72 protein-coding genes, 2 rRNA genes and 1 riboswitch are annotated in these 96,380 nt (G+C 47.6%); of the genes, 70 read left to right on the forward strand and 4 right to left on the reverse strand.

All coding sequences use genetic code 11. The features are described 5' to 3' along the window. The first annotated feature begins 19 nt into the window (after positions 1 to 19). A 5S ribosomal RNA gene (gene rrf, locus ACN6NF_RS00005) occupies positions 20 to 136 on the forward strand. Between the two features lie 235 nt (positions 137 to 371). Then, entirely contained in the window at positions 372 to 791 is a 420-nt protein-coding gene (locus ACN6NF_RS00010) for a hypothetical protein (RefSeq protein ID WP_474314080.1), read from the forward strand. Between the two features lie 356 nt (positions 792 to 1,147). Here ACN6NF_RS00010 and ACN6NF_RS00015 read toward each other — a convergent pair whose 3' ends face one another. Next, the gene (locus ACN6NF_RS00015) at positions 1,148 to 1,675 is read right to left on the reverse strand and encodes a hypothetical protein (protein ID WP_474314082.1); all 528 of its coding nucleotides are present in this window, start codon (positions 1,673 to 1,675) and stop codon (positions 1,148 to 1,150) included. Positions 1,676 to 2,073: 398 nt separating this feature from the next. Between ACN6NF_RS00015 and ACN6NF_RS00020 the strand changes: the two genes are divergently transcribed. The 10 genes from ACN6NF_RS00020 (at position 2,074) to rsmI (ending at position 10,092) form a co-directional block, all read left to right on the forward strand. Next, positions 2,074 to 2,259 carry a sigma factor G inhibitor Gin gene (locus ACN6NF_RS00020; RefSeq protein ID WP_013368656.1) on the forward strand — a complete coding sequence of 62 codons (186 nt, stop codon included), beginning with the start codon at positions 2,074 to 2,076 and terminating at the stop codon, positions 2,257 to 2,259. A gap of 144 nt (positions 2,260 to 2,403) precedes the next feature. Next, positions 2,404 to 3,987, forward strand: a complete 1,584-nt coding sequence (locus tag ACN6NF_RS00025) for an aminotransferase class I/II-fold pyridoxal phosphate-dependent enzyme (RefSeq protein WP_474314084.1) — start codon at positions 2,404 to 2,406, stop codon at positions 3,985 to 3,987. Between the two features lie 103 nt (positions 3,988 to 4,090). Continuing rightward, a complete protein-coding gene (tmk, locus tag ACN6NF_RS00030) occupies positions 4,091 to 4,738 on the forward strand; it encodes a dTMP kinase (protein WP_474314086.1) in 648 nt (215 codons plus the stop codon). 74 nt (positions 4,739 to 4,812) lie between these two features. Continuing rightward, positions 4,813 to 5,142 carry a cyclic-di-AMP receptor gene (locus ACN6NF_RS00035; RefSeq protein ID WP_007427998.1) on the forward strand — a complete coding sequence of 110 codons (330 nt, stop codon included), beginning with the start codon at positions 4,813 to 4,815 and terminating at the stop codon, positions 5,140 to 5,142. A gap of 198 nt (positions 5,143 to 5,340) precedes the next feature. Next, positions 5,341 to 5,784, forward strand: coding sequence for a YaaR family protein (locus ACN6NF_RS00040; protein ID WP_474314166.1), 444 nt, complete (start codon positions 5,341 to 5,343; stop codon positions 5,782 to 5,784). Positions 5,785 to 6,030: 246 nt separating this feature from the next. Beyond that, positions 6,031 to 7,026, forward strand: a complete 996-nt coding sequence (holB, locus tag ACN6NF_RS00045; protein WP_474314088.1) for a DNA polymerase III subunit delta' — start codon at positions 6,031 to 6,033, stop codon at positions 7,024 to 7,026. 138 nt (positions 7,027 to 7,164) lie between these two features. Next, positions 7,165 to 7,965, forward strand: coding sequence for a PSP1 domain-containing protein (locus ACN6NF_RS00050; RefSeq protein ID WP_013368662.1), 801 nt, complete (start codon positions 7,165 to 7,167; stop codon positions 7,963 to 7,965). Positions 7,966 to 7,992: 27 nt separating this feature from the next. Beyond that, complete coding sequence (gene yabA, locus ACN6NF_RS00055; protein WP_474314091.1) at positions 7,993 to 8,367, forward strand: DNA replication initiation control protein YabA; 375 nt, start codon at positions 7,993 to 7,995, stop codon at positions 8,365 to 8,367. An 88-nt stretch (positions 8,368 to 8,455) separates the two neighbouring features. Then, the gene (locus ACN6NF_RS00060; protein ID WP_474314093.1) at positions 8,456 to 9,214 is read left to right on the forward strand and encodes a tRNA1(Val) (adenine(37)-N6)-methyltransferase; all 759 of its coding nucleotides are present in this window, start codon (positions 8,456 to 8,458) and stop codon (positions 9,212 to 9,214) included. After that, entirely contained in the window at positions 9,211 to 10,092 is an 882-nt protein-coding gene (gene rsmI / locus ACN6NF_RS00065; protein WP_474314096.1) for a 16S rRNA (cytidine(1402)-2'-O)-methyltransferase, read from the forward strand. Before ACN6NF_RS00060 ends, rsmI begins: the two co-directional genes overlap by 4 nt. Positions 10,093 to 10,216: 124 nt before the next feature. Here the strand turns inward: rsmI and ACN6NF_RS00070 are convergent, their stop codons facing one another. After that, entirely contained in the window at positions 10,217 to 10,471 is a 255-nt protein-coding gene (locus ACN6NF_RS00070; protein ID WP_007428005.1) for an AbrB/MazE/SpoVT family DNA-binding domain-containing protein, read from the reverse strand. A gap of 331 nt (positions 10,472 to 10,802) precedes the next feature. Here ACN6NF_RS00070 and ACN6NF_RS00075 point away from each other — a divergent pair, with 331 nt between their 5' ends. The 13 genes from ACN6NF_RS00075 (at position 10,803) to ACN6NF_RS00135 (ending at position 23,389) form a co-directional block, all read left to right on the forward strand. After that, on the forward strand, positions 10,803 to 12,086 hold the full coding sequence (locus ACN6NF_RS00075; RefSeq protein WP_474314098.1) for an HD domain-containing protein: 1,284 nt from the start codon (positions 10,803 to 10,805) through the stop codon (positions 12,084 to 12,086). A gap of 42 nt (positions 12,087 to 12,128) precedes the next feature. Then, on the forward strand, positions 12,129 to 12,899 hold the full coding sequence (locus ACN6NF_RS00080; RefSeq protein ID WP_474314100.1) for a TatD family hydrolase: 771 nt from the start codon (positions 12,129 to 12,131) through the stop codon (positions 12,897 to 12,899). Positions 12,900 to 13,099: 200 nt separating this feature from the next. Then, positions 13,100 to 13,380: riboswitch (cyclic di-AMP (ydaO/yuaA leader) on the forward strand. A 271-nt stretch (positions 13,381 to 13,651) separates the two neighbouring features. Next, entirely contained in the window at positions 13,652 to 14,800 is a 1,149-nt protein-coding gene (locus tag ACN6NF_RS00085) for a G5 domain-containing protein (protein WP_474314101.1), read from the forward strand. Between the two features lie 146 nt (positions 14,801 to 14,946). After that, positions 14,947 to 15,492, forward strand: a complete 546-nt coding sequence (rnmV, locus tag ACN6NF_RS00090; RefSeq protein ID WP_016818923.1) for a ribonuclease M5 — start codon at positions 14,947 to 14,949, stop codon at positions 15,490 to 15,492. 7 nt (positions 15,493 to 15,499) lie between these two features. Next, positions 15,500 to 16,384, forward strand: a complete 885-nt coding sequence (gene rsmA, locus ACN6NF_RS00095; RefSeq protein ID WP_474314167.1) for a 16S rRNA (adenine(1518)-N(6)/adenine(1519)-N(6))-dimethyltransferase RsmA — start codon at positions 15,500 to 15,502, stop codon at positions 16,382 to 16,384. A 55-nt stretch (positions 16,385 to 16,439) separates the two neighbouring features. Further along, the gene (gene yabG / locus ACN6NF_RS00100; protein ID WP_474314170.1) at positions 16,440 to 17,336 is read left to right on the forward strand and encodes a sporulation peptidase YabG; all 897 of its coding nucleotides are present in this window, start codon (positions 16,440 to 16,442) and stop codon (positions 17,334 to 17,336) included. A 200-nt stretch (positions 17,337 to 17,536) separates the two neighbouring features. Continuing rightward, entirely contained in the window at positions 17,537 to 17,818 is a 282-nt protein-coding gene (gene veg / locus ACN6NF_RS00105; RefSeq protein WP_013308120.1) for a biofilm formation stimulator Veg, read from the forward strand. 164 nt (positions 17,819 to 17,982) lie between these two features. Further along, entirely contained in the window at positions 17,983 to 18,162 is a 180-nt protein-coding gene (locus tag ACN6NF_RS00110) for a small, acid-soluble spore protein, alpha/beta type (protein ID WP_007428013.1), read from the forward strand. A 144-nt stretch (positions 18,163 to 18,306) separates the two neighbouring features. Continuing rightward, positions 18,307 to 19,161, forward strand: a complete 855-nt coding sequence (gene ispE, locus ACN6NF_RS00115; RefSeq protein ID WP_474314104.1) for a 4-(cytidine 5'-diphospho)-2-C-methyl-D-erythritol kinase — start codon at positions 18,307 to 18,309, stop codon at positions 19,159 to 19,161. A 181-nt stretch (positions 19,162 to 19,342) separates the two neighbouring features. Then, positions 19,343 to 20,182 carry a pur operon repressor gene (purR, locus tag ACN6NF_RS00120; protein WP_474314106.1) on the forward strand — a complete coding sequence of 280 codons (840 nt, stop codon included), beginning with the start codon at positions 19,343 to 19,345 and terminating at the stop codon, positions 20,180 to 20,182. A 163-nt stretch (positions 20,183 to 20,345) separates the two neighbouring features. Then, positions 20,346 to 20,633: a septation regulator SpoVG gene (gene spoVG, locus ACN6NF_RS00125; RefSeq protein ID WP_007428016.1), complete on the forward strand. Its 288-nt coding sequence runs from the start codon at positions 20,346 to 20,348 to the stop codon at positions 20,631 to 20,633. Positions 20,634 to 20,978: 345 nt separating this feature from the next. Next, on the forward strand, positions 20,979 to 22,376 hold the full coding sequence (gene glmU, locus ACN6NF_RS00130) for a bifunctional UDP-N-acetylglucosamine diphosphorylase/glucosamine-1-phosphate N-acetyltransferase GlmU (protein WP_474314108.1): 1,398 nt from the start codon (positions 20,979 to 20,981) through the stop codon (positions 22,374 to 22,376). A 59-nt stretch (positions 22,377 to 22,435) separates the two neighbouring features. Beyond that, positions 22,436 to 23,389, forward strand: coding sequence for a ribose-phosphate diphosphokinase (locus tag ACN6NF_RS00135; RefSeq protein ID WP_013308125.1), 954 nt, complete (start codon positions 22,436 to 22,438; stop codon positions 23,387 to 23,389). Between the two features lie 68 nt (positions 23,390 to 23,457). Here ACN6NF_RS00135 and ACN6NF_RS00140 read toward each other — a convergent pair whose 3' ends face one another. Beyond that, positions 23,458 to 23,658 (reverse strand): hypothetical protein, encoded by a 201-nt coding sequence (locus ACN6NF_RS00140; protein WP_013368676.1) that lies wholly within the window; start codon positions 23,656 to 23,658, stop codon positions 23,458 to 23,460. A gap of 197 nt (positions 23,659 to 23,855) precedes the next feature. Between ACN6NF_RS00140 and pth the strand changes: the two genes are divergently transcribed. The 44 genes from pth to ACN6NF_RS00360 all read left to right on the forward strand — a co-directional run bounded on the left by pth (position 23,856) and on the right by ACN6NF_RS00360 (position 94,421). Next, a complete protein-coding gene (pth, locus tag ACN6NF_RS00145) occupies positions 23,856 to 24,416 on the forward strand; it encodes an aminoacyl-tRNA hydrolase (protein WP_474314111.1) in 561 nt (186 codons plus the stop codon). A gap of 85 nt (positions 24,417 to 24,501) precedes the next feature. Beyond that, complete coding sequence (locus tag ACN6NF_RS00150) at positions 24,502 to 24,732, forward strand: anti-sigma-F factor Fin (RefSeq protein ID WP_474314114.1); 231 nt, start codon at positions 24,502 to 24,504, stop codon at positions 24,730 to 24,732. Positions 24,733 to 24,866: 134 nt separating this feature from the next. Then, the gene (gene mfd, locus ACN6NF_RS00155) at positions 24,867 to 28,394 is read left to right on the forward strand and encodes a transcription-repair coupling factor (protein ID WP_474314116.1); all 3,528 of its coding nucleotides are present in this window, start codon (positions 24,867 to 24,869) and stop codon (positions 28,392 to 28,394) included. Then, positions 28,378 to 29,496 carry a peptidylprolyl isomerase gene (locus ACN6NF_RS00160; protein WP_474314118.1) on the forward strand — a complete coding sequence of 373 codons (1,119 nt, stop codon included), beginning with the start codon at positions 28,378 to 28,380 and terminating at the stop codon, positions 29,494 to 29,496. Before mfd ends, ACN6NF_RS00160 begins: the two co-directional genes overlap by 17 nt. 167 nt (positions 29,497 to 29,663) lie before the next feature. Next, entirely contained in the window at positions 29,664 to 30,206 is a 543-nt protein-coding gene (spoVT, locus tag ACN6NF_RS00165) for a stage V sporulation protein T (RefSeq protein WP_013368681.1), read from the forward strand. A 140-nt stretch (positions 30,207 to 30,346) separates the two neighbouring features. Then, entirely contained in the window at positions 30,347 to 32,005 is a 1,659-nt protein-coding gene (locus tag ACN6NF_RS00170) for a putative polysaccharide biosynthesis protein (protein WP_474314120.1), read from the forward strand. Positions 32,006 to 32,166: 161 nt separating this feature from the next. Next, positions 32,167 to 33,666, forward strand: coding sequence for a bifunctional methyltransferase/pyrophosphohydrolase YabN (gene yabN / locus ACN6NF_RS00175; RefSeq protein ID WP_474314121.1), 1,500 nt, complete (start codon positions 32,167 to 32,169; stop codon positions 33,664 to 33,666). Between the two features lie 336 nt (positions 33,667 to 34,002). Then, positions 34,003 to 34,275: an HU family DNA-binding protein gene (locus tag ACN6NF_RS00180; RefSeq protein WP_007428028.1), complete on the forward strand. Its 273-nt coding sequence runs from the start codon at positions 34,003 to 34,005 to the stop codon at positions 34,273 to 34,275. Continuing rightward, positions 34,275 to 34,553: an RNA-binding S4 domain-containing protein gene (locus tag ACN6NF_RS00185; protein ID WP_016818913.1), complete on the forward strand. Its 279-nt coding sequence runs from the start codon at positions 34,275 to 34,277 to the stop codon at positions 34,551 to 34,553. The genes ACN6NF_RS00180 and ACN6NF_RS00185 overlap by 1 nt, the downstream gene beginning before the upstream one ends. Before the next feature lie 179 nt (positions 34,554 to 34,732). Beyond that, the gene (gene yabP, locus ACN6NF_RS00190) at positions 34,733 to 35,017 is read left to right on the forward strand and encodes a sporulation protein YabP (RefSeq protein ID WP_013368685.1); all 285 of its coding nucleotides are present in this window, start codon (positions 34,733 to 34,735) and stop codon (positions 35,015 to 35,017) included. Then, positions 35,014 to 35,592 carry a spore cortex biosynthesis protein YabQ gene (gene yabQ / locus ACN6NF_RS00195; protein WP_474314124.1) on the forward strand — a complete coding sequence of 193 codons (579 nt, stop codon included), beginning with the start codon at positions 35,014 to 35,016 and terminating at the stop codon, positions 35,590 to 35,592. Before yabP ends, yabQ begins: the two co-directional genes overlap by 4 nt. 4 nt (positions 35,593 to 35,596) lie before the next feature. After that, a complete protein-coding gene (locus ACN6NF_RS00200; protein ID WP_044646042.1) occupies positions 35,597 to 35,926 on the forward strand; it encodes an FtsB family cell division protein in 330 nt (109 codons plus the stop codon). Between the two features lie 123 nt (positions 35,927 to 36,049). Further along, complete coding sequence (locus tag ACN6NF_RS00205; protein ID WP_013368688.1) at positions 36,050 to 36,565, forward strand: S1 domain-containing RNA-binding protein; 516 nt, start codon at positions 36,050 to 36,052, stop codon at positions 36,563 to 36,565. A 504-nt stretch (positions 36,566 to 37,069) separates the two neighbouring features. Beyond that, positions 37,070 to 39,577 (forward strand): stage II sporulation protein E, encoded by a 2,508-nt coding sequence (gene spoIIE, locus ACN6NF_RS00210; RefSeq protein ID WP_474314126.1) that lies wholly within the window; start codon positions 37,070 to 37,072, stop codon positions 39,575 to 39,577. Between the two features lie 126 nt (positions 39,578 to 39,703). Then, the gene (locus ACN6NF_RS00215) at positions 39,704 to 40,453 is read left to right on the forward strand and encodes a vWA domain-containing protein (protein WP_142614733.1); all 750 of its coding nucleotides are present in this window, start codon (positions 39,704 to 39,706) and stop codon (positions 40,451 to 40,453) included. Next, entirely contained in the window at positions 40,437 to 41,375 is a 939-nt protein-coding gene (locus ACN6NF_RS00220; protein WP_474314173.1) for a protein kinase domain-containing protein, read from the forward strand. Before ACN6NF_RS00215 ends, ACN6NF_RS00220 begins: the two co-directional genes overlap by 17 nt. A 66-nt stretch (positions 41,376 to 41,441) precedes the next feature. Next, entirely contained in the window at positions 41,442 to 42,890 is a 1,449-nt protein-coding gene (gene tilS, locus ACN6NF_RS00225) for a tRNA lysidine(34) synthetase TilS (RefSeq protein ID WP_474314127.1), read from the forward strand. Between the two features lie 47 nt (positions 42,891 to 42,937). After that, positions 42,938 to 43,477 carry a hypoxanthine phosphoribosyltransferase gene (gene hpt, locus ACN6NF_RS00230; protein ID WP_013368693.1) on the forward strand — a complete coding sequence of 180 codons (540 nt, stop codon included), beginning with the start codon at positions 42,938 to 42,940 and terminating at the stop codon, positions 43,475 to 43,477. A gap of 97 nt (positions 43,478 to 43,574) precedes the next feature. Further along, entirely contained in the window at positions 43,575 to 45,614 is a 2,040-nt protein-coding gene (gene ftsH / locus ACN6NF_RS00235; RefSeq protein ID WP_474314129.1) for an ATP-dependent zinc metalloprotease FtsH, read from the forward strand. A 279-nt stretch (positions 45,615 to 45,893) separates the two neighbouring features. Further along, the gene (gene nadB, locus ACN6NF_RS00240) at positions 45,894 to 47,507 is read left to right on the forward strand and encodes an L-aspartate oxidase (protein WP_474314176.1); all 1,614 of its coding nucleotides are present in this window, start codon (positions 45,894 to 45,896) and stop codon (positions 47,505 to 47,507) included. Then, complete coding sequence (gene nadC, locus ACN6NF_RS00245; protein WP_250248135.1) at positions 47,497 to 48,387, forward strand: carboxylating nicotinate-nucleotide diphosphorylase; 891 nt, start codon at positions 47,497 to 47,499, stop codon at positions 48,385 to 48,387. The genes nadB and nadC overlap by 11 nt, the downstream gene beginning before the upstream one ends. 6 nt (positions 48,388 to 48,393) lie before the next feature. After that, positions 48,394 to 49,161 (forward strand): type III pantothenate kinase, encoded by a 768-nt coding sequence (locus ACN6NF_RS00250; RefSeq protein ID WP_153794136.1) that lies wholly within the window; start codon positions 48,394 to 48,396, stop codon positions 49,159 to 49,161. A 219-nt stretch (positions 49,162 to 49,380) separates the two neighbouring features. Next, a complete protein-coding gene (gene hslO, locus ACN6NF_RS00255) occupies positions 49,381 to 50,265 on the forward strand; it encodes an Hsp33 family molecular chaperone HslO (RefSeq protein WP_113050363.1) in 885 nt (294 codons plus the stop codon). A gap of 20 nt (positions 50,266 to 50,285) precedes the next feature. Beyond that, positions 50,286 to 51,230 (forward strand): peptidyl-prolyl cis-trans isomerase, encoded by a 945-nt coding sequence (locus ACN6NF_RS00260; RefSeq protein WP_474314130.1) that lies wholly within the window; start codon positions 50,286 to 50,288, stop codon positions 51,228 to 51,230. 238 nt (positions 51,231 to 51,468) lie between these two features. After that, on the forward strand, positions 51,469 to 52,407 hold the full coding sequence (cysK, locus tag ACN6NF_RS00265) for a cysteine synthase A (protein ID WP_016818901.1): 939 nt from the start codon (positions 51,469 to 51,471) through the stop codon (positions 52,405 to 52,407). Positions 52,408 to 52,534: 127 nt separating this feature from the next. Then, positions 52,535 to 54,157, forward strand: a complete 1,623-nt coding sequence (locus tag ACN6NF_RS00270) for an anthranilate synthase component I family protein (protein WP_474314132.1) — start codon at positions 52,535 to 52,537, stop codon at positions 54,155 to 54,157. A gap of 5 nt (positions 54,158 to 54,162) precedes the next feature. Then, positions 54,163 to 54,738, forward strand: coding sequence for an aminodeoxychorismate/anthranilate synthase component II (pabA, locus tag ACN6NF_RS00275; RefSeq protein ID WP_474314133.1), 576 nt, complete (start codon positions 54,163 to 54,165; stop codon positions 54,736 to 54,738). Between the two features lie 3 nt (positions 54,739 to 54,741). Beyond that, positions 54,742 to 55,629 (forward strand): aminotransferase class IV, encoded by an 888-nt coding sequence (locus tag ACN6NF_RS00280; protein WP_474314134.1) that lies wholly within the window; start codon positions 54,742 to 54,744, stop codon positions 55,627 to 55,629. Further along, on the forward strand, positions 55,626 to 56,492 hold the full coding sequence (gene folP, locus ACN6NF_RS00285) for a dihydropteroate synthase (protein ID WP_474314137.1): 867 nt from the start codon (positions 55,626 to 55,628) through the stop codon (positions 56,490 to 56,492). The genes ACN6NF_RS00280 and folP overlap by 4 nt, the downstream gene beginning before the upstream one ends. A gap of 68 nt (positions 56,493 to 56,560) precedes the next feature. After that, positions 56,561 to 56,923, forward strand: a complete 363-nt coding sequence (gene folB / locus ACN6NF_RS00290) for a dihydroneopterin aldolase (protein WP_013368705.1) — start codon at positions 56,561 to 56,563, stop codon at positions 56,921 to 56,923. Between the two features lie 9 nt (positions 56,924 to 56,932). Further along, complete coding sequence (folK, locus tag ACN6NF_RS00295; protein ID WP_474314141.1) at positions 56,933 to 57,481, forward strand: 2-amino-4-hydroxy-6-hydroxymethyldihydropteridine diphosphokinase; 549 nt, start codon at positions 56,933 to 56,935, stop codon at positions 57,479 to 57,481. Beyond that, positions 57,433 to 57,633: a helix-turn-helix domain-containing protein gene (locus ACN6NF_RS00300; RefSeq protein WP_031462560.1), complete on the forward strand. Its 201-nt coding sequence runs from the start codon at positions 57,433 to 57,435 to the stop codon at positions 57,631 to 57,633. Before folK ends, ACN6NF_RS00300 begins: the two co-directional genes overlap by 49 nt. A 46-nt stretch (positions 57,634 to 57,679) precedes the next feature. After that, complete coding sequence (gene dusB, locus ACN6NF_RS00305; protein WP_474314144.1) at positions 57,680 to 58,705, forward strand: tRNA dihydrouridine synthase DusB; 1,026 nt, start codon at positions 57,680 to 57,682, stop codon at positions 58,703 to 58,705. 217 nt (positions 58,706 to 58,922) lie between these two features. After that, complete coding sequence (greA, locus tag ACN6NF_RS00310) at positions 58,923 to 59,399, forward strand: transcription elongation factor GreA (protein WP_013308160.1); 477 nt, start codon at positions 58,923 to 58,925, stop codon at positions 59,397 to 59,399. 111 nt (positions 59,400 to 59,510) lie between these two features. Beyond that, on the forward strand, positions 59,511 to 61,037 hold the full coding sequence (lysS, locus tag ACN6NF_RS00315; protein ID WP_474314146.1) for a lysine--tRNA ligase: 1,527 nt from the start codon (positions 59,511 to 59,513) through the stop codon (positions 61,035 to 61,037). Between the two features lie 87 nt (positions 61,038 to 61,124). Beyond that, positions 61,125 to 62,462, forward strand: a complete 1,338-nt coding sequence (locus ACN6NF_RS00320; RefSeq protein ID WP_474314149.1) for a TrkH family potassium uptake protein — start codon at positions 61,125 to 61,127, stop codon at positions 62,460 to 62,462. 289 nt (positions 62,463 to 62,751) lie between these two features. Beyond that, the gene (locus tag ACN6NF_RS00325; protein WP_264218236.1) at positions 62,752 to 63,285 is read left to right on the forward strand and encodes a hypothetical protein; all 534 of its coding nucleotides are present in this window, start codon (positions 62,752 to 62,754) and stop codon (positions 63,283 to 63,285) included. A gap of 425 nt (positions 63,286 to 63,710) precedes the next feature. Then, entirely contained in the window at positions 63,711 to 64,481 is a 771-nt protein-coding gene (fabI, locus tag ACN6NF_RS00330; RefSeq protein WP_420539621.1) for an enoyl-ACP reductase FabI, read from the forward strand. Positions 64,482 to 64,493: 12 nt separating this feature from the next. Next, positions 64,494 to 65,954: a class I adenylate-forming enzyme family protein gene (locus ACN6NF_RS00335; protein ID WP_474314153.1), complete on the forward strand. Its 1,461-nt coding sequence runs from the start codon at positions 64,494 to 64,496 to the stop codon at positions 65,952 to 65,954. A 44-nt stretch (positions 65,955 to 65,998) separates the two neighbouring features. Next, complete coding sequence (locus ACN6NF_RS00340; RefSeq protein ID WP_013368715.1) at positions 65,999 to 67,222, forward strand: aldehyde dehydrogenase family protein; 1,224 nt, start codon at positions 65,999 to 66,001, stop codon at positions 67,220 to 67,222. Further along, positions 67,219 to 68,919, forward strand: a complete 1,701-nt coding sequence (locus ACN6NF_RS00345; RefSeq protein ID WP_474314156.1) for a thiamine pyrophosphate-binding protein — start codon at positions 67,219 to 67,221, stop codon at positions 68,917 to 68,919. The genes ACN6NF_RS00340 and ACN6NF_RS00345 overlap by 4 nt, the downstream gene beginning before the upstream one ends. Positions 68,920 to 68,939: 20 nt before the next feature. Continuing rightward, on the forward strand, positions 68,940 to 70,184 hold the full coding sequence (fabF, locus tag ACN6NF_RS00350; protein ID WP_013368717.1) for a beta-ketoacyl-ACP synthase II: 1,245 nt from the start codon (positions 68,940 to 68,942) through the stop codon (positions 70,182 to 70,184). Between the two features lie 4 nt (positions 70,185 to 70,188). After that, a complete protein-coding gene (locus ACN6NF_RS00355) occupies positions 70,189 to 70,596 on the forward strand; it encodes a 3-hydroxyacyl-ACP dehydratase FabZ family protein (RefSeq protein WP_474314160.1) in 408 nt (135 codons plus the stop codon). Positions 70,597 to 70,691: 95 nt separating this feature from the next. Beyond that, positions 70,692 to 94,421: a non-ribosomal peptide synthase/polyketide synthase gene (locus ACN6NF_RS00360; protein ID WP_474314162.1), complete on the forward strand. Its 23,730-nt coding sequence runs from the start codon at positions 70,692 to 70,694 to the stop codon at positions 94,419 to 94,421. A gap of 115 nt (positions 94,422 to 94,536) precedes the next feature. On the opposite strand, the gene ACN6NF_RS00365 is transcribed toward ACN6NF_RS00360, so the two are convergent. Next, positions 94,537 to 95,571, reverse strand: a complete 1,035-nt coding sequence (locus ACN6NF_RS00365) for an alpha/beta hydrolase (protein WP_474314164.1) — start codon at positions 95,569 to 95,571, stop codon at positions 94,537 to 94,539. A gap of 611 nt (positions 95,572 to 96,182) precedes the next feature. Between ACN6NF_RS00365 and ACN6NF_RS00370 the strand changes: the two genes are divergently transcribed. Further along, a 16S ribosomal RNA gene (locus ACN6NF_RS00370) occupies positions 96,183 to 96,380 on the forward strand; the annotation flags it as partial.

The raw sequence follows: 96,380 nt of genomic DNA on the forward strand, positions 1-96,380 counted from the left end.
TTTGCGAAGCGAATTCATGTTTGGTGGCGATAGCGGAGGGGTTCCACACGTACCCATCCCGAACACGACCGTTAAGCCCTCCAGCGCCGATGGTACTTGGACCGCAGGGTCCTGGGAGAGTAGGACGTTGCCAAGCAACGAGTAAAAAGGACCATGATCTTACTGAGATCTTGGTCCTTTTTTTTGCATATTGATGTAATTTAGAAATATCCTTACAAAAGGAAGGTAACATTTTTGTTACGGAATGTAAGAGCAAACCCTGTATAATATAGGTATTGAATCCCATACACATACGCTGCTATATTGCAGAATTATGCAAACTCCATTATAGGATTTTGTATAGTCAATCAGGCTGGTAAGGAGGGAAGATCATGCGGCGAAGTAAATGGCTTGCTCTATTGGTGCTATTCAGTGTCGCTGTCGCGATTCTTACCGGGTGCGTGGAAGAAGAGCCTTCTTGGACATCGTTTGAGGGTGCTGCTAACGAGAAGACGTTTCCGGTTCCCAAAGAAGCTAGTAAAACCGATCGGGCCAGCAGCAATTCGGACATGGACTATGTACGCTATGCACTCCCAGCGTTGAAGGAAAGCGATAGTCTACCTGCTCCTTATCTGGAGGAGATTGCAGCCTGGGGCTGGACTGAGGAACCAAATTTATCTACCTCGAATCAAAAGGTGTTCCAGAAAAATAAACACATGGTGCATTTGTCTGTGCATGATGGTTCTTTTACCGTATTGGTTCCAAAAGACAGAAAAGCTACTGTGAAGAGTAAAAGTGTAGACCTTAATTAAGAGTGCGATTTTCACTCAAGTATGTAACACAAGATGTATTGTGGGGTCATAGTTAACTCATAGCTTATTGGTTGCTGTGCATATAATGATGAATGATAAGATTGGGGAAGCACTTGAAACTGCCGTTGTGTAGAAAGTGGCTTCCTTTTATATATTTGTGTATAGACCGATTTACTACTTTAATGACATAGATAATGTGGGAAAAGTTATTTTAAAGAGAGAAGATACAACTATAATTGTTATAGTACAAAAAAGGAGCAACCCGACCCGGGTTGCTCCTTTATATTGTTTTTAGGCTGAAGCGTTGGGGATATATTAGTTGAAGTTTCAATCTGTATAGATAGGAAATGAATTGATTACTGTTGATAGTAGGAGGCTTCTTCATCGGTGAACTTCAACATGCCGTCTTTTCTCTCACCTGTAAGCCGACTCAAGACGTATAAACGCGGTGCAATGAGCCATAGGTGCCAGAAGAGTAAGGATACGGTAAAGGCTGGCGGAGACCAGAGAATGAATATGGCTGACAAGCAGATACCAATCCAGAGTGTATGTATGTGCACACGATGAAAAATCCTATAGCCTATGTATTGGTCTGTCATATAGCCTAGCCAAGGCAACCTGCGCTGGAATGCCCAGCGTTTGCGGAAGGCTGTCCCACCACCTATGTATAGGACAGATCGCGAGATTACGAAGTGTACCCATAAGGTTAGGAAAAAGGCAAGAGCAAACAAAAATACACTAGTCCAGGAAAAGGCAAGAAGCAGAAAGAGAAGCATAATAACAGGCAGTGTGAGGTGACTCCATATCAGCTGACGTGGTATATTGATTTTTTTGATGAGCTTGTAGTGATAGTAGGTAGCTTTGGTTCCGGTTTCCTCTGTCATGCGAACAGTCCTTTCATTAATCTACTGCATCACAAGTGGCTTCCCGTCCACAGCCGGAAAAAGGGACGGTACTTCGCTCATGCCGCTTTAATAAGCATCAATTATTTTTCTGTAAAAGTATAGAGCGACGACATCTAGCGTTAGCTAACCTATTCTATATTACAGGAAAAGCTCTCACTGATGAAGTGTGTAAAGGCTTCGATGAAAGGGCATCCTTACATAGAAGCTTTTCTTATTATATCGGCATATGCGCTGTTTTTTTAAACATACGGGGTACAAACACCATAATAGCCCAAGGGGAATATATATAGAGTATATCGTCGAATTGGGCTATGAAAAGGTTTAAAATACTAGAAAGTGACCCATACTAATAGTAAAAGAAACAAGGTGGGATGGATATGCATGATCAAGGTGACCACCGCTGCATCATATGCGGACAACACAAACATGAAGGCATTTTTATCGTTTCCGAGTTTATCTGTGACACGTGTGAAGCCGAAATGGTGCACACGGATGCAACTGACGCCAAATATCATTTTTTTATTGATCAACTAAAGCAAATTTGGGTACAGAAAAATGCATAATATCCTTCGCTAGCAAGTGTTTGAAGGATGGGCATTCCAAGGTCTGTCGATACGGGCCTTTTTTTCTGTGAGTAAAAGTAGGATTCCGCTTGATTTTACGATAAAATAGGGTAGATATAAAGCTTTGTTTGGAAGGATTGCAGAATGATGGGGAAAAAGGCGGTTCATGCACCATTAGTGGAAGCTCTAATACGTTACAGTTCTCAGGGAAATGCTTCTTTCCATGTACCCGGTCATAAGAACGGACAAGTCTATAGGCATGAAGAAATGGCGTCTCTGTTGCAAGAGGTGATGTCTATTGATGCGACGGAAATTACCGGATTGGATGATTTGCATCACCCGGAAGACGTGATCCATGAAGGACAGGAGCTGGCTGCGAAGTGCTTTGGTGCAGAAGAGAGCTTTTGGCTTATTGGAGGCAGCACGGTCGGTAATTTGGCTATGATTTTGACCGTATGTGCGAAGCCGGGAGATGTACTACTGGTACAGAGAAATGTACACAAATCTATCCTGAACGGTCTCATGTTATCGGGAGCCAAGGCCGTATTCCTAGATCCGGAAATAGATACACTAAGCGGGCTGGCGGTTGCTCCATCAACAGACACGATAAAGGCTGCACTCAAGGCCTATCCATTGGCTAAAGGAGTATTACTTACGCTGCCTAACTATTATGGGATGGGGCATGATCTGACTGCTACAGCTAAAGCTTGTCATGCAGCCGATGTGCCATTGATGGTAGATGAGGCACATGGTGCTCATTATGGACTGCATCCTCGTTTGCCAGTCTCTGCTCTTTCCTGTGGCGCTGATGTAGTCGTCCAATCGACACATAAAATGCTTCCAGCTATGACCATGGGAGCCATGTTACATGTGCAAGGACGGAGAATTCATCGGGAACTGCTGCGTCAGCGGTTGGCTATGGTGCAAAGCTCCAGCCCTTCGTATCCATTAATGGCCTCGCTGGATTTGGCAAGATGGTATATTGATGCTTATGGCACGGATGCCTTTACAGAGGGCCTAGCAGCAGCAGACGCTTTTAGAAAGGGGCTGGCGCAGCTCCCACGCTTTCGCTTAGTAGAACCTACACAGCAGGCAAGTGAAGAGCGTGACACTCAGAAGGGGATCTCTGAGGCCCTGGAAAGGGCTGAGAAGAGGAGTAATGGGTACTCAACTCATGACCCTTTTAAGATGGTGCTGTATGATACATGGGGTGTACTAGATGGCTTTGGATTAAAACGTGAGCTGGAGACTTACGGGTGTATCCCAGAGATGAGTGACGAGAAACATGTGGTTTTATTGTTTACGCTAGGCTCTACGGCTAGGGATGCGAGTCACCTGTTGCAGGCTCTTGTGCATATAAATAATGATATAAGGTTTAAGGGGACGGTTGATAAGCCGGAGTTAGCGGGGATAGAGCAGCAGAGACTAGAACTGGATTTTTCCACGTGGAACAATGAGGGAATGAAGGCTTACTCCAGTCCGGTGCAGTTTGGGCTTCAACCGATTAATTCCGATCAGATGGAGATTGTGCCTGTGGAGGAATCAGCTGGCAGGATAGCTGCTGAAATGATTATCCCGTATCCTCCAGGTATCCCGCTGCTATATGCAGGGGAAATGATCACAGAAGCAATTGCTCTGCGGATGAGTCGTCTACGTAAGCTGGGAGCTAAATGGCAAGGGGTAGCAGATGAAAGTATGCTTACGATTCGGGTATTCCGTTTACCATAAAGATTAGATACTAGAGAATTAACAAATACAGAAGACTGAATAAAAGAAGCATACGCAGCCTGTGGGTGACTTTTATTTTTCAGGCAGGAAAGCAGGGAATAACATGAATCGCAAAGGCATTTTTATTACGCTGGAGGGGGGAGACGGCTCCGGTAAAACAACCATGATCCAACGACTGGCGAGGTATATGGAAGAAGAAGGCCATCCAGTCGTCATGACAAGGGAACCGGGCGGCATCGAAATTTCTGAAAAGATTCGTTCTATCATTCTGGACCCTGCTCATACCAGTATGGATGCCCGAACAGAGGCGCTTTTATATGCGGCGGCGCGGCGCCAGCATTTGGTGGAGAAGGTAAAGCCGGCTATTGAGCAAGGAGCTATTGTATTGTGTGACCGTTTTGTGGACAGTAGCCTGGTCTATCAAGGGTTTGCAAGAGGGATTGGCATTGAAGAGGTAGCTTCGATTAATCGCTTTGCGGTAGATGATTGGGAGCCGGATGCCACGTTCTATCTAGATATTGAGCCCGAATTGGGGTTGGCAAGAATTAATGCGTCACGGGGAGAGGAAATGGATCGCCTCGATATGGAGAGCATATCGTTTCACCATAAGGTGCGAGAGGCTTATCTGGAGCTGGCCCACAAATTTCCGGAACGAATTACGATTGTGGATGCATCCCCCGCACCAGAACAGGTAGAACAAGTATTGAAGGATTTGCTGAAAAAGCGGTTTATACAGAATTTTAGCGTATAATTGTCGAAGGATATACGGTAAAATTGAGCTAGGGACAAAGCTGTCTCTAATATGACTTGAAGGAGGAATACAGGATGAAGCTGATTATTGCGATTGTACAGGATAAGGACAGTAATAGATTATCCAGCGGACTGGTAAAAGCTAATTTCCGTGCTACCAAATTGGCCAGCACAGGGGGATTTCTGCGTGCAGGTAATACGACATTTATGATTGGTGTCGATGACAATCAGGTAGACTCGTTGATGAATGTTATTCGCAGCAGTTGCAAGGTACGTGAACAGCTGGTCACACCCGTTACCCCTATGAGTGGGACGACGGACTCCTATCTGCCGTTGCCTGTTGAAGTGCAGGTAGGTGGAGCGACAGTTTTCGTGATGCCTGTAGACCGTTTCGAGCATTTCTGAATCTACACAATAGAACCTATTTTGCCGATATGATAGTGGAAATGCCTGTTTCTCGCTCATACGATGGGAATGAGAAGCAGACCCACTAAAATGGCAGCGCTACAGCGCAGACCCCGGAAAGCCGAAGAGACTCCCGAGTTCTCTATTGAACTGTTCGTTGAGGGAAAAGGGAAGCATCCGGGGAGAAAGCAGGTTTATATGAAAATAAATCCGGGCTACCGCCCTTTGCACAGTACATTATCTACAAATGAAACGAGTGCCAAGCCAATTCAGCCGAAAAGCTTCTCCGATGTTATGCAGCAAAATGGGGAGCAGGCTTCCAAGGAGGAATTGAACCGGCGCTTTAAGGAGATTCAAATGCAGGGAGATCGTCTTGCTCGCTCAATGACGATTCGTGAGTTGAAGGCCTATAAGATGCTGGTCAAACGGTTTTTGGAAGATACAGTTCGGCGAGGCGTGTCTATGAAGGACACAAAGGGATGGGATCGTCGGGGACGCAGCAAGCGTTATAAGCTGATTGATGAAGTGGATGAGCTATTGCTCAAAATGGCAGATGAGCTGCTCGAAACCGAGCAAGGGAAGATTGAGCTTTTGCAAGGAGTCGGTGAGATTAGGGGCTTGCTGATTAATCTCTCATTTTAATGCAGTCTTATGTTATAAATGAATACAGACGGGCTGTTGCCACGGAGAAATAATCTGCTTGCTGATCATGCTGGCAGATTATTTTTGACTATGTACATGTGGGCTAACGTAATATGCGAATAGCGGACAGCTATACTGAAGAACCATGATTTGAGGGTGAGATCATCGGAACAGCAACAAACCCGCCCGGGAAAACAATGATTTGCTGATATTCATCGTTGTTTTCAGTGGAGAAAGTGAGGAAATATGTCTTTCCAACATATATTGGGGCAGGATGTAGCCAAAAAAATGCTGCAAAGTGCATTGCGAAATCATACGGTCAGCCATGCTTATGTTTTTAGCGGACCGCAGGGAAGCGGACAGATGAACATGGCACAGACTTTTGCCAAGGCTTTATTTTGTGAGCAGCAGACGGATGATGCATGCGGGGAGTGCTTGTCGTGCCGCAAGGTAGAGCACGGGAATCACCCGGACTTGCACATCGTAGAGCCGGATGGAGCAACGGTTAAAATCGATCAGATTCGAGGGCTTCAACGAATATTTTCATACAAATCTGAAAGCTCCAATCCGAAGGTATATATCATTCGGCAGGCGGATACCATGACAGTGCAAGCTGCTAACAGCCTGCTTAAATTTTTGGAGGAGCCCCAGATTCCCGTGGTTGGTATACTCATTTCTGAAAATGGACAGGCGTTGCTGCCTACAATTCAATCGCGGACACAGCAGGTACCTTTCCACGCTTTACAGCCGGAAATGATGATGCAGGTCTTAATTGGGGAAGGCTATACGGCAGGGCTTGTCCGGTCAGTGGTTCATATGGCTTCAGGATTGGAATCATGTAGAGAAATTCTCCAGCAGAATTGGTTTGCAGAAATTAGAAACGTAGTGTTACAATTAGTGAAGGAGTCCATGAGCCGGGGGAGTTCGTCGATTATTCTGGCTCAACAGAAGATTTTTAAAACTGGACTTTCTGAACACCTGGATATTCTGTTTCATCTGTTTCATTTGTGGTTTAAAGATATGCTTCATTTCCGTTACGGAAGGCACGAAAGCATTGTTTTCATAGATCATTTGGAGTCCGTCTCCAAATTGGCAATCACCCGCAGCACGGAACAATGGGTCTCTTATATGGATTTGGCCGCGAATTGCAGGAAGAAGCTCCGTTTTCACGTTAACGGACAATTATGCGTGGAGCAGCTTCTGATTGGGTTGTCCGATACAAGCGGTTCTATCACCGGCTAACAGGAAGGCGCGCTTGTTCCACTCTGCACAATCCGCGACGCCAGGTTCCCGGTTTGTGCGACAGTGAGACTTCAATTGCGGCCATTCGTACAATGTCGGCTACAAATGAGGTTTAGTGGCATACAAGGGGGTTAATTTTTGTATAGTGTAGTGGGTGTCCGTTTCAAGAAGGCGGGCAAGACTTATTATTTTGATCCGCTGGACCTTCCAGTGGAGAAAGAAAACTGCGTCATAGTAGAGACCGCACGCGGTATTGAATATGGCAAGGTTGTGGTGGGCAAAAAAGAAGTAAATGATTCGGATGTTGTCCTACCCTTAAAAAAAGTCATTCGTATTGCCGGAGATGATGACGCTCTTGTTGTAGAAGAGAATAAATTGGCGGCCAAGGATGCATTCGGTACGTGTTTAAATAAAATTAAAGACCATAACCTTAAAATGAAGCTGGTAGATGTGGAATTTACATTTGACCGCAATAAGATCATTTTTTATTTTACGGCTGAGGGTCGGGTTGATTTTCGAGAGCTTGTAAAGGATTTGGCCAGCATTTTTCGTACACGAATTGAGCTGCGGCAGATCGGAGTACGGGATGAGGCTAAAATGCTTGGTGGAATCGGACCTTGCGGACGCATTCTGTGTTGTTCCTCATGGCTGGGGGATTTTGACCCGGTATCTATTAAGATGGCGAAGGATCAGAGCTTGTCGCTGAATCCGACGAAAATTTCCGGGTTGTGCGGAAGATTGATGTGCTGTCTCAAATTTGAACATGATAACTACGAGAGCATGCGAGAAGAGCTGCCTCAGGTAGGTAAGATGGTTATCACCTCTCTAGGAGAAGGAAAAGTGGTAGGTGTCAATGCAGGCCATCGTACGGTACATGTTCAACTGTTTGAGATCAGTAAGGTCAAGGAACTTCCAATGGACGATGTAGTCGTCAAGTAAACCATTAGGTTGCTTCGGGGTGGAAACTTGGATAAATTAAATGTTTTTGCGCGTATTCACGAAATGGAAACCCAAATGGGACAGTTGCATAGCGATCTGGGTGAATTGAAACTGGCAGTAAAAGAGCTGCTGGAGGAAAATCAACGACTAACGATTGAAAACGAACAGGTGCGCAAGATGCTCAAACGTGAAACCTCTGGAGAAGAAAAGACGGCAAGCAAGCCGAAACTTCCTCCTCCGATCGTCATTAAGGATGAAGAGGAGACGGGTGAGGTCGTGGGCGAAGGCTACGACAATCTGGCAAGGCTGTATCATGAAGGATTTCATATATGCAACGTGTATTACGGACATTTGCGAACAGAAGGCGATTGCCTCTTCTGTCTGTCATTTTTGAATAAATAAAAACAAGCCGTAGGAGCAAGATGCCTACGGCTTTTTTGTAAGGAAGTATGAGTAAAAAGCGATTTAGGCTATAGGATGGGAGAGCATTATGTACGAAAATGAAAAGAAGTCTGAACGAATTGATGATCTGCTTTCACATAATCTGCGTATTATCCAAAGTGATGAAGTGTTCAGCTTTTCGATGGATGCGGTCTTGCTGGCACGGTTTGCAGGCATTCCGCTTCAGCGTGGGAAGATTCTCGATTTGTGCACGGGCAATGGGGTTGTTCCCATACTGTTGACGACACGCACCAAAGCATCTATTGAAGGAATTGAGATTCAACCACGCCTGGTAGATATGGCTAGACGGAGCGTCAGTTTGAATGGATTAGAAGATGCGATTGAGATTCGGGAAGGAGACTTGCGTGAACTGGTTCAAATCACGGGACATGGCGTGTATGATGCAATTACTGTGAATCCTCCCTATATGCCGCTAAATGGTAGCGATATCAAGCTGAACCCTCACCAGGCCATTGCTCGTCATGAAGTGAACTGTACACTGGAAGAAGTCATCCAGGCATGTTCTCGGCTTGTCCGAAATGGGGGGAAAGTATCGATGGTTCATCGCCCACAGCGCCTGGGTGAGATTATATCCTTGATGCGCAGTTATAGCCTGGAACCCAAGCGGATACGTTTTGTTCACCCACGGATTCATATGGAAGCGAATATGGTACTTGTTGAAGCGATGCGTGACGGCAAACCGGAAGTTCGTCTATTACCTCCACTCATTGTATATCAGGAAGATGGGAACTATACTCAGGAAATAAGGGAAATCTATGGAGAAGTAAGCAAGGGGGATTCAGTGTGACAGCAGCTGTACAAAAAAGCTTTAGTAACCGTGAAGAGGAACGGGGAAAGTTATATCTCGTTGCCACCCCGATTGGCAATCTGGACGATATGACCTTTAGGGCAATTAACACCCTAAAGTCGTGCAATATTATCGCTGCCGAGGATACGCGACAGACACGCAAACTGCTCACACATTTCGACATCACGCCGGAAATGCTCTTCAGTTATCATGAACATAATAAGGCTGCCAGTGGGCCTGAGCTGATACGTTATATAATAGAAGGAAAAAATTTGGCACTAGTTAGCGATGCAGGTCTACCGGCCATTTCTGATCCTGGTTCGGATCTGGTCAAGCTGGCACTTGAAGCAGACATCAGCGTTATTCCTATCCCAGGGGCAAATGCTGCATTATCAGCTTTAATTGCCTCAGGACTGGATACAGAGAGGTTTACCTTCGCTGGATTTCCACCAAGGGAGAAAAAGGATCTAGAGAAGTTGTTACAATCATTTCAGGTATCCCATGGCACGATTCTTTTTTATGAGTCGCCCCACCGTATTGTAAAGACATTGACGGTAATAAAGGAAACATTAGGATTACGCAAAGTAGTGCTTGCCCGTGAACTGACCAAGCTGCATGAGGAATGGGTGCGTGGAACGGTGGAGCAATGTCTTGCAAAACTAGAGGAGAATCCACCGATTGGTGAATATTGTCTGGTCGTTGAGGGAAAAAACGAAGAGGAAGAGGAACAGGAGCGTCAGGCATGGTGGCAGGACTTATCTTTGGAGTCTCACGTCGCGCATTACGAGTCAGAGGGGCTTACACGCAAGGATGCCATGAAGCGTACAGCTACAGACCGTTCAATTTCCAAGAGGGATGTATACAACGCACTCTTATGAGTACGTGTGTAAACAAAAAAGGGCCTTCCAACGGTTGGGTTCAAACCGTGGAAGGCAACAAGGAGTATATATGAAAAAGGTTAGAATTAACAATCTCTGATAAGTCTATTATATACTAAAATTCTCAGTTTGTCACAGGTGTTGGGATTTCAGAAATGCAATCTTGGCAAACAATTTTCCCTTTGAAGTAAATTACGTTCTCAGCATTGCCGCAGAAGATACAAGCAGGCTCGTATTTTTTAAGCATGATGCGCTCACCATCAACGTAAATTTCCAAAGCGTCTTTCTCTCCGATTCCCAGGGTACGGCGCAATTCGATTGGAATAACAACACGTCCGAGCTCGTCAACTTTTCTTACAATACCAGTGGATTTCATCATAATAAATCAGGCTCCTCTCGCCGTTTAAAATAATATAAGTGTCATTATTCGACAAAATTTTCTCTTTTCTGATATTTACTATACCAACGATTCCCAAAACAGTCAACCTTAAAAAAGTAGTAACAGCCTAATTATGCAAAAGTATTTAGAACAAAGAGCTTTATTCATGTGAATTACCTTATTTTACGGATGATTTGTCTTGTGTGTCGATTTGGAAATGTCGAAAAGTGATGATTCGACATATTACGACAAACGATGTCGAATGAGGGAGGGCGTTTAGGATTTTATTGTATTTTAATCCATTATTCCGAATTTTAAAGGAGCTGATATCTTGCACCAGCCACTCAGTGAAGAAAAAGTTTTTAAGGACCCGGTACATAATTACATCCATGTTCAGGATACTGTGATATGGCGATTGATCAATACGCCGGAGTTCCAACGTTTACGACGCATTCGCCAGTTAGGCACATCTTATCTGACGTTTCATGGAGCGGAGCATAGCCGGTTTTCACATTCACTGGGCGTATACGAGATTACGAGACGTATCATTTCCCAATTTGAACGTGGGGATTTTCCCGACTGGCCAAAGGAAGAAAGACTGGTTGCTCTGTGTGCCGCCTTGTTGCACGATGTAGGGCACGGTCCATTTTCTCATTCCATTGAAGAAGCCTTCCATATGAACCATGAGGATTGGACATGCCGCATTGTACTGGGGGACACGAAGATCAATGCGGTGCTACGGCAAGTGGATGAGAAGCTGCCACACCAGGTCGCGGCGGTTATAGCCAAAACGTATGATAAGCCGATCGTTGTCAACCTGGTAACGAGTCCGCTGGATGCTGACCGTATGGATTATTTGTTGCGGGATGCTCATTCGACTGGTGTTAACTACGGAACGATTGATTTGGATCGTATTTTACGTTTGTTACGTCCTCACAATGGGAGAATTGTCGTAAAAGAGTCGGGTATGCATGCAGTAGAGGATTATTTAATGTCACGCTATCAGATGTATTGGCAAATTTATTTTCATCCTGTAACACGCAGCTCGGAAATTCTTTTACGTAAAATTTTCAAGAGAGCAAAGGAATTGTTCAAAAACGGATATGAGTTTGGTTTTCTGCTTGATCCGCTGCCCGATCTGTTAAAGGGAGAACTAACAGTGGAGCAGTATTTGATGCTGGACGAATCTTTGATTCAGGCGGTATTTAGCCAATGGAAACGAGAAAAGGACGAAATTTTAAGTGATTTGAGCAGCCGTTTTATGGATCGTAGATTGTATAAATATGTAGAAATTGAAAATATGGATACAGATACCGTAGTCCATATTCGAGAGGCGTTGGAAAAGGCTGGCTTGCATCCTGAATATGATCTTGAAATTGATTTTCCGACAGATCTTCCTTATGATGTGTTTCGGCAGGGTGGCTCAACGGACAACCAGATTTTATTGCTTGGACGTCAGGGCGAGGTGCGAGAAATATCCGAAGTTTCAGAAATTGTGCGCTCAATAAGTGGCATTCACCGAGGAAAATATCACATGTATTTTCCCCAAAATAAATTGAACGGGGTAAAAGACAGGCTTCCTGCCGAAATAAGGAATTATTTTGTCAAACAATAGACAAATATATGGAAATGTAAGTAAGAATAGGAGATGAAAACCTTGGATTTATTCGACACTCATACTCACCTGGATGCGCCACAATTTGACGAAGACCGTGAAGAAGTTATAGCACGTGCTGTCGAATCAGGAGTAACACGGATGATCAATATCGGATTTAATCGTGAGACCATTCCATCCACCATGAAGCTGGCTGAGACGTATAATTTTATTTATGCGGCCGTTGGATGGCATCCGCAGGATGCCATTACAATGCAGGAGGGTGATTTAGAATGGATTGCATCGTTATGCAGCCATAAAAAGGTTGTAGCGATCGGAGAGATCGGTCTGGATTACTATTGGGATACATCACCAAAGGATGTACAGCAGCAGGTGCTTCGAAATCAAATTGGTCTGGCACGTGAGCTCAACATGCCAATTGTTATCCATAACCGGGATGCTCATGAAGATATTGTGAGAATTTTACGTGAGGAAAAGGCCGGCGAGATTGGCGGAGTCATGCACTCCTTTTCTGGGAGCTGGGAGACTGCTAAAATGGTACTGGATATGGGTTTCCACCTTTCTTTTGGCGGACCCATAACGTTCAAAAATGCCAAGCAGCCAAAAGAGGTGCTGGCTCAGGTTCCGCTGGACCGTCTGCTTATTGAAACCGACGCACCTTACCTGACGCCTCACCCGTTTCGCGGGAAGCGAAATGAGTCGGCACATGTGAGATTGGTGGCAGAGGCAGCCGCCCAAATTAAGGGAATTACGGTGGAGGAATTGGTATCCATTACGACCCAAAATGCCCTGGAACGATTTGACATTCAGTGAAAAAGAGAATAAATCAATCAAAATAAAGAGATAGACGGAGCTAATTATGATTTTGTTGCAGGAAACTCAACAATATTACAATTTTTTAACCGAATATTTTAAAAAATGTAGTTGAAACCTGCTTTACAACATGCATGTAAACAGGATATCATCTTTTCAGTGAATTGTTGTTGAGTGTAAACATCAACAAATCATTTCATGAACCAGTCTCGCTGAGTCCCTTTTACAGGGAACGGGGGAACCGATATGGCTTACAGTACGTCCGGCGTATGTGCAAGAGAGAATGTCTCTTCAGCAGCCGGCTCGACCGAAATTCATTTCCTGTATGGGATGAACAGGTAGAGAAGCCGTATTTCGATTTCTTTTCTGGGTCTTCGGGGTGAATGTGAAGGCGACCGCCATGAGCGGTTGACCTAAGCTAGGGCGACTCTCTACGTCCGAACCCGACAGCTAACCCCGTAAGCGTAACAAGAGAGAAGCCATCTCGTGCATGAGTTTTCCCGCATATTCACACATGTCGGAAGCCACGAAAGAGCTCTCTAGTCTCTTTCTTTGGCTTTTTTTGTTGTGAATAAAAGAAAATCTGTCATCATACTGTGGTTAAACAGGGGAGGACAGCATGCCGCGAAGACGGGTACATGGTGCAGGACAGTCGCAGTACGGGCTTGTCTTGTAGAAAATCTGTTATAGTCACGTCAACGATCAACTATGTCTTACTCCAGACGGCGGGCTATGTAAGGAGGACGGAGGAAATGGGCATTTTCCGAAAAGAGGAGACCCATGAGTCACGCTCATCCAGCATGTCTTACGTATTACGTTGGAAGCAAGAGAATGTGCGCCAGGCTGCTTTGGTTGCTATTTTTCTAATCGCACTAACGATTATGATTTCAATTCTGATGTACACGCAATCTAAAAAACAAGTCTTTTTTGTCATCGATGGTAAGGCATCTGCGGTAGAAACCCGGGAAACCAAGCTCCAAGATTTGCTCAATGAGCATTCTATTTCACTTCAGCCGCATGATACAATTTCCATGCCGCTAAATGGGGCAGTACAGGATGGGGATCGCGTAGTCATTAAACGTGCCAATCAGGTTAAAGTATCCTCAGGCAATGAGACGAAAAAGCTGTACACAACAGAAAATACAGTAGAGGGTGCCATTCGCACTTCGGGCTATAAATTATCATCAACGGATAAAGTTTACCCTGCGTTGGATGCCTCTGTTTCAGCTAACATGGACATAAAAATCGTCCGTGTGAAGAAACAGCAGGTCGAACAGAAAAAACAAGTGCCTTATCAGGTCATCAAAACGGCAGATCCAAGTCTCTATAAAGGCGATAATCGAGTCATTCAAAGTGGCAAATCGGGTGTGGTAGTTCAGCATGTTCAAAAGGTATACCATGATGGGAAATTGGTATCCAAACAGCTGGTCAACAAGGAAGTCGCACAGAATCGTGTGGATAAGGTAATTGCGGTAGGAACGAAGAAAAAACCGGTCGTTCTAGCTGCTTCCATCGGCCCTAAAGATGCGGTTAAGGCTACAAAGGTTAGTTCGGGCAGTGCTGTCCGTAAAGCAGGTATTAATTTTAATTATAGAAAAGTTTTACAAAACGTCTCCATGACGGCGTATTCCGCACAGGAGCCAGGTATCGGTACACGTACCGCCTCCGGCACACGTGTCACGGAAGGACGCACCATCGCTGTCGATCCGAGTGTAATTCCAATCGGGTGGTGGGTGTATATTGAAGGGGTGGGCTTCCGCCGTGCGGAGGATACCGGTGGCGCGATTAAAGGCCACAAAATCGATGTGTATTATGAGAGTTTGAGCCGGGCCAATCAATTTGGTCGTAAGCACGGTAAAACCGTATATGTTATCGGACCTGTAAAGCCGGAAATCAACTAAAACAGGTTGTGTATGTTGAGGACAATGCGATAGTATTAACAACATAGTTATGCCATGCTAAGAAGAGGATATCCTCTTCTTATTTTGTTTTCAAAAGCAGGGAAAGATAAATATATGTTGCTGTGTAGCAGTGGAGGGAAACGAAGATGATCAAGGAAGTGATCGTGGTGGAAGGCCGGGATGATACGGTAGCCATTCGCCGTGCTGTCGAAGCAGATACGATAGAAACTGGCGGTTCAGCCATTAATAAAATGACGCTGCGGAAAATTGCATTGGCGCAGGAACGGCGGGGGGTCATTATTTTAACTGATCCCGATCATGCAGGGGAGCGTATCCGTAAAATCATCGCCTCCAAGGTCCCCGGCTGCAAGCAGGCTTTTATACCTGAGGCAGAGGCGACGCGCAAAGGGGATATTGGCGTAGAGAATGCCTCCCCGGAAGCCATCAGACACGCTCTCGCGCGAGTACATACGACAGTGGAAGGTGCCGAACCGCTGATTGAATGGGCGGACCTGATTGACGCTGGACTTATTACCCATCCTAATGCTGCTGCACGCCGTATGGCCTTGGGGAATGTATTGGGTATTGGCTATTGTAACGGAAAGCAGCTACATAAGCGGCTCTCTGTATTTCAGATCAGCCGTGAGGAATTTGCCAGTGCGCTGGCACAAATCGAAAGTGAAGGATTGTGATATCCGTATGACAGGGATTCAAGATATAGCAACACCGCGGCGTACGAAGGAAATTATTCAAAGGCACGGTTTTTCGTTCAAAAAGAGCTTGGGACAAAACTTTCTGATTGATCAAAATATTCTGAGCAAGATCGTAAATGCTGCCGGATTGGATGATACAAAGGGCGCGCTTGAGATCGGTCCGGGGATTGGAGCTTTGACCGAGAAATTGGCGCAATCGGCTAAGGCGGTTACCGCTGTCGAGATTGATCAGCGGCTGCTGCCCATTCTTGAAGAAGTGCTGGCCCCTTACGAGCATGTAAAGGTTCGTCATGGAGACGTATTGAAGCTGGATTTGCGTGAGGTGTTTGCAGTCGATTTTGCAGACGTGAGCAAAGTGAGTGTCGTTGCTAATCTGCCATATTACGTCACTACACCGATCCTGATGCGGCTGCTGGAGGACAAGCTTCCTTTGGAGAATATCGTCGTTATGATTCAAAAGGAGGTGGCTGAGCGCATGGCAGCGTCTCCTGGTACGAAGGATTACGGCAGTTTAAGCATAGCCGTGCAATATTACAGCGAGCCTGAGTTAGTCTGTACGGTGCCGAATACAGTATTTATTCCGCAGCCAAATGTTGATTCGGCAGTTATTCGGCTGCGTGTACGAGAAGTTCCTCCGGTAAAAGTGGTGGACGAAAAGCATTTCTTTGAAGTAGTTCATGCCGCCTTTGCCCAACGTCGTAAAACCATTTCAAATAACCTAAAAAGCCGCTTCTTCACCAAAGAGAACAGGGACACGCTGGAGCCGCTGTTGCACCAAGCTGATATTGAGCCTTCCCGTCGAGGGGAAACGCTGAGTATCGAGGAATTTGCGCGTCTCAGCGCCGTTCTGTTAGAGGCTGGAATATCCTAAAGTGGAACCAAACTGTGCATTCACCCATACGATATAGGAGGGGTGATACAGTGTGATGAGTTTAGGAGACTTGGTCGTTCGGAAATCGTACGGCGGTGATGTCACGTTTCGCGTAGAGGACATCCAGCGGGATAAAGCGATCATTAAGGGGACGGAATTTCGGCTACTGGCCGATTCCCCGGTGAACGATCTGGTCAGAGTGCCCGCAGACCAGATTAGCGGTAAGGCTCAACAGGCCCACATTAAGGCTGGGGAGTCTCTTAATCTTTTGCAACGGGCACGCCAGCAGCAAGCTGCCCGTAGCCAGGCGGCTCTGATTGGAGAGTGGAGTGATCCGGTGGAGTCAACGTATTTTGAAATGCCAGGAAAGGTTCTTCATCTGGATGGAGATCCTGGATATTTAAGGAAATGTCTCAGTCTATATGAACAGCTCCGTGTTCCCGCAGAGGGACATCACGTTCACGAATCGGCAATGGCCGATACGTTATACCGACTGCTTCCCCGCATTCGTCCTGATATTGTAGTCATCACTGGACATGATGGTGTGCTAAAGCAACCGCAGCCTTATGATTTGTACAGCTTGAAAAGCTACAAGAATTCGCAAAATTTTGTGGCAGCGATTCAGGTAGCAAGACAATATGAGCGTCATCTGGATTCACTAACAATTGTAGCGGGGGCGTGTCAGTCCCATTTTGAGGCGCTGTTACGTGCGGGAGCCAATTTTGCCAGCTCACCAGGGCGTATCCTGATTCACGCTCTGGACCCCGTTTACGTGGCTGCCAAGGCCGCATTTACTTCAATCCGTGATACGGTCAATATGGGAGACTTGTTTCACCAGACCATCAGTGGCAGCCGCGGAGTGGGTGGAATTGAAACAAGGGGAAGCTACCGCATCGGTTTGCCTAAGCTTGAAAATTTGTCAACGCTTAAAGTAACGCCTTCAGCGATCTGAGATTCAAATGTGCCTGATAGGATTTATTTGAACAAAAGCCTCTTTTTAGAGGCTTTTTGTCATTTTTTATGTATATTATTCCTGTTCGCAAAAAAATTAAATTGACAACTTATTTTTCGTGTTGTTATAATATTTAGCTTGATTTGACAATCCCTCTAAAATTCGTTATAATGGACAAGGAAAGAGGTGGTCGTTAGGCAATGGCTAAAAATACGCTGTTGGAAATCAAACGCAGTCTCGACGCACATGTAGGGCAAAAAATTTTGCTGCGGGCTAACGGCGGACGCCGTAAGACCGTCGAACGAACTGGTGTCTTGGAAGAAACGTACCCTTCTGTTTTTATCGTCAAGCTGGATCAGGAGCAACAGACGTTTAAACGTGTCTCCTACAGCTATGCTGACATTCTTACCGAGTCGGTGGAGGTCAGTGTATATGATCCCGACTCCCACACAAGTGTAGTCGAATATTTCGAAACACCATAATTCTTTTTTACGTGATTTATACCAGCTTTGCAGGTTTAACGGCGACCTCGTCATTTTAATGGCGGGGTCGTTTTGTATTTACAGAGCAGGATGAAGCATGATGCCTCTGCACATACTAAGGTGGGAATGATCTTCCTTATTCCATTGCCGAAGGAGGCGTATGCATGAGCCGAAGAAGACGGAGTGTTATGTCGGAAGAGCTGAAGTATGAACTGGCCAAAGATCTTGGGTTTTACGACACGGTCAAGGAAGAAGGCTGGGGAGGCATTAAAGCCAAGGATGCGGGCAATATGGTCAAGCGAGCCATTCAGCTTGCGGAGCAGGCGGCTTCTCGCAAATCGTAGCCATCGGCGGTGCTGATGAAAAGCGGGGATATCCGGGGTCATACCGGGGCATCTCCGCTTTTTTGAACCTCATGACTTGACAGGCTGAGTCTGATATAATATGTTAAGCTGTCTTGAGGGAAAAGTTGAAGGTGGGTGAACGCCTTGAAAATATATGAAAAAGCACCGGCGAAAATTAATTTAATGCTTGATGTTCTACGTAAGCGAGACGATGGTTATCACGAAGTGGAAATGATTATGACTATGGTCGATCTATCTGACCGATTGACGATGTCCGAGTTACCCCGTGATACCATTATCATTTCAAGTCAAGCCGGGTACATACCATTGGATGAAAAGAACTTGGCTTTTCAGGCTGCGCGTCTGATCAAAGAACGTTATAACGTATCTACAGGCGTCCATATTCATCTGGATAAGCATATCCCGGTGGCTGCAGGATTAGCAGGTGGAAGCAGCGATGCTGCTGCAGCATTGCGTGGATTGAACAAGCTGTGGAAACTCGGTATCTCGGATGCCGAATTAAGGGTGCTGGGTGCTGAATTGGGTTCAGACGTACCTTTCTGTATTACAGGGGGCACAGCTTTAGCGAGCGGACGCGGAGAACTGCTCAAGCCACTGCCGAATCCGCCACAATGCTGGGTAATCCTGGCCAAGCCGCCGATTAATGTATCGACGGCTGAAGTGTATGGTCGTGTCAAAGCGGATCAGATTACACACCACCCGTCTGCCCGGCAGATGGAGCAGGCGATTCGTAGCGCTTCTTTTACCGATGTATGCAACGCCCTGGGGAATGTACTGGAGGACGTGACATTAAAGCTGTATCCAGAAGTGGAGCATCTTAAAAACTCCATGATTCGTTTAGGAGCAGATGGCGTGCTGATGTCAGGCAGTGGACCTACAGTGTTCGGGTTGGTATCTAAGGAAGCCAAAGTGCCACGGATCTATAACGGACTAAGAGGCTTTTGTAAAGATGTATACGCAGTACGACTTTTGACCTGATTTTAGATATTTTCTTCATATTATAGTGGCAATTGTTGTACAAATACGTACGAAGATGATATATTTACTATTAAATATTCGGATTTTACTATATCACTTACATTCCGCCAGCAACCGGCCAGTCCGCCGGTGCTTTATTGTACGAAGCGGGCGGCAGGAGAATAGATCGCGAGGAATTGTTGTGAAAAAACTTAAAAGAAGCTCACGATTGGTGGAAATGACGCAATTCTTGTTGTCACGGCCGCATACATTGGTGCCTCTTACTCATTTTGCAGACCGATACGGGGCAGCTAAGTCGTCGATAAGCGAGGATCTAGCTATTATCAAAGAAGTATTTGAGGATGAGGGCACTGGCGAGCTTCTGACACTGGCGGGAGCGGCAGGGGGCGTCAAGCTGATCCCACGGCTCTCCAAGCAGCATGCGCTTGCGTTTGCGAACGACTTGTGCGCGCAGCTGGAGCAGCCTGATCGCATATTACCGGGAGGGTACCTATATCTGTCCGATTTGCTGGGCCAACCAGCGATGATGAACGAAGCAGGTAAAATATTTGCGACCGCTTTTGCCGATCGTCAGATTGATGTGGTTATGACTGTGGAGACGAAGGGCATCCCGCTCGCATATGCAACCGGAGCACAGCTTAATTTGCCAGTCGTGCTTGTACGCCGTGACCATCAGGTGACAGAAGGCTCAGCTGTAAGTATTAATTATGTTTCTGGATCACAAAAGAGCCTGCACACAATGTCATTATCCAGACGTGCAATGCGTGAGAAATCGCGTGTGCTCATCGTAGATGACTTTATGAAGGCTGGCGGCACGATACAAGGAATGGTTGACTTGTTAGCAGAGTTTGATGCTGAGGTAGCTGGTGTCGGTGTTCTGGTAGAGTCGGGCGAGGTGGAAAACGAAGAGCGCCTGTTGCACGATTATATTTCACTGGCAAATCTGACTGCAGTCGATTCTCGAAGCAAGCAAATTACAGTCAAGCTGGGTAATTATTTTGATGAGGTAACAGGGCAGTAAATTGTCACAATTCATCATAAAATACCTAAATATGTCGAAAAGAAATCTTTTCAAAAAAATTACCTGAATTTAGGATACGAATTGTCCAAAAAAAGAAGGAATTCGAAATGCTGTGTGGAATGTATACACCAAGTCCTATTTGGAAAAAGGTGGTGAAACACACATGCAGATTACGGATGTTAGACTCCGCCGAGTGAACTCAGAAGGAAGAATGAAGGCGATTGCATCCATTACAATTGATAACGAGTTTGTTGTTCATGACATCCGAGTTATCGACGGTAATAACGGGATGTTCGTAGCTATGCCAAGCAAACGAACCCCTGACGGAGAGTTTCGCGATATCGCTCACCCGATATCTTCAGGAACCCGTGAAAAGATTCAAGCTGCTGTATTGACTGAGTACGAACGTGCAGCTGTTGATGAAGAAGTTGCTATTGAAGAAGGCGCTTAATTCGCCTAAAGCAGGATTGGGGTACAAAAGAAAAAGAGAGCCACTAACTGTGGCTCTCTTTTCTTTTTGTCTGGAATGAGATATATTCTTTAGTGAGTTAACAGTCAGTTTTAAGGCAACTTGGAGCCATCCGGGCTGCCGAAGCGGCTTTTTCATAAGACAGGGACTAGGCAGCGATGCGTCCCGGGGATGAACGTCCAGCACAAGCTGGCCTGAAAAAATAGCCATTAACCAAAGGTTCGCCGTTATTTTTCAGGAGGATTGTGAAAAGTTAAGCAAAATCTGATCTGGGAATTAACGTTTTAGCCAAGGGGTAACTGTTATTTTCAGGATAGGAGGTTGGACTTGTTGGAAAGGTTGGCAGTCATTCTTGCCGCAGGGCAGGGAAAACGTATGAAATCCAAATTATATAAAGTTCTGCATCCGGTGTGCGGAAAACCGATGGTCGGACATGTGCTCGACACGGTTCGTGCAATCGGTGTGTCCCGCAGTGTAGTCGTTGTGGGTCACGGAGCAGAGGCGGTACAGTCTTATCTGGGACCGTCGGCAGAATATGCGCTTCAGGCAGAGCAGCTGGGAACAGGCCATGCTGTCAAGCAAGCCAAGGATCTGCTCGGTCAGGAACAGGGCACCACAATTGTCATTTGTGGAGATACTCCGTTGATCACAGCAGAAACGCTGGAAGGTTTGGTGCAACTGCACGAAAGCCGTGGAGCGGCTGCAACAATTCTGACCGCTGAGTTGGACGACCCGAAAGGATATGGACGAGTTATCCGTGATACTTCCGGGGCCGTGCTTAAGATCGTGGAACAGAAGGATTGTTCACCTGAGGAAGATGCTGTTCGTGAGATTAACACAGGAACGTATTGCTTTGACAATGCCAAGTTATTTGCAGCGCTGGACAAGGTAACGAACACCAATGCACAGCAGGAATACTACCTGACCGATGTCATTGGTATTTTGCATGGCGAAGGTGAGCAGGTTGAGGCGTATTTGACAGATGACGTGTCGGAATCTATCGGTGTAAACGACAGAGTTGCTTTGTCGGTTGCTGAAGGCTATATGCGCGAGCGTATCGTTCGCAAACATATGCTGAATGGTGTCACCGTCATTGATCCGTCTTCTACCTACATCGGAAGCGATGTTGTCATTGGTTCCGATACAGTATTGTACCCAAATACATGGCTGCATGGTCAAACACAAATCGGAGAAGATTGTGTGATTGGTCCGCAGGTAGAGATTCAGAATACGATTATCCACTCAGGAGCAACAGTGAAACATTCGGTGTTGAACGAAGCGGAAGTGGGAAGCAGTACTTCTGTAGGGCCGTTTGCTTATCTGCGTCCGGGCGCGAAGCTTGGCGAACATGTGAAGATTGGTGATTTTGTAGAGGTGAAAAATGCGACCATTGGAGATCATTCCAAGGTGTCTCATTTGAGCTATGTTGGTGATGCCAAGGTGGGTACAAACGTAAATATTGGCTGCGGGGCAATAACGGTCAATTATGATGGATATAATAAATCCATTACAGAAATTGAAGACGATGCCTTTATTGGCAGCAATGTGAATCTGATCGCCCCGATTAAGATTGGAAAAGGTGCTTATGTTGTCGCAGGCTCCACTGTAACACATGCTGTCCCTGATAACGACCTGGCTATTGCCAGACCACGTCAAGAGAACAAAGCCGGATATGCGGACAAAATCCGCGCGCGTGCCAAAGCAAAGAAAAAAAGATCGGAATGACCTTAATCAGCAAGCTGTTGAATCTGTAATGAATGAACCAGCACGGAGGGTTTCTATTAATGACTTATTGCGATTCCAAACTCAAAATATTTACTTGTAACTCCAATCCGAAGTTAGCCCACCAGATTGCGGACTACATCGGAATCCCAATGGGGGAATCCCATACCACATCGTTTAGTGACGGTGAAATTCAGGTTAAGCTGTCGGAAAGTGTTCGCGGCTGCCATGTGTATATTGTACAGTCCACTTGTCTGCCAGTTAACGACAACTTGATGGAGTTATTGGTTATGATTGATGCACTTAAACGCGCTTCTGCCAAAAGTATCAATGTTGTTATGCCATATTACGGTTATGCTCGTCAGGATCGTAAGGCTCGTTCACGTGATCCGATCACAGCGAAGCTTGTCGCTAACCTGATTGAAAAGGCGGGGGCTCACCGCGTAATCAGTATGGATTTGCATGCGATGCAGATTCAGGGATTCTTCGATATTCCAGTCGATCATATGCTGGGAGCGCCAATTCTGGCCCAATATTTCCGTTCCAAGCAAATTGAGAACCCGATTGTCGTTTCACCCGATCATGGCGGGGTGGTTCGTGCGCGCAAGCTGGCGGACTTCCTGAGTGCACCACTCGCTATTATTGATAAGCGTCGTCCAGAGCCAAATGTCAGTGAAGTGATGAATATCATCGGGAACATTGAGGGTAAAACGGCTATTTTAATTGATGATATCATTGATACAGCCGGAACGATTGTATTGGGTGCAAATGCGCTTAAAGAAGGCGGCGTAAAAGATGTGTATGCATGTTGTACACATGCCGTGCTGTCCGGTCCTGCGATGGAAAGACTGGAGAATTCGCCATTAAAAGAGGTGGTTGTGACGGATACGATCCCGATCGTTCACCCAAATCCGACAAGCAAGCTGAAGGTACTGTCTGTGGCTCCATTAATGGGAGAAGCCATCATCCGTGTGCATGAAGAATTGTCGATCAGCAAACTGTTTGAAATCGAATAAGCGCTGGCTCATTAAAAAAGGGGTTGCCTTTTCCATATGGAAAAGGTAACCCCTATCAGCATGTCAGGCTAAAAGCCTGGCCGAGATATGAATGTGAAGCGTTGACGATTGTATAGTGTGTCCTCGATTTCGACGAAATGCTCATTAAAACGCGCAACGATGCCAATTTGAACATGTACATTCCCGTCATAGATTTGGACAGGAACGGAATGTTTTAAATGATATAGAAAATGGCTGTCATATAAGAGAATATCACCTTGATTGAGCATATCGGCACGCACCTTCCTGTTCACTACCAGGATTTGCAAAATTCGATTCCAGTCGCTCCAAAGTGCAATATACAGACGAACTAGACCATTTCGATCTATATATTGTTCATTGAAAGTCGCTTATTAGATTTTTGCAAAATCCTCAATACAACTATTTTACCAAAAAATCAAGACTTCGAAAGAGGGTGTCAAGGTTAATGAAGTGGATTGTAGGATTGGGCAACCCTGGTCCCCAATACGAGAAAACGAGACATAATGTCGGATTTATGGCCTTAGATGCACTTGCCTCACGCCATAATATCCAGATTACCCAAAGCAAATGTAAGGCATTGATTGGTGAGGGGCACATTGGTGGCGTGAAAACGGTACTGATTAAGCCTATGACATATATGAATCTCTCAGGCGAGTCTCTACGTGCATACATGGACTACTATAAGGCCGATATGGAAGATCTGATTGTCGTGTACGATGATCTGGATACAGAGGTCGGTAAAATAAGACTGCGTTATCAAGGTAGCGCAGGCGGTCATAATGGCATTAAATCGATCATTCAGCATACAGGGACGCAGTCCTTCAACCGGATTCGTATGGGTATTTCCCGCCCAGAGCCTGGACATGCTATTGTCGATTATGTCCTGGGCACCTTTCCTAAGAAGGAGAAGGAGCTATTGACCGGAATGATAGAAGATACGTGCAACGCTATAGAATACAGTCTGAATCATCCATTTGAACGGACGATGGCTGAATTCAACAAGTAAGTTCTGCACAGCTAGACGGGCTTAAATGGAAGATTGTTGGACATACTGAAAGGTATAGAAAACTTTCAGGAGGCATATACAATACATGGTTGTTAATTATGTATGCAGACATTGTCGAACTTTCTTAGGGCGAATTGACTCCGCTGCAATAACCGAAGAAAGGTTGGGCTTCCATTCCTTGACCCCTGCTGAACGTAGAGATATAATAGCGTATAATTCGGGTGGTGAGATGACCGTTAAGGTCATTTGCGAGCATTGCAGTCAGGCGCTGGAGAATAATCCGGAGCTGAGTCTGCTCGTAAACCCGCTCCAATAACAGGTATTCAACTGGTCTGATGTACCAGCTTGAGAGGTGAAGCGGCAATTCCGCTTATGGAGCCTTGGCAGCATTGCTGAGGCTTCTTTTTCGGTTTACATGTAACTATTTATAAGCATAAAGGGGTGCCTTTTTTGTTACAAGCACTTATTCAGGCTTTTACGAAGGATGCTGATTATGCATCCATTGCGGCAGGTATATCCTCAGGCATGAAGGAACAGCTGATATCAGGCTTGTCAGGCTCTTCAAGACAGGTACTGATGGCCGCACTTGCTGAAGATACTGGACGACCGTTATTGGTCATGACGCACAATATGTTTGCCGCTCAAAAGATAGCAGATGATTTGCAGGAAGCGCTTTCTCCTGATCAGGTTTTATTGTATCCAGCTAACGAGTTGGTCGCTGCTGAAGCAGCCATATCCAGCCCGGAGACATTATCCCAACGAATTGATGTATTGATACGATGCGCCCAGGGTTTTCGTGGGGTTGTTGTCGTGCCGTTTTCTGGGGTCCGGCGTCTACTACCAATCCCGGAAACATGGCGTGAGGCTCGTGTAGATCTGAAAGAGGGAGAAACGATTCAGCTGGAAGCATTTTTGCTGCATATGGTTGAGATGGGATACCAGCGTGTAGAACGTGTTGAATCCCGCGGGGAGATGAGTGTACGCGGGGGAATTATTGATTTTTATCCAATGACAACCCGATGGGGCTATCGTGTGGAGTTGTTTGATGATGAAATTGACTCCATCCGTATGTTTGATCCGCAAGATCAGCGTTCGGTGGAAAAGGTACAGGAAGTTACTGTAACGCCATGTAAGGAAGTTATTGCAAGCCACCAGCGTATGGATCAAGCTGCCGATGCCGCTGCTATGTTGTTGGAGGAACAACTGGATAAAATGACAGATCGTCAGGCTAAGCAGCATCTGAAAGAGGAAATTCATCGTGAAATTGAGCTGCTGCGGGAGCATGTGTATTTTGACGAAATCTATAAATATATCTCCCTGCTGTATCCTGAACGTAAAACCTTGGCCGATTATATGCCGGAAGATACAATTCTAATCATTGATGAACCAGCACGGATGCTAGAAACAGCCAGGCAGCTAGAGCGGGATGAGTCTGAATGGAATTTGCATTTGCTTCAAAACGGTAAAACTCTACCGCAACTGGAGCTATCGGATAACTCGGATAATCTGCTGTATAATCGGAGATTTCAAACGCTGTTCTTGTCGATCTTCCTTCGCCAGGTTCCGCATACACAGCCGCAAAATATTTTGAATTTCATCTGCCGTGGCATGCAGGATTTCCACGGTCAAATGAATGTACTCAAGGCAGAGATGGATCGTTGGCGCAAGGCAGGCACACAGGTTATGATGCTGGCGAGCGGAGAAGAACGTCTGGACCGGATGCGGCGAGTGCTTCAAGACTACGGTATTGATGAGCCGACGATGGCGATTGGTAATCTGCAAAGCGGTTTTGAGATGCCATCTATTCATCTGGCGGTGATTACCGAGGGTGAGATGTTCTCCCAGAAGCAGCGCAAAGCACGTAAGCAGGGCCGACATGTAGACAATGCAGAGCGGATTAAGAGTTATAGCGAGCTGAAGGTGGGCGATTATGTCGTACACCAAAATCACGGGATCGGGAAATACATGGGAATCGGTACGCTGGAGGTTGGCGGTATCCATAAGGATTACATGCATATCCTCTATGCAGGCGGAGATAAGCTATCTGTACCGATTGAACAAATTGATCTGATTCAGAAGTATGTGGGCTCCGAGGACAAGGAACCCAAGATTTACAAACTGGGCGGCAATGAGTGGACACGCGTTAAAAGTAAGGTGCGCAGCTCGGTTCAGGACATCGCAGATGACTTGATCAAGCTATATGCGGAAAGACAGTCAGCACCAGGTTTTGCTTTTGAAAAGGATTCACCAGAGCAGCAGGAATTTGAGGATATGTTCCCGTATGATGAGACACGTGACCAGATTCGGGCTATTGAAGAAATTAAGAAGGACATGGAGCAGAGTCGTCCGATGGACCGTCTGCTGTGTGGTGACGTAGGCTACGGCAAGACTGAGGTGGCTATCCGTGCTGCTTTTAAGTCTGCTATTGAGGGCAAACAAGTGGCTGTGCTGGTACCGACGACGATTTTGGCACAACAGCACTATGAGACATTCCGTGAGCGCTTTTCTGGGTATCCGTTCAATATTCAGGTATTGAGCCGTTTCCGCTCGCGCAAAGAGCAGAATGAGACGACTAAGGGAGTTCGACAAGGTACGGTGGATATTGTCATTGGTACTCACCGTCTACTTTCACAGGATCTGGTGTTTAAGGATCTGGGACTGCTCATTGTCGATGAGGAGCAACGTTTTGGTGTAACGCACAAAGAAAAGCTGAAAAAACTGAAAACGAATGTAGACGTGTTGACGCTAACGGCTACACCTATTCCGCGTACGCTGCATATGTCCATGCTGGGTGTACGTGATTTGTCAGTCATTGAGACGCCACCAGAAAACCGTTTTCCGGTGCAAACCTATGTCGTTGAGCATAGCCAGACTCTAGTTCGTGAGGCAATTGAACGCGAGATGGCACGCGGAGGACAGGTGTACTACCTGTATAATCGCGTGCAGGGGATTCAGGAGATGGCTGCCGAAATCAATGCGCTTGTCCCAGACGCCAAGGTGGGCGTAGGTCACGGACAGATGTCTGAAACCGAACTGGAGAAAACCATTTTGGATTTCCTGGATGGCGAATATGATGTGCTGGTTAGCACGAGCATTATCGAAACTGGCGTGGATATCCCCAATGTGAATACACTCATTGTGCATGATGCCGATAAAATGGGGCTCTCCCAGCTTTATCAGCTGCGTGGGCGTGTAGGCCGTTCCAATCGGATTGCCTATGCTTATTTCACGTACCAGCGAGATAAGGTGCTTACAGAGGTAGCGGAGAAGCGACTTCAGTCTATCAAAGAATTTACGGAGTTGGGTTCCGGGTTCAAGATTGCAATGCGTGATTTGTCCATCCGCGGGGCGGGTAACTTACTCGGCGCCGAGCAGCACGGATTCATCGCATCCGTCGGTTTTGATCTTTATTCGCAAATGCTGGCTGAGGAAATCAACAAACGTAAAGTCAGTGTGCTTGGAGAAGAGGATCAATCCAACCGGAATTGGAGCACATCGATTGATTTGGGTGTCGATGCTTACCTGCCGGGAGACTATATTTATGACAGTATCCAGAAAATTGAGATTTATAAAAAGGTTGCAGCGGTCAGTACTTTTGACGAGGCTTCCGAACTGGAGGACGAACTGGTCGACCGATTTGGCGATCTGCCAGAGGCTGTTCGTCATTTGCTTGCCGTGGCTCGTCTTAAAGTATATGGACGGATGTATGGAATCGAGTCCATTGTGCAGCGGGATGACAATATAGTGCTGAAATTCCATGAAGGTCGTCAGCACGCGGTTCAGACGGCCAAACTTGCCGAAATTGGCAATCGCTTTGAAAGACGTGTACAATTTGAACAGGGCACTTCTATGAGCGCACGCATAAAAGGCAAAGGTCTAAATGATCCACAGTTGCTAGAACTGCTGGAGCAATTTTTGAGTGCATTGAAAGAAGCATTCACATTGAAGGAGGAACTGCAAAATGCCACAACTAAATAAAAGAAAACCTTGGAGAATGCTCTCCTTGGGCATGGCAGCGTTGCTAGCTATATCGGTGCTGGCAGCATGTACAAAGCAAGCGGATGAGAATAAGGTCAAGGATGAGCCGAAAGACAACAGCAAGGTTGTCGTGACCTATAAGGGTGGAACGATTACCGAAAATGAGTTCAACCAAGAAATCAGCATGATGAAATTTCTGTACCCAGAGTATGAGGCTGCTTTAGCTTCTGATCAGGTACGTGAGCAAATTGTAAAGCAGGAAATAGTGTACAAGCTTTTGGCGGCCAAAGCGGACGACAAAGCCAAGGAAGAGGGCGCCAAACAAGGAAACGAGCAGTTGGAGCAGTATAAAAAGTCGGTCGGCGAAGATAAGTTTAAGACATTTCTGAGTGATCAGAAGCTGACCGAACAAGGTGTGAAAGATTACTTTACGCGTGTCATGACGGTAATCAATAGCGAAACCAATAAAGTAACGGATGATCAGCTAAAGCAGGAATTTGAGAAAAATAAAGATCAATTCACGACAGCAACCGTGCGCCATGTATTGATTAATTTTGAAGATCCAAAAACAAAGAAACAGCGCACAAAAGAGGCTACTCTCAAGCTGGCCAAAGAAGTAAAAGCGAAGCTGGACGGTGGAGCGGATTTCGCGACGATTGCCAAGAAGTATTCGGAAGACCCAGGTTCCGCATCTAATGGGGGGCTGTATGAAAATGCATCCGTAGCACAGTGGGTACCTGCTTTTAAAGAGGCTGCCGAGACTCAACCGATTAACAAAATTGGTGAGCCTGTGGAAACAGAATACGGATATCACGTGATCAAAGTGGAGTCCCGCAATGATCCAACATTTGATAAATTGAAGGACAACGAAAAGGCTGCCCTGAAAAATAAATTGGCTGGGGAAAGTATCCAAAACTTTAGCGAAAATGATTTGGCGAAGCTTGATTTGAAAATCAATCTGCCGAAGGCACCTGCTACGCAAGAGAAAAGTGGTGCAACGTCCGGTACGGGCAGCACAACTACACCGAGCGGAACAACAAGCGGTACAGGCGATAGTAAAGCTGGAACAGCCAAAGATGGAGCTGCAAACGAAGGTAAATAACTGAACATGCATAAGGAATTGGGAACAGATGAATACTATGGTCAGATATCACCATAAACACCATGACCGCGACGTTCTTCGTGACCGCTTCTGGGGGAGTGGAAGCGTCTTTCGATACCGTCAGTAGTTTACTAAATTCTTCTTGAGAAAGTGGGGCAACATGTGAAATGAAAGCTACTGGTATTGTTCGCCGTATTGATGATCTTGGGCGGGTAGTTATTCCAAAGGAAATTCGCCGCACCTTGAGGATTCGTGAAGGAGATCCGCTAGAGATTTTTGTGGATCGTGACGGAGAAGTCATTTTGAAAAAGTATTCACCTATTGGTGAACTTGGTGATTTCGCCAAAGAATATGCTGAGTCCCTGTTTGAAAGCACAGGCCATATTACGATGATTACTGATCGTGACACCATTATTACGGTGGCTGGAGGCTCGAAAAAAGAGTTCTTGGACAAGCAAATCGGTAGTATTATCGAAGGTAGCATGGATAATCGCAAGACTGTGCTGGAGACAGCCAGCGGCTCTTATGAGCTGACGCGAGACCACGAAGAAACACTCTCGTCCTTTGTGACGGCTCCCATTGTTTCGGGTGGTGATCCCATCGGATCTGTTATATTGTTGAACAAGGACGAAAATGTAAAAATGTCCGAAATGGAGGTCAAGATGGCTGAAACAGCCGCTGGCTTCCTGGGCAAGCAAATGGAACAGTAACACCCCGTTTTACCCCTGTATGACGTACAGAACGGACAAAGCCGTTCAACGTTGTACAGGGATTTTTTTATTTCTAGGAGAAGAGACGGTATAATAGGACTCGTAAAAACGCTTATTCCAGGTGGGAGTGGAGACGGAGAATGCAGGAAAATCGCGCCGCTTCGCGGCTGCTACGAGGGGCCGTCATTTTGACACTGGCAGCGGTAGCAAGCAAGCTGATCGGCACATTGCAAAAAATCCCGCTACAAAATATTGGCGGCGATGGCGTGTTTGGCATTTATAATACGGTTTATCCTTTTTATACGCTGTTTATTACCATTGCAGCTGCTGGATTCCCGGTGGCCGTATCCAAATTTGTAGCTGAGTATGAGGCTGTGGGGAACAGGGCAGCAGGGCAACGTGTTGCCCTGCTATCTTCGCTTGTATTGGGCATATTCGGATTGATTCTGGGGCTGCTGATGTATACGTGTGCGCCGCTAATCGGCCAGTGGATCGACAATGCTCACGTCATTCCATCGGTGAGGGCGGCGGCGGTTGCCTTCTTGTTCGTGCCGGTTATGGCGGGACTGAGAGGCTATTTTCAAGGTTTGCAAAATATGATTCCAACGGCGGTCTCCCAAGTGACGGAGCAGGCGATACGGGTAAGCGTGATGATCGTATTGTTGCTGTTTATGCTGTCGCAGGGGGCAGGGGCGGATATGATAGCCGCTGGAGCAGTGTTTGGCTCAGCAGCAGGCGGAGCAGCGGGCCTGTTGATCATGCTGTTGTATTGGCGAGGTCACAGAAAGAGACTTAGGCGGCAAGAGACGGTCATGACGACAGTGCAGGCACAGACTGGTGAGCTTCAACCAGCGGAAAGCAACGGTGCTTTGCTAAAGGCACTATTACGTTATGCCTTGCCAGTTTGCCTTGGAGCGCTAGCCGTTCCGTTAATTAACCTGGTAGATACATTTACCGTTCCTCGCTTGTTAAAGCAGGAGGGCTTGGACGATACGGCGGTTATGGTGGCCTTCGGTGTGTATAACCGGGGGCTTCCGCTAGTACAGCTGGTCATGATGTTTGCCACCACATTGTCGGCATTGTTCATACCCTCGCTGGCTGAGGCCCGGGTGACCGGAGGAACGGAGCTGGCACGTCGTCAGTGCGAGCAATCGCTGCGCTGGTTTTGGCTACTAGGAATAGCCGCTGCGACAGGCTTGATCGTGCTGGCCGTGCCCGTCAATGTGATGCTGTATGCAGACGACACTGGCAGCACGGTTATGCGCTGGATGGCGCTGACCGCCGTAGGAGGCACGCTCAGCATCATCTCGGCTGCGCTGCTGCAAGGACTTGGCGCGGTTCGTGCGCCAGCCCTGGCGATGCTTGCAGCCGCAGCGGCTAAGGCGCTGCTAAACTGGCTGCTTGTGCCGCAGCTAGGCACGGCTGGCGCTGCCATTTCCGGAGCTGTCGCCTATCTGCTGGCGGCTGTGATCAACATCGCGCTGCTGGCCCGCTTGGTGGGGCTACGCGGGAGCTGGTCTGCCAGTGTGCTCAAACCAGCGGTATTGCTTGTCGCCTTGGTTGGTGCAGCCGGGGCGGCGATGTGGGGCACCAGTGCTGTGCTAGGTGCCTTGGGATGGTCTGCCGGAGGTCGTGCTACGGCAGTAGCGGAGAGTCTGCTGGGAGTAGCTGCAGGCGCCGTGGTGTTCGTGATCGGCCTCGCACGCTTGAGGTTGGTCACGGAAGCCGAGCTTGTGGCGGTGCCCAAGCTCGGACGCCCGCTGGCAGCCGTGCTGCGCAGGCTGCGTGTACTGGCTTAGCCTGGGTTATACGGCTTACCACGTGAAAGCTGTGCAAGCCATTTTATGAGCCTATACAACTTTGTGGTATAGTAAATGCCAAGGCAAAGGAAGCGGAAGCTGGATTGCGCCGGGTGTTTTTCCGAGCATGAATCCTGTTTTTGCGGAACGGAGGATTGGATATGAGCGTAACATTAACGATCGTAGGTCTGGGTTCGGGAGATCCCGATCAACTTACGATAGGGATATTGAACAAAATGCGGGGCGCTTCAGCGCTCTATCTGCGGACCAAGGAACATCCTGCGGTGCGAGTACTGGATGAGTTTGAAGTGGGTTTTGAGTCGTTTGATGCGGTATATGAGACAAAGGAATCTTTTCCAGAGGTATACGAGGAAATTACCAGTCAATTGATGGCAGCGGCTGCTAAGGCGGTAGATGGCAGCGAAATCGTCTATGCGGTTCCCGGTCATCCGATGGTGGCGGAAGCAGCGGTGCAGTTGCTCAAGGAGCGTTGTCCTGCGCAAGGGATTGAACTAAACATCTTGGGCGGCGAAAGTTTCCTGGATGAGGCTTTTGTGCGTCTTGGTTTTGATCCGATTGAGGGTTTTCAGCTGTTGGATGCAGGTACACTGGATGCCAGCTGGCTCCAGCCTCAGTTGCATACGCTGATCGGACAGGTATATGACACCTTTACGGCTTCCGATGTGAAGCTGTGCTTGATGGAGCGGTACCCTGATGATTATGAGGTGTATGTCGGCCACGCGCTTGGGGTAGAAGGTGAGGAAGCAGTCCACAAGGTGCCGCTGTACGAGCTGGATCGAGTAGAGGGCTACGGGAACCTATCCTTGGTGTACATACCTCGCAGTGAAGATGAGGCGCTGAAACGGCGTTCTTTTGACCGTCTACATGAGATTGTCGATATTTTGCGCAGTCCTGAAGGCTGTCCATGGGATCGTGAACAGACGCATCAATCGATCCGCAAAAATCTGATTGAGGAAACGTATGAGGTCATTGAAACCATAGATGAGGATGATCCAGAGCATATGAAGGAAGAGCTCGGCGATCTGTTGTTGCAAATTTTGCTGCATGCCCAAATGGAAGAGGAAGTCGGAACCTTCAATGTGTATGATGTGATCCAAGGGCTGAATGATAAGCTTATTTTCCGTCATCCGCATGTATTTGGTGACAATCAAGCAAATGATGCGGAAGAGGCGCTGCAAAACTGGGAACAGATGAAGGCTGAGGAAAAACGGCTTAAAGGTACGACGGCAGCCTACCCTTCTGTACTGGATGGGGTTCCCCGTGATCTGCCTGCTCTTATGAAATCGTACAAGCTCCAGAAGAAAGCAGCTAAAGTAGGCTTTAACTGGGATAGCATTGAAGGCGTATTCGATAAACTGGACGAAGAAGTGGCTGAGTTAAAGGAAGCGGTTCGTGAAGGGCATTCCGTGGAGGCTCAGTTGCTGGAGTTAGGGGATGTATTATTTGTTGCCGTGAATGCAGCCCGGTTCATGGAAGTAGATCCGGAGGAGGCGCTGTCAGCCACTAATCGCAAATTTGTGAGTCGTTTCCAGTATATTGAGCAAAAATTACGCGAGCAGGGACGTCGTCCCGAAGACAGCAGCGTAGATGAAATGGAGACCTACTGGCAGGAAGCGAAAAAGCTCCTTGACAGAGATTAATTCCAAGGATTTGATCTTTGGCTGTATGGGCCAGTAAAATGAATATATGCAGGGTTGAAAACACGCCCAGCTTGAGCAGACTTGCCAATGGGCAGAGTTTTGTAGTAGGATGTTGGCTTAACTGGGGGTCGAATAAAAAACGCCTGTCATTGCAGGATTTTTAAGGACAAGCCCGAATAACTTGTAGTAATTCTGAAAATAACTGTAGCTTATAGTTAACATGTTACAATGGCATTCAGGAAGGCTACGGCCACAGTTGGTTGGACCTCACGTCTGCTCCATTTATGGATATGTAGCGTGATGATTATTTTTTGACATTTAGGAGGCTTTTATCTTATGAACAAGACAGATCTGATCAACAATATTTCCAGCAAAAGCGGTTTGAGCAAACGTGACGTTGAAGCTGTATTGAATGGCGTACTTGGTGAAATTACAGATGCACTTGCTAGTGGCGACAAAGTACAACTGATTGGCTTTGGTACTTTCGAGACGCGCAAGCGTTCTAGCCGTACAGGCCGCAATCCACAAACCGGCAACACGATTGAAATTCCAGAATCGACCGTTCCTGCTTTTAAAGCCGGTAATAAGCTTAAAGAAGCCGTTAACTAATGCGTCTTGATAAATTCTTGAAAGTCTCGCGGCTGATTAAGCGTCGTACAGTAGCCAAGGACGTCTCTGAACAAGGGAGAGTGCTGGTGAATGGACGTGAGGCCAAGCCGAGCAGTGCGGTCAAAGTGGGCGATGAAATTACCGTCCAATTTGGCCAGAAGCTGGTGACCGTGCGAGTGGAACGGCTCGCCGACACTACACGCAAGGACGAGGCTGCAAGTATGTACACTTTGGTAAAGGAAGAGCCTATTGCCAGGGACAACGGTTTGAACTGGTAAGCAGACATCTGATTTTCTCATAACGTTGTACATAGAAGCATTCCTTCATATTTTATGAAGGGGTGCTTTTTTCTTTTGGATGATGAGCTTTCATCTATTATATGCTCATGAATAGGCAAATCGGTTCTAAATCATGCCCACCCCTTCATAAGCTAAGAACAGAAGGAGGGGTACATGCCATGATTGAACAAGGGAAGTCCAAGCACCATGATCTGCGCATGCAAAGCCGTAAGCAGCTCGACATTTCAGGCGTCAGCAATGTGGAGAGCTTTGACAGTGAAGAGTTTTTGCTTCAGACCGAGCTGGGCCATCTCACCATTCGCGGACAACATTTACATATCAAAAACCTCAGTCTGGAAGAGGGGCTGCTGTCCATTGAAGGTCTGATTACTTCCCTCGTCTACCTAGAGCCTGGGGCCCCGGCCAAAAACGGAAAAAGCCTATTCGGCAAGCTCTTCAAATGAACCCTTACACACAATGGCTGACATTGACGTGGATGCTGTTGTCGGGCATAGCCATGGGAGTGGTATTTGACAGCTACCGGGTGCTGTCAATCCGCTTTCATTTTGCCCGTTGGAGTGTTCATATGTTGGACGTGCTGTATTGGGTGGCCTCGGCTTTGTTTATTTTCCGTGTGCTGTACGCGAGTAATCGCGGTGAGCTGCGGTTTTATGTCTTTTTAGGACTACTTTTGGGGGTTTGGCTCTATTTTTGGGCCTTTAGTGTTACAACCCAACGTTTTGTGGTAATGTTAATAGAGGTCGTTCGCAGACTGACGTTGATCGTAAACAGCATACTGCGCATCCTGATTGTTCTTCCGGTGTTAGCGCTGTATCGGCTGTTACGCAAGCTGGTCGGATGGACATGGGCACTTATTGTGTTCCTAGGAAGGATGCTGATATACATCCTGATGCCGGTCTGGAAGCCGATTCTTTGGTTGATCCGTCCGCTTATAGCGCGCTGGAAGACGCCAGATCCGCTGATAAAGCTGGGTATCAGACTGAAAAATACAGCAAAAAGATGGTTTGGAAGGGGGTAGTATCATGCGTAATTCGTCTGTAGATCGCCATTCATCTCCTACGTCCAAGTCCAATGCGGGCGGGCGCAGGCGAATCATGATTTGGTTGCTATCGCTTGCCGCCTTTGGTAGTTGGGCCATATTCACCTTTTTTTCTCAAGGCATGATCATGGCCGATCGAAGTGAACAGCTCACCCAGAAGGAAAAACAGAAGCAAGCTGCTACACAAACGGAACAACAGCTTCAAACCGAAGTGAATCGTCTCAAGGACCCTGAGTACATTGGAGAAATTGCTAGAAGCAAGTACGGTCTTTACAAGCCGGAAGAGACGCCAATCATCGGAGAACAAAAATAGAGGCATTATCGGGCCAATGCTTAGTTGACCTTGGTTCCGCCATTTTGTATAATCAAATCACCACAGCGGGATTTTTTTGCAAAAAAATCGGTTGTATATTTTAAGGGAGGATCATTTTATTCTATGGCAATTGAAGTGGGCACCAAGTTAGAGGGCAAAGTGACAGGCATCACGCATTTTGGAGCATTTGTGGATTTGTCTGGAGGTGTCACGGGTCTCGTTCACATCTCGGAAATCGCCGATAATTATGTTAAGGATGTTAACGACCACCTGAAGATTAATGATGTTGTGACGGTGAAAGTCATTAATGTTGACAAAGATGGCAAAATCGGACTTTCCATTAAGCAAACGATTGATAAGCCGGCAAGTGAAGCCCGTCCCCCAAGAGCTCCAAGACCGGAGCGTACAGGAGGACCAGGCGGAGGAGACCGTTTTGGCGGCGGAGGTTCAGGTCCAAGTCAGGGACGCGGTGGTGGTTTCAACCGCGATCGTGGAGGCCGTTCTTTCAAGCCTGCACCGGGTAAACCTTCATTTGAGGATAAAATGTCACGCTTCCTGAAAGATAGTGAGGAACGCATTTCGTCGCTGAAAAAGAACACCGAAGGTAAACGCGGAGGACGCGGCGCGAAGCGTGTTTAATTCACTTTGACAACCGTATCAACCATACACGGAAAACCGTACAGTCGAAAGACTGCTACGGTTTTTTTGCGTTCTACCGACAAGAGATGCGACAAGCCGTGGCACGGGCAATACAATTGGGCGGAGTTGTACGGGCACATTTTTAAGATTAGTAGTTTCATGAAGAAGAGAGGAAGCATCGTACTGCAATGTTGGATGTTTTTTTTGTCGTGTGGACATAATCGTCCGACAAACTCCAACGGTTTTCCGTCTATCTTCTGTGCAAATCGCTAGTCTGGGCATTAGGATGGACGACATAGAGAGGTCGTGCAAGGCGTAGAGAGATACAACTTCCATCTGCTTCCATACGGGCGTAGCTTGATGTACAGGGGATGCTCTGTCCTTTCGCGCGGAACTTTTTTTTGTCGGAAATTTCTTGGAATAAGACGTGAGGTTCTGACAAACTTTCTCAATCGTTCCGGTTTAAGATGGGAACATCAAATTGATGAATGGGGTGCCTGACGCATGATGGAGAAATGGAACGTGGTACATTTTCCGGGGTTAAAATCTAGAAAGTCCAAATCCAAAGAGCGTACGGAAGGTTGGCCTTCCAGACTCAAGAAACGGCTCGATTCACATAAAGTGGTGCAGTGGGTAACCGCGCAAAGATGGATGCTGCTATTGTCAGCTATGGGAGTTCTACTGGGACGCGCCACTATTTTGGACGAGCTTTCTCCTTTTGCCCTCGCTTATTTTGCAGTCATTACGTTCCTTCGGCGTGATCTGATGCTGCCTGTAGCTGTATCCGTTGTGCTAGGCAGCCTGTTAGCTCCTTACCCATCGTTATTCATGATTGGTGGTGAGCTAATCGTATTTTATCTCCTGTATCGCGGACTACGAACCTTCGATCGTCTGGAATTATCCTATGCCCCGCTTATGGTCTTCTTGTCTGTGTTTATGATCAATTTATTTAACGCCGTGATGGCTCCGGCTTTTACATGGTATGAGCTTGTCATTGTAGGGACGGATGCGGTGCTCAGTTTTATGCTTACATTGGTGTTCACACAGGCCATACCGCTGTTAACGTACCGCAAGAAGGCAAGCCAGCTCAAAAACGAAGAAATTTTGTGTCTGATTATTCTATTAGCCTCTGTGATGACGGGAGCAGTAGGATGGACCATTCATTCACTGTCTGTCGATCATGTGCTTTCACGATATTTGGTCTTGGTGTTTGCTTTGGTGGGAGGTGCTTCGCTGGGTGCTTCGGTCGGTGTGATTACCGGTTTAATTTTAAGCCTGGCCAATATGTCCGCAATTGTGCAGATGAGTCTACTTGCTTTTGCAGGTTTGCTGGCAGGAATGCTGCGTGAAGGGAGAAAAGGTGCAGTGGCCCTTGGTATGCTGTTGGGCTCTTCCATTTTGACGATCTATTTGGATGGGACTGGGGACGTGCTGACATCAACCTGGGAGAGCTGCGCGGCAATCCTATTATTTTTAATGACTCCAAAAAGTTTCTTTAAAGCGGTTTCTATCTATGTCCCTGGTACGCAGGATCACGCCAAGTCCCAGCATGAATATGCCAAAAGGGTTCGTGATCTCACTGCCGAGCGGGTGACGAAGTTTTCCCGTGTATTCAGCCAGCTATCTCGCAGCTTCCATCAGATATCTGCGAGTGAGGGGGCGAAGCCGGACGGAGAAATCGAACATTTTATGAATGCGGTGGCAGAGGGAACCTGTGCCTCTTGCTTTAAGTGCGAGCAGTGCTGGGACGGCAAGTTTATGCAAACCCATCAGTATATGACGGAAATGATGAGCGCCATTGAGGATAATCCTGATTTGGAGCCGGAGCAGATGCCGCCGCAATGGAGCAAGGCATGTGCCAAGACGGGCGCTGTCCTGCAGGTAATGAAACAGCAGTATAGTCTCTACCAGCATAATATGCAGTGGAAGCGCCAAGTATACGATAGTCGTCAGCTTGTTGCTGACCAGCTCTCAGGTGTATCGCAAATTATGGAGGATTTAGCGCGGGAAATTCAGCGGGAAGGGCAGACTATGCATCGGCAGGAGGAGCAAATCCGAGAGGCCCTTGATAGACTGGGCTTATCTATCCAATCGATTGAAATTATTAATCTGGATGCAGGTCAGGTTGAGATTGAGATTGTCCACGCCTATACAAGGGGATTTGATGAATGCCGGAAAATCATTGCTCCGCTGCTATCGGACATACTGGACGAGCATATAGCTGTCATGCGCGAAACGGCGGCAGATCGCCGCCAAGGCTTGGCTACAGTTATGTTCGGTTCTGCCAAAACATATGAGATCGCTACGGGAGTAGCTAGTGCCGCCAAAGGAGGCGATTTTTTCTCAGGAGACAGCTACAGCATGATGGAGCTCGGGAATGGGACTTTTGCAGTCTCTTTAAGCGATGGTATGGGGAACGGGGAACGTGCGCAGCAAGAGAGCAGTGCAGCACTGAATATTTTGGAGGAACTACTGCAGTCGGGTATGGACGAAAAATTGGCAATCAAGTCGGTTAACTCTGTCCTGATGCTCCGATCACCTGAGGAAATGTATGCTACGGTGGATATGGCGTTAATTGATCAGTACACGGCTCGGACAACCTTTATGAAGATTGGATCTACGCCAAGCTTTATTAAAAGAGGGGAGGAGGTCATTCCTGTATCTGCCAGCAATTTACCAATTGGTATTATACAGGATATCGAGGTTGATTTGGTGTCGCTGCAGCTCCAGCCGGGGGATATTCTCATTATGATTACAGACGGTATATACGATTCACCAGGTTATGCAGTTAATAAAGAAATATGGATGAAGCGCATGATTCAAGAGATTGAAAGTGAGGATCCACAGGAACTGGCTGACTGTTTGCTAGAACGGGTTATCCGATACCAACAAAATCAAATCTATGATGATATGACTGTAGTTGTTAGTAAAATAGATCACTTTCACCCCGAGTGGGCCACTCTCCATGTACCTGGCATGAGATGGTTGGAGCGTCCACGGACGGTGAGCTAGATCAACATTGCCCGGGAAATTCCTTATTCGGTTTTAAAAATCCGCATCCTTCGTTTGAATCGTTCCGGATTAGGCAAAGATAGAATCTATCGGAATAGATTAAGAGGAAGCGGAGGCCAATAAGCGATGAAGCAAATTTTGATCATTACAGATGGATGCTCTAACGTAGGGGTTAGCCCAGTGATGGCAGCTGCCCAAGCATTACGGGAGGGCATTACAGTGAACGTCGCTGGAGTCATAGACTACGGAACCATCGGCGAGCTTGGGAGCGCAGAGATTCAGGAAATAGCTAAAGCAGGAGGAGGGTTTAGCCAAATCGTTGGTACGAAGCAGTTAGCGCAAACCATGCAAATGATGACGCGCAAAACAGTGGTTCAAACGATTCAGCAGGCGGTTAATAGAGAGTTAACGCACATTTTGGGTGAGGGCGGCGCCCGGCATATTGGTGAACTGCCTCCGGCCAAACGAGCCCAGGTAGTTGAGGTAATGGATGAACTGACAGAAACAAGCCCTCTGGAAATTGCTTTACTCATTGATGCGAGTGCAAGCATGAAGCCCAAGTTGCCTGCTGTAGAGGATAGTATCCGCGATTTGATGCTCAGTTTACAGTCCAGAAGCGGACTCAGCCGTATATCTGTATTTCATTTTCCGGGTGGACGAATGGGAGAAGATGCGGTCATGGATATCGGGTGGACCTCTGAGCTTGATCAGATCAAATCGATATTCGGACGCTTGCGGATGAAAGGAGCGACACCGACAGGACCAGCCATTTTACAAGTGATTGATTATTACCGATATGTTACACTAGGGGAACAGAAAGATCTGGAAGAATCCTATGGCAAAGGAGAAGGGATGCTCGGTGACTACGTCGTCTGATCCCGTTCTTGCACCCGGAACGGTCATCAAGGGCAAGTGGAAGCGGAGTAGCTATGTCATCCAGCGCTTGCTGGGCCGGGGAGCGAACGGAACTGTATATTTGGTAAAAGAAGCACAGGCCGATCGGCAATTTGCTCTCAAAATGGGAAAGAATACGCTTGACCTGCAATCGGAGATTAATGTGCTGACCACATTACAGTCTCAAGGAACCCAGGCTGCTCTCCAGCGGAATGGAAATCCTTCCTTCTTGTTTGAGGTAGATGATGTAGTGTTACGCAATGGGGAGATTCCCTTTTATGTTATGCGATACGTTAAAGGAGATCCGCTTCATAAATTTGTGGCAGCCAAAGGGCCTGAGTGGTATGGTGTAGCTGGAACCGGCATACTGAATCGTCTGGCCGATCTCCATCAGGCAGGATGGGTGTTTGGCGACCTGAAGCCTCAAAATATATTGGTCAATGCCTATGGTGAGGCTGAGTTGATTGATTATGGTGGCGTGTCCCTTGCAGGTCGGAGTGTTAAACAATTTACAGAGTGGTACGACAGGGGATTCTGGAATGCTGGTAGCCGAAATGCTGACCCCCAGTATGATCTGTTTGCCTTCGCTCTTCTAACGATTCATATATTGGAGAGCGAATCGTTAAAGACGGCTGCGAGCAGGCTACCACAGCTACGTAATACGGCAGAATTGACAGTCATCATTCGTCGCAGCCGTGTATTACGTCCCTACGCCGAATGGCTGCTGGGTGCAGTACGTGGAGAATATTCCGATACTCGTGCAGCGGCCCGAGCTTGGTCGCGTCTGGCTTCCGCACATGTCAGGCAATCATCTGCCAAAAGAGGAAATCCTCGCTGGCTGGGATATGCTTTTACGGTATCGCTTTTGCTGCTTGCCGGAGCGCTTTGGATTGCGTTAAGGTAGCAGCATGACTTACATAAGATAACAGAGGATCATCATTTTTACGGTCGGGAGAAAAGAGGGTCGTGAATGGGAACAACAAAACCGACCGGTGTTGTACAGGAAGTACTCGCTTTGGCGCGAGAACATTCACTGTGGAGCCCCGGAGACCGCATTGTGGTTGCTGTATCCGGTGGACCGGATTCGGTGGCCCTTTTGCACATTTTACATGAAATATCCGTTATACATATGCCATTACAACTCGTCTGCGCTCATGTTCATCATGGCTTCAGGCCAGAAGAATCGGATGCGGAGGCTGAAGAGGTACGCAATATTGCCCGAAAGCTCAAGCTTCCATTTGAAATGATTCGGGTTGATGCACCCGCTTATATGAAGGAGAGCGGTAAGGGCCCACAGGAAGCAGCCCGTGACCTAAGGTACAGCTTTTTACATGATACGGCTATGAAGTGGGAGGCACAGCATATTGCTATGGCTCACCATGGCGATGATCAAGCGGAAACAGTCCTCTTGCACTTGCTGCGCGGTAGCGGACCGGCGGGTTTGGCGGGTATGCGTTTGGCACGTACCGAAAAAAATGTGCAACTCATTCGCCCGCTACTTCGTATGTACAAGGCTGACTTGATTGAGTTTTGTAACTTTTATGGTCTTTCCTATGTGACAGACAGCACTAATTTATCGTCCAAATACCGTCGTAATGCCATCCGCATGGATGTGCTTCCTTTTTTGGGGCAATATAATGAGCAACTGACACCGTCCCTGAACCGGCTGGCCGAAACGATGGCTGATGAAAATGATTTTATGGAGGCAGCTACACTGTCGGTATACGAGGAAATGGTGCATTTCAATAATGGCAGGTACATGTTTTCCATCGCATCATACCGTAAGCTATCCGTTGCTTTACAACGGAGGTTGATTAAACTAATATTAAATTATCTGCCTTCGGACAGTGAAAATTTCGATTTTCGTAAAATTGAGACCGTTAGACTAAGACTTCTCCAGGAGACATCTTCTACATGGAGCTTGGACTTGGGCGGCGGTGCGGTTGGAGTCCGCGAATATGACCAGGCGGTTTTGTTTGACCGTACGCAAGTCGTTATGGGTGAATGGAGCTATGGACTGAGCGTATTGCCTATTTCCGGTGAGCTTGAATTGCCTGAAGCGGGGGGTATACTCCGGTGGCGAAGAGCTTCCTATTCGGATGGACACCATCCGGCGAATGAGGAAGAAGTATGGTTCGACGCAGATGAATTGACTTTGCCGTTGACTGTACGTTCGCGATTACCTGGAGATACCATGTATGTAATGGGATTAAACGGAAGAAAAAAGGTTAAAGATATTTTTATTGATGAAAAAATACCTCCTTCAATGCGTTCCGTTATTCCCATCGTCTGCGACCATTCTGGAGCTGTTCTCTGGATTCCGGGCGTACGACGTTCTGTACATGCTGCGGTGCAAGAGCACACGTCTTCGGTTATATATATGTCATGGCAAAGACGAGAGAGTCCGGGGCACCGGTAATTGCGCAGGAACGGCTTTCATAGTATAAACTTAGGAGGTTTACACCGTTGCAAAATGATATTCAGGAAGTATTAATCAGTGAAGAAGAAATTCAGAGTAAAATCAAGGAATTGGGCGCACAGCTTAGCGTGAAATATGAAGGTAAAAATCCATTGGTGATTTGCGTGCTGAAGGGTGCGTTTATCTTTATGGCAGATTTGGTTAAATCCATTACGGTGCCGTTGGAACTTGATTTCATGGCTGTATCTAGTTATGGAGTATCCACCAAATCATCAGGCGTCGTTAAAATCATCAAAGATTTGGACGCTTCAGTAGAAGGACGCGATGTTCTAATTGTCGAAGATATTATCGACAGTGGTCTGACGCTGACACATTTGATTGAATTGCTCAAGAATCGTAATGCCAATTCGGTATGTGTCGTAACTTTGTTCGACAAGCCTGCACGCCGGACCGTTAATCTTGAAGCTGATTACACTGGATTTACACTTCCGGATGCGTTTGTTGTCGGCTATGGTCTGGACTATGCCGAGCACTACCGGAACCTCCCATACATAGGGATTTTGAAGCCGGAAATCTACACCAGCTAATCTCAGCCTCCAGTCCTAGGACTAAATAGGGTCCTTTGTTGAGAAGGGCTTACAGGCTATGGTAAAATAACTTAAGTGTCTCGAGAGGAGGTAGGGGATGAATCGGTTCATCCGGAATTCTGGTTTTTATTTGATTCTTTTTTTAGTTGTGGTGGGTATCGTTCAGTTTGTTAGCAACAGTAACGAAGCCTCCGATCTCCCTAGATATGACCAATTACGGCAAGAGGTTAAAGCTAATAACATCTCTAAAGTAACGGTCCAATTTGACGGTTACGCCTATCTTGTAACCGGTGCATATAAGAAGCAGCCGGCTAATGCTAAATCAACCAATTTTTCCGTATACGTTCCGCCAACGGATCAAGCACTAAGTGAACTGGTGAATGCCAGCGAAACGAACGGGTTTGAATACGTACAGAAGAAAATGGAAGGCGAAAGCATTTGGCTGACATTTTTGACTTCTATCATTCCTTTGGTGATCATGTTCCTGTTGTTCTTCTTCCTGTTTAATCAGGCACAGGGCGGTGGCGGCAAAGTAATGAACTTCGGCAAGAGCAAAGCCCGTCTGTATAACGAAGAGAAGAAAAAAGTTACCTTCGAAGACGTAGCGGGGGCTGACGAAGAGAAGCAGGAGCTTGTCGAAGTCGTAGAATTCTTGAAGGACCCACGCAAGTTCGCAGCTGTGGGCGCTCGTATTCCAAAAGGTGTTCTGTTAGTGGGCCCTCCAGGTACGGGTAAAACACTCTTGGCGAGAGCTGTTGCAGGCGAGGCCGGAGTGCCGTTTTTCAGCATCTCGGGTTCTGATTTTGTAGAAATGTTCGTCGGGGTCGGTGCTTCTCGTGTTCGCGACTTGTTCGAGAATGCAAAGAAGAATGCACCGTGTATCATTTTCATTGATGAGATTGACGCTGTTGGACGTCAACGTGGCGCCGGATTGGGTGGCGGACATGATGAACGTGAGCAAACGCTCAACCAATTGCTCGTAGAAATGGATGGATTCGGCGCAAACGAAGGCATCATCATCGTTGCTGCTACTAACCGTCCGGATATTCTAGATCCGGCCTTGCTTCGTCCAGGGCGTTTTGACCGTCAAATTACGGTTGACCGTCCAGATGTTAAAGGTCGTGAGGCAGTATTACATGTACATGCACGCAACAAACCATTAACGAAGGATGTTAAATTGGACGTCATTGCGAAACGTACAACAGGCTTTACAGGCGCTGATCTGGAAAATCTGTTGAACGAAGCTGCCTTGCTGGCGGCTCGTCGCAACCGCAGAGATATTTCGATGCGAGAAGTAGACGAAGCGATTGACCGCGTTATCGTGGGTACTGAAAAACGCAGCCGCGTAATCAGTGACCGCGAGAAACGAATTGTTGCTTATCATGAAGCAGGGCATACGATTATCGGTTACTTCCTGGAGAATGCCGATATGGTTCACAAGGTTACTATTATTCCACGTGGACGTGCAGGTGGATATGTCATCATGCTTCCAAAGGAAGACCGCATGCTGACAACCAAGCAGGAATTGCTGGACAAAATCACTGGATTGTTGGGTGGACGTGTCTCCGAGGAGCTGTTTATTGGTGAGATCGGAACAGGGGCTTATAGTGACTTCCAGCAAGCGACAAGCATTGCGCGTAGCATGATCGTGGAATACGGTATGAGTGAGAAGCTCGGCCCGATGCAGTTCGGAACTTCCCAAGGTCAAGTGTTCCTTGGACGTGATATCGGTCATGAGCAGAACTACAGTGATCAGATCGCTTATCAGATTGACCAGGAGATGAATCGCTTCATCACTGACTCTTATGAGCGTGCTAGAGAACTCTTGACGAAGTATTCCAAAGAGGTTCATTTGATCGCTCAAACCTTGTTGGAAGAAGAAACTCTGGAACTTGAACAAATCAAGCGTTTGATCGAGACAGGTTCTTTGAACGGCAATACGAATGAGGGAGAAGGAACACCGGAAAGCGGTGAGCCTGTGATCGACAACATCGGTGATGTTCGTGTACGTATTCAAGGTAAGGATGACGAGCCTAAGAATACAACGGATCAACCGAACGATATCCCTAATCTGCAAAAACCAGAGGATGATAACAATTCAGGCAATTCAGGCGGCACTCCACCGACAACAACCTGATCATCTGATGGATAGTTGAATAAGCATATATGTAAGCTTCGGGAAACCATCTCTATTGGTTTTCCGGAGCTTTTTTAGATATGGAAGATTATTGCTAACGTGATTTGACAGACACAGGAACGTTGTGTACATTTATTGTTAAATAAACGGCTGTCGCCTTCCTAGCTTAAAAGGCCAACAGCCGCTGCAATCGACTTACTATCATTTTGAACATATTCCGTGAGCGCATACTGTACAATCTATGGTGTGCGCTATTCTTCTGTGAAATCAGGTGAAGGCATGATTCCAAGATATTTAGTTGATTTTGATGTAGCGGAATTGACCCAATACGAAGCCGATGTCTTAATCATCGGCTCCGGCATTGCGGGCTTATATACGGCGAATAAGGCTGCGGAGAATCGGAAAGTGTTGCTGATTACCAAGAAAACTTTAATGGAAAGCAACACACGTTATGCTCAAGGCGGCATTGCTGCTGTCACATCGGACCAGGATACACCGGCTTATCATATGCAAGACACTCTGATTGCTGGTGCAGGTCTGTGTGAACCCGAGGCGGTCAGAGCGCTTGTTCATGAAGGCCCAGAAGGTATTAAAGAGTTAATACGATTGGGGACAGCCTTTGACCGTGTGGATGGTGAACTAGCGCTAACCCGAGAGGGGGCGCATAGTCATCGTCGCATTTTGCATGCAAATGGAGATGCCACCGGTTATGAAATCGTGCGTGCCTTGTCACAGCAAGTTGTCGCCCATCCTGGTATTGAGGTGTGGGAAGAGTGCATGGTCATTGACCTGCTGACTGAGCATGGTGAGTGTATTGGGGCCCTCGTCCAAATGCCAGATGGAGAAAGGTCGTATATCACTGCAAATGCAACAATTTTGTGCTCAGGAGGCAGCGGTCAATTATACCGTTATACAACCAACCCGGATATCGCAACTGGGGACGGTATTGCTATGGCATATCGTGCTGGGGCGGTTGTACGGGATATGGAGTTCGTACAGTTTCATCCTACGGCGTTGTGCCATCCGGGCGCTCCAAGGTTTCTAATTTCCGAAGCCGTACGGGGAGAAGGTGCAGTGTTACGCAACATTCATGGAGAACGCTTCATGGACAAGTATGATTCCCGGCAGGAGCTTGCACCCAGAGATATCGTAGCTCGTGCGATCATCCATGAGATGGAACGCACTCAGGCTACGTTTGTATACCTGGATATTACACACGAGCCGCCTGAGCGGGTAAAGCAACGCTTTCCAACGATTTATCGGACATGTCTGTCATATGATTTGGATATAACGACAGGCTGGATTCCCATTGCTCCTGCTGCCCATTATATGATGGGGGGGATCCAGACCAGTCTATACGGGGAAAGCTCCATTAGGCGTTTGTTCGCCTGTGGTGAGGCTTCTTCCACAGGCGTGCACGGTGCTAATCGTCTGGCGAGCAATTCGTTATCTGAAGCGATTGTGTTCGCCAGCAGGATTATCGAGCGGCTGCATTCATTGCCACCGCTGGTCGGCCATAGCTTGATATCTTACAGTGATAACCGTGCAGAGTTTCAGGCTTCATCCCTCGTGGAACAGCGGCATAGGCTGCAAGAAACGATGGTTCACTATGCTGGAGTTCGTCGGCATAGTGAAGGGCTACAAGCAGCTCTAAAAGAGCTGCACGGGCTAGTGCCTGCTTTTCAGGCTGTGATCACCAGCCGGGAAGAGATCGAATTCGCCAATTTGCTCACCTGTGCTTTATTAGTGGCAGATGGTGCGTTGCTGCGTGAGGAGAGCCGGGGGGCACACTATCGTGAGGACTTCCCTGAGACAGATGATCGCGTCTGGCGTAAGCATATCCAGCAGCGACGTGAGCAAGGCATAACGGAGGAGAGCGTTCATGACATCTAACAGCGAGCTTTATGGAGAGTTTAGCGGATATCAGGAAGAACTAACGGCACAAATTCGCAGCTGGCTGCGAGAAGATACAGGTTCCGGCGATGTGACCACACGCTGGACGATTGAGCCGGGCCATCAATCCAAGGCCGTCATTCATGCCAAGGAGAGCGGCGTGATTGCGGGTTTACCCGTCGCTGCACTTGTATTTCGAATAGTGGACCCTTCTTTGTCGTTCACTCCGTTGGTGACCGATGGCCAGTGGATTGAAAAGGGAAGCGTTTTGGCAGAAGTGAATGGAAGTACCCACGCGATTTTGACCGGGGAGCGATTGGCGTTAAATTTACTCCAACGGATGTCCGGTATTGCAACACGAACGCAGACTTTTATAGATCAATTGCACGGACTTTCCACGCGCTTGGTGGACACACGTAAAACAACACCAGGACATCGACTGTTGGAGAAGTATGCTGTGCGTGTAGGCGGCGGCTCGAATCATCGCTTTGGTCTGTACGATGCTGTTATGATTAAGGATAATCATATCAAGGGCGCAGGCGGGATTGCGCAGGCGGTGAGCCGAGCACGCGCGCACATACCGCATACAATGACGATTGAAGTAGAGGCGGAAAACATGACGCAAGTCCAGGAAGCCCTGGAAGCTGGGGCTGATATTATTATGCTGGATAACATGTCCGTCCCAGATATGAAGGAAGCCGTTCGCTTCATTCGTGAACAGGCCCCACACGTCAAAACAGAAGCCTCAGGCAATGTATCGCTGGATACAGTACGTGAGATGGCTGAGAGCGGCGTAGATGTGATTTCTGTAGGCAGGCTGACATACTCTTTTCATAACCTGGATATCAGCCTTGACCTTAACGCTAAGAAAGATAGGTGACACCGATTGATTCTTGTAGTGGATGTAGGTAATACCAATATTGTTCTGGGGATGTATGAAGGGCGCGAGCTGTTGCACCACTACCGGATCAGCACCTCCAGACAGGCAACCGCGGATGAATACGGCGTACTCATACATAATCTTTTTAGTATGGGCGGCGTATTAAAGGATGACATTCAGGGAGTTATTATTTCCTCTGTCGTTCCGCCGTTGGTCCGTGTATTAGAGGAAATGTGCGATAAATATATAGGCAAAACGCCGTTAATCGTCGGACCGGGAATCAAGACCGGTCTTAACCTGCGTTACGAGAATCCGCGTGAAGTAGGTGCGGATCGGATCGTGAACGCTGTTGCAGCTGTAGAACGGTACGGCGGACCTCTCGTTGTGGTGGATTTTGGAACGGCGACGACGTTTGATTGTATTGACGATAAGGGAAACTATCTGGGTGGAGTCATTGTGCCGGGTATCGGCATTTCGACGGAAGCACTGTATCAACGGGCTTCCAAACTCCCTCGTATCGAGTTGGAGAAACCCAAAAAGGTTATTGGTCGGAATACAGTCCACGCCATGCAAGCTGGGATTATTTTCGGTTATGCTGGACAAGTGGATGGGATTGTGAGGCGCATTAAGGAAGAAATGCAGGCAGAACCTACGGTTATTGCTACCGGAGGTCTTGCAGAGCTAATCGCATCAGAGACAGAGAGCATTCAGAAAGTGTTGCCGATGTTGACGCTCGAAGGATTACGCATTATTTACCAACGTAACGCCGAATAAAAAGTGGATATAGGCTGCCGCTGAGCCAAGCCGATGATTTTATCGGTTTGGATTAGCGGCGTTTTTCGTCTATACTGAAAGATGTTACGTTTTTGAACAATTCGAGTGATCTGTCGATGCAGGTTGTTTATATAGTAGGAAATGATGCTTCAAGGATGAGGAAATACTAACGAAAATAAGCAGCATGACTGCCTTGGATAATAGGGGGAGGATATCAATATGGAAAATAAGCAGGATCGAATTATTCGTGGTACAGCCATGGATGGAAGGGTTAGAGCTTTTGCTGTTCGGACAACTCAATTGGTAGAGGAATTGCGGAGAAGACATGATACTTATCCTACGGCAACTGCTGCTTTGGGACGAACCCTCACAGCAGGCGCAATTATGGGGTCAATGCTAAAAGGCAACGAACGATTAACCATTCAAGTCAAAGGCGATGGGCCGATTGGGCAAATCGTCGTTGATGCTAATGCTGTAGGGGAAGTACGAGGTTATGTTACTGAACCACATGTGCATTTGCCTAGCAATAGTATGGGAAAACTGGATGTAGCAGGTGCCGTAGGTACAGAGGGATTCATCCATATCATCAAGGATCTGGGGTTAAAAGAACCGTATCGCGGTAGTATCCCGATTATTTCTGGTGAATTAGGTGAGGATTTTACCTATTATTTTGCTAAATCCGAGCAGACTCCGTCAGCGGTTGGTTTGGGCGTGCTGGTAGATACGGATAATTCCGTCATTGTGGCCGGCGGGTTTATTATTCAGTTGCTTCCAGGCCTGAATGATGATGAGATTACTGCTATCGAAAATGCAGTCGGCTCCATTCCACCTGTTACGGCTCTGCTGGATCAAGGGCTGGAGCTTGACGAAATGCTGCGTTGGATGCTGCCGGACGTTCGAGTTCTTGATGAAATGGATATCCATTTTCAATGTGAGTGCTCACGCGAGCGCGTAGAGAAAACATTGATCAGTCTGGGAGAAAGTGAATTGAAGCAATTGATTGAGGAAGAAGGACAGGCTGAGGTCGTGTGTCACTTTTGTAATGAGGCTTATCAGTTTAATAAGGATGAATTGCAAAATCTGTTAGATCAAGCCAAGGCCTAACCGGATGGGCGGTGCAAGCGATGACTACACGGGAAAAAGGATTATGGACAGCTGTCATTATTCTGACCGTTAGCGTCGCCGCCTTGGGTGGTCTTATCATGCTTCGGGGGCTGTTAAAGCCGGGTGATGTAAGCAAGGATGACGGGGATCATACTGTGGCGGAGATGGGTCAGGAAGGCATATCGGAGGAACAGTGGGTAGCGGAACTGAAAAAGCGATATGGAACGAATACGCTGTTGCAAATGTTGAATCGTAAAGCCGTGCAGGCTGAAACCAAGCGTCTCGGTATTAAGATCACCCAAGAGGATTTACAGCAGGTGCTGGAGCAGGATAGTAAAGGGTACGACTCAGAACACGCCTACTTTGAGGAAATGAAGCGACAATTTGGCTTAGATCCGGTTGACTTACGGAATGAAGCGGAGTACCGGATTGGCTTGGAGAAAATAGCCACACAAGGTATTCAGGTTGAGGAAACGGCAATTGACGAGTATTGGGAACAACACGCCGAGGAATTTGCCATCGGTAAGCAGATCAAGCTGGCAACTCTTTATGTGGCTAAGGTAGAGGAAGCAGAGTTGTTGCTGGATCGGGTCAAGCAAGGAGAGAGTTTCGACACCCTGCTTGGGGAGCATTCCGGTAACCTTTCCGGTGAGGATCACAGCGGACAGCTGGGATGGGTGGATGAATATGACCCATACCAACCGGAGGCGGTCATGAAGGCGGCGAGGGAACTAAGCTCCGGGGACGTTGCAGGTCCCATTTCCGTTAACGATGGCTATGCGGTCATTTATGTTCAGGATATCAGGCTAAAGGATTCTCCCGATAAGCAGCAGATACGTCAGCAAATCCGCCGCTCTCTTGCGCTGGCACAAGCCGCTCCTTTGGAAGAGGTCGAAAAGAGTCTGCGTGATAAATATGGAGCTCGTATTTTATCTGGGAAAGAGGTACCTTCCGTTTCTCTGTAGCATAGTAAAAGAAGCTTGCTTGGAAGGAAACAGGTGCGGATAACGCGGGTAAACAGCATTGTGGCTTATTTACTTGTATTGACATTGGAATTGAAGATTGTTATGATTAGCGTATAAAACCAACTATTTTTATCGGAAATTAAATGAACGGCATAAAACTAAAAATGATTTAACTAGAATCATCACAATATGTTTTCGCAATTTTTAATATATCATCTACAGTCAGGGAGGAATTATCATGGCTAAAGTTGTTAATAACATCACCGACCTTATCGGGGAGACTCCCCTCGTTCGCCTCAACCGGATCGTACCGGAAGATAGCGCCGAAATTTATTTGAAACTGGAATATCAGAACCCGGGCTCCAGTGTAAAAGATCGTATTGCGATTAGTATGGTGGAAGAAGCTGAGCGTGAAGGTCTGCTTAAGCCGGGCGGTACTATTATTGAAGCAACTAGCGGTAACACAGGAATCGGCTTGGCTATGGTTGCTGCTGCGAAGGGGTATAAAGCAGTAATTGTTATGCCAGAAACAATGAGTATAGAGCGTCGTAATTTGTTGCGTGCTTATGGAGCCGAGCTTGTATTAACACCTGGCTCTGAAGGTATGAACGGATCTGTTAAGAAAATGGAAGAGCTATTGAGCGAAAACCCGGATTATTTCGCTGCCGAGCAGTTCAAGAACAAAGCTAATATCAAAATTCACCGTGAAACGACGGGTCCTGAGATCGTAGAAGCGATTCGTTCCATTGGCGGTACTCTGGACGCTTTTATAGCAGGTATAGGGACTGGTGGAACTATTTCCGGTGCTGGAGAAGTGCTTAAAAAAGAATTCCCTGATATTAAAATCGTGGCTGTAGAGCCTGCTTCTTCCCCATTGCTAGCAGGTGGCAAGCCAGGACCTCACAAAATTCAAGGGCTGGGTGCCAACTTTATTCCTGAAATTCTAAACCGCGATATCTATGATGAAATTTTTCATGTAGAAAACGATGAAGCTTTCGAGGTAGCGCGTAGAGTGGCCAAGGAAGAGGGCATTTTGTCCGGTATTTCATCTGGCGCGGCTGTTCACGCGGCCTTGAAGCTTGCTAAGCAATTGGGCAAGGGTAAGCGGATTGTCGTCATTATTCCAAGTAATGGCGAACGTTACCTAAGCACACCACTATACAATTTCGAGCTGTAATTATGTCGTAATTGTGTATACTATACGTAAGGAAACCCTCATTTCCCTGTAACCGGGGGATGAGGGTTTCTTTGTAACGAGAAGAATGCAGACTTTTGGCAAAGTAAGGAAGGGGTAGCACACACAGATGAAATGGACAGCTAGAGTGACGGAGGCGCAGTGGCAAACTTGGCAGAAGGAAGGCTGGAGTATGCTTCCCTATATTGCTAAGTACCCATTGCCCGGAGGTGGATTACCTTCATCGTGGCGGAGGGCTTGGGAGGATTCGGCGCCATATGCTTTCTTGCTGGAGAGCGCTAAAGGTGGAAGATATACGTATCTGGCCTTGAATCCGGTTGCTATATTGGAAGGCAAGGGGGAACAAGCAGTTTGGACTGATTTGCAAAGCGGGGAGCATGGTGCTATACATGGACAACCTTTGACAGTCATGAACGATTGGATCACCCCTTACCGTGCGCCACGTGTACCTGGCATGCCTTTTTTCTCTGGAGGATTTGCAGGCTACCTGGGCTACGATGTAGCTCGCTCGTTAGAGCGTTTGCCAACTCAAGCTGCAGACGATACGGGTATACCTGATTATGTGTGGATGCGGGTGAATGAGCTATGGATTTATGATCACGAAACATCATGCCTATATTGTGCTGTTCATATGCCCAATCCTGCCCATTCCGGTAACCTCAGTAGTCAGACTGATTTGGCGAATGAGGTTATGTTGAATGAGACCACATCGATACTTGGCAAGCTTTATGCGGAAGCTGTCCAACGTGCAGAACGCATGCTGATTCAGTGGAAGACCATCATACAAGCGGGAGAGACTGATCCAGCTTATCCTCTTCGTTGCGCTCGGTTGTCCGAAAAAGGATTAGAGGCTGATCATCAAGAATCTGAAGGCTGGAAAACGGCATTCAGTCAACAAGATTTTGAACATGCCGTGAAACGTGTACAGGAATATATTGCTCAAGGGGATGTGTTTCAGGTTAACTTGTCGATCCGTCAGCAACGTACGCTTGCAGCCCTTCCTGAGAATATATATGAATGGCTTCGCTTGCTGAATCCTTCCCCTTATATGGGGATGCTGCGTATGCCAGATTTACGGATCGTCAGTGGCTCACCGGAACTGCTGGTGAAACTGGAGGATGGACGTGTGAGCGCCCGACCTATTGCAGGTACGAGAAGAAGGGGGTTAACACCGGATGAAGACGCCGCTATGGCTGCAGAGCTTCTATCCAGTGAAAAAGAACGCGCCGAGCATATTATGCTCGTCGATCTGGAGCGTAACGATATCGGACGGATTGCTGAATATGGATCGGTGCATGTTCCTGAATTGCTGACTGTCGAATATTATTCGCACGTTATGCATCTGGTTTCTCAGGTTGAGGGGAAGTTAGCCTCGGGTCGTACAGCTATAGACGTAATTGCTGCTACCTTTCCAGGTGGAACCATTACCGGAGCTCCTAAGGTGCGCACGATGGAAATTATTGAAGAATTAGAGCCCGTCCGTCGGGGTCCTTATACGGGGTCCCTTGGATGGATTGACTATAATGGTAATATGGAATTAAATATTATAATAAGAACACTAGCTGTAAAGGGGAACACTGCTTATTTACAGACAGGTGCGGGTATTGTCATTGATTCAGACCCGTACAGGGAATATCGGGAGTGTCGGAACAAGGCCAGAGCTGTCATGAAGGCGGTACAATGTGGGGAAGAAGAAGCCGCTTTGAGCAGGAGCGGTATCACAGGAGGGTGAGTCTAATGATTTTGGTGATTGATAATTATGATTCATTTACGTACAATCTTGTTCAATATCTGGGTGAACTTGGCGAAGAAGTAACCGTAAAACGGAATGATGAGATTGATGTGAAAGGCATAGAAGAGCTGGCACCAGATCATATATTGATCTCGCCAGGTCCATGCACGCCGAATGAGGCGGGAATATCGCTGGATGTAATCAGCCATTTTAAAGGCCAGATTCCGATTTTTGGCGTGTGTCTCGGTCACCAGGCCATCGGACAGGCTTTTGGCGGTAAGGTTATCCGGGCTGATCGGCTCATGCATGGCAAAACATCACCGATTCTCCATCACAATACCTCGGTATTTGAAGGCTTGCCCTCTCCGTTTACAGCTACCCGATATCATTCATTGCTGGTAGAGCGCGAGAGCCTGCCTGAATGTCTAGAGATTACTGCTGAAACCGCAGAGGGTGAAATTATGGGTTTGCGGCATGAAGAATTTGCCGTAGAAGGAGTCCAGTTCCATCCCGAATCCATTATTACGGACTACGGGCATCAACTGTTGCGCAATTTCCTAAAACGCAAGGTAGGCGTCTGATTTATGAGATATATCGGAGTTAATGGCGTCCTCACGGAAGCCGCAAGAGCCGTGATCCACGTAAGTGATCACGGCTTTTTATACGGAATGGGCTTGTTTGAAACATTCCGCACTTATAAGGGTGTTCCATTTTTGCTGGATCGGCATCTACGCCGACTGGAGGAAGGCTGCCGCATGCTGGGTATTCCTTTTCAACCGGATAAGAAGCAGCTTACGAAACACATCCAGCATCTGATGGTGGCAAATGGGCTGGATGAAGCCTATATCCGCTACACCGTATCGGCGGGTGAAGAGGCACTGGGCTTGCCAACCGGTGACTACACGCGGCCCAACCATATTTTGTTCGCCAAGCCGCTGCCCTCTACAAATACACAAACCGGGCAATCCTCTGCGCTTCAGTTGCTGCGAACCTCCAGAAACACTCCGGAGGGGGAGGTTCGATTAAAATCGCTCCATTATATGAATAATATTCTTGCGAAGCGGGAACTTCAGCAGTATACCGAGGCTCTCCATTATAAGGCTGAGGGAATAATGCTTACGGCCAACGGTTTTCTGGCAGAGGGAATAGTTAGCAATCTGTTTTTTGTGCGAAATAATAAGCTGTATACCCCTGACTTGTCTACTGGAATTTTGCCAGGCATTACACGTGAGTTCATTTTGGAGCTGGCGACCCTGCGAGGCATTCCATGTGAGCAAGGGCTATACCGTTGGGACGAGCTGAAACAGGCTGATGAAATTTTTATGACCAACTCTATACAAGAAATACGACCCGTGGATTTATTGTTGGAACCGGGAGGCGTAGCAAGTCATTTATCGGTGCCCTTGGCGAAGAACGAGTCCATAACAGCTTTGCTGTTGCATGATTATAGGCAGAAAGCAGGGATGAAGTGAATATACCAACTCTTTATGAACGCAGCTATCAAATGGGGGAGGCCGAGCTTACACTTGGACATTCTACCCAGATTATGGGCATTCTCAACGTGACCCCGGATTCATTTTCGGATGGAGGATTACATTATAATCCAGAGATTGCTGTTTTACATGCATTGAAGCTAGTGGAGGATGGAGCGAATATCATTGACATTGGCGGGGAGTCTACTCGTCCGGGTCATGAACCAGTAGGTGTGGAAGAGGAACTGGCTAGGGTCATTCCGGTCGTCCAGGCGATCCATCGGATTGCACCGCACATCCCATTGTCTGTGGATACTTACAAAGCCGAAGTAGCCAGACAGGCGCTTGAAGCAGGCGCACACATCATTAATGATGTGTGGGGGTTTAAGGCAGACCCCGATATGGCACGAGTAGCAGCAGAATTCGATTGTCCGGTCATCTTGATGCATAATCGTCACGACCGTAACTATACCGATTTGGTTTCTGATATGCTGTCCGATTTACAAGAAAGTATCCAATTAGCACTGAAAGCAGGGGTCCGTAAGGAGCAGATCATTTTAGACCCAGGCATCGGTTTTGCCAAAGATTATGATGAAAATATTCATGCCATGACTTCGCTTGATACATTGAGCCAGCTGGGGTTTCCGCTGTTATTGGCTACATCGCGCAAAAGATTTATCCGTACAGCACTGGATTTGCCTGTGGATGATGTAGTGGAGGGAACTGCGGCTACCGTGGCCTTTGGTATTGCCCAAGGATGCCAGATTGTGCGTGTACACGATGTGGCACAGATCAACCGTACCGTACGTATGTGTGATGCGATGGTGTATGGGGCTAAAAATCCACTGAGTTATGGTGGGTAAAGCCCGCTTCACGAATCCTTTATGTGGAACTTATATAGAAAAAATCAAAAAAAGGGGACTTACCAACGATGGATAAAATGAAATTGCATCGCATGGAGTATTACGGATATCACGGCGTTTTTCCCGAGGAGCGCAAGCTGGGACAGCGTTACTATATTGACTTGGAACTGGAGCTTGATCTGCGTGAAGCAGGGGAGCAGGATGCTTTGGACAAAACGGTTAATTATGCTGAGGTGCATTATACCGTGAAAGATATCGTAGAAAAGGAATCTTACCAATTGATTGAAGCTTTGGGCGAACGTATTGCATCTTCCCTACTGGACACTTATACTAGTGTCAATGCACTGACTGTCAAAGTGACGAAGCCGCATCCGCCGTTTGATATTCATTTTCAGGGTGTGACGGTTGAGCTTTATCGCGCAAGAAAGTAGGAACGATACATGAATGCACATTCGACCTCTGAGGGATCAGAGGCTTATATTGCTTTAGGGGCTAATTTGGGGGAGCGTGAGCATACCCTGTATGAAGCCATTACCGCACTGGACGAACATCCGGCGATACGAGTGCTGCGCTGCTCCAGTCTGTATGAAACAGAGCCTGTTGGATATCTGGATCAGCCTTCTTTTTTGAACATGACGGTAGCCGTATCAACAACACTTGCTCCAGAGGAGCTTTTGTTTTATATGCTGGAGGTGGAGAGTCGTCTGGGGAGGGTAAGACATATTCCTAACGGTCCACGAACCATTGACCTGGACTTGTTGTGGATGGAAGCGGCACAATTGGCTACGCCGGATTTGGAGCTTCCTCATCCTCGTATGCTGGAGCGTGCTTTTGTGCTGGTTCCCTTGGCTGACATTGTCCCGAACCAGGATTCGTCCGGTCTATACAGTATCGTGCATACTGCATTGAATTCTGTGGATGGAAAGGACGGCATACAGCTTTGGAAAACTTGCAGCTGGCGCAACGACTCCGCGCCTTTCGGAAGCTAAAAGGATTTACCCAGCAGGAGTTGGCAGAACGAACGGGCATATCTTTGACTGTATTAGGTGCTGTGGAGCGAGGTAATCGTACAGTAGACTCAGACATGCTGAACATCATTGCCCAAACGCTAGAGATTGAAGTCCGGGAATTGACGGAATGAAGATAAGTATACGATATATAAAGAAGGAGTAAAGGAGGGAACGGATATGCTGAAAATCGGCGACATTGAAATGAAAAACCAAGTCGTCCTGGCACCAATGGCAGGCGTGTGCAACCCTGCTTTTCGCTTGATCGCCAAGGAATTCGGTACAGGCTTGGTATGTGCAGAGATGGTTAGTGATAAGGCCATCATTCACGGCAACAAGCGTACACGCGAGATGCTGTTTGTAGATGAGCGCGAGAAGCCGCTTAGCTTGCAAATTTTCGGAGGCGACCGCAAATCTTTGGTGGAAGCAGCGAAAGTCGTAGACCAGGAGACGAATGCAGATATTATTGACATCAATATGGGCTGCCCGGTTCCCAAAGTGACCAAATGTGATGCAGGTGCTCGTTGGCTGCTCGATCCAAACAAGATTTATGAGATGGTATCCGCAGTAGTGGAATCGGTGAGCAAGCCGGTTACCGTGAAAATGCGTATCGGTTGGGATAGTGAGCATATTTACGCAGTAGAGAACGCTCGCGCTGTTGAACGTGCCGGAGGTCAGGCCGTCAGCGTACATGGCCGTACACGGGAGCAACTGTATACGGGGCATGCGAATTGGGATATTATAAAAGAAGTTAAAGAAGCAGTGTCCATTCCTGTCATTGGAAATGGTGATGTGGTAACACCGGAAGATGCCCGCCGAATGTTGGATTTGACCAATTGTGACGGCGTTATGATTGGACGCGGTGCGCTCGGGAATCCATGGATGCTGTACCGTACGATTGAGTATTTGCAGACGGGTAAGCTGTTGCCCGATCCATCACCAGAAGAAAAAATTCGTATTGCCATTTTGCATATGGACCGTCTGGTGGCGCTGAAAGGCGAAGCCGTAGCTGTTCGTGAAATGCGCAAGCATCTGGCTTGGTACCTCAAGGGGATTAAAGGTTCTGCACGCATTAAGGATGTAATTATGGAAGAAACAAAGCGCAACGATATGGTACGTATTTTGGAACAGTTTGTATCCCAATTGCACATGGTGGAAAGTGAAGGGCTTTCAACAGACGCTGCTTCTCCTACGACTGTTGCGTAATAAGGAAGCTGTTCCGGCTTGTGCACGCGATTGACTTTTCCAATTGCTTGCCCTATAATCGTTCAGTATAAAATCTTGATGTATACTACAAATTGTATGCAGCTCTCAAGACAACAGCAGGAAATGTTCTCATTCCCTCAGAGTGGCATATTATGTTTTGAAAGCGTGCATTCCGATGCACTTTTAAACTTTTCCCATGACAGGAGAATCGGTTGAGATGAGCGATAAAGAAGTCATTCTGACACAGGAAGGCCTTAGAAAGCTCGAAGATGAGCTTGAGAACTTAAAGTCTGTCAAACGCCGCGAAGTGGCTGAACGGATTAAGGTAGCCATCGGATACGGAGATATTAGTGAAAACTCCGAATACGAGGATGCGAAGAATGAGCAGGCCTTTATTGAAGGCCGTGTAATTACTTTAGAAAAGATGCTACGTAATGCCCGTATTATCAATAGTGATGAAATTGACACCGATGTTGTGGGAGTAGGGGCAACGGTAACCGTTGAAGACTTGGAATTCGGGGATATTACAGAGTATGCTATCGTAGGTTCTGCCGAATCCGACCCGCTCCAAAACAAGATCTCCAATGAAAGTCCGGTTGGCAAGGCTATTCTCGGTAAGAAAAAAGGAACTGTTGTAGATGTAACCGTTCCAGCAGGTGTTATTCAATATAAAATCGTGGATATCAAGAAATAAAACACGGACTTTGGAATTTAATGTAAAAGCTTCCTTGTGGAAGCTTTTTTTCTCTACACCCGAGACGGACCCCGGCCCGTCTATTCATATTGAAGGAGCTGATTTAGCACCATGTCGGATGAAACTACTAACCAGGAATTACAAGAAAATCGCGAGGAATTAAGTGAATTATTGCAAATTCGTCGTGCCAAATTGGACGAGCTTCGCGCATTGGGCATTGATCCTTTTGGACGCAAATACATACGCACGGCTGAAGCGGGCGTACTACTGAGCAAGTATGACAGCTTGACCAAGGAAGAATTGGAAGAAAAAAATATTGAAGTTAGCATAGCAGGCCGCATTATGGCCAAACGAGTGATGGGGAAAGCCAGCTTTGCTCATATACAGGATCTTAGCGGACGTATTCAAATTTATGTTCGTCAAGACACTGTGCCTGAGGCAAATTATAAAGCATTTGGTATTTTGGATCTCGGCGATATTGTTGGTGTTAAGGGCGTGCTCTTTAAGACCAAGACTGGTGAAACGACGATCAAAGTATTGGATATTGAGGTTTTGTCCAAATCCTTGTACCCATTACCAGAGAAATACCACGGTTTGAAGGACGTGGAATTGCGCTACCGTCAGCGTTATGTAGACCTGGTTATGAACCCAGAAGTACAAAAAACGTTCATTACGCGGTCTCGTATTATTCAATCCATGCGTCGTTATCTCGATTCGCTCGGTTATTTGGAAGTTGAAACCCCAACGTTGCATGCCATTGCTGGCGGGGCGGCGGCGAAGCCATTTATTACGCACCATAATGCATTGGACACGCAGCTTTATATGCGTATTGCTATTGAGCTCCATTTGAAACGACTAATTGTTGGCGGAATGGAGAAAGTATATGAGATCGGGCGTGTATACCGTAATGAAGGTGTTTCGACCCGTCATAACCCTGAGTTTACGTTGATTGAGCTGTATGAGGCGTATGCTGATTATAAAGATATCATGCAATTGACGGAAAACATGATTGCACATATTGCGCAGGAAGTACTGGGCACACAGCACATTCAGTATCAAGGTCAGGAAGTCGATCTGACGCCGCAATGGCGCAGAGTTTCCATGGTCGATGCTGTTAAAGAAGTAACAGGTGTGGACTTTAGTGTACAAATGAGTAATGAAGAAGCTCATCGCCTTGCGAAAGAGCATAAGGTTCCGGTTGAACCGCACATGACATTTGGTCATATCCTGAATGCATTCTTTGAGCATTTTGTAGAGGAAACGCTCATTCAGCCGACCTTTATTACTGGACATCCGGTTGAAATCTCGCCATTGGCGAAGAAAAACGAACAGGACCCGCGCTTCACGGATCGCTTCGAGCTGTTCGTGGTCGCTCGCGAGCATGCGAATGCGTTCACTGAGCTGAATGATCCAATTGACCAGCGCCAACGTTTTGAATCGCAATTGCTGGAACGTGAGCATGGCAATGATGAAGCTCATCAAATGGATGATGACTTTATCCGCGCCTTGGAATACGGTATGCCGCCAACAGGCGGGCTGGGCATCGGCATCGATCGTTTGGTTATGTTGCTGACAGATGCGCCTTCCATTCGCGATGTGCTGCTTTTCCCGCATATGCGTAACCGTACAGTAGAATAACATAACATTATGAATATAGAGGATCAGCCGGGGTGCCCGTGTCTTGTTCCTCTTTTTCATAAGAACGGATGGAGAGGAATACTTCTGATGAAACGCAGCGTCAAGCTTAGTCGGTTTGCATCGCCTCCTTTTATATTGGTCATCGGATATGTATTGATTATTGCATTGGGTACTTTGCTGCTGATGCTTCCTATTGCCAATCATGGTGGACATGCTCCGCATTGGATTGATTCGCTTTTTACGTCCGTCTCCGCTGCTTGTGTCACAGGATTGGTCGTTGTTGATGTCGATTCGACCTATACGGTATTTGGAGAAACCGTCATTTTGGTGCTGATGCAGCTAGGTGGGCTGGGGTTTATGACCTTAGCGACCTTGTTTGCGCTGTTGATGGGACGACGGCTATCGTTGAAGGATCGGCTGCTGCTTAAGGAGGCGATTAACGCCGATAGCATGGAAGGGATCGTGCGTATTATCCGCAAGGTGTTGATCTTTTCTTTTACTATTGAAGCGATTGCGGCTGTCGTCTTAGCTTTGCGGTGGATGCGAGAGATGCCGGTCGGACAGGCGATATACTATGGGATTTTTCATTCCGTATCCCTCTTTAATAACGGGGGATTCGATCTGTTCGGGACCAGCTTCCAGCAATACGCTGGGGATTTTGTTTTCAATATGATTGCATCTGTACTTGTGATTTCGGGAGGATTGGGTTTCCTTGTACTTAGTGACTTGTTCGACTTTCGTCGTACCCGGAGACTGACTTTACACTCTAAAATGGTGCTAAGCGTGTCGGGAGCGCTCATTGTTATTGGTGCGTTAGTTATATTTATTTTTGAGTTTACCAATGCACGGACCTTGGGTGGACTGAACTGGGAAGGCAAAGTGTATGCCGCTGTCTTTCAATCCGTCTCCACGAGATCATCGGGTACAAGCACCGTCGACATCAGCGGGTTAAGACAGGCCAGTCAATTTTTTATTATGCTGCTGATGATTATTGGTGCTTCCCCAGGCTCTACTGGAGGAGGCATTAAAACGACTACGTTTCTGCTTATGGTAGGTGCGTTAATCGCCGTCATGCGAGGACAGAAGGAGATTGTGTTTTTCCGTCATAGGGTTCCTCAAGATATCATGATGCGGGCGCTGACCATTATTGTACTAGCCCTGTTTATATTCTCGATTGTGGTGATACTGCTCTTAATGACAGAGGATGCCCCCTTTCTCTCCCTTGCATTTGAGGCGGCTTCCGCAATCGGAACGGTAGGGTTGTCTGTAGGAGTGACGCCAGGGTTGTCTGACGCAGGCAAGCTGATTATTTGTGTGACCATGTTTATTGGTCGAATTGGTCCTCTTACGATCGCCTATGCCATTCGCCCACGTTCGACCAAAACGTTGTATCGTCGTCCTGAAGGACATATTGTAATTGGATAGCTCATCTATATAAAAGATGCACTCGTGCTGATGACACGGGTGCATCTTTTTTTATTGCACATATCATAATCCTTTATTTGTAGCATATTATGGAAAATGCCCAATTTGAGAATAAGAGGAAATGGACTAAATAGCCGCAATTTTATTGTAAAAAAACGGTTATTTGTTTCCTTTTATGTAATTATAGACAAAATACTAGGAATATTATGTATAATATTGTATGATAGTGGGCATGAAGGGGGGAGACTTAGGGGAATACCAATTTCAAATTTGAAAGGAATCGTCCATTATGTATTTATTTATTATTAGTGCTGAGGTTTTGTTTTGGGTTTTTGTTGTTGCAGGGTTAGTCGCAAGGTATATGTTTGGATTGAAGAAATTAGGGGGGCTTCTTTTACTATTTACCCCAATTATTGATATCCTGTTGCTGATTGCGGTGTTCATCACGGTGAGAAGTGGCATGGAGATTACAACTGCTACTGGCCTGGCAGCCTGTTACTTTGGTATTACCGTAGCGTTTGGTCATAGGTTAATTAAGTGGGCGGATGTACGGTTCTCTCATTGGTTTGGCAAGGGACCCAAGCCTGAACGCAAGTATGGTGCTGCGCATGCAAAAGAGGAACGAATAGGTTGGCTGCTTCACCTTTTGGGCTGGGCTATAGGCAACGCTTTGTTGCTCGCCATCATTGTATATGTAGGTGATCCGCAGCGTACAGCGGCATTGGAGGGCATTATGCAAACATGGGCGATCGTTCTGGCAATCGACTTTGTTGTCTCCTTTAGCTATACGTTAGCTCCTAAAAAACATAACCATAAGGCTTAGCCTTAGAAAAGTAAGACTTCAAGCTTTGCGCTGAATCAGACGGGTTACTTAGGATGTTCAAATCGGAAGATCTTGGCTGGTGAAAATGAAGTGGTTACTTCCGATAATGGGATGAGTCTATCGTTGGAATGGAAATATTTATAAGAGTATGATATTTTTATAATAAACTTACTTGGACAGTCACCTTATTGTTGCCTCTCTACTTTTTCACACGTATGGACTCCTTCCGATTTGAACACAGACCAATAGAATCAACATTCACAATTTTTAAAATATTCTTGGCATCTGCCTAAAACGGCGCCTATATAAGTTTGGCAACTGAAGAGATAATATTCCAGGAAAGATTATATATGTCTATATATGTAGACAAACGCAATTAAGTTGTTATTATGTTTAAAAATGTAAAAAAAAGAAAGGTGGTTTCTGTGGCAGTACTACTGAGTGGGAAGAACATTTTGATTATGGGTGTAGCTAATAACAGGAGTATTGCCTGGGGGACAGCCCAATCTTTAGCAGCTGAAGGAGCAAATCTCATTTTCACTTACGAAAATGAGAGGGTTGCGGAACGGGTGCTAAAGCTCGCTGAAACCATTCCGGGTTCCATTGTCTGTCCTTGCAATGTACAGAGCGATGAAGAATTGGATGCACTGGCGGATTTTCTCAAGGAGAAGGTAGGCGTCTTGCACGGCTATTTCCACAGTGTTGCGTTTGCTAAGGCTGAGGATTTGGAGGGCTTGTTCGTCGACACTTCTCGCGAGGGGTTCGCGGTTGCTCAAGAAATCAGTGCCTATTCTCTGGCTGCTGTATCCCGTCGCGTATACCCGCTGATGACGGAGGGTGGAAGTATCGTCACCATGACGTATATCGGTGCGGAACGAGCCATCAAGAATTACAACATTATGGGTGTAGCAAAGGCTTCACTGGAAGCCAGCATGCGCTATTTGTCGAATGATCTAGGTACTTATGGCATTCGTGTAAATGCGATTTCGGCTGGTCCTATACGTACTTTGGCCGCCTATGGCATTAAAGATTTTAACACAATGCTAAAGCATATTGAAGAAACTACGCCCCTACGCAAGACGGTCGATACGTCCGAAGTCGGAGATACGGCGTTATTCCTATTTTCCCATTTATCGAGAGGCATTACGGGTGAAGTGATCCATGTAGATGCTGGATACCATATTACGGGGATGTAAGGAGGGAACGTTGTGCTTATTACGCATACGGATTGCCGTATTATCTCGCCGGAAGGAATTATGAGCAGGGAGCGTCTGGAACGGGATGTGACGATTTTCTCACGGATGTTGGCTCTCAGAGGAATTCCTGAAGACGGTAGAGTGATTCTGAAAGCGGCCAATTCCTATTGGTTTGTTGTTTCTCTGTTTTCCCTGTGTCATCTCGCAGTTTCGGTAACTGTGGTGGACGAGCAGACTGTAATTGATGAGGTGGCCCAAATCTATGATGAAGCGGGTGCCTGTTGCATTCTGACGGATTCCGATTTAGAAGTTCCTCATGCTCTCGTTATTCTGATTCAAGATCTCATTCAAGAAGAAGCAGTACACCCGCATTGGGTGGGAGAGCCAAAGCCCGAAGCCCTCGACTTTAACAAGTGGTGCGAGAGACCGGATGCGCTCATTCTGTATTCTTCAGGTACGACGGGAAAACCCAAGGGAATCGTGAAAGCTGGTTCAGCTTTTATGGAGAATATCAGACATTCCATACACGCTATGAACTACATACCGTCTGACCATATGCTCCCCGTAGTGCCTTTCTCTCATTTTTATGGAATTTCACTTATCTTCTCCTGGTGGTTAACCTCATGTTCTCTCATCATCTGCAATCCAAAAAACCTCTGGAGCGTCATTGCAAGTATTACGAAAGACCGGGCGACGGTCGTAGACGCTAACCCCTCTGCTTTTTACACCTTGTTGCGTATGCTAAGCCGAAAACCCGAACAACTGGAATTGATCAAGCAATCTCCAGTCCGCATGTGGTGCGTAGGCGGTTCTCCACTTACTCAAGATCTCGAAGAGAAATTTAGCAACATATTTGGACAGCCCCTGCTGAATGGTTACGGTCTTTCTGAACTGGGCAACGTTACGCTGGGAACGCTGGATTGTCCGAAGGGTTGTGGCAAACCATTACCTGGTGTGGATTTGAAAATACTTGATTCTACAGGCAACCAGCAGGCGGACGGTATCGTAGGCGAAGTGTGGATACGAAGTGCCGGATGCATGGAAGGTTATTTGAATCGTCCAGACCTGACACAATCTGTTCTAGAGGATGGCTGGTTCAAGACGGGAGATCTAGGCTATCTGGATGCCGGAATGCTGTATGTTATTGGTCGCAGCGGTAAGACGGTCAACCGGATGGGCTACATGGTCTCTCCAGTCTATATCGAGGACCGGATTGGTTCGCTGGGTTACCGATCTTGTGTGATTACTTTGGAGGATGAGGCAAAAGGGACCTTGCTTGTTGCATTCATTGAAAGTGAATCCTCACAGACCTTACCTGTGCTCCGCAAAGAGATGAATCGGGTGCTCCCTTCTTACATGTTTCCCGATCTTTTGCTTCCGCTCGACCATTTTCCTTTAAATCGCAATGGAAAAGTAGATCGTCTGGAGATGGAGCGCACTGCTCTAGAGAAAGCTGCTTCTCGCAAAGCATAACAAGATATTTACCAAAATTGCATATAGGAAAGGGAGAATGTGCCATGAGTATAAATCCAGAGCTGGCAGAAAACACGCTGTTTTTGAAAAGGCATGAATCTATTCTGAAATGCCTCAATTATTTGATTGAAAATCGGCAGGAAGTGATGGATATTCTCACACAATTTTCATCCTATCGGGCCGCCAATGCAGAGATTGACTCCACGATCCTCACACTTCAAGGTGCATTGCAAGAAGTGCAGACCCATCAGCCAAGCTGGCAACGATCTATGGCTGTATTCATGCCTTCCAACGTCATTTTGTACTCCTATGCATTATACCTCTTGATTCCGTCCCTGTACGTTGAAAATATAGACTTTCGTCCTTCTTCTCACGTAAACGAGTACGTCAATATGCTGCATGAAAAGCTCCAGGCTGTACACGAATTACCTATCTATATTCGTAAAGTTAGCCAGAAGGTGTTCATGGAGAATTCCGTGATGCCAGCTGATATTGTGGTGTTCACCGGGAGCTACACCAATGCGGAGAAGATCAAAAAGCAGATCCGAAAAGATCAGCTCTACATTTTTTATGGGCAGGGGATCAATCCTTTCATCATTGGACCAGATGCCGATCTGGAGCTGGCGGTTACCGATGTGATCCGAATGAGATTGTTCAACTCTGGACAGGACTGCCTGGGACCCGACATCATCCTGGTACATCAAGAGGTGAGTGAGCCATTCAAAAACTTGCTGATTCAACGGCTTGATGAACTCGTATTTGGGGCCAATAATGACCCGAACGCGAACTATTCCCCTATATTCTATAAAGATACGCTATATTCAGTCTCTGAATATTTTAATACGAACGATAAGTTTATTATTTACGGCGGCGGCATTGATTTCCGTACGAAAAAGATGGAGCCAACGGTTGTATATAGCGAATTGGATCAGAACCTGGAGATTATTGAGTATTTTTCGCCAGTGTTCAATGTAGTTAGCTACCAAGACGACGAGCAATTGATCAAGCGCATTTCCTCCAGTTATTTCAGCGAACGGGCAATGGGATGCAGCTTATACGGGTCGGAGCATCTGACTGATGTTCTGCGAAAGAAGCACACGCTGACCATTAACCAAACACTTGAGGATGTGGATCAAGGCAACAAGCCTTTTGGTGGCTATGGCACGATGTCGAACTATATTTTTTACGATTATAAGCTTGTCTCGAAGCCGATTTTGATCTCGGAAATTGTCGCAGAATATTTGTCAGAAAAGAGGAGTTTGGTATGACCGCAAGTATATCCCCCTGGGATGCCGTCATTGGCTACTTACAATCGGCTGGGGTTCAGCACCTCTTTGGATTACCAAGTGACGATCTCAACATCGTAACGTCACTTCCCTCATCCGGTATGGAATTTATTCTCTGCAAAGATCAGCGTAATGCTGTGTTTATGGCCGCAGGCTATGCGCTCACAACTAATCAGATGTCCGTGTGTGTTGTGGGAAAAGGTCCTGCGCTCAGTAATACACTTACGGGGCTGTTGGAAGCCAAGAACCTGGGTGCCCCGCTTCTGCTTTTGGCGCTTGGCACCGGAGGAGACAAGCTGGGTACCCGATCCTTTCAGGAAGCCGATCAAATCTCACTCGTGAAGCCACTCGTAAAATGGGCTTACCGTGTCGAGCATGTGGATCGGCTTGTATGGGCAATGGAGCGGGCTGCCTTTTTGGCTATCAATGGAGCACCGGGACCTGTCTATATCGAACTACCCGAAAACCTGATGGACCAGCCTGTGCCAACAGAGCTTCAGTTTGCCTCGCCAGAAAAGCTGTCGTGCTCTCCATCACTTCGGGAGTTGGATGCTGCATGGAGCATTATTGAGACAGCCCGCAGGCCTCTCATTCTAGTCGGGGGTGGAATGAAGTCAGGAACAGGTGATGTCATTGAGCGGTTCGCCAGCCAACATGGAGCAGCCTTATTCGCGACTGCCTCGGGAAGAAGCGTAATTAATGAAGATCATGCACTTTTCTGTGGTGTTGCTGGGCTTTATACCGATCTGAGTCTGAGGCAAATCTGGAATGAATCTGATGTAGTTATTACACTGGGCAGCCGATTGGAAGAAACGGCTACGTTCGAGTGGGATATTTTGCTGCAGGATACGCCTTTAATTCAAGTCAATGTAGAGCTGGAGGATTTCGCTCACGAATTCAGGGGCATCAAGTTGCTTGGTGACGGATATGCGGCAGTGGAGCAATGGCTTGAACGACGCGGGCAAGAGCCGGATGAAGCATGGCTTGAAACGATCGGAAGATGCAAACAGAAGGCTTTTTCTCAGAGGGTTAATTATCTGGAAGAGCTGAAAAGGGCCCCCGGCATCCACGTTCCAGAGCTGTTGGACATGATTCAGGCAGAGTTCCCTGAAGACCTGGTGCTTTTACAAGAGAACGGATTGCAGGATATGTGGTCCTACTTTTATCCATATTTCCGTTTTGCCTCAGGCTCACTTTCGATTGTTCCCAGTGATCAAACGAGTCTCGGTTTCGGTGCGGCCGCTGCTCTGGGGGCAAGTGTAGCAACGGAACGTCCGGTAGTGGCGCTTGTAGGTGACGGTGCATTTAATCTATTTTGTTCAGATTTTATGACGGCGGTACAGTACCAAATACCTTTAATTTATCTTGTACTCAATAATGGCGGCTATGGTTGGCTGCAAAATCAGATGAATTATAAGCATATCCCAGGACAGGCCTTCCCATTTGTTTCGGAGGCGGCCAAGACAGGAATCCAAATTCCCCAGTATGAGTTTGTCGAAAGTCTGGCAATTCGGAGCAAGGGGGAGGCCCGGGAACAGCTTCAGCTTGCTTGGCAAAAATACAAGGAGAACAAGCTTGTGGTCGTCGAGGTATTTGCTGACCTTGCAGATGTGCATGAGAAAATTCGTCATGTATATGGCGACTTTCCTCTCTACGAGCAACAGGCTTCCAAGAATTAATTTCAGCGAAGGACGTGGGTATGGTGAGAAGACGTGTTGTAGTGACAGGACAGGGAGTCGTAACGCCGGTCGGGCTTCATCTTACAGATTTCTGGAATTCACTGCTGGAAGGAAAAAGTGGAATCGGACCTGTCACTGTTTTCGATACAGCAAATATACCAACAAAAATTGGTGCGCAGGTTACGGGCTTTGACCCGTTGGAGTATATGAGCAAAAAGGAAGCGCAAAAGGTTGCGCAGTTCACTCAATTTGCCTTGGCGGCTGCCCGCCAGGCAGTCGAGCAGTCAAAGTTAGTCATTGACGAGCGGAATGCAGGTCGTGTGGGTGTTATCGTCGGCTCTGGAGCAGGCGGCCTCGACGTCATAGAGGAGAACTACAGAAAATTAACGGAGCTTGGTCCTAAAAGGGTCTCTCCTTATTTTGTTTCCTCGATGATGATTAATTCCGCGCCTGGCGAAATCTCTATTGCCATTGGTGCTAAGGGACCTTCGTTTGCTGTGGTTACTGCTTGTGCCACAGGAAGCAATGCCATCGGTGAAGCATTACGTACGATCCAGTACGGCACAGCTGATGTCGTAGTGGCTGGAGGAGCAGAGGCCAACTTTAGTCAGCTTGATTTGGCATCTTTTGCGAATATTCATGCTCTCTCCAGACGTAATGAAGAGCCGCAGAAAGCCAGTCGCCCGTTTGATACGGATCGCGACGGTTTTGTCATCGGTGGTGGGGCAGGGGTTCTAGTACTGGAGGAGTTGGAGCATGCCTTGAACCGGGGGGCCACCATTTTGGCTGAAGTTGCGGGTTATGGATGCACAACGGATGCATATCATATCACGGCTCCAGATCCCTCGGGCTCCGGCCCGGCAGAAGCGATTAATATAGCACTGCAAGATGGTGGTTTGACACCGCAGGAGATTGACTATGTCAATGCCCACGGCACGAGTACGCCATTTAATGATCGCATGGAGATTAATGCTATTCAGAAAGTATTTGGAGAGCATGCTCCCCGTTTGGCAATATCGTCTATTAAATCCATGACAGGCCATTTAATGGGCGGTGCTGGGGCAGTCGAATTAATTGCAACGGTACAGAGCATGATCCACAGCAAAGTACCACCGACACTCAATTGCGACAATCCTGAAGCCCCTGAACTGAATTTTGTACCTCATGTATATCAGGAACGTGAGGTTCGTGCGGCGATTAGTAACTCATTTGGCTTTGGAGGGCACAACGTCTGTCTTGCCGTTCGTAAGTGGGAGGGGGTATAAGCCTGTGAGTGAAGAGCTAATCCATATTCAGGATGTGCTTCCGCACAGGTACCCATTTCTTCTGCTCGATGGCGTGACCGGGTACGAAACGTCGCAATGGGCAAAGGGGTACAAGCTTGTTACCTCAAGCGAATGGTTTATTACAGAGGCTAATCCATACATGCCTCCTATGCTGATCGTGGAGTCGCTTGCACAATTAGCGGCATTCGCTGCGATTGACAAAAGAGGTATTTCATACCTGACCAACCTCAACGGCGTTCGTTTTCATAGCTTCGCGAAGCCTGGGGACCGAATTGATCTCTATTTTGAAGTGGTCAAGCGTCGGCGTGGTTATATTCTCGGAAGTGGCCGGGCTACCGTAGGCGATCGATTGGTGGCTGAGGCGGAGGAAATTGTTTCACTTGATCAATGACGGGTTGGAAGCGCGCGTTAAACTGTCTTTTTGTCCTCCTGACTGCCAAGGTGCAGCGGGAGGATTTCACATCACGGAAATAGGAGTGAAATGAGATGAATGACATGCAATTATATGATCTAACGAATGCGCAAAAGCGTATATGGTATACCGAATTACTCTACCCGGATACATCCGTGTCACAGCTATCCGGCACAGCCAAGATGAAGGGTCATATTCATATCGCTGCCTTCATGCAGTCCATCAATTTGATTATCAAACAGTATGATGCGTTCCGCATTCGTATTACCTCAGTGGATGGAGTGCCCCAGCAGTATGTCGTTCCTTATGAAGAGAGACAGTTGGAGTGCCTGGATCTTACTCATATCGAAAGCATTTCCGAGGTGGAAGCCTTACTTGAGCAGCACAAAAGCAAACCTTTGCCATTGCTGGACTCTGAACTCTTCCAGTTTTTAATTGTGAAGATTAGCGAGGAAGAGTATTGGATTAATATCAAAATGCACCATATTATTTCTGACGGAATCTCTATGGTGGTCTATGGCAATCAACTAATATCCTTTTATATGGATTTAATTCAAGGAAATGAACCTAAGCTGAGTGATGATTGCTCTTATATTGAATATATTGCAGATGAGAACGCATATGAGCTTTCTGACAGATACCAAAAGGATAAGGCATACTGGCTTGATAAATTTTCTAATTTGCCTGAACTGACAGGTTGGAAGTCATATAATCCGTTATCTCTAAGTACCCAAGCTGTTCGGGAGCATTTTACTGTGCCGGAGGCGCTATATCGCGAGCTACAGGCATTTTGCCAACAAAACAGAATTTCTCTGTTCCAATTCTTCATGGGTGCGATGTATATCTACATACACAAAGTGACGAATCAGCCGGATGTGGTGATCGGTACCTCGTTCGCTAACCGGGGGAACAAGAAAGAGAAGCAAAAAATCGGTATGTTTGTCAGCACGGCTGCAGCCAGAGCATATGTTGACAAGGATGTAGATGTGATGAGCTTTCTGCAAGACGTAGCCAGAGATCAAATGTCAGTCTTGCGGCATCAGAAATATCCGTACAATCAGTTAATTCAGGATCTTAGAGAAATGCATGGCAGCAAGGATATTCAGCGGCTCTTTGGTGTTTCTATGGAATACCGCCTTATCAACTGGGTTGATTTGGATGACGTGCGCATTTTGACGGATTATGATTTTTGCGGCGATGAAGTGAATGATTTTGTGCTTCATATCGTGGAAATCTTGGATGAAGGCGAGCTGGTTTTGGATGTCGATTATCGGACGAAGCTGTTTGAACGCAGTGAAGTAACGGACATGGTGTCGCAGTTGCTTACAATTGCCGAGCAGATCATTCATACACCACAGCTTTCCATCGCAGAAGTAAACCTATTGGGAGAAGCAGAAGAGCAATCCATTCTGGCTCTTTCAGAAGGTGATGTAGTGGATTACCCGCGTGAGAAGACCATTCATGGCTTATTCGAGGAACAAGTTGAGCGCACGCCGGACCACGTAGCTGTTCAGATGGGCGAGCAGAGCATTACATACCTAGCTCTAAATGAGCAGGCTAACCAGCTTGCGAGATATTTACGCACCGAAGGCGTGGGTGCAGATGTACTCGTGGGGATTATGGCGGATCGTTCCCTAGATATGGTCGTCGGGATGTTGGCGGTTTTGAAGGCAGGAGGGGCCTATGTGCCGATTGATCCTGACTATCCTGAAGAACGCATTCGTTACATGCTAGGGGATTCAGGAGTCCGTCTGTTGCTCACCCAAAGTCACCTATGGGAGAGTACCACTTTTGACGGGAAGCTTGTGAGTCTGGACGAAGCCGCAACGTATACAGGAGATGCTTCCAATCTGGAGAGCATATCGGGACCAAACCATTTGGCCTATGTTATCTACACATCGGGTACAACTGGCAAGCCAAAGGGAACGCTGATCGAGCATAAAAATGTAGTTCGTTTGCTCTTTAACGATAACAATTTATTTGATTTCAGTTCCCAGGATACATGGACGTTATTTCATTCGTTCTGCTTCGATTTCTCTGTTTGGGAGATGTATGGAGCACTTCTTTACGGAGGGAAACTGGTAATTGTTCCATCCCTTACAGCCAAGAGCCCGGCAGCTTTCCTGGAGCTGTTGAAGGACAATCAAGTCACTATTTTGAACCAGACGCCGACCTATTTTTATCAGGTGATACAAGAAGAATTAGCACACTCATCCACAGAGCTTAGCCTTAGAAAAATTATTTTTGGCGGAGAGGCTTTGAGCCCATCTCTTCTGAAAAACTGGCGAGCAAAGTACCCTGGTGTGCAACTGATTAACATGTACGGAATTACAGAAACAACGGTTCATGTCACCTACAAGGAAATCACAGAACATGAGATAGAAGCAGGCAAAAGCAATATTGGTAGAACCATTCCGACGCTTAGCGCCTATATCTTTGATGAGCACAGACGCTTACAGCCTGTCGGGGTTCCGGGAGAGCTGTACATTGCGGGGGACGGTCTGGCCCGTGGGTATTTGAACCGGCCAGATTTGACGGCTGAAAAATTTGTAGAACATCCGTATCGGGCGGGTGAGCGCTTGTATCGAACGGGGGACCTGGCTCGCTGGTTGCCTGATGGAAATATTGAATATTTGGGCCGGATCGACCATCAGGTTAAAATTCGCGGCTACCGAATTGAACTGGGCGAGGTCGAAGCCCAAATTCTCAAGGCTCCGAACGTACGGGAAACAATTGTCCTCGCGCGGGACGACGAACAGGGACAAAAATTGCTGTGCGCCTACTATGTAGCCTCCAGCGATCTTTCGCCAGGGGAATTGCGGTCTCAGCTGGCAACGGAATTACCAGCTTACATGATTCCCTCTTATTTTGTCCGGCTGGAGCAAATGCCGCTGACGCCAAATGGTAAGCTGGACCGGCGTGCATTGCCAGCACCTGAAGGCAGCGTACAATCCAGCGAGGATTACCTGGCTCCAAGAACGGCAGTGGAAGCACAATTGGTGCTCATCTGGCAGGATATCCTGGGAGTTGCCCGCGTGGGCGTCCGCGATAATTTCTTTGAGATCGGTGGTCACTCTTTGCGGGCAACATTGCTCGTTACGCGGATTCGCAAAGAGCTGGGATGTAGCATTTCGCTACGTGAGGTATTTCAATCGCCTACGGTTGAATCCCTGGCACGACTGGTAAAAGAACGTATTCCAACTGTGTACGAGTCCATCCCACAGGCTGAAGAAAGCGAAGCTTACCCGGTGTCCTCAGCGCAAAAGCGGTTATACGTGCTGAGACAGATGGACGGGGGCGAGCTCAGCTACAATATGCCGGGGGCCTTCACCGTGGACGGGCCGTTGGATCGCGTACGGCTGGAGTCTGCGTTCAAGGCACTGATCCAGCGTCATGAATCGCTGAGAACCGGCTTTTATATGCAGGATGGAGAGCTTGTTCAGCATGTGCATAAGGATGTTCCGTTCGCGTTGGGCTACACAGAGGCTTCGGCGGAGGAGACGGATACGCTCATTCACAGCTTTACCCGTGCCTTTGATCTGAGCCAGGCTCCATTGCTTCGCGTTAGCTTAGTGAAGCTACAGGAGGAGCGTCATTTGTTGCTGTTTGATATGCACCATATCATTTCAGATGGTGTTTCCATTCAAATACTGGTGAAGGAACTCACGCAATTATATCAAGGAGAACAACTACCGGAATTGCATATTCAATACAAGGATTATGCGGTATGGCAACGGGAACAGTCGGAAAGAGAATGGCAAGACCCTGAAGCATATTGGCTGCAAACCTTTGAAGGAGAGTTGCCAGTATTGGATTTGCCTACGGACTTCCAGCGCCCTTCGGTTCGGAGCTTCGAGGGTAGCCGAATTGATTTTACATTGGACGAGTCTGGCAATAAGGCGATACAAGAGCTTGTATCCCGTACAGGTACTACACTGTACATGGTATTGCTGGCCGCTTATTCGGTGTTGCTGCACAAATATACGGGGCAGAAGGATATCGTCGTAGGTTCTCCAGTAGCCGGCAGACCACAAGCGGAGCTTGAGGGCATCATTGGTATGTTTGTCAATACACTGGCCTTGCGCAGCTACCCGACAGGAGAAAAAACTTTTCAGGATTATCTTCTGGAAGTCAAGGAAACGGCACTCAAGGCGTTCGAGCATCAGGATTACCCTTTTGAGAAATTGGTCGAAAAACTGGGCGTAGGACGTGATGTCAGCCGCAATCCGCTCTTTGACACCCTGTTGGTATTACAAAATACGGAGCAGGAAGAGCAAGACATGGATGGCCTGCACTTTACTCCTTACCCGATGGACACAGTTACAGCCAAATTTGACCTGTCCCTCAATGTAGAGGAAAAGGGCGCAGAACTGGTCTTTGGCCTCGAATATAGTACAGCTTTGTATCGGCGGGAAACTGTAGAGCGACTTGCAACCCACTTGCTCCGGGTTCTGCATGCAGTCGCGGCCAATCCTCAGTTGCAGCTGGCTGAGATTGAAATGATTACACCGGAGGAGAAAGTACAGATCATTGAAGTGTTCAACGCAACAGCTACTCCTTATCCTAAGGATAAGACGATTCATGAGTTGTTCGCGGAACAAGTCAAGCGTACACCGGAGCAGACGGCATTGGTATTCGGCGATGCCCGGTTAACGTACCTTGAGCTGGAAGATAAGGCGAGCCGATTGGCCCAAACACTGCGTCGTTTGGGGACGCTTAGGGAGCAACCGGTGGCTATTATGGGCGGACGAAGTATCGAGATGGTGGTTGGTATGCTCGCTGTGCTTCAGGCTGGTGGAGCCTATGTACCGATCGATCCTGATTACCCGGAAGATCGGGTTCGTTATATGCTCGAAGATTCCGATGCCAAGCTACTACTGGTCCAAAAGGGCGAGCTTATAAATGTAGACTACGGTATACCGATTGTTGACCTCAGCAGTGAAGAGGCTTATATGTCTGACCCTGTCCAAGCCGAGGAGACAGTTCAGGGACCACAGGGACTCGCTTATGTTATCTATACCTCGGGTACGACAGGTAGGCCAAAGGGCGTTATGGTTGAACACCGGAACGTGGTCCGTCTGGTCAAAGAAACCAACTATGTGGAGCTGAACGAATTCACACGAATTTTGCAGACGGGAGCTGTGGCCTTCGATGCCTCGACCTTTGAGATATGGGGAGCGTTGCTTAACGGCGGACAGCTTTATTTCGTGGAGAACGACGACATTCTGATTGCCGATCGGCTCAAGGCAGCTATTGCCAAATACGGAATTACGACCATGTGGCTTACTTCACCGCTTTTCAATCAGCTTTCACTGCAGGATGAGTACCTGTTTAGAGGACTGAAAGCATTGCTGGTGGGCGGTGACGTACTGTCCATATCTCATATAAACCGTGTCATCGAGGCTAATCCTGGTCTTGTCCCTATCAATGGCTATGGTCCGACAGAGAATACGACCTTCTCAACCACCTACAAGATTCCGGGTCGTGTTGAAGGGGGCGTGCCGATTGGTCGCCCGATTAGTAACTCGACCGCTTATGTGGTCAATGGATCGCTTCAATTACAGCCCATTGGTGCTTGGGGCGAGCTGATTGTCGGCGGTGAAGGTGTAGCGCGCGGATACCTCAATCGTCCTGACCTCACAGCAGAAAAATTTGTCCCTAGTCCTGTTAAGGAAGGGGAACGCTGCTATCGAACTGGTGATTTGGTTCGCTGGCTTCCAGATGGGAACCTGGAATTTAAGGGAAGAATTGATGAGCAGGTCAAAATACGCGGTTACCGTATCGAACTCCCCGAAATCGAGGCTCAATTAGCCAAGGTGGAGTCAGTAGTTGAAGCCGTGGTCGTCGTTCGTGCGGATGAACTTGGAGAGAAGCAGCTTTGCGCTTATTATGTGGCAGATCGTACGCTCACGGCAGGCGAAGTACGCCTTGCCCTATCGCAGGTACTTCCGGGCTATATGATGCCATCCTACTTTATCCAGATGGATCGAATGCCGTTAACGTCAAACGGAAAAGTGGACCGCAGATCTCTGCCAGCTCCACAAGTAGGTGCGCATACAGGACGGAAGTATACAGCTCCTCGTACACCGGCTGAGGAAGCTTTGGCATCTGTCTGGCAAGGAGTGCTGGGTGCCGAACAGGTGGGGATCCATGACAATTTCTTTGAATTGGGAGGAGATTCCATCAAGGCCATACAGGTGTCGTCACGGTTACTGCAAGCTGGTTATCGGTTAGAGATGAAGCAACTGTTCAAATCCCCAACCATTGCCGAGCTAGGTGCAGAAGTACAAACGGCCGTGCATATGGCTGAGCAGGGAGTTGTGCGTGGAGCGGCTCGCTTGACTCCAGTCCAGCAGTGGTTCTTTGGGCGGAAGCAGGCAGAGCCCCATCATTTCAATCAAGCAGTTATGCTGTATCGTGAACAGGGATTTGAGGAAACGGCCTTGCATCAAGTGCTGAGAAAATTGGTAGAGCATCATGATGCCCTTCGCATGGTTTTTCGTCAGACCGAGCATGGCTACGAGGCTTGGAACCGTGATCTTGAAGAAGGAGAGCTGTATAGTCTGTTCACTGCTGATTTACGGAACGAATCCAATCCAGTTGCAGCCATTACAACGCTGTCGGACGACATCCAGCGCAGCATCAATCTGGCAGAAGGTCCGCTGATGAAGTTAGGGCTTTTCCATTGTCAGGATGGAGACCACCTGCTGATTGTGATCCACCATTTGGTGGTGGACGGAGTATCTTGGCGGATTTTGTTTGAGGATATCGCAGCAGGCTATGAGCAGGTAATTCAAGGACAAGCACTGGCGTTCCCGCAAAAGACGGATTCCTTCCGTGACTGGGGAGAGGCTCTGGCCCGTTATTCGGAAGGCCCTGAAATCGAGATTCATCGGGCGTATTGGAGCGAACTGGGGGATCAGCCACTTGAGCAGTTGCCGAAGGATAAGGCTGTGGAAAGCCCTTTATTGCAGGATAGCGAAGTAGTGACAGCACAATGGACGGTAGAAGAAACCGATCAACTGTTGAGAAAAGCCCATCGTGCTTACCAAACGGAGACGAACGATCTGCTATTGGCCGCTCTGGGCATGGCGGTATCCAAGTGGTCTGGCATTGGCAAGATTGCTGTCAATCTTGAAGGGCATGGTCGTGAGCCAATTGTACCGAATACCGATATTACCCGTACTGTTGGCTGGTTTACAAGCCAATACCCAGTCATTTTAGACTTGGGAAATGATCTGGAATTGTCAGTCTTAATCAAATCTGTGAAAGAAGAGCTGCGCCGTATTCCGAATAAAGGTATCGGATATGGGTTGCTCAAAACGATGGCGAGTCAGGAGGACGCAGACAGTTTCAACTTGCAGCCTGAGATTTCTTTTAACTATCTGGGGCAGTTTGATCAGGATTTGCAAGGAAGCTCGTTGCAAATTTCTCCTTATCCGACCGGAAGCGCCCAAAGCCTGTTGGGAGAGCCAGCCTATACGCTAGATATCAATGGCATGGTGACAGACGGAGCCTTGACTCTGACGATGACTTACAACGGAAAACAGTATAAGTCATCTACCATGAAACAGCTTGCTGGATATATCGAAGAAAGCCTACGGCAGCTTCTTCAGCATTGTGTAACCCAGGAAAGAACTGTGCTAACGCCAAGCGACGTGCTTGCCAAAGGACTGAGTATTGCTGATCTGGAGGAGCTTTCGAAGCAGACTAGTCACATAGGGGATATTGAGAATGTGTACAGTCTGACGCCGATGCAGAAGGGCATGCTGTTTCATGATATGTTTGAGCCGCATACAGGTGCTTATTTTGAGCAGGCCGCCTTTGACTTTAAAGGTAGCTTTGATCCGACCGCTTTCGGACAAAGTCTGGATGCAGTGGTGGAGCGCCATGCTATCCTGCGTACGAACTTCTACAGCGGATGGGGTCGTGAGCCTTTGCAGGTCGTATTCCGGCATAGAGGCGCCAAATTGGTGTATGAAGACCTGCGTGAGATGGATGCATCGCAGCGTGAAGCTTACCTGAAGGCATTTGCCGCTAAGGACAAAGCACAGGGCTTCAACTTGGCTGAAGATGAGCTTCTCCGTGTATCGATTTTGCAAACAGATGAAGAGAGCTTCCGTCTCTTGTGGAGCTTTCACCACATCGTCATGGATGGGTGGTGTGTTCCACTAATTACACAGGAGGTGTTTGAACACTATTTTGCCCTCCTGGAAGGAAGAGAGCCTCAGCTGGCAGAGGTTCAGCCGTATAGCCGATATATTGAATGGCTGGAACAGCAGGATGAAGCAGCAGCGGCCGACTATTGGAGCCGATATCTGGCCGGTTACGAACAACAGACGCTTTTACCTCAAGTCGATGGAGCAGCTAAGGGAGAAGGCTACGTAGCAGAGAAGCTGAATTATCCTGTCAGCAGGGAATTGACTGAACGCCTGGAAAAGGTGGCCAGAGATGCTCATGTCACGATGAATATATTGCTGCAGTCTATCTGGGGCGTTGCGCTTCAACGCTATAATGGTAGTCGGGATGTTGTCTACGGAAGTGTAGTATCAGGCAGACCGGCTGAAATTCCGGGAATTGACCGGATGATCGGTTTGTTCATTAATACAATTCCAGTTCGTGTGAAGACGGAAGAAAATCTCCCCTTCACAGTCCTGATGAAGCAACAGCAGGAGCAATATATGGCTTCTCATATGTACGACACCTACCCGTTGTTTGAAATTCAGGCGCAGACGGACCAAAAGCAGGATCTCATCTCCCATATTATGGTATTTGAGAATTATCCAGTGGAAGAGGAAGTAGAGCGTCTGGGAGGTGGCGAGGCTGCCTTTGAGATTGAGGAAGCAGAGCTTCTTGAACAAACGAATTACGATTTTAATTTAATTGTTTTACCGGGCAAAGAGATGAGATTGTTGTTCCAATACAATGCGCTCGTCTATGATCCAGCCACGATCGAGCAAATCAAGGGTCACTTGCTCCACCTCATGGAACAAATTGTGGAGAATCCAGCAATTTCCGTGGATGCTCTGGAATTGGTTACACCGCAGGAGAGAGAGCAGATTCTGAACGTATGGGGAGAAACGGAAGCCAATTCCAAACACCGTACCACGTTCCACGGGCTGTTGGAGGCACAGGCAGCTCGAACGCCGGATGCGACTGCCATTCTGTTTGAGAACGAGATGCTCACCTATGCCGAGCTAAACGCAAAAGCCAATCGGTTGGCGAGAAGGCTACGTGCTGAGGGAATCAAGACGGGAGACCTGGTGGGACTGATTGTTGAACGGTCAACGGATATGATCGTTGGAATGTACGGAATTATAAAAGCCGGGGGCGCCTACGTTCCTATTGATCCGGAGTATCCGAATGAGCGGATCAACTACATGCTTGAGGATTCGGGGACGAAGATGATCCTTTCCCAAGCTCATCTGCTGGAGCATATAGTTTGGACGGGAAATGTCCTGCTGCTGGATGAACCTTCGACCTATGATGCCGATACTTCGAATTTGAAAGATACGGCTGGTCCTGATGACCTGGCTTACGTAATCTATACCTCAGGCACGACGGGTCAGCCTAAGGGCGTGTTAGTGGAGCACCGGGGACTAGGAAATCTGTCGGACGTATACCGCGGACTCTTCGAGATTACACCGCAGGATCGGATTGTTCAGTTTGCAAGCCTGTCGTTCGATGCATCGGTTTCGGAAATTTTAACGACACTGAGCCACGGTGCTACTCTGTGCATCCCTTCTACACAAGATATTTTGGATCATGCCCTGTTTGAGCAGTTCATGAACGATAAGGGGATTACGGTTGCGACTTTGCCACCAGCCTACGCTATCCACCTTGATCCAGAGCGTCTGCCAACACTGAGATGCCTGCTAACAGCTGGGTCAGCCACATCGGTCGAATTGATTGAAAAGTGGAGAGAGCATGTACAATACTTCAATGCATATGGTCCAACTGAGGACTCCGTATGCACTACCATATGGAATGCCCAGAACAGTGAGGAAATCGAAGGAATCGTATCCATTGGACAACCCATTGCCAACCATCGTGTGTATATCTTGGATGACCATTTCAGATTGCTGCCTGTCGGCGTAGCTGGAGAGCTGTGCATTTCGGGGATCGGTTTAGTGCGGGGGTACCATAACCGTCCTGAGTTAATGGATGAGAAGTTTGTGGACAATCCGTATGCTCCAGGAGAACGTATGTATCGGACAGGTGACCTGGTTCGCTGGTTACCGAATGGAACCATCGAGTACCTGGGTCGAATAGATCACCAAGTCAAAATTCGTGGCTATCGTATCGAGCTGGGCGAGGTCGAAGCACACATGCTCAGAGTACCGTCCGTTCAGGAAGTCGTGGCCTTGGCTGTGGAGGGCGATGATGGCTACAAGGATATAGTCGCTTACTTCGTAGCTGCTCAGAAGCTTGAGGTATCCGAGCTGAGGGCAGTTCTGTCGGAGATGCTGCCTGGATATATGATTCCTTCCCGCTTCATACAACTGGAGGACATGCCTTTAACGTCGAACGGAAAAATAGATCGAAAAGCGCTACAAGGTGAGCGAGGATGGGCAGCTGCTTCATCTGAGGCTCCAAAGACAGCTGTAGAAATCCAATTAGCCGAAATCTGGCAAGAGGTGCTGGGTGTAGACAGCGCGGGAGTGAAGGATAATTTCTTCCACTTTGGAGGTCATTCACTGCGTGCAGCTCTGCTAGTCTCACGAATTCGTAAGGAGATGAATCGCGAGATTAGCCTAAGAGAAGTGTTCGAGTCGCCTACCATTGAAGGCTTGGCTCGTGCCATTGAGGGCTATACACCGCTGAATTTCGAGGAAATTCCTACAGCGGGAGCGCGCGAGTACTACCCATTGTCCTCCGCCCAAAAACGGCTGTTTATCCTTAGTCAGCTGGAAGGCGGAGAGCTGAGCTACAATATGCCAGGTATCCTTACGGTTGAAGGAGACCTGAATCGGGAACGGCTAGAGCAGGCATTCCGTCGGCTGATTCATCGTCATGGTTCACTGCGTACCCGTTTTGTGACCGTTAACGGTGAACCTGTACAGCAGATCCTACCGGATGTTCCGTTTATTGTAGAATATACGGAGTTGAGCGAGTCAGAGGCAGAAGCTACCCTTCAGCAGTTTGTCCGTCCTTTCGATCTTGGCGAAGCCCCATTGCTGCGGGTGGGTCTCATTCGAATTGCACATGAGCGCCATTTACTGTTGTTTGACATGCATCATATTGTCTCAGATGGAGTTTCTATGAATATTCTCATAGAAGAGTTTCTCCGTTTCTACCAAGAAGAGGACGTATTGCCTGCGCTACAAATCCAGTACACGGACTATGCGGTATGGCAGCAAGAACAGCTCGGAAGCGAGCGTCTCAAAGCCCAAGAAGCTTACTGGCTGGATGCATTCCGCGGAAGCTTGCCAGTGCTGGATTTGCCAGTAGACGAAGTTCGTCCTGCGGTACGAAGCTTTGCGGGAGATCGGATTGACTTCCAGATCGATGCTTCTTTGAGCGCTTCACTCCAGGAGCTGGCTACCCGAACAGGTTCTACGCTGTTCATGGTGCTGCTGGCAGCCTATACGACGCTCTTGCACAAGTACACGGGTCAGGAAGATGTCATCGTCGGTTCACCAGTGGCGGGAAGATCGCATGCCACACTCGAAGGCCTCATTGGTATGTTCGTAGGCACAGTGGCACTGCGTACTTATCCCGAAGGAGAGAAGCCCTTCGAATCTTACCTGCAGGAAGTGAAGGAAACAGCCCTGCGGGCCTATGAGAACCAGGATTATCCGTTCGAGGAGCTGGTCGAGAAGCTGGAGCTTCAGCGTGACCTGAGTCGTAACCCACTATTTGATACCATGTTTGTCCTGCAAAATATCGAGCAGGGAGAACAAGAAGTAGAGGGATTGCGTTTCACTCCTTACGATCATGTACATCCTGCTGCCAAGTTCGACCTCACGCTGACGGTGAGTGAAGCGGATGGGGCATTGAACTGCACGCTGGAGTATGCGACTGCAATCTACAAGCGGGAGACTGCTGAGCGGATGACAGGCCACTTTGTACAGCTTATCCAGGAAGTCACCTCCAATCCGGGAATGTCGTTGTCATCTCTGGATATCGTGACACCGCAGGAAAAGTCGATGCTGATGAAAGATGCGGACGAAGCCAAAGCAGATTATCCTCGTGACAAAACGATTCATGCACTGTTCGAGGAACAGGCTGTCCGTAATCCGGATGCAGTAGCGGCCGTATGTGAAGAGGCGACCTTGTCCTACAGCGAGCTAAATGAGCGGGCTAACGGACTTGCTAGAACACTGCGCGAGCGTGGTCTGCAACCAGACGGTCTGGTTGGAATTATGGCGGATCGTTCCCTTGAAATGGTCGTTGGGATTTTAGCCATTTTGAAGGCGGGCGGAGCCTACGTCCCTGTGGACCCTGAATATCCAGAGGACCGCATTCGCTTTATGCTTGAGGATTCGGGAGCCAAGCTACTGCTGACACAAGCGCATCTGGAGACGCGTGTCTCCTTTACCGGAGACGTCATCAATCTGGATGAGACGGCTTCCTATAAGGAAGATGTCTCGAATCTGGAGCCTACGGCTGGACCGAATCATCTTGCCTACGTGATCTACACATCGGGTACGACAGGCAAGCCAAAGGGAACACTAATTGAGCACAAAAATGTAGTCCGCTTGCTCTTTAATGATAAAAATATGTTTGATTTCGGTCCTCAGGATACGTGGACGCTGTTCCATTCGTTCTGTTTCGACTTCTCCGTATGGGAGATGTACGGGGCATTGCTGAACGGAGGTCGTCTGGTCATCGTTCCATCGCTTACTGCGAAGAGTCCGGAGCGTTTCTTGCAATTGCTGAAAGACCAGAAGGTCACCGTGTTGAACCAGACGCCGACATACTTCTACCAGTTGCTACAAGAAGAACTTAGTCATCGAGCGGCAGAATTGAGTCTTCGCATGATTATCTTTGGTGGAGAGGCATTAAGCCCGGCCTTGCTCAAGGACTGGAGAGCGAAATATCCGCAAGTGCAGCTTATCAACATGTATGGCATCACGGAAACGACCGTGCATGTAACATATAAGGAAATTACAGAACTGGAAATTGAACAGGGTCGTAGCAATATCGGTACCCCGATTCCGACACTGCGTGCATACATTCTGGATGAACAACGCCGTCCACAACCGATTGGCATTCCGGGTGAACTCTATGTGGCGGGCGAAGGCCTGGCACGTGGTTACCTGAACCGACCGGAATTGACGGAAGAGAAGTTTGTAGCTCATCCGTTTGAAGAGGGCGAGCGCATGTACCGTTCAGGTGACTTGGCACGCTGGCTGCCGGATGGCAGCATGGAGTATTTGGGACGGATTGACCATCAGGTTAAAATTCGGGGTTACCGCATCGAGCTGGGCGAAGTGGAGGCGAAGCTGCTCCATGCTCCGTCTGTCAGAGAGGCCGTTGTGCTTGCCCGGGAGGATGGAAGTGGACAAAAAGTACTGGTGGGCTATTTCACTGCCGATCAGATGCTGACAGTAGGCGAATTGAGAAAAGCCTTGGCTGCTGAGCTGCCGGCTTATATGATTCCGTCTTACTTCATGCAATTGGAACAGATGCCGTTGACACCAAATGGTAAGCTGGATCGCAAAGCACTTCCAGCTCCTGAGACCAATGTGCAGACTGGAGCGGTTTATGAAGCGCCGAGGAACGCAGCTGAGGAAGCTTTGGCTTCTGTATGGCAAGGTGTGTTAGGAGCACAGCAGGTCGGCATCCATGATCACTTCTTCGATCTGGGTGGTGACTCCATCAAGGCGATTCAGGTGTCCTCTAGATTGTTCCAATTAGGATATAAATTAGAGATGAAGGATCTCTTCAAATATCCGACAATTGCTGAGCTAAGCCCGTATCTTCAAGTAGCCGGACGCACAGCAGAGCAGGGTGAAATCAAAGGTGCAGCGGAGTTAATGCCAATTCAGCGCTGGTTCTTTGAACGCCACACAGCAGAGCCGCAATATTACAATCATGCTGTCATGCTCCATCGGAAAGATGGCTTTGATGAGACTGCACTGCGGTTGACAATGGACCAAATTGCGATCCATCATGACGCGCTGCGTATGGTTTTCCGACCTACAGAAGCTGGATACGCAGCCTGGAATCGGGGAATTGACGAAGGCGAACTCTACACATTGGACATCGTCGATATGCGACAGGCAAATGACGAGGCAGCTGCTGTTCAAGCTCAGGCCGATGCCATTCAGGCAAGCTTCCACTTGGAAGACGGCCCTCTGTTCAAGCTAGGCTTGTTCCATTGTAATGATGGCGATCATTTGTTGATTGTCATTCATCACCTCTTGGTTGACGGCGTATCCTGGCGCATCCTGTTTGAAGACATTGCAACAGGATACGAGCAGGCATTGAATGGAAAAGCGATTGTTCTTCCGCAAAAGACCGATTCGTATCTTGTATGGTCCGAGCAAGCGGCGAAGTATGCAGCAGGCCCTGCCCTGGACGAGGAACGTTCATACTGGCAGCAGATTGAGGAGACGATGCTGGCTCCACTGCCAAAGGATGAGGATCAGGAACCGGGCACCATTCGGGATACCGAGTCGGTTACGGTAACGTGGTCTGCTGAAGAAACAGACCTGCTGTTGCGACAAGCAAACCAGGCTTATCATACGGAGACGAATGATTTGCTCTTGACTGCGCTGGGAGCAGCTATTCAGCGCTGGACAGGCATGGAGCAGGTTCTGGTTAACCTTGAAGGACATGGACGGGAAATGATCATACCAGATCTGGATATTACCCGTACCGTGGGCTGGTTCACCACCCAATACCCTGTTCTGCTGAACCTGCAAGGTGGGCAGGAAGTATCTGCCCAAATCAAGCGCATCAAGGAGAATTTGCGAGAGGTTCCGCACAAAGGCATCGGCTACGGTCTGCTGAGGTATATGGCACCGGAAAAAGGTACTCGATTCAGCGTAGAACCGGAGGTTTCCTTCAACTACCTTGGACAGTTTGATCAGGATTTGGAAGGCAATGCTCTTAGCCTGTCTACACATTCAGTCGGTAAGGCGCTCAGTGATCACACACCACAGCAATATGCTCTGGATGTGAATGGCATGATTGCCGAAGGCCAGCTATCACTGACGATTACGTACAGCAACAGGCAGTACCGTAAGGAGACGGTAAGTCATTTTGCTGAATTATTACAGTCAAGTCTTAGCGAGGTCATCCAGCATTGTGTGACTCAGGAGCATTCGCAGCTTACGCCGAGTGATGTTCTGTTCCAAGGACTGACCCTGGAGCAGCTTGATCGACTCACAGCCCAAACGGCCCATATTGGAGAGATTGAGGATGTGTACAAGCTAACGGCAATGCAGAAGGGCATGCTCTTCCACAGCTTGCTGGAGCCGGACTCCTCTTCATACTTTGAGCAGGCAACGTTTGAGCTACGTGGCAGCTTCGATGTAGATATCTTCTTCGAGAGCTTCCAGGCTCTGGCGCAACGACATGCCATATTGCGTACCGGCTTTTACAACAATATCACTGATGTACCGCTGCAAGTTGTCTTTAAGCAACGGCCAATCCCTCTGAACTACGTAGATTTGCGTGCCGGTACGTTGCAGGAGCAAGAAGCCCAAATTCAGGCTTATACTACTGAAGATATGGCTAAGGGATTCAGCTTGTCAGAAGATCCGCTGATGCGAGTGACTGTCATGCAAAAAGAACAAAGCCACCTTGTATTGTGGAGCTTCCATCATATTGTCATGGATGGCTGGTGCATCCCGATTATTACACAGGAGCTGTTCGATTATTATTCTGCCCTGCGTCAGCAAATACAGCCTGTACTACCACCGGCTCAGCCCTACAGTCGTTATATAGAATGGCTTGATGCACAGGACGATCAAGAGTCTTCAACATATTGGAGCCAATATCTCGAAGACTATGACGGTAATACTGTATTGCCGGAAGCTAAAACGAAATCTCAAGCTAAAGTAGAGGGTTACGTTCTGAATGAGCATGTTCTCCATTTGGGCGCGTCCTTGACCCATAAAATGGATGTTGTCGCGAAGCGCAATCATGTGACCGTCAACACACTCATGCAGACAGCCTGGGGCCTGATTCTCCAACATTACAATGCCAGCTCGGATGTTGTTTTCGGCGGCGTTGTATCGGGTAGACCTGCTGAGATTGCAGGGATCGAAAATATGGTGGGTCTGTTTATTAATACAGTACCTATCCGCGTACAGTCATCCAAAGACGAGTCCTTTGTCGAGGTGATGAAACGTACACAGGCACATTCGTTGGCTGGTCGTGCCTACGACACCTATCCACTGTATGAGATTCAGGGGAAAACAACTCAAAAGCAAGACCTGATTTCTCATATCATGATCTTTGAAAATTATCCGCTCGACGAACAGGTAGAACAGTCGGGTAATCACACAGAGGACAATCTCGAAGTCGCCAACTTCGCCATGTTTGAGCAAACCAACTATGACTTTAACCTGGTTGTCATTCCAGGTGAGGACATTAAGGTCTGCATTCGCTACAATGCTTCGGTCTACGAGCAAGAAAGCATTGCGCGAATCGGAGGACATTTGTTACAAATGCTCGATCAGGTAGCTACTCGTCCGCAAGCGACGGTACAGGAGCTGGAGATTGTAACACCGGAGGAACGAACGAAGCTGCTTGACTGGGGTGGCCAGGCTCATGTCTATCCAAGTGATCAGGGTCTGCATACCTTGTTTGAGGAACAGGTTGTCCGTACGCCGGATAAGATCGCGGCAGTAAGTGGCGACATCCAGATCACGTATCGGGAGCTGAACGAGCGGGCGAACAGACTGGCTTCGACCTTGATAGATCAGGGACTGCGGAGTGAACAAGTAGTGGGTCTGTTGGCAGATCGGTCAGTGGAACTGCTTGTCGCCATCATGGGCGTGCTCAAAGCGGGCGGAGCCTATGTACCGATTGATCCTGAATATCCGCAGGAGCGGATTCAGTATATTCTGAAGGACTCTGGCGCTGAGATTCTGCTCACACAGAGTCACCTGACGAAGCTGGCCTCCTTTGAGGGAATGGTTATGGAATTGGATTCTCCGCACATCTACGGAGCCGGAGTGGATAATCCTAATATTCCTGTAAGAGGGAACGACCTGGTGTATTTAATCTATACTTCGGGTACAACGGGAAATCCGAAGGGAACGATGATTAACCATAAAGGAATCGTGAACTATATCTGGTGGGCTAATAAAGTCTATTGTGCAGGGCAGCCAACGGACTTCCCGTTATACTCATCCATTTCGTTTGACTTGACGATGACATCAATGTTTACCCCGTTAATAAACGGAGGAATAGTACGGATTTATGATGGTATAGATAAGGCAGAGGTCGTTCAGCATATTTTGCGCGAAAATGCGGTCGATATTCTCAAGCTGACACCGACGCATCTCAGTCTTATAAAAGACATGACCATTCCAGCGGAAAGTCGTATTCAGCAGCTCATTGTGGGTGGAGAGAATTTGACCACACATTTGTCCAAAACGATTACCGATCTCTTTGGTGGCAACATCAAAATCTACAATGAATACGGTCCGACCGAAACCGTCGTCGGCTGCATGATTCACTTGTACGATCCTGCGAAGGATACACGGGAATCCGTACCGATTGGGTTGCCGTCCGACAACATATACATTCATATCCTGGATGAACAGCTTCGTCTCGTACCATTAGGTGTGGAGGGCGAAATGTACATTGCCGGGGACGGAGTAGCCCGTGGATACCTGAATCGTCCGGATCTTACCGCAGACAAATTCATTAGGAATCCGTTCGCTGCGGAAGGAAATATGTATCGGACCGGGGATTTGGCTCGTCGCCTTCCTAATGGAGACATTGAGTACATTGGGCGTATTGACCATCAAGTCAAAATCCGGGGCTATCGTATTGAGCTTGGTGAGATTGAGGCCAAGTTGCTGGATATGCCGCTTGTCGAGGAAGCTCTCGTTGTTGCGTGGGCTGACGCCAATGGACAGAAGTCTCTGTGTGCTTACTTTGTAGCGGATCGAGAAATGTCTGTCAGCGAGCTAAGAAATGAACTGTCTGCCGAATTGCCTGCATATATGATTCCGTCTTACTTTGTCCAAATGGACGCAATGCCTTTGACACCAAATGGCAAGCTGGATCGCAAGGCACTGCCTGAACCAAACTTGGGTGTGAAAGCAGGAGCTGCCTTTGCTGCTCCGCAGACAGATGTGGAGAACATTTTGGCTTCGATTTGGCAAGGCGTACTTGGAGTGCCGCTTGTTGGCATACATGATAATTTCTTCGAACTTGGAGGCGACTCGATCAAATCGATTCAAGTTTCATCAAGACTTCTCCACGCAGGCTACAAACTGGAAATGAAGGATTTGTTCAGCCATCCAACAATTACGGAACTGGCTCAGCGCGTTAGCATAGTCAGCCGAATTGCAGATCAGCGTGAGGTACACGGAACGGTAAAACTAGGACCTGCCCAGCGCAGATTTTTCGAGGAGCAGTCAACGGACCTTCATCACTTTAATCAGTCGGTTATGCTGTACCGACGTGAAGGCTTTAATACCGATGCGCTCGCCAAGGTTATACAGAAAATTGCAGAGCACCATGATGCACTGCGACTGGTGTTCCGCCAAGGAGAGCAAGGAATAGAAGCCTGGAACCGCAGCTTGGATGAAGGTGAACTGTATAGCCTCCAAATCCATGATCTGCAGGATGAAAAAGATCCGACTTTGGCAATAGAAGCAGGTGCGGAAGCCATTCAACGCAGCATTTCTCTGGAGGAAGGACCTCTCTTTAGACTAGGTCTGTTCCGCTGTACGGAAGGCGAACATTTGTTGATTGTTATTCATCATTTGGCTGTGGATGGTGTATCCTGGCGTATTCTCTTTGAGGATCTACAGGAAGGCTACGAGCAGGCAGAACGTGGAGAAGCGGTCAAGCTCCCACAAAAGACAGATTCGTACCGTGCATGGGTTGATGGAATCACGCAATACGCCAACAGCCCGGCGGCTGAACAAGAACGCAGTTTTTGGGCAGAGGTGGAAGGAGAGGGATTTGCCCTTCTTCCAAAAGACAAGGTAGACGGCGCTCTTCTCATAAAGGACAGCGAGGCTGTTACGGTAACATGGTCGCCAGAAGAGACGGAGCAGTTCTTGAAAGAGGCGAATCGCACTTACAATACGGAAGTTAACGATCTGCTCTTGACCGCTCTCGGTATGGCAGTTCACGAGTGGACTGGGATCGAACGTGTAGGCATCCTGCTGGAAGGACATGGACGGGAGCCTGTTGTACCGGAATTGGATATCACTCGCACAATAGGCTGGTTTACAAGTCAGTATCCTGTCGCCCTTGAGATGGGAGGCGAATTGGAGATCGGCGCCAGAATCAAGCGTATTAAGGAAGGTCTGCGTCGCATCCCGAATAAAGGTGTAGGGTATGGTATTTTGAAATATTTGAGCGACGTTTCCGATGGTTCCTCCTTCTTGGCAGAACCGGAGATTACCTTCAACTACCTGGGGCAGTTTGACCAGGATCTTGCAGAGGGAACGATGGAGGTATCACCTTACTCGGCAGGAACTGAGGTCAGTGAGCAGATGGTGCAGCATCAGGCCTTGAACATCAATGGACTGATTACCGAAGGACAACTTCAACTTTCGGTCAGCTATAATCATCAGCAGTTTCATGCAGATTCGGTAGAGAAGTTTGTCGGTATCTTGAAGGAACGTCTCAGTGAAGTCATTGGGCACTGTGTACGCAAGGAAAGAACCGAACTTACCCCAAGTGATGTACTCCTCGAAGATATCAGCTTGGAGAAAATTGAGGAGTTGGAAGAACAGACACGGCACATCGGCAGCATTGAAAATGTGTATAAACTGACACCAATGCAAAAGGGAATGTTGTTCCACAGCTTGCTGGAGCCTCATTCAGAGGTTTACTTTGAGCAGGCCACATTTGAAATTCAGGGAGTGTTCTATCCTGAGGATTTCAAACGCAGCTTACAGCATCTGATGAAACGGCATGCCATATTGAGAACGAATTTCCATGCTGGATGGGGCGATTTCCCTATACAGATTGTGTTCAAAGAAAGAGCATGCGATTTCGCATACGAGGATTTGCATGAGCTGGAATCCGGTGAAATAGAAGCGCGTCTTGCAGCTTACGTTGCCCAAGACAAAGCAAGAGGCTTTGATCTTACGAATGAGGCATTACTGCGTGTTGCTATTCTACGGACTGCAAAAGAGCATTACCATCTGTTGTGGAGTTCTCATCACATCATTTTAGATGGCTGGTGTATGCCGCTTGTGCTCCAGGAAGTGTTTGAAACATACGGAGCTCTACGTGAGCAAAGGGAACCTGAGCTTCCTGTAGCAGCATCGTACAGCCAGTACATTCAATGGTTGGAGAAGCAAAGTGAGGAAGAGGCATCTTCTTATTGGAAGGCATATCTGGAAGGCTACGAGCAGCAGACGAAGCTGCCACAGGCTATTACACAGCCATCGGCCAAAGCAGAAGCCTACTTGTCAGAGAAGCTGGTATTCACATTGGATGCGGAATTGACCGAGCGCCTGGAACAAGTGGCCAAGCAGCATCAGGTAACGATGAATACGCTGATGCAAGCAGCCTGGGGAATTGTGTTACAACGCTACAATAGAAGCCAGGATGTCGTCTTCGGAAGTGTGGTATCGGGCAGACCTGCCGAGATTCCGGGTATCGAGAGCATGATCGGTCTCTTCATTAATACAGTTCCAGTTCGGGTTCAGGCCGAGGGAAGCGATTCATTCTCTCATGTGATGAAGAGACAGCAGGAATTATATTTGGCAGGACATGCTTATGATTCCTATCCGCTCTATGAGATTCAAGCACAGAGTGAGCAAAAGCAAGATTTAATTTCCCATATTATGGTATTTGAGAATTACCCGGTAGAAGAGCACTTGGAAGAGAAAATTGCCAATGATGAGGCTGAATACAAAATTACAGATGTTCAGATGTTTGAACAGACGAATTATGATTTTAACCTCATTGTGCTGCCAGGACGTAGTCTGGAGTTCTTATATCGTTATAATGCTCGCGTCTATGATCGGGAGAGCGTGGAACGGATTCAAGGACACTTGACGAGAATTCTGACAAGCGTATCTGTACAACCTGCTATCCGCATTGATGAGCTGGAACTGATTACGCCAGAAGAGAAATCACAAATTATAGAGGTATGGGGAGATACTGTAGCCCCTTATCCGCGTGAGAAGACCCTTCACGGCATATTTGAAGAAAAGGCTGCGCTCACACCGGATCGTACAGCACTTATTTACGGTGAAACGGCGCTTACCTATGGAGAGCTTCATCAACAGGCCAACCGCCTGGCACGTACGTTACGTGCCCAAGGAGTCAGACCGGATCAGCCAGTTGGCATTATGGTCGAGCGTTCGCTTGAGATGATCATTGGCATCCATGCCATTCTAAAAGCGGGCGGCGCCTATGTACCGATTGATCCGGGATTCCCTGAGGATCGCATTCGCCACATGCTGGAGGATTCGGGAGCGAAGCTTCTGCTGACGAAGAACCATCTCAAAGATCGGTTCCCATTCACTGGCACGATCCTAGCACTTGATGATCCAGAGGCGTATCATACGGATGACTCCAATCTGGAGCCAATCGCGGGTCCAGAACATCTGGCGTATATCATTTACACGTCGGGTTCGACCGGCAAGCCGAAAGGTGTAATGATTGAACACCGCTCTGCCGTCCATACGCTGAGTCAGTTGGAAGCTGAATATCCGATGTTGGCAGGTGACCGATTCCTGCTCAAAACGACATTCACCTTTGACTTCTCCGTACCGGAGCTGTTCTGTTGGTTCTTTGGACAGGGGACGCTCGTGATCCTGCCACCGGGCGTGGACAAAGATCCGGTCGCACTGCTGGAGGCTGTGGATGCGAACCAAATTACGCATCTTAATTTGGTACCTTCGATGCTCAGCGTGCTCGTTCAATATTTGAAAGAAAGTAGTGCCCAAGGATTCCTTACTCTGAAATACCTGTTTGCCTGCGGCGAGACGCTGCCTGCCAAACTTGTGGAGGAGTACTATAAAGTATCTCCTTACGCAGTACTGGAAAACATCTACGGTCCTACGGAAGCGGCTGTATATGCGACTCGGTATACAACGAGTCCTGAGACCGCAGCTCTAACGCATGTGCCTATCGGCAAACCGTACGCTAACGTCCAAGTATGGATGATAGACGGCGCCTCTCAGGTATCACCAGTAGGTGTACCAGGAGAACTGTGTATTGCAGGCGAAGGGGTAGCAAGGGGGTACTTCAATCAACCTGACCTGACGGCAGAGAAGTTCATTCCTCATCCGTACAAACCGGGACAACGGATTTACCGAACAGGCGATTTGGCTCGGTGGTTGCCAGACGGGAATATTGAGTATTTGGGACGGATCGATCACCAGGTAAAAATCCGCGGTTACCGCATTGAGCTGGGAGAAGTGGAAGCACAAATTCTGAGGGTGCCGTCGGTACAAGAAGCGGTTGTTCTAGCACTGGCTGACTCCAGCGGAAGTACTCAGCTTTGCGCATACTTTGTGGCCGAGGAAGGGCTCGCAGCCGGCGTTCTACGCGAGGCACTGGGCAGCGAGCTGCCAAGCTATATGATTCCGTCTGCTTTCGTACAGCTCGCACAAATGCCGCTGAATCCAAATGGCAAATTGGATCGCAAAGCGCTACCGGCACCAGAAACCCTTCTGCGGAGCACAGCGGAGTATATTGCGCCACGTACGCAGACAGAAGTAGAGCTCGCTCAGATTTGGTCCGAGGTGCTCGGCGTACAGGAAATCGGGATCAGAGATCATTTCTTCGAGCTTGGGGGCCATTCCCTGAAAGTGTTGGGCTTGATCCAAAGGATCTCATCCAGTATGGGCGTCCATCTCCCACTCCAGGTCGTGTTTAATCTGCCGACTGTGGAAGAAATGGCACATGAAATTTTCAAGCTGCAGGCAACAAATGCTGCCGATGAACAAGAAATGGAGATCATTCACTTCCCAGGGAAAGGAACGCTTAAAGTATTTTGCTTCCCTCCTCGGGTAGGTCACTCTCTGGGGTACTATGAGATGGCCAAGGAGCTGGATGGGCTTTGCGAGGTGTACGGGATGGAATTTATCGGCGACCGTTTCCAGGGTCAAGATATGTTGGATCGATACATCGATGCCATCGTAGATATTCAAGCAGAGGGTCCATATATATTCTTGGGATACTCACTTGGAGGAAATCTTGCCTTTGAGGTAGCTAAAGCCATGGAAAGCCGAGGCCACCATGTTGGTGACATTATTATGGTAGATGCTATGAGAAAGATGTCCAAGGATGAATCGACACCTGAGGAGCTTGAAGAGATTGTCGAAACGGTGCTGGACAGCATTAGGGAGCAGTACAAAGCATTCTTGGCCGATCCAGCCGACAGGGAGCGAGTCATGGACAAAATGTTGGTTTACTCCAGCTACCGCGATGAGCTTATTAACGCAGGTGAAGTTCATGCAAATATTCATGCTATGATTGCAGAGGATGATAGTGTTGGTCCGGATACATCATTAGATAAATTGTTATGGCAACAGGCAACACTTGGCCAATACAAAGAATACGGGGTCATCGGAACGCATGATGTGCTGCTTGATTCCGGTTTTGTTGGGGAAAATGCTAAAGTACTGAGACAAATACTTGGTAAAATTGCAGAAGCTTCAACTAAAAACAAACCTATTTTGTCCTGAGAACAATCAACAAAATAGTAGTGGGCAGCAAAGACGCCCGGGTTCCTTCATATATAGGAGGGACCCGGGCGTCCTTTTTATTTTATGAAACCCTCAGATGTATAGAGTAGTGCCTCTAATGATCAGCGTTTGTTTTAGCAATGGTTGACCAATAATGATGGATATTGGAGACGAGTTCACGGACGACTTGGATGACTAGCTCTGGTTGGTCATGGATAATCATATGCTCGCTCTTCTTAGCAATAATAAATTTGCTGTTGGTAGAGATGTGGAGCATCTCGCGCTGCCCAATCTGCCAGCTTTGTTCGATTTGATCATTTCCTCGCTTACTAATACCAAACTGAGTCAAATCTTGCTGGATGCCTCGGGCGATCACACGCACAGGGAGATTACCCAAACGCTGGCCACGTATGGCATCTTCGGTAGTGCCCGCTAGCTTACCTTCCTCGGCAACAGAGCGAAAGTACTTGGCGGAAGCAACAATATTCACAAAAGATTTTCTATCTCGATACTCCACCCGACCGTTTAGCATAAAATTGGGAAACAGACGAAAGGCCCCTAATCTTTCTAGGACAATGGATACTAACGGCGAGGGGGTGACCTTAGGTCGTTCTTTGGCATAAATCTTATTGGTCCGGAGGGCGTCATTCTCGGGCCTAGCATCCACCAGAACTAATCCCGCCACTTCGTCTCTGTACGTCTGTGCATAGAGTCTTGAGTACATCCCCCCGAGGGAATGACCTACAAGGATATAAGGAGGTCGGATGTCCGCATTCTTTAGAGCAGTATGAAGCTCCCGAACGATGTTTTCCCCGGTGCGTGGTGTATTTGCCTCCTCGCTCCATGCATAGCCTGCCCGATCATAGGATACAACGGTGGCGAAGGATGACAGCTTCTCGGGAATATCTCTCCAAGACAGGCTACTTTCCCCGCTCCCTGATTCAAGCACTATTGTTGGAGAACCGGCACCCATTTTATGAATATGGAGACGATAGCCTCCAGCGTCAACCATTCTCCCTAGAGGAGGATATTGCGATTTATCATGTTTGGAGGCAATCCACTCATACACAAATCCAGAGATAACGACAAGCAGTAAGCAAGAGATAAGCCAAAACACAACTTTCGTCCAGGTTAGCCTTCGTTGTTTCATTTAACATCTACTCCTCTATAATGTCATTATTCAATTAACAACATCTATTTCATATGAGGTGAAATTGCTTTGGTGTGGTTTGGGCTTGATGAACTTTCATGTAAACATTAAGTTGGAGTTCCGTAGTATCTACCTTTTCACTATTAAAGGCTGGGGGGAATGGCGCGGGCGTTCCTTATCATTTATACCCATCCTTTGTTTGTCAAATCATCAATATTAAAGAAAAAATGAATATACAATCTAGGAACCATTTGAACAAAAGCCTAGGGCCCAGCTACAAACATATAGGTGTGAAAACAATTTAATAAAAAAGCTTGCATTTAAAAATCCAGAATGATATAATCTAATTCCGGCCAAGAAGACATAGTGGTTGCGAGCGAGAGATACAAAAAAATGTTTTAAAAAATGCTTGCAAAGTTGGTCCGGAAGTGATATGATATAAGAGTTGATGAGGCGATGAGTTGATTCAACAAAAGAAATTTTTGATCTTTGAAAACTGAACAACGAGTGAGCAAGTTGATTTTGTTCGCAAAATCAAACAAAGAGATATTTTATCTCGTCAGTTTCAACATGAGCTAATCGCTCTTTCTATAACCAACTTAGGTTGGTCTTTAATGGAGAGTTTGATCCTGGCTCAGGACGAACGCTGGCGGCGTGCCTAATACATGCAAGTCGAGCGGGGTTAGTTAGAAGCTTGCTTCTAACTAATCTAGCGGCGGACGGGTGAGTAACACGTAGGCAACCTGCCCACAAGACAGGGATAACTACCGGAAACGGTAGCTAATACCCGATACATCCTTTTCCTGCAT

This window comes from Paenibacillus sp. TSM33, assembly GCF_056099025.1.

Bases quoted from the DNA above. Each gene is read 5' to 3' on its own strand.
- ACN6NF_RS00010 (WP_474314080.1), top strand. From the start codon at position 372: ATGCGGCGAAGTAAATGGCTTGCTCTATTGGTGCTATTCAGTGTCGCT.
- ACN6NF_RS00015 (WP_474314082.1), bottom strand. From the start codon at position 1,675: ATGACAGAGGAAACCGGAACCAAAGCTACCTACTATCACTACAAGCTC.
- ACN6NF_RS00020 (WP_013368656.1), top strand. From the start codon at position 2,074: ATGCATGATCAAGGTGACCACCGCTGCATCATATGCGGACAACACAAA.
- ACN6NF_RS00025 (WP_474314084.1), top strand. From the start codon at position 2,404: ATGATGGGGAAAAAGGCGGTTCATGCACCATTAGTGGAAGCTCTAATA.
- tmk (WP_474314086.1), top strand. From the start codon at position 4,091: ATGAATCGCAAAGGCATTTTTATTACGCTGGAGGGGGGAGACGGCTCC.
- ACN6NF_RS00035 (WP_007427998.1), top strand. From the start codon at position 4,813: ATGAAGCTGATTATTGCGATTGTACAGGATAAGGACAGTAATAGATTA.
- ACN6NF_RS00040 (WP_474314166.1), top strand. From the start codon at position 5,341: ATGAAAATAAATCCGGGCTACCGCCCTTTGCACAGTACATTATCTACA.
- holB (WP_474314088.1), top strand. From the start codon at position 6,031: ATGTCTTTCCAACATATATTGGGGCAGGATGTAGCCAAAAAAATGCTG.
- ACN6NF_RS00060 (WP_474314093.1), top strand. From the start codon at position 8,456: ATGTACGAAAATGAAAAGAAGTCTGAACGAATTGATGATCTGCTTTCA.
- ACN6NF_RS00070 (WP_007428005.1), bottom strand. From the start codon at position 10,471: ATGATGAAATCCACTGGTATTGTAAGAAAAGTTGACGAGCTCGGACGT.
- ACN6NF_RS00085 (WP_474314101.1), top strand. From the start codon at position 13,652: ATGGGCATTTTCCGAAAAGAGGAGACCCATGAGTCACGCTCATCCAGC.
- rnmV (WP_016818923.1), top strand. From the start codon at position 14,947: ATGATCAAGGAAGTGATCGTGGTGGAAGGCCGGGATGATACGGTAGCC.
- rsmA (WP_474314167.1), top strand. From the start codon at position 15,500: ATGACAGGGATTCAAGATATAGCAACACCGCGGCGTACGAAGGAAATT.
- yabG (WP_474314170.1), top strand. From the start codon at position 16,440: ATGAGTTTAGGAGACTTGGTCGTTCGGAAATCGTACGGCGGTGATGTC.
- veg (WP_013308120.1), top strand. From the start codon at position 17,537: ATGGCTAAAAATACGCTGTTGGAAATCAAACGCAGTCTCGACGCACAT.
- ACN6NF_RS00110 (WP_007428013.1), top strand. From the start codon at position 17,983: ATGAGCCGAAGAAGACGGAGTGTTATGTCGGAAGAGCTGAAGTATGAA.
- spoVG (WP_007428016.1), top strand. From the start codon at position 20,346: ATGCAGATTACGGATGTTAGACTCCGCCGAGTGAACTCAGAAGGAAGA.
- ACN6NF_RS00135 (WP_013308125.1), top strand. From the start codon at position 22,436: ATGACTTATTGCGATTCCAAACTCAAAATATTTACTTGTAACTCCAAT.
- ACN6NF_RS00140 (WP_013368676.1), bottom strand. From the start codon at position 23,658: ATGCTCAATCAAGGTGATATTCTCTTATATGACAGCCATTTTCTATAT.
- pth (WP_474314111.1), top strand. From the start codon at position 23,856: ATGAAGTGGATTGTAGGATTGGGCAACCCTGGTCCCCAATACGAGAAA.
- ACN6NF_RS00150 (WP_474314114.1), top strand. From the start codon at position 24,502: ATGGTTGTTAATTATGTATGCAGACATTGTCGAACTTTCTTAGGGCGA.
- ACN6NF_RS00160 (WP_474314118.1), top strand. From the start codon at position 28,378: ATGCCACAACTAAATAAAAGAAAACCTTGGAGAATGCTCTCCTTGGGC.
- spoVT (WP_013368681.1), top strand. From the start codon at position 29,664: ATGAAAGCTACTGGTATTGTTCGCCGTATTGATGATCTTGGGCGGGTA.
- ACN6NF_RS00170 (WP_474314120.1), top strand. From the start codon at position 30,347: ATGCAGGAAAATCGCGCCGCTTCGCGGCTGCTACGAGGGGCCGTCATT.
- yabN (WP_474314121.1), top strand. From the start codon at position 32,167: ATGAGCGTAACATTAACGATCGTAGGTCTGGGTTCGGGAGATCCCGAT.
- ACN6NF_RS00180 (WP_007428028.1), top strand. From the start codon at position 34,003: ATGAACAAGACAGATCTGATCAACAATATTTCCAGCAAAAGCGGTTTG.
- ACN6NF_RS00185 (WP_016818913.1), top strand. From the start codon at position 34,275: ATGCGTCTTGATAAATTCTTGAAAGTCTCGCGGCTGATTAAGCGTCGT.
- yabP (WP_013368685.1), top strand. From the start codon at position 34,733: ATGATTGAACAAGGGAAGTCCAAGCACCATGATCTGCGCATGCAAAGC.
- yabQ (WP_474314124.1), top strand. From the start codon at position 35,014: ATGAACCCTTACACACAATGGCTGACATTGACGTGGATGCTGTTGTCG.
- ACN6NF_RS00200 (WP_044646042.1), top strand. From the start codon at position 35,597: ATGCGTAATTCGTCTGTAGATCGCCATTCATCTCCTACGTCCAAGTCC.
- ACN6NF_RS00205 (WP_013368688.1), top strand. From the start codon at position 36,050: ATGGCAATTGAAGTGGGCACCAAGTTAGAGGGCAAAGTGACAGGCATC.
- spoIIE (WP_474314126.1), top strand. From the start codon at position 37,070: ATGATGGAGAAATGGAACGTGGTACATTTTCCGGGGTTAAAATCTAGA.
- ACN6NF_RS00215 (WP_142614733.1), top strand. From the start codon at position 39,704: ATGAAGCAAATTTTGATCATTACAGATGGATGCTCTAACGTAGGGGTT.
- tilS (WP_474314127.1), top strand. From the start codon at position 41,442: ATGGGAACAACAAAACCGACCGGTGTTGTACAGGAAGTACTCGCTTTG.
- ftsH (WP_474314129.1), top strand. From the start codon at position 43,575: ATGAATCGGTTCATCCGGAATTCTGGTTTTTATTTGATTCTTTTTTTA.
- nadB (WP_474314176.1), top strand. From the start codon at position 45,894: ATGATTCCAAGATATTTAGTTGATTTTGATGTAGCGGAATTGACCCAA.
- nadC (WP_250248135.1), top strand. From the start codon at position 47,497: ATGACATCTAACAGCGAGCTTTATGGAGAGTTTAGCGGATATCAGGAA.
- hslO (WP_113050363.1), top strand. From the start codon at position 49,381: ATGGAAAATAAGCAGGATCGAATTATTCGTGGTACAGCCATGGATGGA.
- ACN6NF_RS00260 (WP_474314130.1), top strand. From the start codon at position 50,286: ATGACTACACGGGAAAAAGGATTATGGACAGCTGTCATTATTCTGACC.
- cysK (WP_016818901.1), top strand. From the start codon at position 51,469: ATGGCTAAAGTTGTTAATAACATCACCGACCTTATCGGGGAGACTCCC.
- ACN6NF_RS00270 (WP_474314132.1), top strand. From the start codon at position 52,535: ATGAAATGGACAGCTAGAGTGACGGAGGCGCAGTGGCAAACTTGGCAG.
- pabA (WP_474314133.1), top strand. From the start codon at position 54,163: ATGATTTTGGTGATTGATAATTATGATTCATTTACGTACAATCTTGTT.
- ACN6NF_RS00280 (WP_474314134.1), top strand. From the start codon at position 54,742: ATGAGATATATCGGAGTTAATGGCGTCCTCACGGAAGCCGCAAGAGCC.
- folB (WP_013368705.1), top strand. From the start codon at position 56,561: ATGGATAAAATGAAATTGCATCGCATGGAGTATTACGGATATCACGGC.
- folK (WP_474314141.1), top strand. From the start codon at position 56,933: ATGAATGCACATTCGACCTCTGAGGGATCAGAGGCTTATATTGCTTTA.
- dusB (WP_474314144.1), top strand. From the start codon at position 57,680: ATGCTGAAAATCGGCGACATTGAAATGAAAAACCAAGTCGTCCTGGCA.
- greA (WP_013308160.1), top strand. From the start codon at position 58,923: ATGAGCGATAAAGAAGTCATTCTGACACAGGAAGGCCTTAGAAAGCTC.
- lysS (WP_474314146.1), top strand. From the start codon at position 59,511: ATGTCGGATGAAACTACTAACCAGGAATTACAAGAAAATCGCGAGGAA.
- ACN6NF_RS00320 (WP_474314149.1), top strand. From the start codon at position 61,125: ATGAAACGCAGCGTCAAGCTTAGTCGGTTTGCATCGCCTCCTTTTATA.
- ACN6NF_RS00325 (WP_264218236.1), top strand. From the start codon at position 62,752: ATGTATTTATTTATTATTAGTGCTGAGGTTTTGTTTTGGGTTTTTGTT.
- ACN6NF_RS00340 (WP_013368715.1), top strand. From the start codon at position 65,999: ATGAGTATAAATCCAGAGCTGGCAGAAAACACGCTGTTTTTGAAAAGG.
- ACN6NF_RS00345 (WP_474314156.1), top strand. From the start codon at position 67,219: ATGACCGCAAGTATATCCCCCTGGGATGCCGTCATTGGCTACTTACAA.
- fabF (WP_013368717.1), top strand. From the start codon at position 68,940: ATGGTGAGAAGACGTGTTGTAGTGACAGGACAGGGAGTCGTAACGCCG.
- ACN6NF_RS00360 (WP_474314162.1), top strand. From the start codon at position 70,692: ATGAATGACATGCAATTATATGATCTAACGAATGCGCAAAAGCGTATA.
- ACN6NF_RS00365 (WP_474314164.1), bottom strand. From the start codon at position 95,571: ATGAAACAACGAAGGCTAACCTGGACGAAAGTTGTGTTTTGGCTTATC.